Annotated in this window: 104 protein-coding genes, 2 pseudogenes and 4 riboswitches (2 of these 110 cut by a window edge); of the genes and pseudogenes, 38 read left to right on the top strand and 68 right to left on the bottom strand. The window is 35.2% G+C overall.

Features of this window, described 5'->3' with window-relative positions; genetic code table 11:
• A protein-coding gene (locus tag NKR20_RS14795) for an aliphatic sulfonate ABC transporter substrate-binding protein (RefSeq protein ID WP_253427237.1) crosses the window boundary here: on the top strand, window positions 1-1,022 show its 3' portion. It extends 1 nt beyond the left edge of the window; only the last 1,022 of its 1,023 coding nucleotides appear in the window; its start codon straddles the left edge of the window (only 2 of its three bases are visible, at window positions 1-2); its stop codon occupies window positions 1,020-1,022.
• 101 nt (window positions 1,023-1,123) lie between these two features.
• Complete coding sequence (cysK, locus tag NKR20_RS14800) at window positions 1,124-2,047, top strand: cysteine synthase A (RefSeq protein WP_253427238.1); 924 nt, start codon at window positions 1,124-1,126, stop codon at window positions 2,045-2,047.
• A gap of 56 nt (window positions 2,048-2,103) precedes the next feature.
• On the opposite strand, the gene NKR20_RS14805 is transcribed toward cysK, so the two are convergent.
• From NKR20_RS14805 to mutY, 9 genes are all read right to left on the bottom strand, one after another.
• Window positions 2,104-2,988 carry an ABC transporter permease gene (locus tag NKR20_RS14805; RefSeq protein WP_253427240.1) on the bottom strand — a complete coding sequence of 295 codons (885 nt, stop codon included), beginning with the start codon at window positions 2,986-2,988 and terminating at the stop codon, window positions 2,104-2,106.
• Between the two features lie 19 nt (window positions 2,989-3,007).
• Complete coding sequence (locus NKR20_RS14810; protein ID WP_121215742.1) at window positions 3,008-4,012, bottom strand: ABC transporter permease; 1,005 nt, start codon at window positions 4,010-4,012, stop codon at window positions 3,008-3,010.
• A gap of 592 nt (window positions 4,013-4,604) precedes the next feature.
• On the bottom strand, window positions 4,605-6,233 hold the full coding sequence (locus tag NKR20_RS14815) for an ABC transporter substrate-binding protein (protein ID WP_253427242.1): 1,629 nt from the start codon (window positions 6,231-6,233) through the stop codon (window positions 4,605-4,607).
• Between the two features lie 29 nt (window positions 6,234-6,262).
• Window positions 6,263-7,237: an ABC transporter ATP-binding protein gene (locus NKR20_RS14820; RefSeq protein ID WP_253427244.1), complete on the bottom strand. Its 975-nt coding sequence runs from the start codon at window positions 7,235-7,237 to the stop codon at window positions 6,263-6,265.
• Window positions 7,209-8,231: an ABC transporter ATP-binding protein gene (locus NKR20_RS14825; RefSeq protein ID WP_121215745.1), complete on the bottom strand. Its 1,023-nt coding sequence runs from the start codon at window positions 8,229-8,231 to the stop codon at window positions 7,209-7,211. Before NKR20_RS14825 ends, NKR20_RS14820 begins: the two co-directional genes overlap by 29 nt.
• Before the next feature lie 308 nt (window positions 8,232-8,539).
• A complete protein-coding gene (locus NKR20_RS14830; protein ID WP_253427246.1) occupies window positions 8,540-10,264 on the bottom strand; it encodes an ABC transporter ATP-binding protein in 1,725 nt (574 codons plus the stop codon).
• Between the two features lie 148 nt (window positions 10,265-10,412).
• On the bottom strand, window positions 10,413-10,964 hold the full coding sequence (gene ntdP / locus NKR20_RS14835) for a nucleoside tri-diphosphate phosphatase (RefSeq protein ID WP_121213262.1): 552 nt from the start codon (window positions 10,962-10,964) through the stop codon (window positions 10,413-10,415).
• 262 nt (window positions 10,965-11,226) lie between these two features.
• The gene (locus tag NKR20_RS14840; protein WP_253427248.1) at window positions 11,227-11,412 is read right to left on the bottom strand and encodes a hypothetical protein; all 186 of its coding nucleotides are present in this window, start codon (window positions 11,410-11,412) and stop codon (window positions 11,227-11,229) included.
• 74 nt (window positions 11,413-11,486) lie between these two features.
• The gene (mutY, locus tag NKR20_RS14845) at window positions 11,487-12,542 is read right to left on the bottom strand and encodes an A/G-specific adenine glycosylase (protein WP_253427250.1); all 1,056 of its coding nucleotides are present in this window, start codon (window positions 12,540-12,542) and stop codon (window positions 11,487-11,489) included.
• Between the two features lie 199 nt (window positions 12,543-12,741).
• Between mutY and NKR20_RS14850 the strand changes: the two genes are divergently transcribed.
• Window positions 12,742-13,728 (top strand): metal-dependent hydrolase, encoded by a 987-nt coding sequence (locus tag NKR20_RS14850; protein WP_121213259.1) that lies wholly within the window; start codon window positions 12,742-12,744, stop codon window positions 13,726-13,728.
• Between the two features lie 972 nt (window positions 13,729-14,700).
• Here the strand turns inward: NKR20_RS14850 and NKR20_RS14855 are convergent.
• From NKR20_RS14855 to recX, 3 genes are read right to left on the bottom strand one after another with little or no spacing between them, the layout of a single operon-like run.
• On the bottom strand, window positions 14,701-14,979 hold the full coding sequence (locus tag NKR20_RS14855) for a YfhJ family protein (protein WP_253427252.1): 279 nt from the start codon (window positions 14,977-14,979) through the stop codon (window positions 14,701-14,703).
• The gene (locus tag NKR20_RS14860) at window positions 14,980-15,309 is read right to left on the bottom strand and encodes a YfhH family protein (RefSeq protein ID WP_121213256.1); all 330 of its coding nucleotides are present in this window, start codon (window positions 15,307-15,309) and stop codon (window positions 14,980-14,982) included.
• Complete coding sequence (gene recX, locus NKR20_RS14865; protein WP_253427254.1) at window positions 15,302-16,111, bottom strand: recombination regulator RecX; 810 nt, start codon at window positions 16,109-16,111, stop codon at window positions 15,302-15,304. Before recX ends, NKR20_RS14860 begins: the two co-directional genes overlap by 8 nt.
• A 141-nt stretch (window positions 16,112-16,252) precedes the next feature.
• Here recX and pdaA point away from each other — a divergent pair, with 141 nt between their 5' ends.
• Window positions 16,253-17,044 carry a delta-lactam-biosynthetic de-N-acetylase gene (gene pdaA, locus NKR20_RS14870; protein WP_121213254.1) on the top strand — a complete coding sequence of 264 codons (792 nt, stop codon included), beginning with the start codon at window positions 16,253-16,255 and terminating at the stop codon, window positions 17,042-17,044.
• 142 nt (window positions 17,045-17,186) lie between these two features.
• On the opposite strand, the gene ribH is transcribed toward pdaA, so the two are convergent.
• From ribH to ribE, 3 genes and pseudogenes are all read right to left on the bottom strand, one after another.
• On the bottom strand, window positions 17,187-17,654 hold the full coding sequence (gene ribH / locus NKR20_RS14875) for a 6,7-dimethyl-8-ribityllumazine synthase (RefSeq protein WP_121213253.1): 468 nt from the start codon (window positions 17,652-17,654) through the stop codon (window positions 17,187-17,189).
• A gap of 6 nt (window positions 17,655-17,660) precedes the next feature.
• Window positions 17,661-18,281: pseudogene (gene ribB, locus NKR20_RS14880) on the bottom strand (3,4-dihydroxy-2-butanone-4-phosphate synthase); the annotation flags it as partial.
• Window positions 18,282-18,300: 19 nt separating this feature from the next.
• Window positions 18,301-18,939: a riboflavin synthase gene (gene ribE, locus NKR20_RS14885; protein ID WP_121213251.1), complete on the bottom strand. Its 639-nt coding sequence runs from the start codon at window positions 18,937-18,939 to the stop codon at window positions 18,301-18,303.
• Window positions 18,940-19,124: 185 nt separating this feature from the next.
• Window positions 19,125-19,255: riboswitch (FMN riboswitch) on the bottom strand.
• Between the two features lie 122 nt (window positions 19,256-19,377).
• Window positions 19,378-19,508, bottom strand: a riboswitch (FMN riboswitch).
• A gap of 196 nt (window positions 19,509-19,704) precedes the next feature.
• Between ribE and rlmD the strand changes: the two genes are divergently transcribed.
• Window positions 19,705-21,066 carry a 23S rRNA (uracil(1939)-C(5))-methyltransferase RlmD gene (gene rlmD / locus NKR20_RS14890; protein ID WP_419095299.1) on the top strand — a complete coding sequence of 454 codons (1,362 nt, stop codon included), beginning with the start codon at window positions 19,705-19,707 and terminating at the stop codon, window positions 21,064-21,066.
• Between the two features lie 40 nt (window positions 21,067-21,106).
• Here rlmD and NKR20_RS14895 read toward each other — a convergent pair whose 3' ends face one another.
• Window positions 21,107-22,117, bottom strand: a complete 1,011-nt coding sequence (locus tag NKR20_RS14895; RefSeq protein ID WP_253427257.1) for a TDT family transporter — start codon at window positions 22,115-22,117, stop codon at window positions 21,107-21,109.
• A 293-nt stretch (window positions 22,118-22,410) separates the two neighbouring features.
• Here NKR20_RS14895 and NKR20_RS14900 point away from each other — a divergent pair, with 293 nt between their 5' ends.
• Together NKR20_RS14900 and nspC are read left to right on the top strand one after the other, a co-directional pair.
• Window positions 22,411-23,634 carry a saccharopine dehydrogenase family protein gene (locus tag NKR20_RS14900; RefSeq protein WP_253427260.1) on the top strand — a complete coding sequence of 408 codons (1,224 nt, stop codon included), beginning with the start codon at window positions 22,411-22,413 and terminating at the stop codon, window positions 23,632-23,634.
• Window positions 23,635-24,774 (top strand): carboxynorspermidine decarboxylase, encoded by a 1,140-nt coding sequence (gene nspC / locus NKR20_RS14905; RefSeq protein WP_253427262.1) that lies wholly within the window; start codon window positions 23,635-23,637, stop codon window positions 24,772-24,774.
• Window positions 24,775-24,861: 87 nt separating this feature from the next.
• On the opposite strand, the gene NKR20_RS14910 is transcribed toward nspC, so the two are convergent.
• Window positions 24,862-26,037 (bottom strand): MFS transporter, encoded by a 1,176-nt coding sequence (locus tag NKR20_RS14910; protein WP_253427264.1) that lies wholly within the window; start codon window positions 26,035-26,037, stop codon window positions 24,862-24,864.
• Between the two features lie 375 nt (window positions 26,038-26,412).
• On the opposite strand from NKR20_RS14910, the gene NKR20_RS14915 reads away from it, so the two are divergent.
• The 3 genes from NKR20_RS14915 to NKR20_RS14925 all read left to right on the top strand — a co-directional run bounded on the left by NKR20_RS14915 (window position 26,413) and on the right by NKR20_RS14925 (window position 30,845).
• The gene (locus tag NKR20_RS14915) at window positions 26,413-26,610 is read left to right on the top strand and encodes an SE1561 family protein (protein ID WP_121213245.1); all 198 of its coding nucleotides are present in this window, start codon (window positions 26,413-26,415) and stop codon (window positions 26,608-26,610) included.
• Window positions 26,611-26,785: 175 nt separating this feature from the next.
• A complete protein-coding gene (locus tag NKR20_RS14920) occupies window positions 26,786-28,336 on the top strand; it encodes a fumarate hydratase (protein WP_121213244.1) in 1,551 nt (516 codons plus the stop codon).
• Window positions 28,337-28,946: 610 nt separating this feature from the next.
• Window positions 28,947-30,845 (top strand): heavy metal translocating P-type ATPase, encoded by a 1,899-nt coding sequence (locus tag NKR20_RS14925; protein ID WP_253427266.1) that lies wholly within the window; start codon window positions 28,947-28,949, stop codon window positions 30,843-30,845.
• 19 nt (window positions 30,846-30,864) lie between these two features.
• Here the strand turns inward: NKR20_RS14925 and NKR20_RS14930 are convergent, their stop codons facing one another.
• Together NKR20_RS14930 and NKR20_RS14935 are read right to left on the bottom strand one after the other, a co-directional pair.
• The gene (locus NKR20_RS14930) at window positions 30,865-31,821 is read right to left on the bottom strand and encodes a YihY/virulence factor BrkB family protein (protein ID WP_245987440.1); all 957 of its coding nucleotides are present in this window, start codon (window positions 31,819-31,821) and stop codon (window positions 30,865-30,867) included.
• A gap of 15 nt (window positions 31,822-31,836) precedes the next feature.
• Entirely contained in the window at window positions 31,837-32,166 is a 330-nt protein-coding gene (locus NKR20_RS14935; protein WP_121213242.1) for a YtxH domain-containing protein, read from the bottom strand.
• Window positions 32,167-32,350: 184 nt separating this feature from the next.
• Here NKR20_RS14935 and NKR20_RS14940 point away from each other — a divergent pair, with 184 nt between their 5' ends.
• Entirely contained in the window at window positions 32,351-32,572 is a 222-nt protein-coding gene (locus NKR20_RS14940; RefSeq protein WP_121213241.1) for a DUF1128 domain-containing protein, read from the top strand.
• Between the two features lie 147 nt (window positions 32,573-32,719).
• On the opposite strand, the gene NKR20_RS14945 is transcribed toward NKR20_RS14940, so the two are convergent.
• From NKR20_RS14945 to motA, 4 genes are all read right to left on the bottom strand, one after another.
• Complete coding sequence (locus NKR20_RS14945; protein ID WP_121213240.1) at window positions 32,720-33,634, bottom strand: pseudouridine-5'-phosphate glycosidase; 915 nt, start codon at window positions 33,632-33,634, stop codon at window positions 32,720-32,722.
• Window positions 33,634-34,722 carry a carbohydrate kinase gene (locus NKR20_RS14950; RefSeq protein WP_121213239.1) on the bottom strand — a complete coding sequence of 363 codons (1,089 nt, stop codon included), beginning with the start codon at window positions 34,720-34,722 and terminating at the stop codon, window positions 33,634-33,636. The genes NKR20_RS14945 and NKR20_RS14950 overlap by 1 nt, the downstream gene beginning before the upstream one ends.
• Window positions 34,723-34,821: 99 nt before the next feature.
• Window positions 34,822-35,577, bottom strand: coding sequence for a flagellar motor protein MotB (gene motB, locus NKR20_RS14955; protein WP_253427268.1), 756 nt, complete (start codon window positions 35,575-35,577; stop codon window positions 34,822-34,824).
• On the bottom strand, window positions 35,561-36,364 hold the full coding sequence (motA, locus tag NKR20_RS14960) for a flagellar motor stator protein MotA (RefSeq protein ID WP_121213237.1): 804 nt from the start codon (window positions 36,362-36,364) through the stop codon (window positions 35,561-35,563). Before motA ends, motB begins: the two co-directional genes overlap by 17 nt.
• Before the next feature lie 306 nt (window positions 36,365-36,670).
• Between motA and NKR20_RS14965 the strand changes: the two genes are divergently transcribed.
• Window positions 36,671-36,811 carry a hypothetical protein gene (locus tag NKR20_RS14965; RefSeq protein ID WP_170148372.1) on the top strand — a complete coding sequence of 47 codons (141 nt, stop codon included), beginning with the start codon at window positions 36,671-36,673 and terminating at the stop codon, window positions 36,809-36,811.
• Window positions 36,812-36,913: 102 nt separating this feature from the next.
• Entirely contained in the window at window positions 36,914-37,504 is a 591-nt protein-coding gene (locus tag NKR20_RS14970; protein WP_121213236.1) for a beta-class carbonic anhydrase, read from the top strand.
• A 42-nt stretch (window positions 37,505-37,546) separates the two neighbouring features.
• Here the strand turns inward: NKR20_RS14970 and NKR20_RS14975 are convergent, their stop codons facing one another.
• Window positions 37,547-38,146 (bottom strand): GNAT family N-acetyltransferase, encoded by a 600-nt coding sequence (locus NKR20_RS14975; RefSeq protein ID WP_211330856.1) that lies wholly within the window; start codon window positions 38,144-38,146, stop codon window positions 37,547-37,549.
• A gap of 95 nt (window positions 38,147-38,241) precedes the next feature.
• Window positions 38,242-38,994: a polyphosphate kinase 2 family protein gene (locus NKR20_RS14980; protein ID WP_121213235.1), complete on the bottom strand. Its 753-nt coding sequence runs from the start codon at window positions 38,992-38,994 to the stop codon at window positions 38,242-38,244.
• Between the two features lie 110 nt (window positions 38,995-39,104).
• Here NKR20_RS14980 and NKR20_RS14985 point away from each other — a divergent pair, with 110 nt between their 5' ends.
• Window positions 39,105-39,830 (top strand): hypothetical protein, encoded by a 726-nt coding sequence (locus tag NKR20_RS14985; RefSeq protein ID WP_253427269.1) that lies wholly within the window; start codon window positions 39,105-39,107, stop codon window positions 39,828-39,830.
• A 29-nt stretch (window positions 39,831-39,859) separates the two neighbouring features.
• Here the strand turns inward: NKR20_RS14985 and map are convergent, their stop codons facing one another.
• Window positions 39,860-40,612, bottom strand: a complete 753-nt coding sequence (gene map / locus NKR20_RS14990; protein ID WP_121213233.1) for a type I methionyl aminopeptidase — start codon at window positions 40,610-40,612, stop codon at window positions 39,860-39,862.
• Window positions 40,613-40,886: 274 nt separating this feature from the next.
• On the bottom strand, window positions 40,887-41,447 hold the full coding sequence (gene thiT, locus NKR20_RS14995; RefSeq protein ID WP_121213232.1) for an energy-coupled thiamine transporter ThiT: 561 nt from the start codon (window positions 41,445-41,447) through the stop codon (window positions 40,887-40,889).
• A gap of 139 nt (window positions 41,448-41,586) precedes the next feature.
• Window positions 41,587-41,694: riboswitch (TPP riboswitch) on the bottom strand.
• Between the two features lie 133 nt (window positions 41,695-41,827).
• Between thiT and NKR20_RS15000 the strand changes: the two genes are divergently transcribed.
• On the top strand, window positions 41,828-42,154 hold the full coding sequence (locus NKR20_RS15000) for a magnetosome magnetite crystal formation protein family (RefSeq protein WP_121213231.1): 327 nt from the start codon (window positions 41,828-41,830) through the stop codon (window positions 42,152-42,154).
• 32 nt (window positions 42,155-42,186) lie between these two features.
• Here the strand turns inward: NKR20_RS15000 and NKR20_RS15005 are convergent, their stop codons facing one another.
• The 12 genes from NKR20_RS15005 to NKR20_RS15060 form a co-directional block, all read right to left on the bottom strand.
• Window positions 42,187-45,261 carry an AAA family ATPase gene (locus tag NKR20_RS15005; RefSeq protein WP_253427271.1) on the bottom strand — a complete coding sequence of 1,025 codons (3,075 nt, stop codon included), beginning with the start codon at window positions 45,259-45,261 and terminating at the stop codon, window positions 42,187-42,189.
• Entirely contained in the window at window positions 45,258-46,430 is a 1,173-nt protein-coding gene (locus NKR20_RS15010) for an exonuclease SbcCD subunit D (RefSeq protein ID WP_253427273.1), read from the bottom strand. The genes NKR20_RS15005 and NKR20_RS15010 overlap by 4 nt, the downstream gene beginning before the upstream one ends.
• A gap of 284 nt (window positions 46,431-46,714) precedes the next feature.
• Window positions 46,715-47,944 (bottom strand): aminopeptidase, encoded by a 1,230-nt coding sequence (locus NKR20_RS15015; RefSeq protein ID WP_253427275.1) that lies wholly within the window; start codon window positions 47,942-47,944, stop codon window positions 46,715-46,717.
• A 1-nt stretch (window position 47,945) separates the two neighbouring features.
• Window positions 47,946-49,094 carry a DEAD/DEAH box helicase gene (locus NKR20_RS15020; RefSeq protein WP_121213227.1) on the bottom strand — a complete coding sequence of 383 codons (1,149 nt, stop codon included), beginning with the start codon at window positions 49,092-49,094 and terminating at the stop codon, window positions 47,946-47,948.
• 125 nt (window positions 49,095-49,219) lie between these two features.
• Entirely contained in the window at window positions 49,220-49,930 is a 711-nt protein-coding gene (cuyB, locus tag NKR20_RS15025; RefSeq protein ID WP_121213226.1) for a cysteate racemase, read from the bottom strand.
• Entirely contained in the window at window positions 49,927-51,147 is a 1,221-nt protein-coding gene (locus NKR20_RS15030; protein ID WP_253427277.1) for a carboxylate--amine ligase, read from the bottom strand. The genes cuyB and NKR20_RS15030 overlap by 4 nt, the downstream gene beginning before the upstream one ends.
• A gap of 224 nt (window positions 51,148-51,371) precedes the next feature.
• Window positions 51,372-52,553 carry an acetyl-CoA C-acetyltransferase gene (locus tag NKR20_RS15035; RefSeq protein WP_253427279.1) on the bottom strand — a complete coding sequence of 394 codons (1,182 nt, stop codon included), beginning with the start codon at window positions 52,551-52,553 and terminating at the stop codon, window positions 51,372-51,374.
• Window positions 52,554-52,569: 16 nt separating this feature from the next.
• Window positions 52,570-54,066, bottom strand: coding sequence for a class I adenylate-forming enzyme family protein (locus NKR20_RS15040; RefSeq protein ID WP_121213223.1), 1,497 nt, complete (start codon window positions 54,064-54,066; stop codon window positions 52,570-52,572).
• Between the two features lie 59 nt (window positions 54,067-54,125).
• Window positions 54,126-55,274 carry an acyl-CoA dehydrogenase family protein gene (locus NKR20_RS15045; protein ID WP_253427281.1) on the bottom strand — a complete coding sequence of 383 codons (1,149 nt, stop codon included), beginning with the start codon at window positions 55,272-55,274 and terminating at the stop codon, window positions 54,126-54,128.
• A gap of 170 nt (window positions 55,275-55,444) precedes the next feature.
• Entirely contained in the window at window positions 55,445-57,193 is a 1,749-nt protein-coding gene (locus tag NKR20_RS15050; protein ID WP_121213221.1) for a methyl-accepting chemotaxis protein, read from the bottom strand.
• Between the two features lie 165 nt (window positions 57,194-57,358).
• Window positions 57,359-57,598, bottom strand: coding sequence for a hypothetical protein (locus NKR20_RS15055; RefSeq protein ID WP_121213220.1), 240 nt, complete (start codon window positions 57,596-57,598; stop codon window positions 57,359-57,361).
• Between the two features lie 45 nt (window positions 57,599-57,643).
• Window positions 57,644-58,342: an arginase gene (locus NKR20_RS15060; RefSeq protein ID WP_121213219.1), complete on the bottom strand. Its 699-nt coding sequence runs from the start codon at window positions 58,340-58,342 to the stop codon at window positions 57,644-57,646.
• Window positions 58,343-58,477: 135 nt separating this feature from the next.
• Here NKR20_RS15060 and NKR20_RS15065 point away from each other — a divergent pair, with 135 nt between their 5' ends.
• The gene (locus NKR20_RS15065) at window positions 58,478-59,038 is read left to right on the top strand and encodes an FAD-dependent oxidoreductase (RefSeq protein WP_253427283.1); all 561 of its coding nucleotides are present in this window, start codon (window positions 58,478-58,480) and stop codon (window positions 59,036-59,038) included.
• A gap of 387 nt (window positions 59,039-59,425) precedes the next feature.
• On the opposite strand, the gene NKR20_RS15070 is transcribed toward NKR20_RS15065, so the two are convergent.
• Window positions 59,426-60,760, bottom strand: a complete 1,335-nt coding sequence (locus NKR20_RS15070; RefSeq protein ID WP_253427285.1) for a DUF2252 domain-containing protein — start codon at window positions 60,758-60,760, stop codon at window positions 59,426-59,428.
• Between the two features lie 170 nt (window positions 60,761-60,930).
• Between NKR20_RS15070 and NKR20_RS15075 the strand changes: the two genes are divergently transcribed.
• Window positions 60,931-62,298 carry a trypsin-like peptidase domain-containing protein gene (locus NKR20_RS15075; RefSeq protein ID WP_253427287.1) on the top strand — a complete coding sequence of 456 codons (1,368 nt, stop codon included), beginning with the start codon at window positions 60,931-60,933 and terminating at the stop codon, window positions 62,296-62,298.
• Window positions 62,299-62,325: 27 nt separating this feature from the next.
• On the opposite strand, the gene NKR20_RS15080 is transcribed toward NKR20_RS15075, so the two are convergent.
• Together NKR20_RS15080 and NKR20_RS15085 are read right to left on the bottom strand one after the other, a co-directional pair.
• Entirely contained in the window at window positions 62,326-62,529 is a 204-nt protein-coding gene (locus NKR20_RS15080; RefSeq protein WP_121213215.1) for a gamma-type SASP family protein, read from the bottom strand.
• Window positions 62,530-62,634: 105 nt separating this feature from the next.
• Window positions 62,635-63,372 (bottom strand): hypothetical protein, encoded by a 738-nt coding sequence (locus NKR20_RS15085; RefSeq protein ID WP_245987438.1) that lies wholly within the window; start codon window positions 63,370-63,372, stop codon window positions 62,635-62,637.
• 207 nt (window positions 63,373-63,579) lie between these two features.
• Between NKR20_RS15085 and NKR20_RS15090 the strand changes: the two genes are divergently transcribed.
• Together NKR20_RS15090 and NKR20_RS15095 are read left to right on the top strand one after the other, a co-directional pair.
• The gene (locus NKR20_RS15090; protein ID WP_121213214.1) at window positions 63,580-64,170 is read left to right on the top strand and encodes a metallophosphoesterase family protein; all 591 of its coding nucleotides are present in this window, start codon (window positions 63,580-63,582) and stop codon (window positions 64,168-64,170) included.
• 62 nt (window positions 64,171-64,232) lie between these two features.
• Window positions 64,233-64,805, top strand: a complete 573-nt coding sequence (locus NKR20_RS15095) for a YitT family protein (RefSeq protein ID WP_121213213.1) — start codon at window positions 64,233-64,235, stop codon at window positions 64,803-64,805.
• A gap of 42 nt (window positions 64,806-64,847) precedes the next feature.
• Here NKR20_RS15095 and NKR20_RS15100 read toward each other — a convergent pair whose 3' ends face one another.
• The gene (locus tag NKR20_RS15100) at window positions 64,848-65,729 is read right to left on the bottom strand and encodes a DMT family transporter (RefSeq protein WP_121213212.1); all 882 of its coding nucleotides are present in this window, start codon (window positions 65,727-65,729) and stop codon (window positions 64,848-64,850) included.
• 208 nt (window positions 65,730-65,937) lie between these two features.
• Here NKR20_RS15100 and NKR20_RS15105 point away from each other — a divergent pair, with 208 nt between their 5' ends.
• Window positions 65,938-66,999, top strand: coding sequence for a diguanylate cyclase (locus tag NKR20_RS15105; protein WP_253427295.1), 1,062 nt, complete (start codon window positions 65,938-65,940; stop codon window positions 66,997-66,999).
• Between the two features lie 23 nt (window positions 67,000-67,022).
• Here the strand turns inward: NKR20_RS15105 and NKR20_RS15110 are convergent, their stop codons facing one another.
• From NKR20_RS15110 to NKR20_RS15125, 4 genes are all read right to left on the bottom strand, one after another.
• A complete protein-coding gene (locus NKR20_RS15110; RefSeq protein ID WP_253427297.1) occupies window positions 67,023-67,601 on the bottom strand; it encodes a TetR/AcrR family transcriptional regulator in 579 nt (192 codons plus the stop codon).
• A gap of 16 nt (window positions 67,602-67,617) precedes the next feature.
• Window positions 67,618-68,322, bottom strand: a complete 705-nt coding sequence (locus NKR20_RS15115; RefSeq protein WP_253427299.1) for an MBL fold metallo-hydrolase — start codon at window positions 68,320-68,322, stop codon at window positions 67,618-67,620.
• Between the two features lie 256 nt (window positions 68,323-68,578).
• Window positions 68,579-69,520 carry an aldo/keto reductase family protein gene (locus tag NKR20_RS15120; protein ID WP_121213208.1) on the bottom strand — a complete coding sequence of 314 codons (942 nt, stop codon included), beginning with the start codon at window positions 69,518-69,520 and terminating at the stop codon, window positions 68,579-68,581.
• 137 nt (window positions 69,521-69,657) lie between these two features.
• Window positions 69,658-70,338 carry a hypothetical protein gene (locus tag NKR20_RS15125; protein WP_253427301.1) on the bottom strand — a complete coding sequence of 227 codons (681 nt, stop codon included), beginning with the start codon at window positions 70,336-70,338 and terminating at the stop codon, window positions 69,658-69,660.
• Window positions 70,339-70,580: 242 nt separating this feature from the next.
• Between NKR20_RS15125 and NKR20_RS15130 the strand changes: the two genes are divergently transcribed.
• Together NKR20_RS15130 and NKR20_RS15135 are read left to right on the top strand one after the other, a co-directional pair.
• Window positions 70,581-72,245: a ribonuclease J gene (locus NKR20_RS15130; protein ID WP_253427303.1), complete on the top strand. Its 1,665-nt coding sequence runs from the start codon at window positions 70,581-70,583 to the stop codon at window positions 72,243-72,245.
• 39 nt (window positions 72,246-72,284) lie between these two features.
• Window positions 72,285-73,898, top strand: a complete 1,614-nt coding sequence (locus NKR20_RS15135; RefSeq protein ID WP_253427305.1) for a catalase — start codon at window positions 72,285-72,287, stop codon at window positions 73,896-73,898.
• A gap of 485 nt (window positions 73,899-74,383) precedes the next feature.
• Here NKR20_RS15135 and NKR20_RS15140 read toward each other — a convergent pair whose 3' ends face one another.
• From NKR20_RS15140 to NKR20_RS15150, 3 genes are all read right to left on the bottom strand, one after another.
• Complete coding sequence (locus NKR20_RS15140; RefSeq protein WP_253427307.1) at window positions 74,384-75,796, bottom strand: SpoVR family protein; 1,413 nt, start codon at window positions 75,794-75,796, stop codon at window positions 74,384-74,386.
• A gap of 44 nt (window positions 75,797-75,840) precedes the next feature.
• On the bottom strand, window positions 75,841-77,001 hold the full coding sequence (yhbH, locus tag NKR20_RS15145; protein WP_121213203.1) for a sporulation protein YhbH: 1,161 nt from the start codon (window positions 76,999-77,001) through the stop codon (window positions 75,841-75,843).
• A gap of 195 nt (window positions 77,002-77,196) precedes the next feature.
• Window positions 77,197-79,092 carry a PrkA family serine protein kinase gene (locus NKR20_RS15150; RefSeq protein ID WP_121213267.1) on the bottom strand — a complete coding sequence of 632 codons (1,896 nt, stop codon included), beginning with the start codon at window positions 79,090-79,092 and terminating at the stop codon, window positions 77,197-77,199.
• 385 nt (window positions 79,093-79,477) lie between these two features.
• On the opposite strand from NKR20_RS15150, the gene NKR20_RS15155 reads away from it, so the two are divergent.
• The 5 genes from NKR20_RS15155 (at window position 79,478) to NKR20_RS15175 (ending at window position 83,268) form a co-directional block, all read left to right on the top strand.
• Entirely contained in the window at window positions 79,478-79,702 is a 225-nt protein-coding gene (locus NKR20_RS15155) for a spore coat associated protein CotJA (protein WP_253427309.1), read from the top strand.
• Complete coding sequence (locus tag NKR20_RS15160; RefSeq protein WP_253427311.1) at window positions 79,695-79,958, top strand: spore coat protein CotJB; 264 nt, start codon at window positions 79,695-79,697, stop codon at window positions 79,956-79,958. The genes NKR20_RS15155 and NKR20_RS15160 overlap by 8 nt, the downstream gene beginning before the upstream one ends.
• Window positions 79,959-80,657: 699 nt before the next feature.
• Complete coding sequence (locus NKR20_RS15165; protein WP_121213200.1) at window positions 80,658-81,227, top strand: manganese catalase family protein; 570 nt, start codon at window positions 80,658-80,660, stop codon at window positions 81,225-81,227.
• Window positions 81,228-81,354: 127 nt separating this feature from the next.
• Window positions 81,355-82,185 carry a DegV family protein gene (locus tag NKR20_RS15170; RefSeq protein ID WP_121213199.1) on the top strand — a complete coding sequence of 277 codons (831 nt, stop codon included), beginning with the start codon at window positions 81,355-81,357 and terminating at the stop codon, window positions 82,183-82,185.
• A 165-nt stretch (window positions 82,186-82,350) separates the two neighbouring features.
• Window positions 82,351-83,268, top strand: coding sequence for a DMT family transporter (locus NKR20_RS15175; RefSeq protein ID WP_253427313.1), 918 nt, complete (start codon window positions 82,351-82,353; stop codon window positions 83,266-83,268).
• Between the two features lie 42 nt (window positions 83,269-83,310).
• Here the strand turns inward: NKR20_RS15175 and NKR20_RS15180 are convergent, their stop codons facing one another.
• Entirely contained in the window at window positions 83,311-85,683 is a 2,373-nt protein-coding gene (locus tag NKR20_RS15180) for a polyprenyl synthetase family protein (RefSeq protein WP_253427315.1), read from the bottom strand.
• Window positions 85,684-85,932: 249 nt separating this feature from the next.
• Window positions 85,933-86,700 carry a DUF4097 family beta strand repeat-containing protein gene (locus tag NKR20_RS15185; protein ID WP_253427317.1) on the bottom strand — a complete coding sequence of 256 codons (768 nt, stop codon included), beginning with the start codon at window positions 86,698-86,700 and terminating at the stop codon, window positions 85,933-85,935.
• Between the two features lie 215 nt (window positions 86,701-86,915).
• Between NKR20_RS15185 and NKR20_RS15190 the strand changes: the two genes are divergently transcribed.
• Window positions 86,916-87,104 (top strand): DUF4177 domain-containing protein, encoded by a 189-nt coding sequence (locus tag NKR20_RS15190; RefSeq protein WP_253427319.1) that lies wholly within the window; start codon window positions 86,916-86,918, stop codon window positions 87,102-87,104.
• Window positions 87,105-87,156: 52 nt separating this feature from the next.
• On the opposite strand, the gene NKR20_RS15195 is transcribed toward NKR20_RS15190, so the two are convergent.
• From NKR20_RS15195 to NKR20_RS15205, 3 genes are all read right to left on the bottom strand, one after another.
• The gene (locus NKR20_RS15195) at window positions 87,157-88,218 is read right to left on the bottom strand and encodes an LLM class flavin-dependent oxidoreductase (protein ID WP_253427322.1); all 1,062 of its coding nucleotides are present in this window, start codon (window positions 88,216-88,218) and stop codon (window positions 87,157-87,159) included.
• 129 nt (window positions 88,219-88,347) lie between these two features.
• Window positions 88,348-90,714, bottom strand: coding sequence for a sensor domain-containing protein (locus tag NKR20_RS15200; RefSeq protein WP_253427324.1), 2,367 nt, complete (start codon window positions 90,712-90,714; stop codon window positions 88,348-88,350).
• A 219-nt stretch (window positions 90,715-90,933) separates the two neighbouring features.
• A complete protein-coding gene (locus NKR20_RS15205; RefSeq protein ID WP_253427326.1) occupies window positions 90,934-92,112 on the bottom strand; it encodes a DHH family phosphoesterase in 1,179 nt (392 codons plus the stop codon).
• A gap of 138 nt (window positions 92,113-92,250) precedes the next feature.
• Between NKR20_RS15205 and NKR20_RS15210 the strand changes: the two genes are divergently transcribed.
• Window positions 92,251-92,922 (top strand): restriction endonuclease, encoded by a 672-nt coding sequence (locus NKR20_RS15210; protein WP_253427328.1) that lies wholly within the window; start codon window positions 92,251-92,253, stop codon window positions 92,920-92,922.
• Window positions 92,923-93,055: 133 nt separating this feature from the next.
• The gene (locus NKR20_RS15215; RefSeq protein WP_253427330.1) at window positions 93,056-93,415 is read left to right on the top strand and encodes a hypothetical protein; all 360 of its coding nucleotides are present in this window, start codon (window positions 93,056-93,058) and stop codon (window positions 93,413-93,415) included.
• A 25-nt stretch (window positions 93,416-93,440) separates the two neighbouring features.
• On the opposite strand, the gene NKR20_RS15220 is transcribed toward NKR20_RS15215, so the two are convergent.
• Entirely contained in the window at window positions 93,441-95,801 is a 2,361-nt protein-coding gene (locus tag NKR20_RS15220; RefSeq protein WP_253427332.1) for a bifunctional 2',3'-cyclic-nucleotide 2'-phosphodiesterase/3'-nucleotidase, read from the bottom strand.
• Window positions 95,802-96,034: 233 nt separating this feature from the next.
• On the bottom strand, window positions 96,035-96,238 hold the full coding sequence (locus NKR20_RS15225) for an alpha/beta-type small acid-soluble spore protein (protein ID WP_121213190.1): 204 nt from the start codon (window positions 96,236-96,238) through the stop codon (window positions 96,035-96,037).
• A 211-nt stretch (window positions 96,239-96,449) separates the two neighbouring features.
• A riboswitch (Lysine riboswitch) is annotated at window positions 96,450-96,632 on the top strand.
• Between the two features lie 118 nt (window positions 96,633-96,750).
• On the opposite strand from NKR20_RS15225, the gene dapA reads away from it, so the two are divergent.
• Window positions 96,751-97,635: a 4-hydroxy-tetrahydrodipicolinate synthase gene (dapA, locus tag NKR20_RS15230; RefSeq protein ID WP_253427334.1), complete on the top strand. Its 885-nt coding sequence runs from the start codon at window positions 96,751-96,753 to the stop codon at window positions 97,633-97,635.
• Window positions 97,636-97,670: 35 nt separating this feature from the next.
• Here the strand turns inward: dapA and NKR20_RS15235 are convergent, their stop codons facing one another.
• From NKR20_RS15235 to NKR20_RS15245, 3 genes are all read right to left on the bottom strand, one after another.
• A complete protein-coding gene (locus NKR20_RS15235; protein WP_253427336.1) occupies window positions 97,671-98,441 on the bottom strand; it encodes a DUF2935 domain-containing protein in 771 nt (256 codons plus the stop codon).
• 108 nt (window positions 98,442-98,549) lie between these two features.
• Window positions 98,550-100,019, bottom strand: a complete 1,470-nt coding sequence (locus NKR20_RS15240; RefSeq protein ID WP_253427338.1) for a sodium:solute symporter family protein — start codon at window positions 100,017-100,019, stop codon at window positions 98,550-98,552.
• A 4-nt stretch (window positions 100,020-100,023) separates the two neighbouring features.
• A complete protein-coding gene (locus NKR20_RS15245; RefSeq protein ID WP_121213186.1) occupies window positions 100,024-100,203 on the bottom strand; it encodes a hypothetical protein in 180 nt (59 codons plus the stop codon).
• A gap of 159 nt (window positions 100,204-100,362) precedes the next feature.
• Here NKR20_RS15245 and NKR20_RS15250 point away from each other — a divergent pair, with 159 nt between their 5' ends.
• Entirely contained in the window at window positions 100,363-101,412 is a 1,050-nt protein-coding gene (locus NKR20_RS15250; protein ID WP_301285943.1) for a tartrate dehydrogenase, read from the top strand.
• Between the two features lie 536 nt (window positions 101,413-101,948).
• Here NKR20_RS15250 and phoU read toward each other — a convergent pair.
• The 5 genes from phoU to NKR20_RS15275 form a co-directional block, all read right to left on the bottom strand.
• Window positions 101,949-102,575, bottom strand: a complete 627-nt coding sequence (gene phoU / locus NKR20_RS15255) for a phosphate signaling complex protein PhoU (protein ID WP_253427340.1) — start codon at window positions 102,573-102,575, stop codon at window positions 101,949-101,951.
• Window positions 102,576-102,588: 13 nt separating this feature from the next.
• Window positions 102,589-103,359: a phosphate ABC transporter ATP-binding protein PstB gene (gene pstB / locus NKR20_RS15260; RefSeq protein ID WP_253428160.1), complete on the bottom strand. Its 771-nt coding sequence runs from the start codon at window positions 103,357-103,359 to the stop codon at window positions 102,589-102,591.
• A gap of 86 nt (window positions 103,360-103,445) precedes the next feature.
• Window positions 103,446-104,273 carry a phosphate ABC transporter permease PstA gene (gene pstA, locus NKR20_RS15265; RefSeq protein ID WP_121213182.1) on the bottom strand — a complete coding sequence of 276 codons (828 nt, stop codon included), beginning with the start codon at window positions 104,271-104,273 and terminating at the stop codon, window positions 103,446-103,448.
• Between the two features lies 1 nt (window position 104,274).
• A complete protein-coding gene (gene pstC, locus NKR20_RS15270; protein ID WP_253427342.1) occupies window positions 104,275-105,180 on the bottom strand; it encodes a phosphate ABC transporter permease subunit PstC in 906 nt (301 codons plus the stop codon).
• Window positions 105,181-105,219: 39 nt separating this feature from the next.
• Window positions 105,220-106,062, bottom strand: a complete 843-nt coding sequence (locus NKR20_RS15275; RefSeq protein ID WP_253427344.1) for a phosphate ABC transporter substrate-binding protein — start codon at window positions 106,060-106,062, stop codon at window positions 105,220-105,222.
• A 364-nt stretch (window positions 106,063-106,426) separates the two neighbouring features.
• Here NKR20_RS15275 and NKR20_RS15280 point away from each other — a divergent pair, with 364 nt between their 5' ends.
• The 5 genes from NKR20_RS15280 (at window position 106,427) to NKR20_RS15300 (ending at window position 111,569) form a co-directional block, all read left to right on the top strand.
• On the top strand, window positions 106,427-106,927 hold the full coding sequence (locus NKR20_RS15280) for an Lrp/AsnC family transcriptional regulator (protein ID WP_121213179.1): 501 nt from the start codon (window positions 106,427-106,429) through the stop codon (window positions 106,925-106,927).
• Complete coding sequence (locus NKR20_RS15285; protein ID WP_253427346.1) at window positions 106,927-108,096, top strand: aminotransferase; 1,170 nt, start codon at window positions 106,927-106,929, stop codon at window positions 108,094-108,096. The genes NKR20_RS15280 and NKR20_RS15285 overlap by 1 nt, the downstream gene beginning before the upstream one ends.
• A gap of 236 nt (window positions 108,097-108,332) precedes the next feature.
• Complete coding sequence (gene sstT / locus NKR20_RS15290; protein ID WP_253427348.1) at window positions 108,333-109,547, top strand: serine/threonine transporter SstT; 1,215 nt, start codon at window positions 108,333-108,335, stop codon at window positions 109,545-109,547.
• Window positions 109,548-109,716: 169 nt separating this feature from the next.
• Window positions 109,717-110,253, top strand: coding sequence for a ribonuclease H-like YkuK family protein (locus tag NKR20_RS15295; RefSeq protein ID WP_121213176.1), 537 nt, complete (start codon window positions 109,717-109,719; stop codon window positions 110,251-110,253).
• 74 nt (window positions 110,254-110,327) lie between these two features.
• Complete coding sequence (locus NKR20_RS15300) at window positions 110,328-111,569, top strand: aminopeptidase (RefSeq protein WP_253427350.1); 1,242 nt, start codon at window positions 110,328-110,330, stop codon at window positions 111,567-111,569.
• A gap of 45 nt (window positions 111,570-111,614) precedes the next feature.
• Here NKR20_RS15300 and NKR20_RS15305 read toward each other — a convergent pair whose 3' ends face one another.
• Entirely contained in the window at window positions 111,615-112,346 is a 732-nt protein-coding gene (locus tag NKR20_RS15305; RefSeq protein ID WP_253427352.1) for an alpha/beta fold hydrolase, read from the bottom strand.
• Window positions 112,347-112,437: 91 nt separating this feature from the next.
• A pseudogene (locus NKR20_RS15310) lies at window positions 112,438-112,832 on the bottom strand (VOC family protein).
• Window positions 112,833-112,996: 164 nt separating this feature from the next.
• Between NKR20_RS15310 and NKR20_RS15315 the strand changes: the two are divergent.
• A complete protein-coding gene (locus tag NKR20_RS15315; RefSeq protein ID WP_253427354.1) occupies window positions 112,997-113,902 on the top strand; it encodes a nuclease-related domain-containing protein in 906 nt (301 codons plus the stop codon).
• 801 nt (window positions 113,903-114,703) lie between these two features.
• Here the strand turns inward: NKR20_RS15315 and NKR20_RS15320 are convergent.
• A protein-coding gene (locus NKR20_RS15320; protein ID WP_253427356.1) for a flavin-containing monooxygenase crosses the window boundary here: on the bottom strand, window positions 114,704-115,343 show its final stretch. It continues 980 nt past the right edge of the window; 640 of the gene's 1,620 nt are visible here — the last part of the coding sequence; the start codon falls outside the window, past its right edge — the gene reads right to left on this strand; its stop codon occupies window positions 114,704-114,706.

Below are 115,343 nucleotides of genomic sequence, written 5' to 3' on the forward strand. Positions count from 1 at the left end.
TGAAAAAGAACAAATTTTTATTACTAGCACTATTAACCCTTGTAATTGGTGTACTTGCTGCATGTGGTAATAGTGAAAAAGAATCTGGATCTACTGAAGAAAAAGATGCAGCAACAGAAGTACGTATTGGTTACTTCCCAAATATGACACATATCGCTACAATCGTTGGACTTGAAAAAGGTTTCTATCAAGAACAATTCGGTGAAAATGTTACAATTTCAACAAAGACTTTTAGTGACGGTTCTGCATTCATGGAAGCAATGTCAACAAATGCAATTGATTTAGGTACAGTAGGTCCTACACCTGCATTAAATACTTTTGTTAAAAACCCTCAACACGAAATTATCGCTGGTGCTGTAAATGCTGGTGCTGTACTTGTTGTAGGTGCAGATTCAGGAATTAACAGTGTTGAAGATTTAGCTGGTAAAACAGTTGCTGTTCCAACTTTCGGTAGTACTCAAGATGTTGGTTTAATGAAATCATTACAAGATGCTGGTTTAAAAGTAAAATCAAGCGGTGGCGATGTTAACACAATTAAACAAGCTCCTGCTGACACAGCTGCTTTAATGTTAAAAGGTGAAATCGATGCTGCAGCAACTCAAGAACCTTGGGGCGTAAACATCGAAACTAATGCAAACGCAAAATTATTATTAGATGAAACACAATTTGCTTGGGGTAGTGAATCTACTAATACTGTTGTAGCTGCTAGAAAAGAATTCACATCTAACAATCCAGAGTTAACGAAAAAGGCATTAAAAGCTCATAAACAAGCAATCGACTTTATCAATGAAAACCCAGAAGAAGCAATTCAATTATTCCTTGACCATGTAAAAGAAATTACAGGTAAAGAACTTTCAAAAGATGAAGTTACAAAAGCATTTGCTCGTTTAACTCCAACAACAGATGTAAACGAAGATGTTTTAAAAGAAATGGCTACTATCTCTAAAGAAGCTGGTTACATTACTTCTGACAACATTGATGGATTAGTAAATCTTTCTTATTTAGAAGAAGCTTTAAAATAATAATCAATTTTCTTAGATTATTTGATAGAAATTTTTTATACTGTTTTAAAAGCTAGGTTAATTAGCCTAGCTTTTTGTAAATTTTTAAAGAAGGTGTCTACATGAAATTGCATAATTCTATTTTAGAATTAGTTGGAGATACTCCAATCGTGAAATTAAATAAATTACCTGCTACAGACGGCGCACAAGTTTTTATGAAACTTGAATCATTTAATCCTGGTGGAAGCGTAAAGGACCGCGCAGCATTAAATATGATTGAGCAAGCAGAAAAAGAAGGCAAGTTAACTCCAGGAGTAAGTACTGTAATTGAACCGACTTCAGGAAACACAGGGATTGGACTTGCAATGGTTTGTGCAGTAAAAGGTTATCGTTGCATCATCACAATGCCAGATAACGCTACGAAAGAACGCGTACTACTTATGAAAGCATATGGTGCAGAAGTTCACCTTACACCTGCAGCTTTACGTATGCAAGGTTCCATCGATGAAGCGATTCGCATTGCAGCGGATATCCCAAATAGTTATATTCCATTACAGTTTGATAATCCAGCAAATGCTGATGCGCATCGCCATACAACGGCTGTTGAAATATTAAAAGCCTTTGATCATCAACTAGATGCGCTAGTGCTAACAGCTGGAACTGGCGGTACTGTAACAGGAACTGGTGAAGAATTAAAGAAAGCATTGCCGAATTTAAAAATTTATGTGGTAGAACCTGCTGGATCACCTGTATTAGCTGGTGGTAGCCCAGGACCACATAAAATTCCAGGGACTGGCCCAGGATTCATTCCAAAAATTTTAAATCCTAATGTGTTCGATGAAATTCTTCATATTCAAGATGAAGATGCGGAAACAACAGCAAGACAACTTGCTGCACAAGAAGGGATTTTAGTTGGTGCATCAGGTGCAGCTTCTGCATACTTTGCGATTCAAAAAGCAAAAAAACTCCCACCAACAGCCCGCGTACTATGTCTAGCACCAGATACTGGTGAACGTTATTTATCTTCAGATTTATTTCCTTATTAAAAATTAGTTTCCGAGGAAATAGTAAAAGGTGAGCTTTTAGTAGCTCACCTTTTATGCTAATTTTTCATCTTCGGGTCTAACGCATCTCGTAACCCATCACCCATCAAGTTAAATCCAAGAACTGTGAGCATAATCGCTAAACCTGGGAAAACCATAGTCCAAGGTGCTGTCATTAGGTGTACCCGCGCATCTGAAAGCATCTTCCCCCACTCTGGTTGAGGTGCAACTGCGCCAAGTCCTAAGAAACTTAAAGCAGCCGCCTCAATAATGGCAGTAGCAATTGCTAATGTTCCCTGCACAATAATTGGTGAAAAGGAATTTGGTAATATGTGTCGTAGTAATATCCTTGAATCTTTCATACCTATTGCTTTAGCCGCAACTATATATTCTTCTTCCTTTACACTTAATACTTTTGAACGGATTAAACGACCAAAATTCGGAATGTTAATAATCGCAATAGCAATTAAAGCATTTTGTAAAGATGGCCCTAAAATAGAGACAATTGCAATGGCTAATAAGATACTAGGAAACGCTAGCATTATATCAAATAGCCGAGAAATGATAGTATCTAAAATACGACCATAATAGCCTGCAATAATCCCTAAAAAACTCCCTACAACTGCTGACATCACAACGGATAAAAATCCTACAGCTAATGAAATTCTGGCCCCATGAACAATTCGAGAAAAAATATCCCTTCCAAAATCATCGGTACCAAACCAAAACTCCCCGGATGGAGGAAGTAGACGTACACTTAAATTTTGATCGTTTATACCTTGTGGTGCAAAAAGAGGACCAAATAGAGCTAAAAGAATAAAAAATAGTACGATTACTGTTCCAACAAGAGCAGCTTTACTTTTTTTCAAGCTTCGCCATGCTTCTTTCCATGGTCCCACTGCCTTTTCTTCTACTGCTTTCATTTCCATTGAATTTGAAACCATCTCTATTTTTCTCCTCCTTTTAGTTATATTTAATTCTCTTATCAATTACTGTATATAAGATATCAACGATTAAATTAATCATGACAAACATAAAGGCAACAACTAATATCCCTGATTGGATAACCGTATAATCACGATAGCCAATTGCTTCATATATATAGCGTCCAATACCTGGCCAACTAAAAATCGTTTCGGTTAAAATTGCTCCTCCAAGTAACAAACCTGTTTGTAGTCCAATTACTGTTAAAATCGGAATGAGAGCATTTTTTAATGCATGTTTATAAATTACCACTGCCATCTTTTGACCTTTCGCCCGCGCAGTTCGAATATAATCAGAACGCATAACCTCAAGCATTGATGAACGTGTCATTCGTGCAATAATTGCCATTGGAATAGTGGCAAGGGCTAAGCCTGGTAAAACTAAATGTTTGATTGTTACAAGGAACTGATCAAACCGACCTTGTAGTAGCGTATCAATTAAATAGAAATGGGTTATGGCTGCGACAGGGTCCCTCACTTCTTCTCGCCCAGATGTAGGAAACCATCCTAGATTTATACTAAATGCCCATTGCTCCATTAAACCAAGCCAGAAGATTGGCATCGATACACCGATTAACGCTATTACCATAGCAATATAATCAAACCAAGAGTTTTGGAACCAAGCAGAAATAATGCCGGCATTCATGCCAATAATTACTGCTAATATCATTGCAAATAATGCTAATTCAAATGTTGCAGCTAAATACGGCCAAATCTCAGTTGTAATAGGCTGTCTTGTACGTAATGACTCACCTAAATCACCAGTAAATAGTCCTTTTAAATAATCAAAGTATTGAATATACCACGGCTGATTAAGTCCTAACTTTTCCCGTAATGCAGCCATTGCTTCTGCAGTAGCTTGCTGTCCTAAAATTACTTGTGCTGGATCACCTGGAATCGCTCGAATGATTAAAAATACGATAAAAGTCATTCCTAATAACACAGGAATTAAATGCAATATTCGCTTTCCTATGTAGTTGAACATAACTTCACCTCTTTCGATAGAGTAGCAAAATTTAGTTTTCATAGATTTGGAGCTCATTAAGCCGGTTTTGATTCGTTTATTTACGATATGAAGACTATTTGGACAGGGTTTTCATGTGATTTTGTCCTTCATCGGCTTTATGAAGACCATTTCTGCCGATTTTTCTTGCTGATTTGTCCTTCATCGGGCTCATGAAGGCCATTTGCACCAGATTTTCGTGCTGTTTTGTCCTTCATCGGCTTTATGAAGACTGTTTCTGCCGATTTTTCACTCGGTTTTGTCCTTCATTCGCCTTATGAATACCATTTTGATCAGATTTTCGTGCTGTTTTGTCCTTCATCCGCCTTATGAAGACCACTTTGATCAGATTTTCTTGCTGATTTGTCCTTCATCCGCCTTATGAAGACCATTTCTGCCGATTTTTCACTCGGTTTTGTCCTTCATCGGCTTTATGAAGACCATTTCTGCCGATTTTCCTTGTTGATTTGTCCTTCATTCGCCTTACAAAAATCACTTCGAACCAATGTCATTCTATATTAAGTTTAAAAATAAAGGAGAGGCACAGCACCTCCCCCTTATTTAGGCTATCTCATTATTGAATTGACACATTCACTAAGCTTTCTGATCCTGTTGGGTGTGGTAAATAGTTCGTTACACCTTTTTTCCCTGCAAGTAATGGGATTGAGTGCGCTAATGGTACCCATGGCGCATCTTCGTGAATAATTGCTTGCGCTTCTTTATATAACTGAATACGTTTTTCTTCATCAACTTCTGATTGAGCTGCGATTAATAATTTGTGAGCAGCATCACTTGAATAGTAAGCATAGTTGTTACTTCCAATGTTGTCTGCATCTAATAAAGTGTATAAGAAGTTATCCGCATCCCCGTTATCACCAGTCCATCCTAGTAAGAATGCATCCGCTTCTCCATCTTTCGCTTTATCTAAATATGTTGCCCACTCAAATGTAACAATTTTAGACGGGATACCAACATCCGCTAAATTCTTCTGAATTGCTTCAGCTACCTTTTGTCCATCTGGCATATATGGACGTGGAACAGGCATTGCCCAAAGTTCAATTTCTGCACCATCATAGCCAGCTTCCGCTAGTAATTCCTTCGCTTTTTCAGGATTGTATTCATATCCTACAATCTCATCATTGTATCCACTAATTGATGGAGGCATTGGGTTGACCGCAACTTCAGCGCGACCTTCAAAGAATGCGTCCACAATCGCTTGTTTATCGATCGCATAGTTTACTGCTTGACGCACTAATTTGTTATCAAAAGGTTTACGTGTATTTGTTAAACCTAAGTACCCAATATTCATGGATGGACGTTCAATTAGCTTAAGTTCTGGATTCGATTCAATTGATGCAGCATCAGAAGGATTGATACCATCCGCTAAATCGATTTCACCTGTCACTAATGCATTTAAACGTGCAGAGTTATCTGGTATTGCACGGAAAATAATTGTATCTAATTTTGGAAGTCCTTCTTTCCAATAGTTTTCATTTTTCTTTACAGTGATAGAATCATTACGTTTCCACTCTACAAAGACAAATGGACCTGTACCAACTGGATTGTCACCAAATTTATCACCTGCAGATTCAAATGCTGTTGGTGATGCAATCCCAAATGGACTCATTGCAAGATTTTTTAAGAATGGCGCTTGTGGTCGAGATAATTCAAATACAACTGTATTTTCATCTACAGCTGTAACAGTTTTAATGATGTCTTCTCCTTCAGCTTTAAACATGGAATTGAAATAATAGAATTGTTCTTCAGTACCTGCTTTCCAACGTTCAATGTTTTTCACTACAGCTTCAGCGTTAAAATCTGTTCCATCGTGGAATTTTACACCTTCTTGTAAATGGAATGTATATGTTAAGCCATCATCGCTTACTTCCCATTCCTTCGCTAAACTAGGTTGAATAGTTGTATCTTGTTCACCGAATTCAAGTAGTGTCTCAAAGATATTTTCTGTAACCTTAAATGACTCACCATCTGTAACGATCGCAGGATCAAGTGATACTGAATCACCACCACGACCAAATACCAAAACTTGAGGAACTGATTCATTTGTTGTTTCTTCTGTTGCTTTACCTGATGTTTCTGTTTTTGCTGGTTCTGTCGTTTCTTCATTGTTACTACATGCTGCTAGAATTGCTGTTAGAGCTAATAGTAGAAATAGCCCAACTGACCAAAGTTTGTTTCTTCCCATAATTACCCTCCCATGTTTCTTAATCTATGTCATTGTTGCTCGCCGATTAGATGACAAGCAACAGAGTGACCTGACTTAACTTCCACTAATTCAGGAACTTTCGTTTGGCATATGCTCGTTGCATAGGGACATCGCGATTGAAATGTACAACCTGAATCTGGTATTGAACTCGCTGTATCTCCCTTTAGCATGATTTGCTCCCTTTGATACGTTGGATCCGGAATTGGAACCGCAGAAAGGAGTGCTTGTGTATATGGGTGAAGTGGTTCTGCATATAAAGACTCACTTGGAGCGATTTCTACGATTCTACCTAAATACATCACTCCAACACGATCACTTATATGTCTAACAACACCTAAATCATGGGCAATAAAAATATAAGTAAGTTTTAAATCTTCTTGTAATCTCTTCATCAAATTTAAAACTTGTGCTTGTATGGAAACATCAAGTGCAGAAACTGGTTCATCTGCAATGATTAGTTTTGGATTTGTCATCAATGCTCGGGCAATACCAATTCGTTGACGCTGCCCTCCACTAAACTGATGTGGATAACGCTGTGCATGATAAGCACTTAATCCTACTATTTCTAAATACTCTTCAACTCGATTTTGCCTTTCCTTTTTATTTCCGATCCCGTGCACAATTAACGGTTCTTCCAGTATCTTTTTAACCGTGTGTCTAGGATTTAAAGATGCATAAGGATCTTGGAATACCATTTGAATATCTCGCCTTGCTTTTCGCATTTCTGTTTTTGAAAGCGATGAGAGTTCAACATTCTGAAACACTATCGATCCATCAGTTGGCTCTAGTAATCTCATAATCATCCGACCCGTAGTTGACTTTCCACAACCAGATTCCCCGACAATCCCGAGTGTTTCACCTTCATAAACTTCAAATGAAACATCGTCAACCGCCTTTACATAGCTCATATTCTTATTTAACAAACCGGCTTTTTTAGGGAAATATTTTTTCACTTTATCGACTTTCAGCAACACGTTGGACATTTTTAATCCCTCCCGCTTCTTGTAAGAAACACCTTGAACGATGTTGTTGTGCAGATTCAACTTCATATAATGGTGGATTTTCGGATGTACAGCGGTCCGTTACAAATTCACAGCGGGATGCAAATCTACATCCAACAGTAATTGATCCCGGTTTTGGAACATTTCCTGGTATAGAATACAAACTAGACTTTTTATATCTCATATCCGGTACAGATTGGATTAATCCAAATGTATACGGATGTTGGGGATTTTTGAAAATCTCATGTACAGGTGCTTCTTCAACTATTTGACCTGCATACATGACAATCACTCGTTCACACGTTTCAGCAACAACTCCTAAATCATGTGTGATTAGTAAAACTGCAGTATTTAGTTGTTCATTAAGTTCTTTCATTAACTTTAAAATCTGAGCTTGAATTGTCACATCTAAAGCAGTTGTCGGTTCGTCCGCTATTAACAACTTAGGACTGCATAGTAGGGCCATCGCAATCATGACTCTTTGTCTCATACCACCTGATAATTGATGAGGGTAATTATTCATTAACTCCTCGGCTCTAGGTAAACCAACAAGTTTCATCATTTCAATCGCTCTACTTTTTGCTTGTTTTTTCTTCCAATCTTTATTGTGAATACGAATTGCTTCTACAAGTTGATTGCCAATTGTATACAGGGGGTTTAGCGATGTCATTGGCTCTTGAAAAATCATTGCAACATCTCTTCCCCGTACTTTCCGCATTTCCTTTTCCGATAAACTCGTTAAATCCTGACCATCAAGGAGTATTTGGCCAGATGTAATTTTTCCTGGGGGTGAAGGTACAAGACCCATGATAGACAATGATGTTACACTTTTTCCGCAGCCTGATTCTCCTACGATTGCTAATATTTCGCCTCTATTAACATGAAAACTAATATGATCAACAGCTGGTATTGCTCCTTCATCTGTAAAAAAGGTCGTTTCTAAGTCTTTAACTTCTAGTAATGTTCTCTTTCCCATCTCAATCCCCCTTAAGCAAAATCATCCGAAATATAAAGAAAATATAAAACTATCTAGCATATGCTGAAATAATAGAGAAAATGAAATCTCTTTTTAATATGCTAAGATATTTTCACTTATGATAGATTTCACCAAAATTCTTTCGACATCTAAATTCAGCGCCAACACTTTATTCATCTAAAACACTAACAAATCAACCTGTTAAAAAGTGTTGATATTACTGTGTTTTGCTTAAGATCGAGATAAATAAAAAAATGCCGAGCAAGTCGATTCATGACTTACTTGGCATTTTTTTGTCGTACTATTTTTTAGTCTAATTTTTGAATTTGGAAGAGATCATAATAGACTCCCTGTTTTTCCATTAATGTTTCATGGGTACCTTGTTCTACTAATTCGCCATGATCGATTACAAAGATTTTATCTGCGTGAGTAATCGTTGATAGTCTATGAGCAATGATTATCGTTGTACGATTGCTTGCAAGACGGTCCAGTGAATCTTGGATAAGTGCTTCACTTTCTAAGTCTAAAGCAGAAGTTGCTTCATCCAACACTAAAATTGGAGGATTTTTCAGAAATACTCGTGCAATCGCAACTCGTTGTTTTTGACCGCCTGATAACTTTACTCCGCGCTCTCCTACTTTTGTGTCGTAACCATTTGGCAATGTCATAATAAAATCATGGGCATTTGCCGCTTTTGCTGCAGCAATAACTTCCTCATCTGTTGCATTAGGATTACCCATTAGAATATTTTGCTTAACGGAATCGCTAAATAAGATGTTGTCTTGCAACACAATCCCGATTTGTGAACGTAAAGAACTAATGGATACATCTGTAACATTATTTCCGTCAATCTTAACTGCACCATTTGTAACGTCATAGAAACGAGGGATTAAACTTACGATTGTGGATTTTCCACCACCACTCATTCCAACAAAGGCAGCTGTTTCACCTGGGTTAATAGTAAAATTGACGTTTTTTAATATCATTTGACCATCTTTTTCATACTGAAACTCAACATTTTCAAACTCTACTCTTCCTTTAACAGGAGGTAATGTATTAGCATTTGGCTTGTCTTGAACATCGTAAGTTTCATCCATCAGTTCAAACATACGATCCATTGATGCAATAGATTGAGTTAATGTAGTAGATGAATTCACTAAACGGCGTAAGGGGCTATAAAGTCGTTCGATATAGGCAATAAAGGCAGCCATTGTCCCAACAGATAAGTTGCCATTAATTACTTCAAAACCTGCATAACCAATAACTAGTAATGGTGCAATATCTGTTATTGTATTTACAACAGCAAAAGATTTCGCATTCCATTTGGTATGGTCCAAAGCCGCATCTAAAAATTGACCATTTTCTTTATCAAAGATTTTTTGCTCATGTTTTTCTAATGTAAAACTTTTAATGATGCTGATTCCACTAACCCGTTCATGCAAATAACTTTGAACATGGGCCAAAGCTTGTGATCGTTTTCGTGTTAAATCTCTTAATCGACCAAAGAAATACTTCACACTGATTGCGAAAAAAGGTAGTGAAATGATTGAAACGATTGTTAATTTCACATCCATTGCCAACATAATACCTATTGCAATAAGTATCGTAGCGACATCCAACCATAAATTCATTAAGCCAATCATAATGAAGTTCTTCGTTTGTTCTACATCATTTATCACACGGGAGATAACTTCGCCCGCGCGAGTATTTGCATAATATTTTAAGCTTAATCTTTGAAGGTGGCCGAAAAGTTCTTGGCGGATATCAAATAACACTTTATTTCCGACATGTTGTGCATAATATTGGCGGTAATATTCAATTGGCGGTCGAATAATAAAAAATAGTATCACTGTTCCACCTAGCCAATATAACAATGCCCTCATTTTTTCAGCATCTGTTAAATCTGGGGCTCCAATTATATTATCAATAACAATTTTGATTAAAATAGGAATAAACAATGGTATGGCAAATTTTAATATACCTATAATAATCGTTATGATAATTTCCCACTTGTACGGTTTTACAAATCTCATGTAACGATTTATACTGCTCAAATTAGATTCACTTCCTTATGTGTTCCTTGCCAGTATTTAATTAGTTGTGCCCAATTAAGTACATATGAAAACTATACGCTATTTTCTTTTCATGTACATTAAAAGAAGCCTACTGAAAACAGTAGACTTAAATTTTTTCATTAGATTGCATTTCTTTATGGAAAGAATATCGATTTGTCCAAACCTCAATAAAATCGGGTGCAAACGGCCCTCTTTTTTGTTTAATCCAGCTGATTAACTTATTAACATTACGTTTTAAAATTTTATCAATAACTTCTGGATAGCCCATTTCTTTTTTATGCAATTCATATTCATCTTCATCTAATAACGTATACGACATATCCGGAAACACTTTTACATCTAAGTCATAGTCGATATACTTGATTGCATTATTATCGAACACAAAGGGCGAACTCATATTACAGTAGTAGTAAACTCCATCTTCTCTTAACATACAGATAATATTAAACCAATGTTCCGCATGGAAATAGCATATTGAGGGTTCTCTTGTTAACCATGTTCGTCCATCTGATTCTGTCACAAGCGTCCGTTCATTTGCACCGATAAATATGTTCTTCGTACCTTTTAATACCATCGTTTCTTGCCAGACACGGTGGATGCGACCATTGTGCTTATAGCTATGTATTTGTATCGTTTCTCCTTCTCTCGGTATTGCCATTGTATTGCCCACCTTTTCGTCTATTGCTTTCACCTGTAACAGTCTATTAGGTATATTATAACAATGGTTCACAAAAACTTGTAGCATGAAGAACATATTTTCACAATACCTGTAAAAATAAATAAAATTAAACGGATACTGAGAAAATTTTACATTCAAAAAAGGGTATAAATGTAAGTTGTTTTAGGTAAAATTTAAGGTATAGACACAAAATGTCTATACCTTAAATTGACTTCAACGTCTAATTAAGATGTTGTCATCATTAGTTGTTATTACGGTTATTATTACGTTGGTTGTTTTGTTGGTTTTGTTTTTGGTTTTGTTGACGTACTTGTTGGAAGTCTTGGTCAACTGCGAACTCTTCATTGTTGTTGTTATTGTTGTTGTTATTGTTGTTGTTACGGAATTCGTTGTTGTTATTGTTATTGTTGTTATTTCTTCTCGCCATATCAATCACCTCCATGCTAAATATGATGGTCTGATATGGTCGAGATTATTCGACAAAAAATAAAATAAAATAAATTAATTCAGAACATTCACAATCTTCTGCATTGGCACTGACATCGGTAATTTTTTTATTTCATCCTTTGAGTAGAACCCAGCATTACTAGGAATTTCTGAAATTAGTTCAACTTTCACTAAGGAACATTCCATTTCCCATATTAAGTGGGAGAAAATATGTTTAAAGGAAAGTAAATTGTTATTAAGTACTTTTTTTATACTACTTCCATAGTGAGTTGTAAACTGTTCTTCGGAATTCATATCATCTTTTATTTCAATCATCGGAAATTGCCACATGTCTGCAAGCAACCCCTTACTCGGACGTTTTTCTAATAAATAATGATCATCCGAATTAATGGCAACATAAACTTTATACTGTACTTTCTTCGTCTTTGTTTTTTTCGTTTTTATAGGTAACTTGTCCATGTCACCTTCATGAAAGGCAGTACAGTAATCTCTCACAGGACATAATAAGCATTTTGGAGAAGTCGGTGTACAAATCATAGCACCGAGATCCATTAACCCTTGATTAAAATCTCCTGGATGATCCTGATCGATTAACATTTCAACTGCCTCTTCAAAAACTTTCTTAGTTTTTGGAAGCGCGATATCTTCTTCAATATGTAAGACTCGACTTAAAACACGCATAACATTCCCATCTACTGCATGTTCGGGCTTTTTATAGGCAATACTTAAAACTGCTCCTGCTGTATACGGTCCAACACCTTTCAGTTTGGATATGTCGTGCCGATTATCCGGTACTACTGAATTGTACTTTTCAACAACTTCTTTAACACCTGCTTGTAAATTACGCGCTCTCGAATAGTAGCCAAGCCCTTCCCACATTTTTAATAGCTCTTCTTGGGGTGCATAGGCCAACGATTCTAATGTTGGGTACTTTTCTAAAAAACGATTGTAATAAGGGATTACTGTGTCTACGCGTGTTTGTTGTAACATTACCTCAGAAACCCATATTTTATAAGGGTCAGAAGTTCTTCTCCACGGTAAATCTCTTTTCTCTCTTTGAAACCATTCAACTAAATTTTGTCGAAATTGTTCTTTAAATTTATAATTCACACTTACCTCCGACAGATTTCGATTTTATTTTAATTAAAAAGGGTATAATATAGTCATATTGATTGATGAAAATTTTACAAAAAACTTCTAATTTGACAGAAAATGCTTTTTTAAACTTAAGCATTTGGCATATTAAACATGCATTCCCGAGTAGCAGATGTTTTTTATTAAACATTTGCGTTTACAAGGAGTTGATATTTTGGATTCAGGAACTCATTTAGTAATGGGCGTTGCATTAGGTGGTTTAGCTTTAGTTGATCCAGTTGTCGCAAATCACTCAATGACATTCGGAGCAGTTATGGCTGGAACGATACTCGGATCACAAGCACCCGATGTAGATACAATATTAAAACTTAGAAATAATGCAGTCTATATAAGACATCACCGCGGTATAACCCATTCTATACCAGCCGTTCTTTTATGGCCAATTGGAATTACTGTTGTTTTATCGTTAATTTTCCAAGAAGCGAATGTATTACATCTGTGGCTTTGGACATTTTTAGCCGTATTTTTGCATGTATTTGTCGACATTTTTAACGCTTACGGAACCCAGGCGCTAAGACCGTTCTCTAGAAAATGGGTTGCGCTCGGCGTAATTAATACCTTTGACCCTATCATATTTGGTATTCACTGTATCGGAATTCTACTTTGGGTATTCAATTTTGATCCAGTGAGAACTTTTACAATTATGTATTTAATCATAATTGCTTACTATATCGTTCGCTTCGCTTTACAAAGTGCGGTGAAAAGAGCTGTAATTAACACAATCCAAGATGAAGATTTTGTCATCGTTGCCCCAACAATGCGTTTTTTCAATTGGCGTATCGCTGCAAAATCAAAAACCCATTATTATGTAGGAACTGCATATGGGCGAACAATTAATATTTACGATAAATTCGAAATCCACCCTATTCCCAAAACACCAATTGTTGATAAAGCTATGGAAGATGTCAATTTACAAGCATTTGTCTCTTTTTCACCAATTTATCGATGGGAAATTTCAGAAGTGGATAATGGATTAACGGAAGTGCGTTTAATCGATCTACGCTATCGAAGTAATGATCGCTATCCATTCGTAGCAGTAGCACATATCGATGAAAACCTAAACATCGTGAACTCTTACACGGGTTGGATATTCAGCGAAGACAAACTACAACGAAAACTCCAAATCGGTGCTAGTGATTAGAAAAGCGGAGCGCGTTCGTTCTGCTCCGAAAGCAACTGGAAGAATCAACAAAAGGGCGCTTTTTGCCCTTGAAGGCGATTCTGAAGTTGCCGAGGAGCTAACGCGCGTAGCTAGACAATGGAAAAGCGGAGGCGGCTTGTTTAGCTGCGAAAAAAACTGGAGACTCCTGCCAAGTGTGCTTGCACATGCAGAAAGGAGTTGAAGTTTTCGAGCAGCTAGACAATCAGAAAAGCGGAGCGCGTTCGTTCTGCTCCGAAAGCAACTGGAAGAATCGACAAAAGGGCGCTTTTTGCCCTTGAAGGCGATTCTGAAGTTGCCGAGGAGCTAACGCGCGTAGCTAGACAATAGAAAAGCGGAGGCGGCTCGTTTAGCTGCGAAAAAAACTGGAGACTCCTGCCAAGTGTGCTTGCACATGCAGAAAGGAGTTGAAGTTTTCGAGCAGCTAGCCGCCGCAGCTAGACAATCAGAAAAGCGGAGCGCGTTCGTTCTGCTCCGAAAGCAACTGGAAGAATCGACAAAAGGGCGCTTTTTGCCCTTGAAGGCGATTCTGAAGTTGCCGAGGAGCTAACGCGCGTAGCTAGACAATAGAAAAGCGGAGGCGGCTCTTTCTACCAAACAGAAAGCCTAAATCTAAATACACAATTAATGGTCTTCATTATTTACAATGAAGACCATTTTTTATGTTATATGGTTTTTATTTTTATGAATACGATTTTGAACGTTTTCCAGTGCATTTTTAGTCTTCATCACAGATATGAATACCATTTTGGGCAATTTTCAGCTCAAATTCCGTCTTCATCTACGGTAAGAACACTATTTTGAACAATTACCGGCGCAAATTTCGCCTTCATCAGGGGTATGAATACCATTTTGAACGATTTTCAACACAGTTTTCGTCTTCATCATCGGTATGAATACCATTTTGAACGTTTAAAGCTCTGTTTTCCTCTTCATTACGAGTTATCCAAATTCTTAATGCAAAGACTCATCATCATCATCATCTAAAAAATGAGCATACTTAGGATTTCTACTTACAAACTCATGGATTTTATCTCCGTAGCTTTCTATCCATTGTTTAATAATACGCTCTGTATATTCAGCTCCGCGATAATCGTAGCCGGCTTTAGCATATGTTGATTCAAAGTCTGACCAAAGAAGTTCTACCCAAGTACGTGCTTTATTTACAGATAAATTTGGGTTTCTGCCGGCCAATTCTTGAGTTAAGCGATCGATTATTTCATTTACAGCCATTTATTTCCCTACCTTCATCGGTGCTAATATTGAGATGGGTAATGCCTCTTCATAGCGTTCCCCACCTAAGCGGTAACCCCATGCAAAACGTCCTTTTAAATATTCCACTTTAAAGAACTCTCCTGGTGCCCCATTTATGCGATACATTTCACCTGGCACAATTGTTTTCGGATCAATTAAATACGCCTCTGCCATTAATGCTTTACGTTCATATACTGCATATTCATTCACAATTCCAAGTTGTTCAGCTTTTCTTGCCTTTTCTCGAAGCTTTCTAATTTCGTCTTGTAGTTCTTGCTCCGTCATTTCTGCATAGCTTTTTTCATTCATCGTTTTCTGTCTCCTTTTGCTCAATAAATTGTTCAATTGCTTCTATCGGAAAGCCTTTTTGATAAAGGGCTTGTTTTACTTTCATGTATAGCTCACTTCCAGAAAATTTCGCACTATATTTCCTCCAAATTTTATCACCTTGAAGCTCAATCATTTGTTGCCATTCATCATCTTCTCGCTCAATGTGAATTTGGTCAAGTATTTCGTTCAATACTGAATAGGAATAACCTTTCCGGAGCAATACATCCTGCACTTTTTGTTTGATTTGCATCGGTGTTTTTTTGTTATTTGCCCGTACTGTTTTTTCAGCTAAATCCATGGCTATTTTCACTTGTTCTTCATATGTAAAAGAATCTAATACTTTCTTTTGGGTTTCTTTATCAATTCCCTTTTTAATTAAATCTTGTTTAATTGCGCGAGGACCTTTTTTTGCTGTTTTTTTCCTCGTTTCAAGTAACGCTTTTGAATAGGTTTCATCATTTAATAATCCGATTTTTTCAAGCTTACGAATGGCTTCTAAAACAACGGATTCCCCAAATCCTGCATCTAACAGTTTTTTCTTTACCTCATATTCACTGCGCATTTGGAAACTTAAATATTGAATAGCACGATTAAACGCTTTTGCAATTTCATCTTCATAATTAATTTCATCAATATCAAATGGTTCGAGTATTTTTCCTTTTGTTAATCCAAACTTAATTAATGTAGACTCGTCCACAGCAAATGCGTATTTTTCATCTAAATAAATATTATAACGTTCTGGATTGTTTTTTTGACGGGTTATTTTTGAAATAACTGGCATAGGAACACTCCTTCTACAGTTAGTATACACGTATTATTTCATTTTTGATGGGATTTTCACATTATGGTGACTTAGATAAAGAAATTCGCATAATGCAATTAATTTCGCACAACATAACACAAAAGGAGGCAATAAGTAGTTATGGGAAAACGTCATATTTTCGGCTTTGCCATATGTGTCATTGTCGCTACACTCGTATTTTCATTTATAAAACCTGAAATCGCCAGCGCCAACTCTTATCATTGGGGCTTTACTAAATCAAAAGACGGAATGCCAGCAGATGCAGGGGCAAAATTTGAAACAATATTGAAAGAACACGGTGCTTTTTATCGAGGAAATCCAAATAAAAAGGTAATTTATTTAACTTTCGATAATGGTTTTGAAAACGGCTATACGGAAGGCATTTTAGATACTCTCAAAAAAGAAAAAGTGCCAGCAACCTTCTTTTTAACAGGACATTACTTAACAAGTGCATCGGATTTAGTAAAAAGAATGATAAAAGAAGGACATATAATAGGAAACCATTCTTACGGACATCCCGATATGTCTAAATTATCTGATGAAGAACTTGTGAAGGAATGGAAAAAGTTTGATGAAAAGCTAAAAGAGGTCGCTGGAATTGAACGTACATATTACGTTCGCCCACCAAAGGGAATTTTCAGTGAACGCGATCTCAGAGTAGGTAATGAGCATGGCTATACGCACATTTTCTGGGATACTGCATTTGTTGACTGGCACGCTGATTCAACTGTTGGTTGGGAGTATGCTTATGATGAGTTAATGACACAACTACATCCTGGAGCAGTCATTCTATTGCATACCGTAGCAAAACATAATGCAGATGCTCTACCTAAATTCATTGAAGATGCAAAAAAAGAAGGCTATACTTTTGGAACATTAGATGATTTAGTAATGGAAAATTTAACTGAATAATTGGCTGTCTGAAAAGACTTTTGAGACAGCCAATGTGCGCCGAGGATGGTGGCATCTTGATGCGACCACCGCAGAAGCAATACTTACTAAAATATCTTTATCGAGAAGAAGAGGTGTCCAAATTTTTGGACACCTCGCTTTTTTATTTAAACATTCTATTTAAATTCGCCATTTCAATAGCTGAAACTGCTGAGTCATATCCTTTGTTTCCAGCTTTTGTACCAGCACGTTCGATAGCCTGCTCAATATTTTCAGTCGTCACAATTCCAAAAATCACTGGAACATCTGTATCTAATGAAACTTTTGCAATTCCTTTTGCTGCTTCGTTACATACATAATCATAGTGAGTAGTTGAGCCACGGATAACTGTACCTAGGCCAATTACTGCATCATAATTCCCCGTTTTCACCATTTGTTTTGAGATAAATGGTACTTCAAAAGCACCTGGAACCCAAGCGATATCAATATTTTCTTCCTTTACTCCATGACGTTTTAGTCCATCAAGAGCACCGTCTAATAATTTTGAAGTGATAAATTCGTTGAATCGACCTACTGCAATACCTATTTTTAAATCTGTACCTATTAATTGTGCTTCAAAAATTTTCCCCATTTGCTATTCTCCTTTTACCATCATCAATTTTTTTGTACGAAAGCGAACTAAATCTTCTATTGAAATGATTTTTAAATCATGTTCTTTTGCAAATTTTTCCAAACCTTCTAAACGTAGCATTGTTCCGTCATCGCCCATAATTTCGCATATTACACCTGCAGGGCTAGACCCACATAAAGTAGCTAAGTCTACAGCTGCCTCTGTGTGCCCTCTTCTTTCCAATACCCCATTGTCCTTAGCAACGAGCGGAAACACATGGCCCGGTCTTCTAAAGTGGCCTGGTTTTGCATTTTCATTAATGATTTGTAAAATCGTGAAGGAACGTTCATATGCACTAATCCCTGTCGTTGTTTCAATATGGTCCACACTAACAGTAAATGCTGTTTGGTGATTGTCCGTGTTATTTTCAACCATTGCATTAAATTGTAGTTTTTCTGCAAGTTGTCTTGTAATTGGCGTACAAATTAAACCTCGTCCATATGTAGCCATAAAGTTAATATTTTCAGGAGTTGCAAATTCCGCTAATATCACTAAATCGCCTTCATTTTCACGATTTTCATCATCTACAACAATAATGTTTTTTCCTACTTTTAAATCCTCTAATGCTTCTTCTATTGTGTTTAACATTTGTACCACCACCTTAAATTTAAAAACCGTTTTGACGTAAAAAGTCTAAGGTTATATTTGATTTATCTTCAGTTTTTCTTAAATGGTGCATAACATACTTTCCTAGCATATCTGTTTCTATATTGACCTGATCGCCTACACTTTTTATCCCCAAAATTGTTTCACTATAAGTATGCGGAATAAGTGATACCGTTACACTCTGTTCGCTCACCTTAAATATAGTTAAACTTGTTCCATCAATGGTAATGGAACCTTTCGGAATACAATTTTCTGCTAATTCTTTAGGAATTTCGATTTCAATGTAAACTGCATTTGACACAGGTTTTTTACTTCGAATCGTTCCAACTCCGTCAACATGACCAGAAACAAAATGACCACCAAAACGTCCACCTGCACTCATTGCTCGTTCCAAGTTAACATAATCTCCTAATTTCAGCGTATGAATCGTTGTGGCTTTAACAGTTTCAGGCATTACATCTACAGTCATTTGCTCATCGGTAAAATGAGTAATTGTAAGACAAACACCATTCACTGCAATACTGTCACCTAAATTCGCATCAGTAAGAATTTTTTTCGTAGCAATTGTTAGCTGCATACTTTTTTCATCTTTTTGAATTGCTGTGACACGTCCTCGGTCTTCAATAATTCCTGTAAACATTAACTCACCTCTTTTTAAATAAATTAAAAAACCCCTAAAGAAAGGAATCCTTAGGAGTTGGGAGTGTTGTTCTATGCGTCAGATTTCGTCTATATACACGACATAATTTATTACGAAATCATTTAACTAACCTAATTTAGGTATAGTTAAATAAGCCTTTCGAAAATCAATTTTTCAAAAAGCGCCACATCCTTCTCCCATCCAGACTATACTGTCGGCTTTGGACTCACACCAAATCCTGCTAATAATTAGCTCACGGGCTTAGAATTTCTTCATCACCGTCGATTGGGAATTTCACCCGACCCCGAAGGATAAAACGAATATATTTAGTTTGGTTAAATTAAATAAAAAAATCCCGAAAAAGGTCCGGGATTAACTAGAAATGTAAAATGGCAATACTAAATAAGACCATTAAAAATCATTATTTTAATAGCATTTTACATCCTTCTCCCATCCAGACTATACTGTCGGCTTTGGATTCGCACCAAATCCTGCTAATAATTAGCTCACGGGCTTAGAATTTCTTCATCACCGTCGATTGGGAATTTCACCCGACCCCGAAGGATAAAATTATTTAATTTGAATTAAACATATCATGAATTTTCAAAATAAACCACAAAAAAATTCTTTTAATTCGATTATTCATATTAATGTACATCATTATACAAAGCAAAATATCTCCACTTGCTTTACATAAACTCTCAGCTATAATGATTAAATGAACTTATTAAAGGACGTGAACGCGATTTGAGCGAAAAAGTTTTAATGGAAGTAGGACAAAAATTTCCGTTAACGATTAAACGATTAGGGATAAATGGTGAAGGGGTTGGGTTTTACAAACGCAATGTAGTCTTTGTAAAAGGTGCCTTACCTGGTGAAGAAGTAACGGTGAAAGTTTCGAAAGTACAACGCAATTTTGCTGAGGCTGAAATTTTAAAAATCCGTAAACCTTCTAAGGATCGCCAAGAACCATTGTGTGCAATTTATGATGAATGTGGTGGATGTCAGCTACAGCATTTATCCTACACTGGGCAGTTAAAAGAAAAAAGAGATATGGTTGTACAAGCATTAGAAAAATATGTAAAACCATTAGCTGAAACGGTAGAAGTTCGTTCAACGTTAGGAATGGACAACCCTTGGCACTATCGAAACAAAAGTAGTTTCCAAGTACGCAAAGAAGGTAAACGTGTTTACGCAGGATTATTTACTGAAGGGACAAATAAATTATTAAATATTAATGATTGTGCTGTTCAACATCCGTTAACATCAAAAATTACCGTTGCTACACGTAAAATATTACAAAAACTAAATATCACAATATATGATGGAAAAACTTTAGACGGTTTAGTAAGAACAATCGTTGTTCGAACTGGAATCAAAACAGGCGAAACTCAAGTATGTTTAGTCACAACGAGAAAAGACCTTCCACATAAACAAGAACTGATTGAACGTATGCTAAAGATTGATCCAAGTATTGTTTCTATTACTCAAAATATAAACAGAGAGAAAACCTCCCTTATTTTTGGTGATGAAACAATCGTTTTACATGGTAAAGAAACAATCCACGAAGAATTAGGGGAACTTGCATTTGATTTATCTTCCCGCGCTTTCTTCCAACTAAATCCTGAGCAAACGGTTCATTTATATGACGAAATTAAAAAAGCTGCTAACTTAACTGGAAAAGAAAAAGTTGTAGATGCTTATTGTGGTGTTGGTACAATTGGATTATGGCTAGCCCCTCATGCGAAAGAAGTTCGAGGCATGGATGTTGTACCTGAAAGTGTAGATGATGCAAAGAAAAATGCAAGAAACCATGGATTTAAACATGCTCGCTACTATACAGGAACTGCCGAAGAATGGCTTGCAAAATGGCGAAAAGAAGGCTTTATTCCTGATGTGATTACTGTAGACCCACCACGTACTGGCTTAGCACCAAGTTTTATTAAAACCGTAATGAAAATTCAACCAAAACGATTTGTATATACTTCTTGTAACCCTTCAACTTTCGCCAAGGATTTACAAGAACTCACAAAAATCTACAAAGTGGAATATATTCAACCTGTTGATATGTTCCCACAAACAGCAAGGGTAGAAATTGTAGCGAAGTTGACGTTGAAAAATAAATAAAAAATAACAGAGATCTTCTATAATAAGATGATCTCTGTTTTTATTTTTGGATCCTAAAACTATTTATCAATAGTAATAGTTCAATTATTAATAACGCAAATACAACCCATCCTAGACAAATCATAAAACTTTGCTGAAATGAAAGGGGGTGTACTTCAGAAAAACGATTCACTAAATTAAAAGTAAAATAATACAGCATCCCAAAGGTAAAGTTTCGTGCCCATTGCGTTATATGATACGTTAATATCCCTTGTTTTAAGCCATACTCTTTTATTCTTTTGATACCTCTAATAATTTCTATTGTCTCCACAACGATAAACAAACTAAACGCCAAGTACCAAACAATCATTAACGTTTGAATTGGAAATATACCAGATTGAGTCATTGCTAAACCTGTAATGGAAAGTGCACCGTGTATAATGCAATCGGTATTTTTCCACTTGTGTATTGAATAGTTCGAGTTAAACCGAATAAATAGTAATCCTAGAGAAAATAGATAGAGGGCACTACCAATACAAATGATAAAAACAATAATAGAACTATTTATATTTTGGTAATAATTCAGTAAAAGCAAAGCAATGGATTGTGTACTAACTGTTGAAAGTAAAATTACCCCATGCACTTCTTTAGTTGCTTGTTTTTTAATAATCTTTTTAAATTGAAACGTACAAAATATAATAAAAATTCCCCAACTTAATACATTCATCCATATTAAGAAAGGCACAACGAAATACAATCCAGGCATATGCTTTATCATTAATATGCAAGTAACCGATGTCCCGGCAATCCATGTACCCGCAGCAAAACTTTTAATAGGGGAATGAACAAGATTGCTACGATATTCTTTGTTTAACAAAGACTTAAGAAATTGTCCAAGTAACACTAGCCAAATTGGAACTAGCATAATAATCAAATACTGCCCCACATTGTTTTCTATTAAAGGAAACTGGTGAAGTGCACCTAATAAAAAAATCCCCACTGCCATAATAATAGACCCAGCAGCAACATCAATTGTTCTACGTGATAGTATATTCATTTGTCTTTTCATCAACATTAGATCTCCCACAAAGTTGTGTCTCTTTCCTCTCTATTTTAATAAGGTTTGTCCTTTAAATATTTCATGAATGATAAATATTTTTAATCTTTCTGTGAACTCTATATAATGATAATTTGTGATAGAAATTAAACACTTAAATAATTTCTATTTTTAACAAAAATTTTGTCGAAAATGGATTGATACCGGAAATATATTTCTGTATAATCTGTTTTATTGTTTACAATACAAATGCCTGCGGGGACTAGGAATCCCGTTGATTCAGGCTAATTCTAGGGGGTTATAAAGAATTGGGTAAAGCATTGATTATTGGAGCTGGCGGAGTAGCTAGCGTTGTCGTACACAAATGTGTGCAAAACTCGGAAGTATTCGAAGAAATTATGATCGCAAGTCGAACAAAATCAAAATGTGATGCTTTAAAAGAAAAATTAGACGGCGGTAAAACAATTATTCACACTGCACAAGTAGATGCGGATAATGTCGAAGAACTTGTTGAATTAATCAATGGTTTTAAACCAGATGTGGTAATTAACGTTGCTTTACCATATCAAGACTTAACTATTATGGACGCATGTTTAGAGACAGGTGTGCACTATGTAGATACAGCAAACTACGAGCCACCTGAAACTGCTAAATTTGAATATAAATGGCAATGGGCTTATAAAGAAAAATTTGAAAAAGCTGGTCTTACAGCTCTTTTAGGTAGTGGATTTGACCCAGGTGTAACAGGTGTATTCTCTGCTTACGCGTTAAAACATCATTTTGATGAAATTCACTACATCGATATTTTAGATGCGAACGCTGGTGACCACGGTTATCCATTCGCTACAAACTTCAACCCAGAAATCAACATTCGCGAAATTACTGCAAATGGTCGTTACTGGAAAGAAGGCGAGTGGGTTGAAACTGAACCACTAGAATTCAAAGAAGTATACAACTTCCCAGAAATCGGACCTAAAGATATGTATCTTCTATATCATGAAGAATTAGAATCTTTAGCGAAAAACATTAAAGGTATTAAACAAATTCGCTTCTGGATGACATTCTCTGAAAAGTACTTAACTCATTTACGTGTACTTGAAAACGTTGGCATGACATCAATTGAACCAATCGAATTTGAAGGCCAAATGATTCAACCACTTCAATTCTTAAAAGCTGTTTTACCAGATCCAGCATCACTTGGACCACGCACAAAAGGTAAAACAAATATCGGATGTATTTTCCGTGGAATTAAAGATGGTAAAGAAAAAACTTACTATGTTTATAACGTATGTGACCATGAAGAGTGTTACCGCGAAGTTGGTTCACAAGCAATTTCATATACAACAGGTGTACCAGCAATGATTGGTGCAATGCTTGTTATGAACGGCGAGTGGCAAAAACCAGGTGTATGGAATGTAGAAGAATTCGATCCAGATCCATTCATGGAAGCATTAAATAAATGGGGTCTTCCATGGCAAGAAAGCTTAAATCCTGAACTTGTTGACCTTGAACTAGAAAAAGAGGCAAAGTAAATGAAGACAATTGATTGGAATCAAGCGCCGTCACCTAGCTATGTGGTGGACGAGCGTTTGCTAAAGCGCAACTTAGAAATACTGAAGTCTGTTCAAGACCGTACTGGCTGCGATATTTTATTAGCACTTAAAGGTTTCTCGATGTTTTCGACTTTCCCAATGGTGCGTCAATATTTAAAAGGGATTACATCAAGTTCTTTATTTGAAGCTCGCCTCGGGTATGAAGAGTTTGGTAAAGAAGTTCATGCATATGCACCAGCCTATGCAGAAAATGAAATTGATGAATATTTAAAATATGTCGATCATATCGTTTTCAATTCTTTTGACCAGTTAAATAAGTATAAAGAAAAAGTACAAAGTTTAGATAAGCACGTTTCCATTGGTTTACGTGTAAATCCAGGATATTCTGAAGTTGAAACTGAACTATATGATCCATGTGCACTAAATTCACGCTTAGGAATTCCATTTGAATCGTTCCGTCCTGATGAATTAGACGGTGTAGAAGGAATTCATTTCCATGCGATGTGTGAACAAAATTCAGATGTGTTAGAACGCATCATCCCTCATTTTGAGGAGAAATACGGTCCTTATTTACATCAAATGAAATGGGTAAACTTTGGTGGAGGTCACCATATTACTCGTCCTGATTATGATGTGGACAAACTTGTGAATATCATTAACTACATTAAAGAGAAATATGATGTTCATGTTATTTTAGAACCTGGTGAAGCAATTGCTTTAAATACTGGATACTTAGTTACTACAGTTCTTGATGTTGTGAAAAACGGTATGGAAATTGCAATCTTAGATACTTCTGCAACATGTCATATGCCAGACGTATTAGAAATGCCATACCGTCCACAAATCATCGGAGCAAGTACGCCAAACGATAAAGCATACACATATCGCCTAGGTGGTATGACATGTCTAGCTGGTGATGTTATTGGGGATTATTCCTTTGATCAACCATTAAAAGCTGGCGACAAAGTAGTTTTCACTGACATGGCTCACTATACAATGGTAAAAAACCACATGTTCAATGGTGTGAACTTACCAAGTATTTGTCTATTCAATGAAGAAGAAGGCGTAAAAGTCGTTCGTCAATTCGGATACGAAGACTACCGGGATAGATTGTCTTAATTATGTACCCGGTACACAAACAATTCTGACAATTTAATACAATTTAAAAGCTTTGCATGAAAATTTCGTGCAAAGCTTTTTTTATTTCTATTCAGCTTCTAATCTCTTATTTCCAAATAAAAAAATAATAAAGTAAATAATAAATAGCATGATTGAAATAAACAGTAAGAAACTCACTGTCTCAACTAATTGTAAATACAATCCGCCGATAAATGGACCGAATAAACTTCCTAAACTAAAGAATATTCCGCATAGCAAATTACCAGTTGGAAGTAATTCTTTTGGAGTTAAATCAGCCATGTATGTAATTCCCAAGGAAAATAATGATCCAAGGAACATACCCGAAACTAAAAATGTACCCAAAACAAAAATTTCAGAATGCTCAAGTTGACTTCCAATAGCAAACATTATTGCCCCAACCAACATGCCAATTAAGATTACTTTCCGTCTACCAATCTTGTCACCTAACATACCTATTGGAATTTGAGTTAGAATTGCCCCGATTGAAAAGGAGGCTAAAATGATTGATACCATTGATACATCAATTTCTTTACGAAGTGCATACACAGGAAATAGTGCATTTAATGATGTCTCTAAGATGCCGTATACAAAAGGAGGTAAAAATGCCACCCATGCATACTTAAAAGATAGTTTATATCTAACTAGACTATTTGTTTCTTTACCATCACCCTTTAATACTTCTGGTTTTTCATTTCGAACGAAAAATACAAATAACCAAGCAAACAAGCAAAGTGCGGAAGACACGATAAATGGTAAACTTTGAGACACTTTCACCATTGGTACCATTAACGGCCCTACTGCGAATCCAACCCCAAATGCTAATCCATAAATCGCCATACTCTTTCCTATATTGCCTTGCTTAGCAGAACTAGTTATCCATGTTTGCGTTGAATAATGCAGGCAGTGATCTCCTACACCAATTAACAAACGTAGAATAAACCAAAACATAACGTTTTGCCAAAGGGGAAACATTAATAATGCTAGAAACACCACTGCACCACCAGCAATTATGATTGGCTTATACCCAAATTTCCTTAAAGGCTGTTCGATAAACGGCGAAATTAATAAAGTCCCTATGTATAATCCTGTTGCATTTAAACCATTTAAAGTTGATGAAACTCCATCTGTCTCAAAAATTACGGAGATTAGAGGCAATAACATCCCCTGTGAAAATCCTGATATCGTCACAATTAGGACTAATATCCAAAATCTACGTTGCTCATATTTATCTGCTGTGACCATTTTATCCTCCAGCTCACCAATAATTCCGTATTATATTAACATAATGCAATAAAAATAGCTTTAAAAATTACAACAAAAAACCCTAGTGCATCACAGATTTACACTAGGGTCTTCACATTTCAATTAACTCCATTTTCAGTTGAATAAACATTGCTTCGGCACGTAGATAGCCGAAAAATTGTTTAAACTCCCTCCTTTTCCTATTGAAGTGAGCATATCCTTTTCGACCATCTCCTTTGCTTATTTGATACTATCAATTTATCATATTTTAAGAAGATTGTAAATATTCAGAAATAAAATATTTTATTTTTAATTAATTAATTTGAACATTGGCTATAATTTAGTTATGATGTTCATGATGAAAGAGGTGGATTCATGTCGAACTCAATTACAGATAAAAATAAACAAGTAAACTACTTAAAAGAACGTCTTCAAATTTTCGTTGAAGTTCTTGATGCAATTGATCCAGAAACAGCAGATCTTGAAGACATCGACAGATTAATAAAAATTATTGATGATGTTGAAGAGAAGATGGACCAATTCAACAATCGAAATGAGTTTACAAAAGAATAAAAATTAGAAAATCCATCTGAGAAACTACTTGAGATGGATTTTTTAAGCAATCTTATCTATTAAAATTGTAAAATCACAACATTACAAATTTCTATCACTCTTTTTTTCGCTAAAGTAAAAGAGTATAATAAAAAAGGTTAGAGAAATTTTAAGATTTTCTGGGAGGAAAATATTAATGTCACAAGTTGCAACTTCTTACTTACAAACTTTAGAGAAAAGCCTATATGATTTAATCAGTGAAACATCAACAAATTTACCAACTGATGTTCGTCGTGCAATTAAAAAAGCAAAAGAAGCTGAAAATGCTGGTACTCGTGCTGCAATGAGTTTAGACACAATTTCGAATAATATCGTAATGGCTGAAGACAATGTTTCACCAATCTGTCAAGATACAGGTTTACCAACATTTAAAGTAAAAACTCCAGTAGGCGTAAATCAATTAGAAATTAAAGCTGCAATCAAAAATGCGATTGTACAAGCTTCTAAAGATGCTAAATTACGTCCAAACGCGGTAGATTCTTTAACAGGTAAAAACAGTGGAGACAACACAGGTGAAGGCTTCCCTGTTATTAAATTTGAGCAATGGGAAAACGATTACATTGAAGTAAAATTAATTCTTAAAGGTGGCGGTTGTGAAAACAAAAACATCCAATACAGCTTACCTTGTGAATTAGAAGGTCTTGGCCGTGCTGGTCGTGACTTAGATGGTATCCGTAAATGTATCCTTCACTCTGTATGGCAAGCTCAAGGTCAAGGATGTTCAGCTGGTTTCATCGGAGTAGGTATCGGTGGAGACCGTTCTTCTGGGTATGATCTTGCTAAAGAACAATTATTCCGTCATGTTGATGATGTAAATCCGAATGAAGATTTAGCAAAACTTGAAGCATACATTGTAGAAAAAGCAAACACATTCGGTGTTGGAACAATGGGCTTCGGTGGTGAAGCAACTTTACTAGGTTGTAAAATTGGCGTAGGTCACCGTTTACCAGCTTCATTCTTCGTTTCTGTAGCATACAACTGTTGGGCATACCGTCGTATGGCAATCGATATCGACGCTGCTACTGGCGAAATTAAAAAATGGCACTACCAAGAAGGCGAAAGAGTAACTTTCCGCGATGAGCCAAAAGAAGAAACAAAATCAGAAAATAAAGTAGTAGAATTAAGAGCACCTATTACAGAAGAACAAATTCGTGCATTAAAAGTGGGTGACGTTGTAAAAATCAGCGGCCGTATGTACACTGGTCGTGACGCAATTCACCACCACTTAATGAGCCACGATGCTCCAGTTGATTTAAATGGACAAGTAATTTACCACTGTGGTCCAGTAATGGCGAAAGACGAAAACGATAACTGGACAGTTAAAGCTGCAGGACCAACTACATCTATTCGTGAGGAGCCATACCAAGGCGATATCATGAAAAAATTCGGTATCCGCGCTGTAATCGGTAAAGGTGGTATGGGTCCAAAAACTCTTGCTGCACTTAAAGAACACGGTGGCGTTTACTTAAATGCAATCGGTGGAGCTGCACAATACTATGCAGATTGTATCAAATCTGTAGATGGTGTAGACCTAATGGAATTCGGTATCCCAGAAGCTATGTGGCACTTAACTGTTGAAGGCTTCACTGCAGTAGTAACTATGGACTCTCATGGTAACTCATTACATGCAGATGTTGAAAAATCTTCATTAGAAAAATTATCTCAGTACGCTGAGAGAGTATTCTAATTAAAGAGATCAATTTTATTCTTAATAGCATTCAAATTAAGTTGAGTTTATTTTATCTCTGCTGCACGAAAGGCTCTGCCTGGAGTGATAACGCTGAGCGCGTATTCTAATAAGTAAAATAACTTTACTTAGAACAATAAATTTTATCTCAGCTGCGCGAAAGGCTCTGCCGACAGCGATAACGCTGAGAGAGTATTCTAATTTAAAAGAGATCAAATTTATTCTTAATAGCATTCAAATTAAGTTGAGTTCATTTTATCTCTGCTGCACGAAAGGCTTTGCCTGGAGTGATAACGCTGAGCGCGTATTCTAATAAGTAAAATAACTTTACTTAGAACAATAAATTTTATCTCAGCTGCGCGAAAGGCTTTGCCAAAGCGAAAACAATGAGTTTATAACCTTTTAAACCCGTAAGAATTTAAAATTCTTACGGGTTTTTTATTTTTTGATAACCATATAGTTTTTATTCATTTACAATAACAGTCTCCTATATTATAATAATTTTAATTTAATAAATGTTATATTATATTTATAAAGCAAATGAAAATCGTTATCACAACTGGATTATATGTATTATGATAGTGATATTCATTATCATAAGGAGGTTATTATGAATAGTTCTAATCGAGAAAATATTAATTTAATTGAGAAATCTAATGAACATAAAGAACTGATTGCCGCCCTTGTTTCTGGGATAATCATCTTACTAGCATGGCGATTGGAATCAACCGGTTTAAATACCGCTGCTGTACTTGCATATATCACAGCGTTTTTCATTGGTGGTTATGCAAAAGCGAAAGAAGGTATTGAAGATACAATTGAAAACAAAAACTTAAACGTTGAGTTATTAATGATATTAGCTGCAATCGGTTCTGCAATTATCGGCTACTGGACTGAAGGCGCAATTTTAATTTTTATCTTTGCTCTTAGTGGTGCTCTTGAAACTTATGCAATGAATAAAAATAAGCATGAAATTTCAAGTTTAATGAATTTACAACCTGAAGAAGCATGGCTTGTTCGTGGTGGTTTCGAACCGATGAAAGTGCCTGTATCTTCACTTACGGTTGGCGATCACCTATTAATTAAACCAGGTGAACGTATCCCTGCAGATGGTCAAATCTTTAAAGGAACTTCTTCTATTGATGAGTCTGCAATTAGTGGTGAATCAATGCCTGTAACAAAACAAATTGGCGATGATGTTTATGCGGGTACTGTTAATTTAAATGGAACACTCACAATAAAAATGACTAAACCAAATTCTGAAACAATGTTCCAAAAAATTATTACACTTATTCAATCTGCACAAAGCGAAAAATCACCTGCTCAACAATTTATTGAGAAGTTTGAAGGTACTTATGTAAAAATTGTTTTAGTTACTGTTATATTAATGTTATTTTTACCACATTACTTACTCGGATGGGATTGGACGACAACCTTCTATAGAGCAATGGTATTACTAGTAGTTGCTTCTCCCTGCGCACTTGTTGCTTCCATTATGCCGGCAACATTAGCTGCAATTTCAAATGGTGCACGAAACGGTGTGCTATTTAAAGGTGGTATCCATTTAGAACATTTAGCAGTATTAAAATTACTTGCTGTAGATAAAACAGGAACATTAACTTTCGGTACTCCTGTTGTTACAGATGTCATTGTAAGAGAAGATTTAAACTTAAAGGATACAGTGGAAATACTTGCTTCCATTGAATCTCAATCAAATCACCCATTAGCTCAAGCTATTACGAAATATGCAAAAGAACTGAATGTGCAACCTATACAAGGTATTGAAATTGAAGATGTTCCAGGGTGGGGATTAAAAGCAAATGTAAACAACCAGTCATATAAAGTAGGAAAACCTGATTTCGTTGGACGTGAAGATGCATTAGCATTTGCGAATAACGCTGTGGATAAACTTGCGGATGAAGGTAAAACAGTTATTTTCATGAGAGATGATCAAGGAATTGCATTACTTGTTGCAATGAAAGACACAGTTCGTGATGAAGCAAAACAAGCTGTAAAATCATTACAAGACTTAGGTATTCATGTGGCAATGCTTACTGGTGATAATGAAAAAACTGCAAAAGTCATTGCAAAAGAATCAGGTGTTAATGAATACATTGCAGAATGTTTACCTGAAACAAAAGTTAACCATATCAAACATTACTTAAAAGACTATCAATATGTTGGTATGGTTGGAGACGGTATTAACGATGCCCCTGCCCTTGCTACAGCGACTGTTGGTATCGCAATGGGCGGAGGAACAGATGTAGCTCTCGAAACTGCGGACGTTGTATTAATGAAAAATAATTTAGCTAAAATTGCATATACTGTTCGTTTATCTCGGAAAATGCAACGAATCGTTAAACAAAATGTTATTTTTTCCATTTCAGTTATTGCATTACTTATTGCTTCAAACTTCCTACAAATTGTCGACTTGCCTTTTGGTGTAATCGGACATGAAGGAAGTACGATTTTAGTAATTTTAAACGGTCTTCGTATGTTAAAATCCTAACAAAAAAAGCTTTCGCTAATTAACGATTAGCGAAGGCTTTTTTACTTTTCTTCAACTTCATTAATTTCCTCTTTTGCATTGAAGCATTTAATAACCCACCAAAAATTAATATCATTCCAGTAAAATAGAGCCAAAGCATGAGTATAATAACCCCAGCAATACTTCCATAAGTGGAAGTGAAATTTCCAAAGTTATTGACGTAATAAGAGAATGCATAAATTAATATGACCCATGAAATCGTTGAAAACAATGTTCCAGGAATTACACTGATAAAATGCAATCTTGGATCTGTATTAGGAATGACCCAATACATTAATGAAAGTACACAAAAAATTAGCGTTGGAGGAAGAAACCATCTTACATACCTCCAAAATTGAGCAAAATTTTCCTCTAGCCCTAAATAACTAAACAATGATAACCCTATATGATGGCCAAAAATTGGGATAGTTAATGCCAGTAAGATTACTATAACCAATGAAATTGTAAAAATTAACGACCAAGCTCGATTAATAATACCTGCTCTTGGTTTTGTATCGTAGGTATGATTTAATGTTTTGATTAACGCATTTACCCCTCGCGAAGCTGACCATACTGTTCCGACTAGTCCAATCCCAAGCAATCCTCCACCATTATGCGTTGTAAGGATTTCCACTAATGTACCTTGCGTTAATAAGAATACTTCAGTAGGTACAATCGTTTGAATAAAGTCAAATACATGTTCTTCATCCAAATTTAAATAAGGTAATAAAGTAACAGTAAAAATTAATAAAGGAAAAAAAGATAATAAAAAGAAGTAGGCTAATTGAGCTCCCATTCCAGATATATCAACTACTCTCATTCGCACAATTAAATCTTGTATAAACCCTTTAGTTGTCGTTACATCAATTTTGGACATATCCGGATCAATAAAAGTATTTACCTTTGATAGTACATCGTTTTGAGAGATGTTTTTCTGTTCGCGCAAAACGATACCCACTTCCCTTCCTCACTATTAATTTAGTGGTTCATCTTTTGAAAAAGCCTGTTTTGTATCATTCACAATACTTTGGATTGAGTTTGGAATTTCCTTTACTTCTTCCATCTTGTTCACAATAAGATTTACGTTTTCAGATGCCTTTTCATACAGTTCTTGAATTTCATCAACCTTTTCTTCAACTAAATGTTGTAGCTGTTCCCGATTCTTCGCATAATAAACAACAGAATCTTTTAGTTTTTTTGTGGTTTCTATTGTATGTTCTCTCGTTTTGCGATCAAACATACTTATTAATGCGCCAGTTAAAGCACCAATTACGACTGATTTTAATAATTTACTTTCACTCATCTATTTCTCCCCCTATATTTCTGGATAAAATTTCATCTCACTATCATTCTATAGAAAATTTCCTCCTTTTTAAAGTAGCGATACATTTTGGAGTTGACATAGGGTACTGGTAGTGAAATGATTAACATAGTTTATTTTTAATACGTATTTTTCTGAACATAAGAGTTTGAAAGGTGGACATAGAGTGGATTTAACAAAACCAACCCAAGAGAATGTAGTTTATATGATTGATCAAATTAAAGAAAAACTTCGCATGGTAAATGTGGATGCAATGAAGTCTGAACATTTTTCTGAAGATAGTTATGAAGATTTAGTGTACTTATACGAAATGGTGATGAAACGTGACACTTTTAGTCCAAGTGAAATGCAAGCAATCGTTTCTGAGCTAGGTGCTTTGCGTAAATAATTCTCCATAATAAGGTTTTATGGGCGGTTTAAACCTGTTTATGAGCGAATTTCTTGAATTTATGAGCGGTTTGACCAAGTTTATGAGCGGTTCCCATTTATACAAAATAAACACCCCCATTGAGCGTTATCAATGGGGGTGAAATAATTATTTATTATTATTTAATGCAATTGCAATTTCTGCACCAATTCTAGCATTATTTTTAACAAGAGCGATGTTTGCTTCTAATGATTTTCCTTCTGTTAATTCTTTAACTTTTCCAAGCATGAATGGCGTTACATCTTTTCCTTTAATACCATTTTGTTCTGCTTCTTTTAATGCTTCCTCAATGATACCGTTAATAAAGCTTGGATCCATTGCATCTTCTTCTGGAATCGGGTTCGCAATAACTGCACCACCACGTAGACCTAAATCCCATTTTGCACGCATCATATCAGCAACTTCTTGAGGAGAGTCAACGCGAATGTTTAAACCGAACTCACTTTCTCTCGTATAGAAAGCAGGTAATACATCAGTACCATAACCAACTACTGGTACACCTTTCGTTTCTAAATATTCTAATGTTAATCCAAGGTCTAAAATTGATTTCGCACCAGCACAAACTACTGCTACATTAGTATTAGCAAGTTCTTCTAAGTCTGCTGAAATATCCATTGTATGTTCAGCTCCACGGTGAACACCACCAATACCACCTGTTACAAATAGTTCGATTCCAGCTAGTTCTGCCGCAATCATTGTAGCCGCTACAGTTGTCGCTCCTAATTTTTTCGATGCTAGAAGGTAACCAAAGTCACGGCGAGATGTTTTAGCAACATTTTGAGCATTTCCGAACATTTCTAACTCTTCATCAGAAAGGCCAATTTTAATTTTTCCATCGATTAATGCAATTGTTGCAGGTACAGCACCTTTACTACGGATAATATCTTCTACCTCTCTTGCTGTTTGCACATTTTGCGGATATGGCATTCCGTGTGAAATAATAGTTGATTCTAAAGCTACGATTGGTAGTCCTTTTTCCTTCGCTTCTAGTACTTCTTTTGAATATGATAAGTATTTTTCCATTATAAATTCCTCCATTTTTCTAATTCATTAATTGATAAGTTTTCTCTAACTGTTTTATCAATTTCTAACGTTTTCGCAGAATTATAAAGTCCAAATTGTACTGCATCAAAGAAATCTTCCCCATGCAGCACACCATGTACTACCGCACTAACAAATGCGTCACCGGCACCAGTTACATCTTCAATATGAGTTACCTCATAAGCCGGGAAGCGTTTAATTTCTTTTTTATTTCCCGCAATGACTCCTTGACTACCTAAAGTGATTACTACATTTTCTGCACCTTGCTCGAGTAATCCTTTAATCGCTTTTTCATAGTCCAATTCATTTATTATCTCAGTGTTTAGGTACATTTCCGCTTCATCACGATTACAAATGAAATATGAAACTCCCTTTAAATCATTCGGCATATTTTTCATTTTCGGTGAAGAAACCGGAACGATGATAAATGGTGTATTTCTTTTTGATACTACATCTTGTAAATATATTAACGTTTCTTTTGGGCAATTTAGATCGACAATGATACATTTCGCGTTAATGATTGCCGCTTCATTTTTCATTAACAAATTTGGGAGTAAGTAATCATAAATCCCCATGTCTGCCATTGCAAGTACTAGTTCTCCATTAGAATCTAATACTGCACTATATGAACCAGTCTTTCGATCAGGTAACGTTTCGGATAAATCAAAATTAATAAACCCATTGCTAACTTGTTGTATCATATTGGCATCTTGGTCTTGTCCAAAAGTTGTAATTAGTTTTACTGTGTTACCTAGCCTACCTAAGTTTTCTGCAATATTGCGGGCAACACCGCCTACACTTTCTGTTAAGTAAGCTGGATTGGAAGTACCATATTGAACTGTCCCATCAATGTGGAATTTACGATCAACATTAGCACCACCGATTGCAATGATATCTTTTTCTTCAGGTAATACATAAGCTCTACCAATAATTTCACCTTTTTTAATAAGGCCAGAAATAATATTTGCCAAGGTTGGCCTCGACATATTTAATTGGAGTGCCATTTCGTTTTGCGATAGATATGGGTTTTTCTTAATCGTTTGAAGGACTAGCTGTTCTTTTTCATTCATCAATAATCACCTCCAACAAACATTTGTTTAAAGTATAAACTTTTGTTTGTTAAAAGTCAAAAAAAATGAGTGATTTTAGTTTCACTCATTCTTTCTTGTTTATTCTTTTGTTGTTACTTCATCTACTAGTTGCTGAATTAATACTTCAACACGACGATTTTTTGCTCGTCCTTCAGCTGTTTCATTCGAAGCGATTGGATAATATTCTCCGTAACCTTTTGCACTAAAATATTTAGGATCTAGTTCAGGGTTACTCGAAACTAATAACTCAAGTATATTTACTGCACGCATAACAGATAGTTCCCAGTTTGAAGCGAATTCGCCTCCGTTTTGTGGAACATTATCTGTATGTCCTGTTACAACAATATGCCGCGCTGGATCCATTTTTAGTAAAGAGGCTAATTCATCAGCAATCGGTGTATATTCTGATTTAACATCTGCTTTACCTGGGTCAAATAAAATAGTGTCACGGATAGTGATTAATAATCCTTCATCTGTCATCGATGTTTCAAAAGTATCTTCTAATTCATTCACAGCAATAAAATTATCAACTTTGTCTTGAATATCCTTAAGCTCTCTTTGATCTTGAATATACGCTTTTTCTGCTTCAGATAATCCCGGTGTTGACGATGTTGGATTTTCCAACATTGAAGTTTGATCCATAAAACCTGAACCACCATCAAATATTTCATTAAAAACAGCAGACATTTTTGCTAATTTTTCTTGATCAATTGAACTAGAGGCAAATAGCACGATAAAAAGAGCAAGTAAAAGTGTCATTAAATCAGAATAGGGTAATAACCAAGACTCATCAATATGTACATCTTGCTTTTTCTTTTTAGCTTTCTTTGCCAAGACCACCCGCCCCGCTTTCATTAAATATTTGACGGCGTTCTTCCATAGTTAAATATGAGGCTAATTTTTGCTCAATAACGCGTGGGGCTTCCCCTTCTAATACTGATAAAATACCTTCAATCATTAAATTTTTCTGTTTTACTTCTTCTGCAGACTTACGTTTTAATTTGTTTGCAAACGGATGCCAAAGAACATACCCAGTAAAAATACCAAGTAATGTAGCAACAAAGGCAGCCGTAATCGCATGACCTAGTGCGTTAATATCGTTCATATCTCTTAAAGCTGCCATAAGACCGACAACCGCACCTAATACCCCAAGTGTTGGCGCATATGTACCAGCTTGTGAAAAGATCTGAGAACCAACATTGTGACGAGCTTCCATTGCTTCAACTTCTTCTGTTAATACATCACGTATGTAATCTGCGTTTTGTCCATCAATTGCTAAAGTTAATCCATTTTTTAAGAATGGGTCTTCAACTTCTGCGGCTTTACTTTCAAGGGCTAATAATCCTTCACGACGAGCTAAATCTGCCCAAGTAGAAAACATTTTTATAATTTCTATGTCACTCGTAAGCTTTCTTTCTGTAAAAATAATTTTAAATAGACTTGGCACCCTTTTTAATTCTTTCATAGGGAAACCAATTGTTACTGAAGCGATAGTACCTAGAATAATAATTAAAAATGCTGCAGGGTTTATTAAAACTGACATATCGGCACCCTTAATAAACATTCCTAAGAATACTGCGATAATTCCGAATATGACCCCGACAATTGTAGATATATCCATATATGTACCTCCAAATTTTCTCCTACTCTTATTTTCGACAATCTACTATATTATTTAATACTTTAACGCGTATTCGACAAAATAAATTACTGTTTCTTTCCAAAAATAACATTATGATTATATTGAATCAAATATAGAGTTACATATATAATATGAACTGTAGGGAATATTATTTGAAAGTATCATAAAATATATTCCTACTTTATATTGTCAATATTATTTATCAATTAGTCTACAATAAAAAAAATAGATATAGTATAATGGGTGTTAATGACACTTGTTTAATTTCGAAAGGAGTCTATACAGATGGGATTATTTTTAACTACAGTAATTGGCTTTTTATCACTTTTATGCCTGAGTGTGTATATGTTCATTAACTATTTACGCATGGGATTAGATTCACATTCTTCTGTTGTAATCGATCCAAAACCAACTCAAAAATTATAGAATAAAAATAAAAAATATCGACAAACTCAATTTGAGTCTTGTCGATATTTTTTGTATATAATATTATTTACTCTATAGAGAAAAAAAGGGGTAGTGAGAATAATGACATCTTCATTAGACGAAATATTAAGTTTTAACGAATCCTTCGTAAAATTTAAACAATATGAGCCATACATAACATCTAAGTTTCCAGATAAAAAAATTGTTATATTAACTTGTATGGATGCTCGATTAGTTGAGTTATTACCAAAAGCGATGAATATGCGTAATGGGGATGTAAAAATAGTAAAAAGTGCTGGTGCTCAAGTCAGTCACCCATTTGGGGCCATCATGCGTAGTTTACTTGTGGCAGTATATGAATTACAGGCAGATGAAATTTATGTTATTGGGCATCATGATTGTGGTATGAGTGCAATAGACCCTGAGAAAATGATTGAACATATGATTGAACGTGGTGTAAACGAAGATATCATCAATATTGTTAAATACTCAGGCGTTGATTTAATAGATTGGTTACACGGGTTCGGGGATGTTTCTACAAGTGTATTAAAAAGTGTCGAAATTATTCGAAAACATCCACTTATGCCAAAGTCAACACCAGTTCACGGTTTAGTAATGGACCCAAGCACTGGTAAACTTGATTTACTTACTGATGGAAATGCATTTTTATCGTCACAAAATACTGAAGAATAAGAAAAAACAGACCGGTCTCTTATTAAAAGAGCCCGGTTATTTTTATAAATATCTACAATCTTCACGTAACAATGAATAAAGAAAATGATCTTCCCAAGAACCATTAATGTATAGAAGTTCTCTTAATAATCCTTCTCGAACAAAGTCTGCATTTTCTAGTACTTTGATAGAGCCATAATTTTTAGGTGATACATAGGCTTCAATACGGTGCAGCTTTACTACATTAAATCCAAATTTAACGACTTCATTTACTGCTTCTGTTGCAATTCCTTTTCTTGTATATCTTTCATCCACAGAATAACCAATAAATGCACTATTGTATGGTAGTCTTTTTATCGCATATAGAGAAATATGACCAATTAGTTTATTGCTTCCTTTTGGGTAAATGCCAAAAGAGTATTCTCTATTTGCCCGCAACAAATGCATACTTTCTAAAATCTTTTTGAACTGTGCTTCCTCTGTATAAAATTCATCTTCATGCATCGGCTCATGTGTTGCCCAAAAAATCCGATTATTTCGCATTAGTTCTGCTAAGCTACGTGCATCAGATTCCACAAAAGTTCTTAATAACAAACGCTCCCCCTCTAGCCTTACCACTCGATCACCCTTTTTATGTAATAGATTCAAAAGTCTTTTTACCATAATAGCCCTGTGCCCTTCTAATTATTTTATAACTAGATACATTTCACTCAATTTCCCCATTGTTTACAAATTCTAGATTTTTATTCAAGTCCCTTTTATATTTCATTACCTGTATCAGAGATAGTTAAACCTCTTCTTTTCGCTTCTTTTTTAATTTGTTTAATTGTTTCTTTTAATACTTGTATGCGTGCATAATGCTTATTATTTCCAGAAACTAAAAACCATGGCGCATTTTTAGTATCCGTCATGTTAAACATGTCGTTTGCGCATTCAATATAATCATCAAACTTCTCACGATTACGCCAATCCTCATCCGTGAGTTTCCACATTTTATAAGGATTTGTCTCACGTTCTTTAAAACGATTCAGCTGCTCTTGTTCATCTACATGAATCCAAAATTTAATAATAATAAAATCATCATCCGTTAATGTTTTTTCGAAAGAATTAATCTCATCATATGCTCTCATCCATTCATCATCTGTAGCAAAACCTTCAATTCTCTCTACTAGTACACGGCCATACCAAGAACGATCAAAGATTGCTACTTGTCCACGTTGAGGCAACTTACGCCAAAAGCGGTGTAAATAATGGTATCTTTTTTCGTGGTATTGTGGTGCAGAAATTGGGTGCACAACTAATCCTCTTGGATCGAGTCTTTGGGTTAAACGCTTGATTGCCCCACCTTTACCTGCTGCATCCATTCCTTCAAATACAAGAATGAGTCCAATTTTGTTATTATATAAGAACTGCTGTATATTCAACATTTCAAATTGGAGTTTCTTTAACTTCTTTTTATATTCCTTTTTCTCGAGTGTAACATTCAAATCAATTTGTTCAATTTTTTTCATTGGTATCACTCCTATCCGTTTCTTTTATTTTACAAAAATTTGTATGTTATTGGTATTTGTTGTTGAAAACATTTTATATGTATATAATTTTATAGAAAGGAGAGGAATATATGACTCGGTTATTCATCATCTTGTTTTCCCTAACAATTACCATGTATTTTACCCTCCAAGCATATTTGCTTAACTTTAATGGGAAATCAACAATTGACATCATAAATCGTTTACCACTTTTATTTGCACCAGCAAATTACGTCTACTATTTATGGCTTATTGTGTTCATATTTCTTTTCCTATGGGCTAACAAATATTGGTCATTACGTAATACTGAAAAATCGATAACAAATCTTCAAACTATTTTTATTTCATGTATTATGCTGCTGCAGATCATTAACCTTATCTGCTGGCACTATGAATACTTTTTGCAATCATTAATTTTATTTTTCATTCAATTATTACTTATGTTTGCACTTTATTTAACGTATCCTTTAAAAAATGAAATGTTACGTATTCGAATACCAGTTGCAATCTATTTTGGTTGGTCTACTTACTTATTTATTCTACAGTTTTGCTACATATTGGTATATTATGGTTGGGAAGGCTTTGGTTTAAGTAATGCACTTTGGGCTGTTATTGTGATGACAGTTGGCACTGCAATTGCACTTCATTTATGTTACCATTATTACGATATTATTTTCCCTATTATCTTTATTTGGTGTTATATTGGTATTGTAATTGCAAACGGCTTTGATGAATTGTTAGTATCAACCGCAGCCCTTTTCCTAAGTGGTGTAATGATTGCTGGAATATTCTTTATGAAAAAAAATCCTGCACGCTAAGTTTAAAAAAGCGTACAGGATTTTTTAAGTTAGTCTTCTATTTGCGTAAGGATAATTGGTTTGTTTTTCGTTACAACGATTGTATGTTCAATTTGAGCGACTAATGATTTGTCTGGCGTAATAAATGTCCAACCATCGCCTGATTCAACAATATGCTCTGCCTTTTCAGAAATGAATGGCTCTACAGCTAAAACCATACCATCTTTTAAAATTGTAGAATCCCATGCATCGTAATAGTTGAGTACGTGATCTGGTTTTTCATGTAAAGATCGACCTACACCATGTCCAGTTAAGTTCATGATTACCGTTAAGCCATGATCTCTTGCTTCACGTTCCACGGCTTTACCAATTTGATTTAGTTTTGATCCTGCTTTAACTTTTGTCATGGCACGATCAAAGGCTGATTTAGCCACAGCACAAAGTTTTTCCTTTGCTTCATAGCCATCTCCTACAACAAAAGAAATACCCGTATCAGCAAAATAACCATCTAAAGAACCTGAAACATCAATGTTCACAAGATCCCCTTCTTCAATTACACGACTACCAGGAATTCCATGAGCCACTTCATGATTTACACTGATGCAAGTATATCCCGGAAAATCATATTCGCCTTTTGGACCAGAAATCGCACCCTTTTCAGCAAACATACGACCTGCAATTTCATCTAGCTCTTTCGTTGTTACACCTGGTTTTGTAGCTGCTTTCATCGCATCACGAATTTCAGCACAAATGCGACCAATTTTTTTTAACGCTTCTAATTCTTCACTTGTATTAACTATCATCGATAACGATCCTTCCCTATATCATTTCATTTATACTATATCATATTCGTAAGCTTATGTTGGTCCATTCCGTTTTACAAAGTGTATTTTGTGGATAAGTTAGTGAGATGAGGATTTGGAAAAGAAACTATACGATACTGATGGAATTTTACGTTTATGATTTATTTTTTCTTCGATTTGTCCTGCAACTCCCACCTAAAAATTATTTTAGTCTTAATGTGCTCAAAAAAAGTCGATTTGCATCAACAAAATGCAAATCGACTTATAGAAAATTTTATACTGCTGTTTTTAATAATCTTGGAGCTGATGAGAATATAAATGAGCCGACAATCGCAGTTAAAATAATAGCTGGAATCATATAAGAACCATTATAGATTAGTGTGTAAACCCAAACATTTTGATCACCTGCGTACTCTGCAAAGAATATCGCACCAGCAAGAGCATGGGCAGCGTAACGTAATAAACCACCGATTACAATACCCAGAACAATATATAAACTAATTTTCTTCTTATTAAGGTTATTCGCCGCTTCAACAATTTGATGACGGAATAATCCTGCTAAACCAACTACAGTAAATGCAACTACATAATCTAGTAATGCCTGTGCCCAGTGAAGAATATATGCTCCTAAAGCCATTTGTAATACACCAATTAAAAGCCCTGTGACTAGTCCGGCAGAAAGCCCCCAACGAACAGCAATAACTAAAATAGGTAGCATTACAAAGCTAATAGAACCACCTTGAGCCCAAAGTGAAAAAGAAATTTTATCTAACACTAATCCAACTGCTGCAAAGATAGCAATTTCCACAAGCATTAGTAATTTTGATTTGTTCATAACAAGTCTCCTCTCCTTATTCCGATGTAGAACATTTGAGAAGGAATAGAAATCGTTATGTAGTTTCTCCCTATGCTTATAGTTCATACTAAAAGCATAAAAAAATGACATCAGGACAGATCCTGACGCCATGTATGGGTTCGGTTTCTATCCACATCCCTACGCAAGTGCTAACTTACAGGTTCAAAGAGTTAGTGCAATACGTGCACAATCTCAGCTGACTTCATCAGCTCCCCTTGTGGTAATACATCTTCTTTAATTGTTTGAACAATCTCATTTTATCAGAAACTCTTTATTTTTCAACTAGAATTTAGTTTTTTTGAAACTAAACTGAATAAAATTCCGTATATGTATTATATTGGAAGTAAGGAGAGAATTTAATGGATAATAATAAAATCATTTCTGCACTTTGCTATGTTAGTTTATTGTTTGCACCTTTCTTACTGCCTTTAATCGTTTATCTTGTAATAAATAACAATGAAGTAAAATATCATGCGAAACGTGCATTTATTTCGCATTTGATTCCTGTTGTTATCGGAATGCTACTCGGCATATTTGGGATATTCGGGATTTTTAGCGTTACTAGTACTGAAATAATGAATGGATTCGTTATTAGTTTATTTATTTTTATGGCAATTTATTTCCTTATAACAATCATTTTATTAATTTGGAATTTGATTCAGGCTGTTCGAGTTTTAAAAGCTTAAAAACTGCACTCCATAATCAGAGTGCAGTTTTATTATTTAAGAGTAATTTTTGTCCTACTATACCCCTCTTTTAATTTCACCACTTCTAAAATAGCTGGCATAGCAGCTTTTAGTTCATTTACGTGGGAAATGACCCCAATCATTCGTCCAGATTTTTGAAGATCAATCAAAGTATCGATTGCTTTCATGAGGGATTCTTCGTCTAGTGAACCGAATCCTTCATCAATAAACATCGTATCAATTTGTACACTTCCTTGGAAGCTTTGTATCACATCCGCCATACCCAGGGCAAGACATAGTGAAGCATTAAATTTCTCGCCACCGGAAAGGGATTTTACATCACGTGATTGCCCAGTATACGTATCATATACATCAAGACTTAAACCACTTTGACGTCCGTGGGATTCTTGTCTGTCTGAACATTGTAAATAGTACTGACCATTTGATAAATTTCTCAATCGAATATTTGCAGCTTCCGTTATTTGCTCCAAATACCCCATTTGTACATATCGTTCAAAGGAGATTTTTTTACTGTTTTGCCCCCGTAATAAATTATATAAATCAATAATTTGAGCTGATACTTCCTCTAATTGATGAATTTCAACAGCTACACGATCTAACCTGTCTGAAAAATCAATTGCATGTCTTTCATACTCTTTCGTCAGATTAAGAGTTTGCAACGCATTTTCATAACATGTTTTTAATTCATTTAATTGTTCTTGTGCCTGTGATAAATCTACTTTCTCTATACCTTTTAATTGTTGACGTTCTTCTTGTACTTGAGTTGTTAAGGAATGAAGTTCATTGGAAAATGCCATGTAGCTTTCCTGAAGTTGTTGAATTTCCTGTTCAGAACGAATGGCTGCAATAAATTGCGAGTAACCATCAAACCCATTTTCTTTTATTGTTACAACTAACTGCTCTTTTGCAGTTTTTAAATTTTCTTCTAATTGTTGTAGAGTTTGGTTAATGTAATTATATGCCTCTTCATTGGAAACCACAGACTTCTCGACAGTTTGCAGATTTTTCTGTGCAGATTCCCATGCTTGATATAATACATCACGATGTTTCTTTGCTTCTTTTAGTGCTTGTTGCAATTGGATAAGTTCTTGCAAATGACTCGGAATAGAAAGACGTTGCTGTTCTAAAATCGTACGTTGTTGAACTAGCTGCTCATTGATGATTTGATAGTTTTGTTCCAGCTGTTTACGATTTTCATCTTGTTTTTCGTGCGAAATTTTCAACTGTTTTAACTGCGTTTTTAAATGAGCAAGTTGTTCTGCATCTTTTTGTAACTGTAGAACACGGTTGTTTACATCATTAAATTGTTGGAAGTATTGATTTTGTTCATGAATCGGTGCATGTAAGTTTTCTAAAGACTCTTCAAATTGTTTCGTTTGCATAAAGCTTGCGTTTAGATTCGCCTGAGCATTATATTTCATTTGCTCAATTTGAGAAAGATTCGACTTTAAATTCTTTAATGCTTGTTCATCGATAAGATCCATATGCTCACGATTCACAGTTTTGTGGTCTGTGCTTCCACATACAGGGCAAGGTGAACCAGGAACTAAATTAGCCGCAAGAAGTGCTGCTTGATTACTTAGCCATTTCATTTCTTCCTGATTATAGAGGTCTCTTGCATTTTCATACTCCGTTGAAATCTTCTCGAACTGCTCAGTTAATGTTCGATGACGTGATAAATGTTCATTGTACTTTGTAAAGGTTTGAACAACTTCGCGTAAATAACGTTGTTGCTCCATTGTCTCATTTAAATTTTGAACTTTTCCTTCAAGCTGCTCCACTTGTCCGTTTAAATTTAATAGTTGGTGTCGACTTTCTTCTAGTTGGACTTCAGCCTGTTGAAGATTAGATTTCGCCTCATTGTATTTCTTTGTGATTAAATAAACAACTTGCGTTTGTTTTTCGATTTGTTCATACAGAGGTAACAATTTTTCCAATTCAATTACTTCTTTGGTTGCGGCATCCCGTTCGTTCTGTTTTGTTAACTCTATTTCGTAAACTTCCTTTGCCTTTAATAGATCAGATTGAGCTTGCTTTAATTGATTAGCTATTTGTTCTAATCGACGTTGTTGGAGTTGCTTTTCTTCGTTTATTTCATGGCATCGTTTGTTTAATGGCTCAATTTTACTTGCACGAATCGCCGCTTCATAATCCTTTTTCATTTGGTCAAATTGTGGCTTTTGTTGTTCCATCTCCTGAAGATTAAAACGCTTTTTTTCATAGGCATCTAAACGATCATTAATCGCTTTGTTTGCCACATAAAGCTCATATTTCTCGTTATATTTATTAAGCGCCTCTTCGTATTGCTTTTTATCCTCTTTCATCTTCTGTTGATAAAATTTAATTTCTTCATCTAGACCGTCTTGGAGTTGATATATGTTCGAATGTTGATCTAATAAAGAAAATAATAATGATTCACGCTTAGGTAATGCCCCCGAAATTTGAGCAATGATACTATTTTTTAATGCCCTTGCTTCATTTAACTGTTGTTCAGCTTGCTTTTTCTTCTCTTCCAGTTTTTGTGCCATTTCACCGTATCGATCCGTCTTAAAAATTTTACGTAAAATGGCTTCTTTATTATCAGATTGAGAGGTTAAAAGTTTACGAAATTCCCCTTGAGGTAACATGACAATTTGGTTGAATTGGTCATATGAGAGCCCGATAATTTCTTCAAGTTTTTTGTTAATATCTGTCACTCGCTGACGTTCTACAACAGGAACTTCTTGTCCATTTTGAATTTCGAACAACTCGTATTTTTCACCCGTTGCATTTTTACGACCTTCTTTCACATGGGACAACTGACGCAATACACGATAAGTTTTATTATGAATATCAAAAACTAGTTCAACAGCGGTATGGATGTTGTCTTCTGCAAAATCGCTTCGAAGCATTTTTGTATCTTTTCTGTCTTGCCCACTACCGTAGCCATATAAAGCAAAACAAATTCCATCAAATATAGTCGTTTTACCCGCTCCAGTTGATCCAGAAATTACAAATAGTCGATTATTTTTAAGCTCTGTAAAGTCAATAATCTCTTCATTTTTATAAGGTCCAAAAGCACGCATAGTTAATTTTATTGGTTTCATTTAACGACCACCTCATTTGATTCGCGTTCTTCTGATAACATGTCTTGAAGTACTTCTTCAAAAAGCTGAAGTTGAATTTCTGTCGGCTCACTTCCTACAATTTCCTTATAAAAAGCATGGAATAAACTTTTATCGTCCATCTGTTCACGGCGAACTTGTCCTTCATTTTCGGTACTTTCAAACTTAGGAAGTGCTTTACGCTCAACATGCATTGCATTTGGATAAACTGTTCGAATTTGTTCCATTGCACCAATAACTGGAGTTAAATCTGTTAAACGAACGAAAACATAATCTTCACTAACTTCATGTTTTAAAATTTCTTGTATATTACCTTCTACGATGCGTAAGTCTCTTCTTGGAATAAACGGTCGTTTTGTAATGGATACTTGTCCATCTTGATCCATGTCTACAATTAGGAATCCTTTCTCATGATTCGCCTCTGAAGCCGAATATTTTAAAGGGGATCCTGAATAACGGATTGTTTCATTTAATACATAATGCGCCTTATGTAAGTGACCTAGCGCTGTGTAATGGAATGACTTGAAATATTGTGCACTAACACATTCTGATCCCCCAATTGCTAAAGGACGTTCTGAATCACTCGTATTTTCTTCCTTGTCTCCATGGGGTGTAATGAAAGCATGTCCAATGAATACATGTCGTTTTGACTTGTCCATCTTTTCTTCGATGGTCTCAATTATTTTTTTCATTGCATCGTCATAGTTGTTAATGGAATCGTCATTAAATAAATGTTTAACAGTTGATGGTTCTGCAAATGGGACTAAGTGGAAATGAACTTCTCCAAATTCATCATGTAACAGGATTGGCTGCAAGTTGGCGTGGAGTTCTCCGATAATATGTAATCCACTTTCTTTCATGAGCTTGCTTCCAAACTGTAAGCGAGTAGGACTATCGTGGTTTCCTGCAATACTTAAAACAGGAACTTTACGTTTTAAAACAATTTCAGCTAATATTTCATCCAATAAATCTACAGCATCTACTGGAGGTAATGAACGGTCATATAAATCTCCAGCGATGATGACGACATCGGGCTTCTCTTCATCAATGGCTTGCAAAAATTGATGTAGAACATGGCGTTGATCTTCCGTCATATAAACACCTTGCACAAGCTTTCCTAAATGCCAATCAGCGGTATGGAATATTTTCAAATACAACACCCTTCCAAATCATTTTCTCCATTATAACATCTTTCGCTATGAATCGTGATAATTTTACGAACAAATATTCGTTATTTGTTTTTTGGTGGGGTTTATTTGCTTTTTTGGGTCGGGTATTTGCCGATTTGAATTGGTTATTTGCCAGTTTGCGTTGGGTATTTGCTGATTTGGACTGATTATTTGCCAATTTAGTTATTTGTCAATTCGGACCAGTTTCGCCAGTCCGCCAAAATCTAAAAACCCACCACAAAATCGTGGTGGGTTTTTACACAATATCAAAACGCCCAGTTCCCTTTTCGGAAAATCGGTTCCTCTGTTCCATCTGGTAAAATGCCGTCAATATCCATTTCCGCGCTACCAATCATAAAGTCTTCGTGGGTAATGGATGTGTTAATTCCCAGTGCTTCTAGCTGGCCTTCCTGTAATTCACGGCCACCTTCAAAACAAGTTGGATATGCTTCACCAATAGCTAGATGGTTTGAAGCATTTTCGTCAAATAATGTGTTGTAATAAAGAATACCAGATGATGAAATTGGAGACTGATGTGGTACTAATGCCACTTCCCCTAAATAAGAGGATCCTTCATCATTTGCAATTAAATCTTGTAACAGCTCATTTCCTACCTCAGCCTCAGCTTTTACAATTTTTCCTTTTTCAAATGTAAGAGAGAAACCATCAATGATATTCCCTTGATATACTAATGGCTTTGTATTACGAACAACTCCATTTACACCATATTTACAAGGCAATGTAAATACTTCTTCAGTCGGCATATTTGCAATAAATGTCGTACCTTCTGGAGTTTTACTACTACCAGATACCCACAGATGTTTTTCTGGAAGTTCAATTGTTAAATCTGTTCCAGGTGCTTTATAGTGTAGTTTAGAATATTTCTTTTCATTTAACTGCTTAGCACGACTTTCTAAATTCTCTACATGTTTACGCCATTTCTCAACTGCATCGCCTTCACCAATACGAACCGTTTGGAAAATTGCTTCCCAAAGTGCATTTACTTGTTCATTTTCAGGTAAATCAGGGAATACTTTCGCCGCCCATTTTTGTGAAGGAACCGCAATAATGGACCATGCGATATCGTCATTCATTACAGCTTTACGATAACGTACTAATGCTTCTCCAGCTGCCTTTGTTTGTGCAGAAATTCGTGAACTTTGGATACCAGCTAATAGGTCTGGATCTTCCGCGTCAATCCATAAAAGTGCACCTTTACGTTCGATTAATTCATCGCGTTGGGCAACAATCCATTTTGGATACTTACTAAATTCCTCTTTTGCCCCTAATTCATAAAAGGCACGAGTAAACACAGGGTCAGTTAAGTTTACTTGAACTCTCCCTGCCCCAGCCTCATAAGCTTTTTTCACTACAATTCGAGTAAAATCCAATGTATCTGTTGAAGTGTTGATTAATAAGTATTGACCTTTTTGTATGTTAACGCCAACTTTTACTGCAAGTTCAGCGTATTGTTCTAGCTTTTCTTCAAACGTCATCTTATTTCCCTCTCTTTTGCGAAACAGTTTTTGAATTTCCTTCAACTAATTTTCCTTGATACCAAACTTTTTGAATTGTTTTTACACCCATTTCGCGTGTTAACTTTTTATACGTTTTTTCATCGCGATATGAAAGAAGTGTTAATACTTCACCATCTGCACCAGCGCGCCCTGTACGGCCAGAACGATGTGTATATTGTTCAATCGTATGAGGTGCATCAACATGGATAACATGTGTTAATCCTTCAATGTCTAATCCACGAGCAGCGATATCTGTTGCAATTAAAATTGTTGCCTCACCTTTACGGAAAGCATCTAACGCTTTTTTACGTTCTTCTTTTTTCATGTCAGAATGTAATGTTACAACTTTTGCATCTTTATATTTTAACTTTGACTCTTTCATTAATACTTGGTCGATATTGTTAACAAAGGCTAAACCGCGCAAACCTTCAATGTGAGCAAGTCTACGAAGCATATCTGTTTTATCACGTTCATCCACTTTGATAAATGTATGCACCACTTTACCAACTTGCACCATGTCTTCAGGTTTAATTTCGATGTGTACTGGCTCAAACATTAATCGACTCGCCACAAGTTTGATTTCATCTGTAATTGTTGCAGAGACTACAACTACTTGGCGACCATAAGCTGCACCTTCGATAAATGATTTTACAATCACACGATATTCACGACTTAAAAGTTGATCACATTCATCTAGTACTACCGTTTCAATTTCTTTAAGTTTTAACTTGTTAGCTTTCGCAAGTTCGTTTAAACGACCAGGAGTACCAACCACGATTGTTGGTTTCTTTTTCAGCTTTTCGATTTGACGTGCTGAGTTGGCACCTCCAATAAGTTGTTGAACAGTGATATCTGTTCCTGCTATCCATTCACGTATAACCTCTACAATTTGCATTGCTAATTCTTGAGATGGGGCAACGATTAAAGCTTGAGTTTGTTTTTTGCTCCCATTTACTTTATTTAAAATCGGCAATACATATGCTAACGTTTTTCCAGATCCTGTTGGAGATTCTGCAACAACGTCCTTTCCTTCAAGCATTGCAGGAATCATTTCATCCTGTACTTTCATCGTTGTTTCAAATTTCCATTTATTTTGTAATGTTTCATTTAATAAATTAATCACTGACATGTTATACCCACCTTTAGTTACTTGCGTTTAGTTTACCATAATTTAATGAAATTACACGATTTTACATAGTGGAATTTCATAGGAAACTTCCCCACCAAAAAAACCTGCCTAAAAATAGGCAGGCATTAAACTCTAATTGGATTATTTAATTCATAACCACATGCCATAATCGCACTTTCTGCAAGGACAATGAGGGAATCGATGTAACGATTACTTAATTTTAACTCTTTATTAATGATTGATAGTTCTGTACAGCCTAAGATTAATTTATCGCAATTGAGTTCACTCATCGCTTCTTCAATTGGTTGCCATTCCTTTAGCGATACGTCCCTACCTGCTTTTACATAATCATATATGATGGACATGATTTGTTTTTGAGTATCAGCATTAGGCAATACTGGTTCAATATTTTCTTCTATAAGTGCTTGTTGATATACTCCCGAAGTCACTGTCCCATCTGTTGCGAGTATTCCTACACGTTTTGCACCTAATATAGCCGCGCGTTTTGCCGTTTCTCGAATCATATGCAACACAGGAACTGGAGAACCTGATTGCAACTCTTCATAAAACGTATGGGCAGTATTACAAGGAATGCAAATTAAGTCAGCACCAGCGTTTGCAAGTTTGATAGCATCTCGAACTAAGTATGGAACAGGGTCTTCCTTTGTATTATCTAAAATGTATTCCGTTCGATCAGGGATTGTTGTGTCATTATCGATGATAGTATGAACATGTTCTTGGTCCTTTGATGCAAGTGTACGACGAACAATCATCTCACCGATAAACATAGTTGCTAATGGACCTACACCACCAATAATTCCTAATGTTTTTTTCATTCTTCCAAACCTTTTTTATTAAAGTATTTTTTATATTTTCGATAATAGTTTAAATTATTTAACGTTAGTTTTACCCATCGTTTTAAATTCATATCTTGTTTGAAATATAAAGAGTTTGTCCATTTGCCTTGGCGAATTAAACTTTTTGCTTCAATTTTCATTTTTTCGTTAGAAGCATATTTGAATAATACGCCTTTTGGGATGATCATCCATAGATGACGATTGTCCGCATATGTTAATTCTTGTTTGATATTTAACATATGGTCATCTGCAACATATTTCATTAAGTTATAGCCAGCTGCCGTAACGAAATAGCTTGAACGCCCGTTACGTAAATTAATTTCAAATAGTTTGTACTCACCATCACGGACATCGTATTTCATATCAAAGTTTGCAAATCCTGTATAGCCGATATCTTCTAAGAAGAAACGAACTTGATCCATTAACTTTTTATCATGAGTCGTGATAATTGCAGCGTAACTTCCAATGCCTTCAGGAGAATGTTCCTCTAAAATCGGGTTACCTAAACACATCAACTTAACTTTCCCGTCTTTTCCTACGTACGCATTTAATACACGCATGTAAGAATCATCACCAGGGATAAATTCTTGAACTATCATTGTATCTTGATAAGTCGATGCATAAATTGCTTTTAAAATAGCAGACTTTTCTGCCTCATCATGTGCAACGAAAACTTTCTTTTTCCCAGGGAAAGAACATGCCCAATAAGCAACTGAGTTAGATGCTTTTAAGATGATTGGATAATCAAATGGCGGTGTGAAGTCTTCGTAATTATCTGCAGTGACAGTCGTCGTACCAGGATATTTGAAATTATATTTTTCACACATTTTATAAAAGTTTTCTTTTAATAAGATTTGATCCATTAACGATTCATCGATATATGGGACTGTAAAGTATTGTTGTAATACTGGTTTATTTTTAATAATTAACTTCGCATAATCATCACCACATGCGAGAAGCAATAATTTTTTATCAGGGTATTGTTTTGCTACCTTTTCTAGGGCTGGGACAAATACTTCCTGCTGATTTAAATTTTTAATTTCTTGGAAATGTAGAATACGACTATCTTGTGTAGCCGTAAGATGCGAGCGTCCTAAAACGAGGGGTTTTAAACCATATGCTTCATAAAATGCTCGTGCCATTCCGTATGCGTTCATATCTGAACCTAATAATATTGGTAAAAATGGTTGTTCCATTGTGTTTCAGCTCACTTTAATGTATTTATATAAGGATTAGTTTAACATATTTTTTTCACAAGTTAATAAGCATACGTTACTAAATTTTTTCAGCTCAGACAAGTACAGAGCAACATCATAAAATAAAGAGTTTTATTGTTTTACAAGCTATTCAATTGATTCTATCTATCTTTAATTTTTAGAACGAAAAAAAGCCGGCTAAAGTTGCCAGCTTTACGTCAACATTATAAAGATTCGATCACCATAGCTATTCCTTGACCTCCGCCGATGCAAAGGCTAATCACCGCATATTTGCCGCCTCTTCGTTTTAACTCATAGGAAGTCGATAACGCTAGACGAGTTCCACTTGTTCCAACAGGATGACCAAGTGCAATCGCTCCACCATTTACATTCGTTATTTCACGATTTAAGCCAAGTTCTTTTTCCACTGCGATAAATTGTGCAGAAAAGGCTTCATTCACTTCAACTAAATCCATATCTGATAGGGTTAAATTTGCTCGCTCTAATGCTTGTTTGATAGCAGGGACTGGACCAATACCCATTATTGTAGGGTCAACTCCCGCTACACCCCAAGAGATAATTCGTGAAATTGGTTTTAAGCTATTTTCTTGAACTGCTCGCTCACTCGCAAGTACAACTGATGCTGCCCCATCATTGATGCCTGATGCATTGCCGGCAGTAACCGTTCCATCTTTTTTAAATGCTGGTCGAAGTTTCAATAAAATTTCTGTTGATGTGTTTTCTTTAATATGTTCATCTACTTCAATCGCTACTTCACCTTTTCTCGTTTTCACGTAAACGGGTACAATTTCTTCCTTAAAGTAGCCTGCTTCTCTTGCATGGGCTGCCCTTTGGTGAGATTGTACGGCAAATTCATCTTGTTCTTCCCGTGAAATATTATATATTTCTGCAAGTTTCTCTGCCGTCATGCCCATTCCTGAACCAGTATATTGGTCTGTAAGTGTTGCTTGTAACATGTCAACAAATTGGAGATTCCCAAGCTTTTGTCCGTTAAATCTTTGTTCAAAATTAGCGAATGGCGATTGAGACATATTCTCTGCACCACCTGCAAGAACAAAATCTGCTTCACCTAACAAAATTTGTTGAGCTGCTGTAACGATGGATTGAAGACCTGATCCACATAAACGGTTTAAAATAAGGGCAGGGACATCTTGTGGGATGCCAGCTTTTAATCCGATATGTCTTGCTAAATAAGCCGCATTTACGCCTGTGTGAATCACATTACCGTAAATAACATGATCGATTTGATCAGGTTCTACATTTGAACGTTTTAACGCTTCGATTGCAGTAACTGTCCCAAGTTCAGTTGCATCGACGCTAGCAAATGAACCTCCAAAAGAAGTGAAAGCTGTTCTTGCCCCATCTACTATATAAACATTTGTCATGACGAATCCCCTTTATTTATGAATGATTTTCTACAAAATTAGAACGTAACGTGTGTTTTAACACTTTCCCTGAAGCATTTCTTGGTAATTGCTCTATAAATTCTACTTCTTGAGGGACTTTATATTTTGCTAATTGAGTTTGACAGTACTCTAAGATTTCCTTTTCCGAAATGGCTTCCCCGTTTTTAATGACAACAAATGCCTTTGGAACTTCCCCATATACTTCATGAGGTACCCCTACGACTGCTGCTTCTAATATTTGTGGAATTTGGTACAGAACTTCTTCCACTTCAACCGGATAGATATTTTCTCCACCGCGGTTAATCATATCTTTCTTACGGTCCACGATATATAAAAATCCTTCCTCATCAAATCGTCCAAGATCCCCGGAATATAACCAGCCATTTTGCACTGTACGTGCTGTTTCTTCAGGATTGCGTAAATAACCTTTCATCACTTGTGGACCTTTCACACAAATTTCGCCCACTTCTCCTATAGGTACTTCCTCACCAAAAGCATCGACTAATTTGATTTCTGTTCGCTCTAATGGACGCCCTACAGAACCAATTTTTGTTAAAGCATGTTCATCCGTTAACGAAGAAGCTGCAGGTGTATTTTCTGTTTGGCCATATAAGTTTTGTACTTTTACGTTAGGAAATGAATCCTTTAATTGTTTCACTAACTCATAAGGCATCGGTGCTGCTCCGTAACAGAATAACCTTAAATGTTCAAATTGGTAGTTTTTCAGTTCTGGTTTGTTTAGTAATATTGTGTACATTGCCGGAACACCGAAGAAAATAGTAGCCCTTGTATCTAGTAAATTTTTTAATGTTCTATCTGGTGAAAACGCCTCTTCAATAATGACCGCGCCCCCTTTATACATCGTCGGCACTGCAAATACGTGACTTCCTGCACAATGGAATAATGGTGTACAAATATACATGCGATCATTTCGATTCATCTTCATTGAACTCGACCAAATTTCTGCCGTCTCGAAAATATTTTGGTGTGTTAACATGACTCCTTTTGGCTTTCCTGTTGTACCGGAAGTATACATAACCACCGCTGTATCATTTGTTTTTAATGTTGGAAGTTTTACATATTCCCCGTTCCGACTCAAAATTTCATTAACTTGTCCAACACTAATTTTTTCTTCAAATGGATGTTTAGAGTTTTCGATTGTTTGTTGAATTTTTTCATCGTAAAATAATACTTTCGCTTCTGAATGAGAGAAGATATATTCTACTTCTGGTGGTGCTAGTTTCGTATTTACAGGCATACATGTTAACCCAGCTAGTTGTATACCGTAATAAACGGCTAAGAAGTAATGGGAATTCCCCATAAACTGCGCAACAATGTCTCCCTCTTTATATCCTTGTTGTAATAAATAACTTGCGATTTTTTGAGCATTTTTATAAAGCTCACTGTAGGTCCAGCATTGCTCTTCAAATTGAACTGCCGGTGAATCTGGATTACTCATTGCATGTTGTCTTAACACATTTGTAATAAACATTTAACGTCCCCCTATAATTTAGTGAACATAATCTCTATGTGTTTTTATGAAATTCAGCATTATTTTAGAATTTCTTTTGCAATAATTCCTTTCATAATCTCAGTCGTTCCTGCGTAAATCGCTGCAACAGGAATATCTCTATAGCGTCTGGCAATCTCGTATTCTTCCATATAACCATAGCCTCCATGAAGTTGAAGACATTCTGCTGCTACACGTTTTGCCATCTCACTAATCCACCATTTCGCCATGGACACTTCTTTTACTATGTTTTCCCCTGCAATATGCTTTTCTACTAGTGAGTTCACATAAGTTCGGCCAATATCAATTTCTGTCGCCATTTCTGCTAATTTAAATTGTGTATTTTGGAAATCTGAAATCCTCTTGTTAAATGCTTTACGTTCTTTAACATAGTCAGTCGTTATACGAAACATTTCTTCTGCCTCAATTTGCACTTCAATGGCAACGATGAGCCGCTCTTGCTGTAATTTTTCCATTAGGTAGTAAAAACCTTTTCCTTCTTCACCTAATAGATTACTAGCCGGAACTTTTGCATCTTCAAATATTAGCTCGCCTGTATCTGCAGAATGCATGCCGATTTTTTTTAGCAGTTTTCCTCGTTTAAAGCCTGGTGTACCATCTTCTACAACAATTAAACTAATTCCTTTATATGCTGGGGTTGCTTTTGGATCTGTTTTACAAACGACCACAACATAATCAGCATTGATACCATTTGTAATAAATGTTTTTTCTCCATTTAAAATATAGTAGTCTCCTTCACGCCGAGCAGTCGTTTGAATTCCCGCTAAGTCTGAACCTGCTCCTGGCTCAGTCATCGCAATAGCAGAGATAAACTCCCCACTTACGCTCTTAGGCAACCACTTTTCTTTTTGCTCTTTTGTTCCGTAACTTTCAATATATGGTGTAACAATATCCGAATGCAAAACGATACCGCTCGCTAGTCCAGCTCCAACTCTTTCTAACTCTTCGGCTAAAATCATGGAATAGCTAAAATCTAATTGTAATCCACCATATTTTTCTCCTACTTGAGGACATAAGAAACCATTTTCACCTAACTTTAACCAAAACTCTCTAGGGATTCCTCTGTTTTGTTCCCATTCATTAAAGTAGGGAATTGCTTCTTTCTCTAGCATTTTTCTAAGAGATTTTCGAAACATTTGATGTTCATTCGTTAAAAATTGTTTGACCATCCAATCCCCCTAATCCAGATTATAGAATTTTCTGATAATTTTACACTTATTATAACGATGTATTCGCTTACAATCAATAAAAGGAAATTCAATACTAATTAGTATTTTATGTATATAAAATAAAAAACTTGCTTAGAAATGCAATTCTAAACAAGTTCTTAAACTATGGCTTAACTATATTGGAGCTTTCTATCAATTAACAATTGTTGTAGTTGTTTCAGTTTATCAATTACATTTTTTGAAACTCGAGATACTTCGGTTAAATATTGCTCTGCTTGCTCCTTATTTCCACTTTCATAAGCTTGTACAGCTTTTTTAGCAATGTCGTAAACCAATTTATGAGGTTCTTCTAATTCTTTGAAAACTCTTTCGTTCCCTAATAGTTCTTTTCCTTTTCCATAATACCATTCACCTAATCTCGATTTTTCAGGTGATCCTATATCGATAATGGACATCTCCTCAAAGCCTAGTAATAGATTGTAAATTTTCCATCTCCATAAAAGATGGTCCGTAATGGCTACTTCAATAATATCTTCTTGACTAATAATGAAGTTTTTCGAAATCGTTGTCGTACGATAATCATCTATCATTTTACTTAACTTATAGATTGCAGCCCCAACTTCAAAGGTAATTTCTTTACTTTGCTGCGCACTTTCAGCGATATTTTTGTTTCGTTCTGAAACAGCTGAGGACGATTCTGCTTGTACTTTTGCACTTATAGCAATTTCTTCAAAACGTTCTCCTTGGACTTGTAATGATTTATTTAACTCTGTTAATGTTTGTGTTACATGGGAGGCATGATTTACACTTCCATGAAGTTCTTGAGATGATTGCTTTATTTGATGATTAATATCATTTGTAATTTTTAATAATTGTTCAATGTCATCATTAATTGATTGAACAGAATGCTTTGTATCATCTGCTAATTTTCGAACTTCTTCTGCTACTACTGCAAAGCCTTTTCCTGCTTCTCCAGCTCTTGCTGCTTCAATCGATGCATTTAATGCTAATAAATTTGTTTGATCTGCAATTTCTCGTATTAAACTCATTAATCTAGCAACACTATCTACACGGTCTACTAAACGTTTCACATCTTGTTGTACCTTTTGCTGACCTTCATCCGTCTTTTGTAGGATGGACGTTACATGTTGCAATGAATCTAAATCTTTATTTAAAGCATCTAATGACTGTTTTGTATGGCTTGCAATATCACCGACGGATGCCGCAATTTCCTCTATACTTGCATCAAGTTCTTGCATAGCATCACTTGCTAATAAAACATCTTGTTGCTGTACTTCTTGGAACTGTACAAGCTCTTTAATTTGGTCAAGTTGTGTATTATATTCAATTATTTTTCCTAGACCATTTACAACAGATCCACCTTGTATTTCAATATAAGTTTCCGTAATGATTTGAATATCAATTGTTACTAAACTATCGTACGTTAGCAAAACATCTAACATTTTTACTTCATCGCGTATGAGTTTTTTTACTATAAGAGGAATAAATAATTGATTAATTAGGGCATATGCGGAAATCATCCAGTTTGGTAAAACGCCTATCCTTGCATGGGTATAAGCAATTTTTCTACGTTTAAATACATACTCAATGGAAAGGTCATCTTCAAATAAGCTTAAAAAATGTTGATTTAACGTAACCTTTAAACGTTCAACTGAAGAATGCCCATTAATAATACTGCTAAACTTTGGAATGTCCATTAATTTTTTATAGAACATTTCTAAAATGACTTCACGGTTTTCATTATAAATTTCTGATAAACAACGAACTGACTCTCGGCGAATTTTTGTAAGAGTCAGAAAATCTAATTTCTCTTTAAATCGCTCATTTGTGTCAATGTCTGAATGATTTGTGTGGGAAAAATATTCATAATTTTGTAGTCTTCTACCTTTACCAAACATGGGGAATTCCTCCTAAGCAAACATGTATATAATATTCCATTTTAATATAAAAGTGTGTTAATAACATTAACTTATAAGTAAAGATTAGGTATTTTTTGTTAAAAGTATATAAAAAAATACTGACAAATTACTTACAAACTAAGAAATTTGTCAGTACTATATTCATTAATTATGCTTCTTTTCATCAGGAGATTCTTTTCGGAATACTTCTGTAATAAGCTCATCATCTTCAGCTTTTACACGTTTATTTAGCTCTTCAACTGGTATTGCATCGACTGTTTTCATATCTTCATGCATATCGAAAAGGCTAGGATTTTCTGAATTCACCATATCGGGTTTATCTGTATAAGGTAAATCCGCAAATGCAATTTTCTCTTTAGGTAAAGAATCCCAATCTTTATTCATCTTATAACACACTCCTTTTCTTTAGTGTGTTTCAAGATGGAAGCTTTATACCATTAAATATTGTATCTGTTCTGAAAAGGTAATATTTTTCGTATCCCATTTTCGTATTGGACAATCAATTACTTTATAAGGTAAGCCTAAACCATTTATGAATCCAACGAACTTTTTATCATACCATGGTGGGCTCCACGCTCCAGACCTACAGATATGGATGGCAGAGATAGTAATATCACCACATAGATCATTAAATTTTAAATAGTTTATATTAAATACCTTGTTCATTGGATAAAAATCATCCGGTTTTTCTTTTGTATATGGACTGTATATTAACGTTGCCCGTTCAATATTTTTTTCACTTAAAAGTTTTCCCAACCAATTAGCACAGGTAACATTAAAATTTAAAGAGGACAATCCCCCATAACCAAGATCTGAATGAGCATCAAAAAGATAAACTTCTTTACAATCGCATTCCTTAGCAATGGTGTAAGAAAGTGCATGAGAATCTGACACAAAAACTTTAATATTAGGGTCGAATTTAAACACTCGTTGTATTTTTTTCCAAAACCCCTCTATTTCTCCTGATAATTGAAAATAATTTAGCAGATTTTTCCCTTTAGATTTTTCTTGGAAATAACGTTTATACCAAGCATCAAGGAGAGACTTTTTGTTTTCTACGTAGGAATAAATAGTTTCATAGTTTGTAGAAATAAAATAGTCCCAATCAATAGAAAGTAAACTCCCCATTAATATCACCTCTATTTAAATTTTATCAACCTACGATAATATTTCAAATTTCTGATAATGGTGAATCATATGTTTAGTCACTTACCTATCTTTTTGTTAAAATTTTAGTAGATTAAGAAAAAGGAGGAATTTTTCATGTTTGAAGTTGCAATTATTGGTGGTGGACCTGCTGGAGGTAGTGCTGCAATTTTCACCGCAAAAGCAGGTAAGAAAACAGTTGTTATTGATAGTAATCAAGGTGTTACAAAACGTGCAATGTTATGGAACCACTATGGTGTTGAAGAAATTACTGGACCTAATCTGGTTGAAACTGGACTTAACCAAGCAAGAAAATTCGGTGCAGAAGTTGTTGAATCAAAAGTTACATCAATTGTTAAAGCAGATGAAGGTTTTACAATTACGACTGAAAATGGCGAATTTGAAGCAAAACATATCATTTTAGCAACAGGTTTCTTAACGGATTTAGCAGAAAGCATTGGACTTGCTACAAAACCGGGAACAGAACCTCGTGTTAAAATAATTTTCGATGTGGATGCAGCAGGTAAAACAAATGTAGAAGGCATTTGGGCAGCTGGTACATGCGCTGGAGTAAGCGTACATACAATTATTACTGCTGGTGATGGCGCAAAAGTGGCAATCAATGTAATTAGCGAACTAAACGGCGAACGCTACGTTGATCACGATGTATTAAAATAAAAACTTAATTGCAATAATGAGTTTGGGACAAAAATTGGTTTTTCGAATTTATTTAGAAATATTAGTGATGAAAATCTGCTATAGAAAAAGTTGATTGGAATGGAGTGTGGCTGAGTGTAGCTGACGGCATTCGCCTTTCGCTACAGAGCAAATTATATTCTGCATCGAAAGCGATAGCGTCAGATGCAAAGCTTCCTGCGGGAATCGCATGAGCCGAAAATCCATTTTTGCCGCCCATAGACGGCAAAAATCAGTTGAGGCCATGCCCGCGGAAAGCGTCCACACGGAATGGAAAGCAACTTCCTTCATATCAAAAAGACACCATTTTTACGTAGGAATGGTGTCTATTTAGTTTTGTACCAACCTCTTTTTACTTTAAAATTAAATCTAGAAAAATGATTCCTTTACCCATTCACAAAATAATTCATAATCATGATTTACTTGCTCTTTATACGAAAGTGCTGCTAATGAAATTTGAGTTTTAAACGCACCAAAGTCATCACCAATCGCATTTAAAATCTCTTCTTCACTTTCATGATCAAATAATTCAGCCTCCGTATCCACATCTGCACGAGAATGAATTTTCGCGGTTACTTTCCCCATAATTGTTAACGTTGCATCAAAATCTTCAGGTGATAGAACTTGTGTAGGCTTTACTTTCTTTTTATATGGAGATCGTTCACGAACATAAAATTCCCTGCCATCAATTGTTAAATAGCCTAAGTATGGGTCCTCAAGATGATGCATTGCTTTTTGTGTAGCAACAACCCGTTTCCCCTGATGCTCATATTTATTCCAAAACTTTTCACGATAAGGTAAGAAATAAGCTGGAATTGGCGAACGCACTTCTTTTACTTCAAGAACTAAGTCATCCACTCCATTCGCTTCTTTCTCGCCTTCAATTAAGATATAGTATCGATCTAATCCTATTGATGCTGTACCTGTACCGTGCTTCCGCGCTATATCTTTAATTGTATAATGAGAGATGTCCTTTTTATCGTCATGGTCAAGAGAATTAAAATAATTTTCTGTTAAATTTTCTAACAATGTTCGTTCTTCTACTTCAACTGGCTCAATTTCTTCAGACCAGTCAAAAACCCTTTTATTATCTTCACTAATATATGTGATGTCATTTAACAAATGATCTTTTTGTCTTTTAGCTAATTTTTTTAATACCTTTTTAACTGGCCCCTTTGTATTTTCAACTGTAAATGTTAATGTATATGGGTCGTCCTTCCCCTTCTTGAAACGTTTTAATTGCGCATAGTAGGCTTCTAAATATGTTTCAATTCGCTCTTCCTGTTCTTTCTCAGACAATCCATTTGCTTCACAATATAATGCAATACTAACTGCCATTCTTAAAACATCATATAAATATGAACCAATATACCCTTCATCAAAATCATTTACATCGTAGACAATTTCCCCATTTTCATTTTGGAATGCCCCGAAGTTTTCCATATGCAAGTCGCCTTGAATCCAAGTTGGCTTATCAATATGTGTATGGAAAGAAAATGGAATCTTTGTTGCATCATAATAATATAAATAGGCACTACCTCTAAAGAAACGAAACGGACTTTCCATCATCTTCGAATACTTCATTTTTCTTTTTTCATTATCAAGCCCCATACATTGTTCATCAAATTCATTTAAAATATTTTCAATAATATGTTTCCGTAGAACATTTCTCGTATCTTTAACTCGATTTAATAACGCCTCCATTACAATCCTCTCCCCTTTGTATGTGTAGTAATTCTATTATACTCCCATTCTATTAAAGTATATTAATTGGAAAAAATATTATCCAATATTAATATTGTTGATTCAAGGAGAGAATAGCAGAAACGAATTAGGAATATAATACCAAATACCCAACTGTTAGGAGGTTGTACATGTATTGCTCAAAGTGTGGAACCAAACTTGAAGAAAACGATATATTCTGCGTTTCCTGTGGGCATGATATTCATCAGAAAACTCCTAAAAACAAATGGCTAATTATTGGCATATGTACCTCAATTATTGCGGTAATCTCCATTTTTATGATCATTTTATTATTCACAAACATCCAAAATAGTACGAAGCAAATTGTTGAAGAACCTGAACCTCCCAAAATCGAACAACTTACACAAATACCAATTGAAGCGCCTGTTGATGAAGATAAGAAAGAAAAGACACAAATCATTAAAGAGTCGATGCCAAAAGTTTTCACTGTAATTACCGGTAACAGTCAAGGTTCTGGCTTTCTTTATAAAGATGGCGGCTATATTGTCACTAACGCCCATGTTGTAGCTGGTTTTACAGATGTTATTTTGCGAAATCATGCAGGTCAAGAATCCCCCGCTGTCGTCATTGGTATTTCCGACAGAACCGATGTAGCACTACTCCATTCCCAAGAATATGCCAATGCACAACCTTTCGAAATTGAAAAAGAAGAAACAGCTATTGGTACAGAAGTAATCGCCATTGGAAGTCCTCAAGGGTTAGAAAACTCCGCTTCTATCGGTTATTTAACAGGAACAAATCGCGACTATCAATTGGATTTTGTTTATGAAGGATTGTATCAAATTGATGCTCAAATTAGTGAAGGTAGTAGTGGTGGGCCATTATTAGATGGGAAAACTGGAAAAGTCATTGGCATTAACTCATTGCTTTATACCCCAAATAATAGCTTTGGTTTTTCAATTCCGTTATATACAGTTACTCCGTTAATTGAAGGATGGATTCGTGAACCAATGAGTAAAACAGCGGTTGCTTCATTGTTTGATGCTTATGCGGATTACAACTTCTCTAATGAAGAAGAGCAATATTATGAGGAATATGAAGAATACTGGGACTACTACTCAGAAGATTCTTCTGAAGAAGATTATAACGAAGAATATTGGAACGAGTATTCTTATTCCTTTGATGAAGAATCGTTAACAAATTTCATCCTTGCATTTAGGGATTATTATGAATTAGCTCTTTATTACAAAGATTTTTATTGGATTGCTGATATGTTACTTCCTAATAGCACCGCATATTTAGAATTGGAAGAATATCTATATGATATAAGCGGAGAAGAATATTTCTTCGATTTCTTATCTAATACCATTACAAATATTGAAATGTATGATAATTATGCACTCGTCTCCACAAATGAACAATTTAATTTTTATGATGCAACTGGAGCAGAAACATTCTATGATCGGTATAAAATTTATACAGTGATTATCAATGGGGAAGGATATTATCAAATTACGGACATTTATATAAATGAATAAGAACTGCTGAGTGCAGTTCTTTTATTTTTAGTGCAAATGCTTATGGATTTGTTTCTTCACTTGTTCGACATTTGTATCACTATATGCCTTTGTACCATACCCTCCAGTTTTCGCAAGTTGTTCTAATACCTCTTTGTACGATAATCCAGATTCTGCGTTCTTTCGTTTTACTTCTTCGATATCTGTACCTGCTACTGTAAAACGAGTATCGATTTCATTTCGATCTGTCATGATGAGTTGACTCCTTTATTTGCTTTTTTATTGAAGTTATTTGCCTTTTCACGCTCTGTTATTTGCTTTTCAAAAAAAACGCCCCATAAAGAGGCGTTTTTTTAATTAAAATTGATTATATTTATTATTTTTCGCTTGTTCTGCTTGTTGATTTTGACGGCGTACTTCTTGAATATCAGTACCTGCCATCGTTTTACCAGCTGCACCTTGGCTTGGCGTTGCTTGATTGAAAGGTCCCGCTTCTTGAGCGATCTCTTCGCGTACCTTTTGGATATTAGTTCCTGAAGCTGTTTTACCTGCACCAAATGAATTGCTTGCCGGTGATGGTGGTTGCGCATAATTTTGGCCAAATGGTGCTGATTCTTGCGCTATCTCTTCGCGTACCTTTTGAATATCTGTTCCCGAAGCTGTTTTACCTGCTCCGTATGGATTGCTTGCTGGTGATGGTGGTTGCGCATAATTTTGGCTAAATGGTGCTGATTCTTGCGCTATCTCTTCGCGTACCTTTTGAATATCTGTTCCTGAAGCGGTTTTACCAGCTCCGTATGAATTGCTTGCCGGTGATGGCGATGGCTGCGCAAAGCTTTGACCAAATGGTGCTGATTCTTGTGCAATTTCTTCTCTTACCTTTTGAATATCAGTGCCAGATGCTGTTTTACCCGCACCAAAAGATCCACTCGGTTGATTTGAGAAGGATTTACCAAATGGTCCCGCTTCACGAGCAATCTCTTCTCTTACTTGTTGTGGATTTGTTCCCATATTAGATTGTCCAGCATTTCGACGTTTTACTTCCTCAATATCTGTTCCTGCTTGTGTAAAGCGTTTACCATTATTGTTTTGCATACTAAAAAAACACCTCCAAAATTGTTATGCCATTATCATGCTTAAAAATTGAATTAATATAAGCTAAACAAATTTTTTTCGTTTGTATATTTTCAAAAACTGCAACAACAATAGTGATAAAGCTGATTTCAAGACTAATGCCATATTCATTTCATGAAAATTTTTGTTGTATTATACAAGTAAGTAATTTTTGGAAAGGTGATTTTTTTGAAATATGCCCTTTTAGGAGACCTACATTCTAATTTTGAAGATACAAAAGCAGTGTTACATCATATACAACAAGTTGCACCTGAAGCATGCTTGTTAGGATTAGGTGATTTATACGAATGCTTGATTGGTAAGAAGAAAGCTAATACCGTTGCAAATTTACCATTGAACGAGGCTGCGGTTGTTTCTGAAAATTTTAAAGAACTCTTAACTTTCCCTTCCATTCGTGGAAATCAAGAAGAAAGAATTACACAAGTAACAGGATTGAATATCTTTTCTAAACTACCAGAAAAAATTGAAATTGAAGGTGCCACCTTAATACACGGCCATCAAATACTTTGGAACAAACATTGGGAACCAACAGAATTAACAATTGATATTGAAACTCCACTTCTATTTTTTGGACATAGCCATCGAAGTGAAATATATCGTAAAAAGAAAAAACTCCCACTCGAAATCGTTTATGGACAGGAATTACAATTAATAAAGAAAAAATACTGGATTAATGTTGGTTCTGTCGTCGATCATCGTGAGTGGTGTCTTTATGATAGTGTTGCAAGAACCATTACTTTCATGAAGGCAGAAAGATAATCTAATCATTTTCAGACAATTCTCCTCATAAAATAGTGCATGTCCATTTGAAGGAGAATTATATGTACTACATAAAAAAATCAATTGCGATAGTGTTCGGAAGTATCTTCTTAGCTATCGGTATCAATGCATTTTTAACACCCTATGAAATTTTAGACGGTGGAATTATCGGGTTATCTTTAATTTTATATTACTTATTTAAACTGAAAATCGGATTAATGATTATCGTATTAAGCATCCCCATTTTTATTATTGCTTGGTTTAAATATCGCCATTTCTTTTACAACAGTCTACATGGATTATTAATTTCTTCTGTTGTTATAGATATTCTAAAACCATTACGAGATTTATTTCGATTTAATCCAATGTTAAGTTCCATTATTGGTGGTTTTTTTGTTGGACTAGGTATTGGCATTATGCTCCGTTACGAAACAAGTACTGGGGGCACAGATTTGTTAGCCCAGTTTATTTCAGATAAAACAAAAATTAATGTAGGCATACTAATATTTTTAATCGATGCAGTAGTCATTCTCTTAGGTGGTATTTTATTATCTGCAGAAACACTGGTTCTATCAATCGTTGCTATTTTATGTGTAGGTATAACTACAAGTTATATAACGAGTATCCACCGTTAATTTTAAAAAGTAGGCCATCTTTTCATAAAGACAGCCTACTTTTTAGGTTAATTTTTCTATACTTTTCTTTTTTATAAAAGTGAGTTTTGTTTCTGAAATAATGATGGCAATTAAAATTAAAATCGCCCCGATTATCATTCTTGTTGTTAACACTTCTCCGATAAGTAGCACAGAGAACACCATCCCCCAGAAAGACTCTGTTGAAAGGATAATTGCTGCTTTCGTTTCGTTTGTGAATTTTTGTGCAATCGTTTGAAATAAATAAGCAATTGTTGTTGAAAACACACCTAAGTATAAAATAGATGAAACTGCCTCCATTTCGAATGAAAAGTTTACCTCTCCCTTGAAAAGGACAACAATCCACCCAAGTAATGCTGCCACAAACATTTGAATAATGGTTAACACAATGGGATCTTCATCTTTTACATATTTTGCAGTGTAGAAAATATGATAAGCAAATGCCACTGCACATGCTAACGTTAATAAATCCCCAACATTAACGTCTGAAGAAAGTTGCAAAGACAGGAATCCTATACCAATAATTGCTAGAACTGCCCCTGATAACTCAAATTTATCAATTTTTCTCTTATACGCCAAATACGCAATAAAAGGTACGATGACGACATTTACTGCAGTTAAAAAGGCATTTTTAGATGGCGTTGTGTATTGTAGCCCGACAGTTTGTAAAACAAAGGCAAGATATAAAAAGAACCCTAAAATTACACCTTTTTTTATGACACCACTTTTCAAGCCTTTTAATTTCTTGTTAAAGATAATACTTAAAATAATAAATCCAACTAAAAAACGACCAGCTAATATTTGGTAGGGCGTATAATGATCAAGTGAGATTGCACTCGCTACAAAACCACTTCCCCATATAATAGCTGTAATACACAGCATGATTTCCCCTATATATTTTTTCATTGTTATCCCCCTTTCTTTTAGCCTCAAATAATTATTATATATCAATTAAAGAATATTTGGACAATAAGATATAAAACTATGTTACTTTTGATTTTGAACATTCATTGCATTTTCTTGATTTTATCTAAACACTTTCTCAATTAAATGCTAGTATTAATAAGATACATTCTTAAAAATTTAAGGGAAGTTTAGAAAAGAGGTGTAACCCGTGCTCCAATCAATCCTTTCTAATCTTGCAATTATCTTATTAATGCACTTAATTATGTCGATGATTATGCAATCAAGAAAAAAAATTACCACATTTACTTTTCATTTTCTAACGATTTTACTAGTTTCAGTATCGGTAATTTCCATGTTTTACTTACCAATACGTTTTGATAATTACTGGGTTGATATGCGCTTTATCCCTCTTGTTTTCTACGCTTATTTTTATGGTTGGAAAATTGCAATACCATCATTATTGATTGCAAGCTTATGGCGTTTCTTCATGGGTGGAGATGGCATGGTTCCAGGAATAATCTTCGGAATGATAGCGCCTACGATACTTGCTTTAGCTTTTCATTTTAGATCAAAACTAGAGAAAAATTACTTTGAAAAACTCTCCATCATTATTGGTAGTTGGTTAATTTGCGATGTTCCAATTATACTTCTTATACCAAATGGAATAGAGATTTTTAAAGATATTGCTTTCATACGAGCCGCTTCATTTATTATCACATCAATCATTTGGTATATATTTATTATGCAAAATAGACAACTTCAAATTTTACATAGTAAATTAATAAAATTAGCTGGTGAGGATCCTCTAACACAACTACTAAATAAAAGGGAATTTTTCACAGTCGTGAATCACAAAGTAAAAGAGCTAAAACCTAACCATTACATTGCGATGATTGATATCGATTATTTCAAGCAAATTAATGATTTATACGGGCATTTAGCTGGTGATAAAATCATTACTGAGATCGCTAGCATATTAAAAAAGTATGGAAATGAATTCGTACAAATTGGAAGATACGGAGGCGAAGAATTTATTATTTATATCGGTAATGCTACAAATACATCCGCAACAGAACTTATACATAAAATACACCAAGATATTCAATCCCATGAATTTGTAATAGATGACAATAACCGACTTAACATTACAGCCTCTATAGGACTAGCTATATTAGAAAACAATTCAACATTACTTCATACCGTAAACAAAGCAGATATTAATTTGTATATTGCTAAGAAAAATGGACGAAATCGTTTATTCATATCGTAAAAAAACACGTACACCATTTAGGTTTACGTGTTTTTTTGCGCAAGACGTTTTAAGGATTCAATATAACCTTCAATCATCAATTGAAAACTATCTTTTACACTAATTTGAAGACCGAATGCACCCATCTGTACTAATGAAGAGAACCCATGTAGTATACTTCTTAAAGCTCGAATGCCATGAATTTTATCCTCATTTGATAAGCCATACGCTGTTAAAATGTCGCTTAATAATGTGATAATTTGGTTGCTTACTTTTTCTAGTTCTTTTTCATCTGTTTCTGGCGCTTTTATTGTGAATTGATATAGGCCAGGATGTTCTTTTACAAAGTTTACATAGGCATCTGCTAAAGCAAAAATTGCCTCGTCTTTCCTCTTATTATTTGATGCAACTTTTAATTTTTCATAGAGAATTGTCATCCCAAGTAATGCTAATTCCTTTTTAACACTTGGAAGCCCCTGGATATGATTGAATAATGAGGGCGGACGAACATTTAGCTTTTTCGCAATATTAGCTAAGGTGATGGATTCAACCCCCTCAGTATCTGCTAATTGTGCTGCAACGTTTACTATCATCTTTTGATCTAATCCAACTCTCGGTGACATAGGTATAGTTCCTTTCTTATAAATTCTTCTCTGCTACGAGTAATGCTTTTTTAATCGCTTCTATCGGGTTTTTTATCATTTCTCCATGTCCTACTGCTAGTAATGTAGGTTCTAATTGAAAAATTTTTTTCGCACTTTGAATTGAAATTTCCTTATTCCACGTGGCAAACGCAGGAAATGGAAAGCTCTTTACAAGTTGGCCACATACTGCAAGTTTACCCCTTGTTTGAAAGGCATCTCCAACAATAATAGCACCTGATTTTGTATCAAATAACGAAATGGAACCCGGTGTATGTCCAGGAGTTTCAACCACTTTAAGAGAACCAATTGTATCACCCTCATTTAATAATCGGTCAGGGTTTGTTTGTATCCCTTTTGGAATACCACCCTTAATTGGAAATTGAGGTTCTTCTTCATTAAGTGTTGTATCCCCTCTTAACAAACGACTATCTCGATTAGAAATAGATACAACCGCATCTTTATAGATTTGTTTTAATTTATCTAACGTTCCAACATGATCACCATGGGCATGTGTTAATACGATATTCGTTAAAGGTTTTCCTATTTCTGTTATTGCCTTAACAATGCCCTTAAAACTTGCAGGCATACCAGTATCGATTAACGTAAGTTCTTTTTCTTCTTCAACAATATAACAATTAACAGGAAAAATCTTTGGCCAAAGCGTTAACTGATAAACATTACCTATTTTCGTTACCTTCATTGTTTTCATCCCCTCAAAACTAATAGTGTTAGTTTTATTATAACTAATGTCATTAGTTTTGCAATAGGCAAAATAATTCTCTTTTAAAAAAAGTTGTTCTACGTCTAGTTGATCCTTTTGTGGGCTTGGTTTCAGGTCAAAAGGCATCTAAAAAAAGTGTGAGTTTACCACTAGAAAAAAAAACACGAGATTGCAAAAGCATACAATCTCGTTGTTTGAGTTAGCTGAAACTCTTTCTGCTTCAACCTCAAAATATTTATTTAAATATTTCTTCAATCTTCTCTAAAATTTCATCTTGAAGGACAATTCCTGAAGCTTTTGCATTTTCTTCAATTTGTTCAGGACGGCTTGCACCTACAAGGGCACTTGCTACATTTGGTTGTCGTAATACCCATGCTAAGGCAAGTTGGGATGTCGAAATATTTAATTCATCTGCTATTATAGTTAACTCTTCTACTTTCCCTAATTTCTCTTCCGTTAAGAAATATTGAATTGTCTTATTATCTGTTGTAGCACGACTTCCAGATGGATAAGCTGCGTCTTTTTTATATTTACCTGTTAATACACCTTGAGCAAGTGGTGACCACACCACTTGTCCTACACCGTGTTTTTCACTAACTGGTATAATTTCTTTTTCGATTTTGCGTTGAAGTAAATTATATTGAGGTTGATTTACAACAATACGGTCTAGCAGCTTTTTATCTGCAATATGTATTGCCTCTGTAATTTGCTCTGCTGTCCACTCACTTACCCCGACATATAAAACTTTTCCTTGGCGAACAAGGTCATCAAATGCTCGAAGTGTCTCCTCAAGAGGCGTTTCGGGATCATAACGATGAGCATAATAGATATCTACATAATCTACATCAAGGCGTTTTAAACTAGCATTTGCTTGTTCGATAATGTGCTTTCTCGACAAACCGCGATCATTTGGACCTTCCCCCATTGGCCAGAACACCTTAGTTGCCAGTACAATTGAATCACGTTTAAAGGATTTAATTGCTTTCCCCACAACTTTCTCCGCTTCCCCTTGCATATAAACATTTGCTGTATCAAAGAAATTAATGCCTAAATCATAAGCATGGTGAATTGTTTTGATAGCCGCATCAGACTCAACATAACCGCCATACGTTAACCAACTTCCAAGGCTAATTTCACTAACCTTTAAACCTGTCTTGCCTAAACGTCTATATTTCATCGTTACTAGTCCTCCCTTTTTTCTTGGTTTTTATTGTAAATATACTAACATCTTCCATTTCCCAACTCAAGCAATCTGTTTTATGTTTCATATAAAAAGCTCATAATAAAAACTCGCTCTTACCTAAGCGAGTAAATTTAAGTCCAACCATTAACCGTAACATCTTTGTGTTTGTGTTCATGTTCGTAGCGTTTAATGATAATGCTAACCTTGTGATACCAGTTTTTACATTCTTTAAATATATCTTTATATTCATCTAAATCTTTAGGGATTGCTTGATCATTATCTAAAAATGTGTATTCAACGATAGGATTAGAAAGGTCATTTACAACAAGCTTCAATAGTAATTTTTTCACTTCTTTTTTCGAATTCCCTTCATTTTCTTCTGTTCCGCTAGCTTTCCCATCTAATTTAGAACTCCCATCAATTAATGACCACCCATCCTTTGAAGTATGAGCAACATTTTTACCGTCCTCTACTATTGCTACTTCAAACAACTCTTCAAAATCATATTCCCTCGCATCGAATTCATCGTCGAGGTCTTCCCTATTCAGAATACGAAATGTATTTGAATTTTCATCAATTAATAAAGCTTGTAAATAATCAGGAGATAATATATAGCGAGTATGGGGGTATTCTTCAAGTTGATCAATGGTTTCCTTCTCAATCGCTTCATTTCTCTTTCGACTTTCTTTATTTATTTCGTATAGCCACCAGCCTCCCAAAATTATCGCTACTATGAAGAAAATAGTTTTGCCCGTTTTAAATGCTAAAAATAAGTAAACCACTTCTAGTAGTAATAAAAATAATTGCATCATCTAACAAGCCCCCATTTCCAATAGATTTATAAATCTTCTATATTCGGCTTTTGTAAATTTCAATTGTTATAAAATACTATTCAAAAACTTGGGAAATCATTCTACTTCTATCTATATTTTTTAAATAAAACTATTAAACGCTCTAAATTGAATTTCGAGAGTCTATTTTTATCCGTGTATAGGACAACCGCTTGGTAGCAATACTTATTAATGGAAATAGTCTTCGAAATGAGGGAAGTATTTTGTCGGAAAAAGATAAGACATTATCCATTTTTGCTTTAGGTGGAATTAATGAAATCGGTAAGAATATGTATGTCATTGAATATGGCGATGATCTACTCATTGTAGATTGTGGTGCAAAATTTGCGGATGAGTCGTTGCTAGGAATCGATTTAATTATTCCGGATGTAACGTATTTACAACAAAATGAACATAAAATTCGTGGTCTAATTGTTACTCACGGACACGAAGACCATATTGGTGGTATCCCTTACTTTTTAAAGAAAATTCAATGTCCAATTTACGCTACTCGATTTACCCTTGGATTAATTGAATTGAAACTAAGGGAACATAAAATCTTACGTGAATCAACATTAGTCGAAATCAATTCTAAGTCAAAATTGGAGTTTGGTGATATTAATGTTAGTTTCTTTAGAACAAGCCACAGTATTCCAGATTGCTTAGGAATTGTGTTCCATACTCCTGAAGGTAACATTGTGCATACAGGAGACTTTAAGTTTGATTTAACACCAGTGAATGATCAATATTCAGATATTCACAAGATGGCAAAGATTGGAGAACAAGGTGTTATTGCACTTATTTCAGAAAGTACCAATGCAGAAAGACCTGGTTTAACACCATCTGAAAAAGTGGTTGGCACACATATTGAAGATGCATTCTTTAATGCTACAGGAAAAATTATTATTTCGACCTTTGCTTCCAATGTAAATCGAGTCCAACAAATCGTAAATGCTACGATGAAAACCAATCGTAGACTCGCGTTACTTGGCCGAAGTATGGTGAATGTCGTAAAAGTTGCACGAGACCGTGGTTATGTTGATATTCCTGATTGGATGTTAATTGATGCTCGAGAGGTACGAAATCTACCTCCTGAAAAAGTAGTTGTTTTATGTACAGGAAGTCAAGGTGAACCTCTGGCAGCATTATCCCGTTTATCAACAAATAATAATCGTGATGTGAAAGTTTTACCGAATGATACAGTTATTTTTTCCGCTTCACCAATACCAGGAAACGAAAAAAGTGTGAGTAAAATTGTCGATAACTTATTCCAACTTGGTGCAAAGGTTATTTACGGGTCTGCAAGCATTACAGGCATGCATGTATCCGGACATGGCTATCAGGAAGATTTGAAATTAATGCTTACGCTAATGAAACCAAAATATTTCATCCCAATCCATGGTGAATATCGTATGCTCCATTTACACCGATTACTCGCTGAAGAAGTAGGGGTAGAAGAAGGACATACATTTATCATTCGTAATGGTGATGTAGTCGATATCAAGAATCAAGAAGCTCGTCAAACGCGAAAAATTCCTGCAGGAGACACATATGTGGATAATGTTGGTGATGATGAAATTGGGGATATTGTATTACGAGATCGTAAAGTACTTTCTGAAGAAGGAATGCTTGTGATTGTCGTAACCATTAATAAACAAGATGGTAATCGTATTTCTGATCCTGATAGCATCTCCCGTGGATTTGTGTACGCAAGAAATTCTGAAGAACTAATAGCAAATGTGAATGAAGTAGTTAAACAGACAATCGATCCGTTTAAGGAAGCAAACATTATGGGCATGAAACGAGCAATTAAAAAAGAAGTAGGTAATTTCCTTTTTGAACAAACAAAGAAAAAGCCAATGATATTACCGATTATTATTGCCGTATAAGCATATAGACGAAATTACATCTAGAAAGGAATCATACCCATGGATAATAACAAACAACAAGAAACAAACATTGAAAACGACAACACGTTAACGAATCGACAAGGTCATCCAATTACAAATAACCAAAACATTCGAACTGTTGGAAATCGTGGGCCAGCCACTTTAGAAAACTATGATTTCATAGAAAAAATAAGCCACTTTGACCGTGAAAAAGTTCCTGAACGTATTGTGCATGCTCGTGGTGCAGGAGCACATGGTTACTTTGAGGCCTATGGAACAGTTGGCGATGAACCAGTATCAAAATATACTCGTGCAAAACTGTTCCAAGAAAAGGGCAAAAAAACTCCTGTGTTTGTTCGTTTTTCAACAGTTGTACATGGAACTCATTCGCCAGAAACAGTACGAGATCCTCGAGGTTTTGCAGTGAAATTTTATACTGAAGATGGAAACTGGGACTTAGTCGGAAACAATTTAAAAATCTTCTTTATCCGCGATGCAATGAAATTCCCTGATATGATTCATGCATTCCGACCAGACCCTGTAACGAATATTCAAGATGCCCGTCGTTTCTTTGATTTCTGTGCAAACTCACCAGAAACATTCCATATGGTGACGCTTGTATACTCTCCATGGGGAATCCCAGCAAACTACCGTATGATGCAAGGTTCTGGTGTAAACACTTATAAATGGGTGAACCAAGAAGGAAAAGCGGTGTTAGTCAAATATCATTGGGAACCTAAGCAAGGAATTAAAAACCTTACTGTAAAAGAAGCTGAAGAAATTCAAGGCAAAAACTTTAACCATGCTACTCAGGATTTATATGAAGCGATTGAACGGGGAGATTATCCAGAATGGGAATTATTTGTTCAAATTATGGAAGATGGTCCACATCCTGAGCTAGACTTTGACCCGCTTGATGATACAAAACTTTGGCCAAATGACAAATTCCCGTGGCTTCCAGTTGGTCGTATGGTTCTAAACAAAAATCCAGAGAACTATTTCAATGAAGTAGAGCAAGTTGCCTTTGGTACCGGTGTACTTGTAGATGGTCTAGATTTCTCTGATGATAAAATGTTACAAGGTCGTACCTTCTCTTATTCTGATACGCAACGTTATCGTGTAGGGGCAAACTATTTACAACTTCCAATCAATGCTGCTAAAAAGCATGTTGCAACAAATCAGGAAGGTGGCCAATTACGTTATTACAACGATAAAGCACCTGGTCAAAACTTACATGTCAATTATGAACCGTCTAGCATGGGCGGTTTAAAGGAAGCTGAACAGACAGGTAAAGAGTATACACCAAATGTAGAAGGTAACCTTGTTCGTGAATCCATTGACCGAGATGATAATACAAAACAAGCTGGTGAAACGTACCGCAATTTTGAGCAATGGGAAAAAGACGAGTTAATTAATAACTTAGTGAATGACTTATCTATTTGTCCAAAAGAAATTCAAGATAAGATGATTGCATTAGCTGAACAAGCGGATGAAGAGTATGGACGCCGCTTAAGAGAAGGACTTGCAGGAAAATCCAATAACAAACAGGAAGAATTTGCGGAAGAATTCAATCCACATCCATTGGGTGCGAATCAAGCAAGTAAAGCCGTACAAGATGCCATCAATAAAGGTCATGACGCAAATCCTTACTAACATGTACTATAAAAACAAAACTCTTAGTGAAAATGAGTTGTCTGAAAAGTCATTTTGAGACAGCTCCTTTGTGACGAGGATGGTGACAACCACCGCAGGAACAATAATTCATAAGAGATATTTATCAAGAAAGAAAAGAGGTGTCCAAAAAATTATTACTTTTTAGACACCTCCTTTTCTATTAAAACGTTGTTCTCCGTTTCGGCTGACGCTTTTCGCAGGCACGACTTCAGCTAATTTTTTTCGCGTGGTCGCGAAAAAAATGGATCTTCCGCTCGTGCTGTTCCCGTAAAAGTCACAGCCTCCACTACGAACAACGAGTTTTGGTTCCTATAATTAAGTTACGACTACACAATCCCTTAACACCAATGCTCTTCCTTTACCTTTATAAATTAGATAAAAAAACAACGAGATAGCAGAATCCTACAATCTCGTTGTTTACTGTGCTGAAACCTCTTCTGCCCCAAACTATATAATATAACTCATTACAATGCTTTTCGATAATTTCGTTTGCCATCATATGTGTAAAGTACAGGCTTATTTTCTACGAAGGTTTCTAAATGAACAGGTCTGCCCCAAAGTTGATAGATATATGGAAGAACATGTTCTAAATAATGAGGGTCTAATTCCATTCCTTCATAGCCGTGTTTTAGATACAGTTCTCCATTTCTTAAATAATCACCGTTTTCAACAACGATATATGGGAAACCACCATTTACACGCATTGAAACGAGTTGATCTCTTACGTTTTCATAATCTTTATCCGTAATTTTATATTCATTTCCTTTTTTCTCAAACAAGTACATATCCTCTTGTTCAACTAATTCTTTTGTTAAATAATTACGGATGAAAGAAATATCTGATTCAATCTCACGTACTTCAAAGATTTTTTCGCGGCCTGAATTCGGTTTTACCCCCAACTTTCTCATTTCTTCAGTGGGGTTATTATAACGTCTTTCAATATCTTCAAAAATCTTTAAACCAAGATAATAAGGATTGATGGATGTTTTTGAAGGCTGTACTACGCCCGCATTTAACTTTGCATATTCAATCGTTTCATCAGTCGTTAAATTGAGCTCTCGCATAATTCGTTGATGCCAGTATGAAGCCCAACCTTCATTCATAATTTTTGTTTCAAGTTGAGGCCAGAAATAAAGCATTTCTTCCCGCATCATTGTTAAAATATCCCGTTGCCATTCCTCTAGCTCACGGCTATGCATCTCGATGAACATTAATAAGTCTTTTTCCGGTTTTGGAGGGAACTTTTTCTTTTTATAACGAATTTTCGAACCAGGTTCTTCTTTCTTACCTAACTTATCCAAAGACCATAAGTCATCAAATTCAGATCTTGGTGCGACAATATCCTCTTCATTATCTAATTCGTCTTCATAATCAAGCAATGTCGGTCTAACAAGGGATGGATCAATATGCTCTTGTATCGCCAACACTGCATCTAAAAACTGTTCTACTTCATCTTTTCCATAAAGAATTTCATAGTTCGCAATCCGTTCTGCAGTGGCAGTCATACTTTCCACCATATCTCTGCGTGTATTGGAGAACCGAACATTATTTTTAAAGAAATCACAATGGGCTAATACGTGTGCAATGATCAGTTTATTTTGTGTAAGGGTATTCGTATCGAGCAAAAATGCATAACAAGGATTCGAATTAATAACAAGCTCATAAATCTGGCTTAAGCCTAAATCATACTGAATTTTCATCTTATGAAATTGTTTACCGAAGCTCCAATGGGAGAAGCGGGTTGGCATTCCATATGCACCGATTGTATAAATAATTTCAGCTGGACAAATTTCGTAATGCATAGGGAAAAAATCTAGGCCAAATCCAACTGCAATTTCAGTAATCTCTTCTATTGCTTTATGAAGCTCTTTTTCCATCTATTCTCACCCCACTATTAATAATTGCTGCCATTTCCCCTCTCTTAGATGATTGTCTCTTGTTTTTGGAAAAAGCTTTTCAACGCTTCATATACATCTTTTTTCTGTCTTATCACGTAATGACGGAACTTTGGATCATCAATGCGTTTAAATGTAGACATTAAAGAAGAATAACGATTATTTGGATTTACTTCCCCATAGCCAAACATACTTGAAACATCCATTAATTGTTGAACTAGCTTGAAACACTTCTCATTATCCGTGGAGAAGTTCTCACCATCAGAGAAATGCACTGGATAAATATTGTAACGAACAGGATTGTATTTTAAATCAATTAATTCCAACGCTTTAGAGTAGGCAGATGAACAAATCGTTCCTCCACTTTCTCCTTTTGTAAAGAATTCTTCTTCTGTTACAATCTTCGCTTCTGTATGATGAGCAATGAACTCAATATCTACTGATTGATATTTTGTACGTAAAAATCGAGTCATCCAGAAAAAGAAGCTTCTTGCACAAAACTTCTCAAAACTACCCATCGATCCACTTGTATCCATCATCGCCAATACAACGGCTCTTGTTTCTGGCTTTTTCACTTCATCCCACGTTTTAAATCGTAGGTCATCATTCGTAATCGGTACTATTTGCGCTTTCCCTTTCATTGCATTGCGCTTAATCGCAGTTAAAATTGTTTTCTTTTTGTCAATATTACCCATAAGTCCTTTTTTGCGAATATCGTTAAATTCAATTTTTTCTGTTGTGATATCCGCCATTTCTTTTTGCTTAAGGTTCGGTAATTCCAACTCTTTAAACAAAACATTTTGCACTTCTTCTAAACTTACTTCCGCTTCATAATAATCATTTCCAGGTTGATCCCCTGCTTTTTGACCTTTACCTGCCTGTTGACCTGGTTTTCCATCACGGGCTACAACATCGCCAATTTTACTATCTCCTTGCCCTTGCCCTACATGTTTAGATTTTCCATAGTTATAACGAATCTTATATTCTTCTAAAGAACGAATTGGTATTTTGATTACTTCACGGCCATTTGACATAATTATACTTTCTTCACTAATCAAATCAGGCAAGTTATTCTTAATGGCATCCTTCACTTTTTCCATATGACGCTGTTGATCTTGGTACCCTTTACGATGGAGTGACCAATTTTCCTGAGAGACGACAAAGTTTCGATTCTGATTTTCACTCATTTTTATCCTCACCCATCTCTAATGAAGTTTCCCAAAACTTATGGAAAAATCACTTTTTTTATAATATGCAAATTTTCTGACAGTTTTCACTACATTCTTACAATCAACTCATATTTTTCTTATAATTTTGCATGAACTAGGTGAATGAAGAAAAAAATGAGTGTCCTAAATTTTATGGACACTCGCACCAATATATTACCTATTTAATAAACTTCCTACATATCTTAATAATTCATTTGCAGAAGTAGAGTCGTAACCATACTCATCAATTAGACGTGCTACTACTTCATTAATTTTCTTAAGTTGAGATTCATCAGGTGTTTTTGATGATGTTGTAATTTTCACAACATCTTTTAAATCAGCAAACAGTTTCTTCTGAATCGCTTCTCGCAATCTTTCATGAGAGTTATAGTCGAAACGTTTACCTTTTCGTGCAAATGCAGATAATCGAATTAAAATCTCTTCACGGAATGCCCGTTTTGCATTTTCAGAAACACCAATTTGTTCTTCTATCGAACGCATTAGTTTTTCATCTGGATTCATTTCTTCACCAGTAAGTGGATCGCGCAGCTTATTCTTATTACAGAATGCCTCAACGTTATCAAGGTAATTATTCATTAAGTGTTTCGCGGATTCTTCATAAGAATACACAAACGCCTTTTGTACTTCATTTTTCGCAATTTCATCATATTCTCTTCTTGCAACTGCAATGTAATTCATATACTTTTCGCGATCTTCGTCAGAAATAGACGCATGCTGATCAAGTCCATCTTTTAAAGCACGAAGAACATCTAACGCGTTAATTGAAGGTACTTCTTTACGTATGATTGCAGAAGAAATTCGGTTAATAACATAACGCGGGTCAACCCCATGCATACCTTCATTTGGATATTCTTTTTTCAATTCCTCAACATCGACAGAGTTATAACCTTCTACAGCTTCACCGTCATATAGACGCATTTTCTTAACAAGGTCAATGCCTGCTTTTTTCGGAACTTCTAATCTTGTTAATACAGAGAATATGGCAGCTGCTCGTAACGCATGTGGTGCAATATGAACATGTGCCATATCACTTTCACGAATCATTTTTTCATAAATGCGTTCCTCTTCACTCACCTTCAGATTATAAGGAATTGGAATAACGATGATACGTGAATGTAACGCTTCATTCTTTTTATTTGAAATAAACGAACGATATTCTGTTTCGTTTGTATGGGCTACGATGAGTTCGTCCGCGCTAATTAACGCAAAACGCCCAGCTTTAAAGTTACCTTCTTGTGTTAATGATAATAAGTGCCATAAGAATTTTTCATCTAACTTCAACATCTCTTGGAATTCCATCATACCGCGGTTCGCTTTATTGAGCTCCCCATCAAAACGGTATGCACGTGGATCCGATTCAGACCCGTATTCCGCAATCGTTGAAAAGTCAATACTACCCGTTAAATCCGCGATATCCTGAGACTTTGGATCTGATGGAGTAAATGTTCCAATACCTACACGACGATCCTCAGAGAAGAAGATTCGTTCAACCATAACATCTTCAATGCGTCCTCCATATTCTTGCTCTAAACGCATTGTATTTAATGGAGATAAACTTCCCTCAATTCGAATTCCATATTCTTTATAGAAATCTTCTCTTAGATGATGTGGAATCAGATGTAGAGGGTCTTCATGCATTGGACAACCTTTAATTGCATAAACTGCCCCTTCATCAGTCCGTGAGTATTGCTCAAGACCTCTTTTCAGCAATGTAACAATAGTCGATTTACCACCACTAACTGGACCCATCAATAATAGAATACGCTTTCGAACATCTAATCTTCTTGCTGCTGGGTGGAAATATTCCTCTACAAGTCTTTCAAGTGCAGACTCTAAACCAAAAATCTCTCTCCCAAAGAACTGGTACATTTTTTGACCATCTTTTTCTAGTACACCAGCACTTTTAATCATATTGTAGACACGTGAATGAGCTGTTTGTGCAACTTCTGGTCTTTGCTTAACGATTTCTAAGTATTCAGCAAAAGTACCTTCCCATTTCAGTTGATTCTCTTCTTCTCTATAGCGTTTTACCCTGCTTAAAATATCGATAGTTCTCCCTCCATTCAGGGCTTTTTTACATAGTATGAAGTTAGTCCACAAATGATACCGAATACTTGAGATGAATTTAGGTCTTTTCATTAGTACAGTTAATGCCCTTGATTTATATAGAATAAAAGAGCTTCGCTGAATCTAAAAATCAGTGAGCTCTTTACCATCATATTAAATTGCCTTTTATATAATGCCTAATAAATTTTTAGTTATTTAATGGAAAAAATTAAAAGGCTCTATTTAATAAATTAAAAGTCTATTTAAATAGAACAACTCAATAAAATCATGTTCTTCTATTTCTTCACAATTTGTATAAGACTTTTCTGGGAATAATTGAATTTTTCCATTCATACACATAAGTTAGTGCAAATGAAAGGAGGATTTTATGCATTCAGAATATAAGTATTGGGAACCGTATGTGGGTCCTTTTGATCCGTGTAAACCAATACGAGTAAAAAGTTATAATACACCTCCACAACTCTATATGAATTTCCAACCTCCAGGACTACAACAATTTACTCCGAAGCAAGCATTGATGCACGGTACACTTTGGCCACAATTATATAGCCCTTATCCTGATCCAAATAAAGGGGTGAAAAAACATGGCTAAACAAATGCCACCAGAATACTATCAATGCCTTGAGGAACTACAAGCAATCGACTTCGCCATTGTAGAATTAAACCTTTACCTTGACACCCACCCAAACGATTTAGATGCAATAAAACAATTTAATGAATTAGCCAAAAAGAGTATGCAACTAAAAGTAGAATTCGAGAAAAAATTCGGCCCGCTCATGAACTTTGGAAGAAGCTACTCCAACTACCCATGGGACATAGACGACACCCCATGGCCATGGCAAGTCTAGAAAAGCGGAGCGCGTTCGTTCAGCCGTGACAGAAACTGGAGACTTCTGATAAGTGTGCTCGCACACGCAGGAGGAAGTCGAAGTTTCCGAACGGCTAACGCGCGGAGCTAGACAATCCGAAAAGCGAAGGCGGCTCGACCAGCTCCGACAGACACTGGAGACTTCCGACAAGCGTGTTTACACGCGTAGGAGGAAGTTGAAGTGTCCGAGGAGCTAGCCGCCGCAGCTAGACATTAGAAAAGCGGAGCACGTTCGTTCAGCCGTGACAGAAACTGGCCGACAAAAACACCACATCCTGCTCCTGCGATTACTCGTCGCAAACTTCCTTTGTGGCATTGTCGGCACTTGTACATCCATGTACTTCGGAGACTTCTGATAAGTGTGCTCGCACACGCAGGAGGAAGTCGAAGTTTCCGAACGGCTAACGCGCGGAGCTAGACAATCCGAAAAGCGGAGGCGGCTCAACCAGCTCCGACAACAACTGGAAGAATCGGCAAAAGGGCGCTATTTGCCCTTGCAGACGATTCTGAAGTTGTCGAGGAGCTAGCCGCCGCAGCTAGACATTCCGAAAACCGGAGCACGTTCAGCTCTAGATGGCACTGAAAAAACTTCTAATGAGCAACAGCTATTAGTCATCTTGAAAATGCAAATTTCAAGTTTTATTAATTCATGTTGAATGTGAGGGGAGAAAATAAAGGGATGTTTTACTATGAAAAGAAACTCCAATATCCCGTTAGAGTAAGTCAATGTAACCCAATGCTTGCGAAGTTTTTGATTGAGCAATATGGAGGAGCTGACGGCGAACTTGCAGCTGCTTTACGTTATATGAATCAACGTTATACCATTCCTGACAAAGTTATTGGATTATTAAATGACATTGCAATGGAAGAGTTCTCACATTTAGAGATGATTGCAACGATGGTGTATAAACTGACGAAAGATGCGACACCAGAGATGATGAAAGCAGCAGGTTTAGGAGACCATTACGTAAACCACGATCGAGCGTTATTCTATCACGATGCATCTGGGGTACCATGGACAGCTACGTATATTCAAGCAAAAGGTGACCCAATAGCAGACCTTTATGAAGATATTGCCGCTGAAGAAAAAGCCCGCGCTACTTATCAATGGATTATTGATTTATCTGATGACCCAGATTTAAATGATGGTTTAAAATTCCTCCGTGAACGTGAAATTGTCCATTCCCTTCGATTTAGAGAGGCCGTTGAAATTTTAAAAGATGAACAAGGTAAGAAGAAGTTTTATTAATGAACCATACCCCATCTTTAAATGAGATGGGGGTTTTTTTACAATGTATAGTCAATTTTGATTTATCTAAATTTGTATAATGTTTATAATAGATATCACCTATTAATAATCGAAGGGGTTTTCAGAAATGATAAAAATCATAACAGATAGTTCTGCAGACTTACCTGTTAAATACATAGAACAATATGACATAGATGTGATCCCAATCACCGTTACACTTGATGGCAAAGATTATAAAGAAAAGGTAGATATTTCTTCAGAGGAGTTTTTAGAAAAAATGTTTAGTTCCAATAAACTTCCAAAAACTTCTCAACCTTCTCCAGCAACATTTGTAGATAGCTTTTCTAAATACGATAAAGATATAGACATTTTATGTTTAACAGTGTCTTCTGGACTAAGTGGAACTTATCAATCAGCTTGCATTGGGAAGGAATTAGCTAATTGTTCAAATGTAACGATTTTTGATACATTAGCAGCTTCCCTTGGACACGGTTTACAAGTAATTCGAGCAGCGGAACTTGTGAAACAGGGGCTTTCAGTAGAGGAAATCGTTAAAAACCTGACTGAATACCGAGATAATATGAATATCCTTGTCATACTAAATACTTTAGAGAACATTGTCAAAGGCGGACGATTAAGTAAATTTGAAGGTTCTTTAGCAAAGATTTTAAATATTAAAGTTATATTAGAAAGAGTTGAAGGCGGAAAAGTTGAAGTGTATGAAAAAATCCGTGGGAAGAAAAAACTTCAAAATCGCATATTCGAACTCCTTCAAGAAAGGGGGAAAGACTTTTCCAATGTAACAATTGGAATTTCCCATACCGGAAATTTAGAAGAAGTGGAAGCATTAAAGCAAAATCTTTTCCATCGATTTAATCCGAAAAAGATTATTGTCAATTACATGGGCGCAGCCATTGGCACATATGCAGGAAAAGACGGCATGATTATTTCATTCTAAATTTATAGTTTAGTAATTTTGAGAGTTGAAGTTAAACTCTCTTTTTTGTTGTCCATTATGGGCTCATTTATCTTTTGTAATAGCCACAAAAAAATATTGCTAATATGATAGAGAACGTGAGAAGATTGTTTCTATGATTTATTGTAGAAAGTATGGTGAAAGTAATTGAATTCAAAAGCATTATTATTAGGACTTTTCACTGTTGTTATATGGGGATCAACCTTCGCGGCAAATAGTGTTAGCTTAAGTGGAGGCTTTTCTGCAGGACATCTTATTTTATTTCGTTTTCTATTAGCATCTGTAATTTTTGCGATACTCGCTTGTATTCCAAGTTTTAAAATTCGTTTACCAAAGAAGGAAGACTTTTGGAAAATTATGCTCCTAGGTTGGATTGGAATTAGTGGGTATCATATTTGTGCTACGAATGGACAATTAACCATTAGTGCAGGAACAGCAGGTATGTTAATCGGTTCTGGACCAATCTTCACAACGATTCTAGCGATAATCATTTTAAAAGAACGATTAGGAAAAATTGGTTGGGTTGGATTAGGATTTGGGTTTATCGGCATACTTTTAATTGCGATTGGTTCTGGTGATACATCCTTTGGTATTGCACCTGGTGTATTTTTAACACTACTCGCAGCGATTGCGACCTCCCTCTTTTTTGTGTACCAAAAACCATTTTTCACTAGATACAGTGCGATTGAATTAACAGCTTATTGTACTTGGGCAGGAACTATTCCATTTTTAATTTTTGCACCTGGGTTATTGACAACTCTCCAAACAGCTACTTTAGAGGCAAATTTAACCTCAATTTATATTGGTATCTTCCCTACTGCTATCGCTTACTTAACTTGGGCAATGGCGTTATCTCTTGCCAATGCTAGTTCTATATCAAGTATTCTTTACCTTGAACCAGTGATTGCAATCATTGTCGCTTGGATTTGGTTAAGTGAGTTGCCTTCCTTCCTTTCCCTTATCGGAGGTCTAATCGCGATATCAGGGGTGATCATAGTGAACTTCTATGGAAAAAAGGAAACGATTGCAAATAGCCATAGTAATAAAATAGAACAAATTCAATAAAAACAGGGTTTCCGTGGTTATTATATCCCATGGAAACCCTGTTTAGTTATCTCTATAAATCAAGTAATTTAATATATATTTTAAGAAATTCGTGTTAGACGGTATCTCTTCTAACGCCTCTAGTGCTAAGCTGTAATGCTCATACATTTCGATTTTAGCCTTTTCAACACCCAAGACTGAAACAAAAGTAGAATTATTATTCTCATTGTCTTTTCCTGCTTGTTTCCCTAATTCAACCGTATTCCCTTCCACATCAAGTAAATCATCTTTAATTTGAAAGGCGATTCCTGCATGTTTGGCATATTTTTTCAATGCTTGTATATCAGTTTCCTTTGCATTTGCTAAAATAGCTGGCATCACTAAAGCTGCTTCAAAGCCTAACCCGGTTTTATAAAAACACATGGTATTTAATTGTTCTAATGTTAAAGTCTTCTCTTTTGATTCTAAATCCATCATCTGGCCCTTACACATATTCGAAGTTATCTGGGCTGTATATTGAATTAGCTTTAATATCGTTTCTGTTTGAAAACTATTAAGTATACATTGTTCTTCAATTGCCTTTTGAGTTAAAAATATACCTGTTAATTCTGCAATTGCTACATTGTATACTTCATGTACCGTTCTACGTCCTCTTCTTAACAAAGCATTATCTTGAGAAGGTAAGTCATCAAAAATGAGTGAAGCGGTATGCATATATTCTAGTGACTTAAGTAGCGGAAGTATGGAGTCTTCATTCAACCCATATAGTTTTACTCCAGTAAACCAAGTAATAATATGTCTTAACCTTTTTCCACCACTGGATAAACTATAATTTGCTGCTTCGTTTATTTTATCTTTAAAACTCGTAATTTGAGCGTCTCTGGAAATTTCTAAATGTTGATTTAAATGTTCCCTCACAGACTCAATGGTTTCCTTAAATTGTTCTTGCTCATCACTTTCATTTTTCAAACTTGTTATCATATGATCGCGTAGTAATTTATCAAAAAAGTCAACATCATCGGCTAAATCTACCATTCTTTGTAGTACTTTATTAAAAGCAAATCCTGAGGCAAATTGACTCATTACTTCTTTATATTTTCGTTGTCCATGTTTTTCTTTAAACCGCTTCAACCCATTGATTGCTCGGTTTAATATTACATCTTTAGTTTTCGGGTCAGATTCATAGACATTGTGTATAAGGTTTACAATGACTGCCCAATACATTTCAAAGGGGTTAATTAAATCTGAACGATATTTATGATGCTTCAAATAATAAGTGTATGGCGTCACTGCCCCATCTTCCATATCATCAAACATATCAGCAAAATCATCCGCAAGTTGATTGTAAATCCCATATAAAAATATCCGATTTTCAAATCCTTCATCATCGGAAACAGTGAGAATTGAGCGTGAAATTAATCTTGAGGAGGAGGATTTTAAAATAATAGGTAAATAAATTTCTTCATTAGAATAATGGGCATTTGTAAGATTCTTTCTTCGGTCGACTTCTTGAGAATTAAAAAAAACATACGCTTGCTCGAAAAATTTATGAATGTTTTCATGAGATTGGTGGGACTTTATATATTCAAACGCTTCCTGCAGTTCTGAATGAATATATTGCATAAATTGAAGTCTCTCTACTGACCATTCTTGCCCAAGTGCTGGAACGTTTCCTGTCACTAATGCAGTTCGTATGATTTCAGAGAAGTTGATTTTTTCTTGTTCTGATAGTATTTGAGAATCCAACAAATCATCTATGAAAGGATAAGTTATACCATAAGAGTACCCTAGCCGAATCGCCTGATCCAATTTATTTTCACGGTTGACTGAAACATCTTCATCCATCTCATCTGCAGTATGCATTAATACTCCGGCAATAATTTTAATAAGCTTTCTTCGCGCATTCACTGCATCTAATCCTTCTGGAATATTTCTAGCAACCCCATTCAATTTATCCATTAGCCAAACAAAAGTATGGTCGATTCCTTCTTTTTGTGCTTTGCGAAACAAATGACTTATATTGAAAAATCCACTTTTCTCATTACGAGAGGAAATAGTTAATTGATTTTTTAACCGCGCAACTTCCTTTTGAATTTTCTCCTCTGTTTTAGGGTCATTTAATTTCTTCCCTAAATCTCGCAAATATAAGTAAGATACACTTCGATCCAAATAACCTTCTAATTTATTGGTCATATCAAGCCATTGAATATATTGATGATACTCTTTTGAACTTGGTTTTCGATTTTTTCTACTAAAATAAGAAAAGAATTTTGGATGATGAATATGATTACCTTTCCACGATAGAAAATCATTAATTAAGGTTTGGTCATATGTTTTTTCTTTTATTTCTTTGACTAAATCATTAAAATACTTCTCTGCTTTCTGTTCAGCACGTTGATAAGCTAAATCAGCATCAATCACCAACACATCGTTCATATAAATGACTCACCTTTACTTAAAGTTTTGCGTTTCTATCGAGTGGAAAACTTTTTAATCAATACTATTTATTGTATTCTTTTTCCCTCACTTAATTCCTTTAGGAAAATACGTATTGTGGTATATATTATGGAGGTGGAAAAGGTGACTTCGGATGTTAGATAAGTGTGAAAAAATTAATTATAAGAAAGAGGAAGATTCTTTAAATTTACCAGCTTTCTTCTTCCTCTTTCAACATTTAAAATTCTACTATTCTACAATAATATCCCCATTATTAGAACTTAACTTAACTAACTCTTTTCCTTTCCCAAATACAGTTTTTGCATTTGCGTTACCAAAAATCGAAATCTCACCATTATCAGTTTCTACTTCAACTGTCACATTTTTAGGTTCATTTTTTGTTTGAATTGAAATTGTCCCATTATTTGTTTCAAGATTTACCGGTTGATTTAAAGTATCATTTACAAGTGAAATATCACCATTGGAAGACTCCCCTACAATTTTACCATCGATATTTTCTAAAAAGACTTCCCCATTATCTGATTCAATATAAAGGGATGAAACTTTTAAATTACTTAAATAGACTTCACCGTTATTCGTTTCTACAGTCATTTCTTTAGCAGAAAGTTTGTCAGCTTCGATTGAACCATTCGCCGTCTCTGCAGTAATCGTTCCAGAAATATTTTCCGGTAGATAAATTACTAATGTCGGTGTTTTTGAAAAGAAATTAAAAGAAAATAGTCTGAACCATTTATGCTCGATCTCAACCTCTAACGTATCACCATGCACATTTGCAATTAGTTCATACTTGTTATTACTATTTTCAAGCTCTACTTTTGCTGTTTTATCTTTAGAAGCAATAAAAATAATATCCGAATTGTCCGTATCTACCTCTACATGAGAGAAATTTTGTTTTATTTCCACTTCTTTTGGAATATTTTTAGAAACAATATTTATTACAGTCACCGTGACAATTGCAATAAGCAAAATCCCAATGATAAAAAATTTTTTATTCAAAATTATCGTCCTTTCAATCTTTATTTGATGTAATTAAAGGATACAAAAAATAAATTGAAAACAAAATGGCCCTAAAACGTAATTTAATCTAAGACCTGAGATGTAGAGAGTGGGAAAGGCTACAATATGCTTATTAAATTCAAAAAATTGGAATTTAATATATATACAGAAATGTCTACTTCATTTAAAATTTATTGTTAAAAGGGGTGTTTATAATGTATGAGCATAAATTCGTAAAAATAGATTTAACAAATTTCGGAAAGAAACCAAAAGAAGATTATCATGAAATAGTAGTAGAGCATGAAAAGCAAGGGTGGGAGTTAGTTCAAATCTTTTCACCAAGTGTTGCTGCGTACGGGATGTCTGCCTTTTTCGAACTGATATTTAAGAGAAAAATAGATTGATGCTTTAGCAAATCAAAAGCTAATGAGTCATTCACTAGCTTTTGATTCAATATTAATCTTCAGGCATTCCCGCTGCTTCCCAACGAGCAACTTCTTCTCGAACCATTGGAGCTACTTCTTTCCCAAATAATTCTATGGATTTCATAACATCCTCATGAGGCATCGACCCGACTGGGCAATGGAGCATAAAACGAGTAATACCAACTTTTTTACGGAGTGATATAATTTTTTCTGCCACTGTTTTTACATCACCAGTATACAGAGCTCCTTCTAAACTTCTAGCATAATCAAAAGTGTCCCGCGTATATGGTCCCCAACCGCGCTCTCTTCCTAATACATTCATTGCGTATTGTGTCGGTGGGAAGAACTTTTCGACCGCTTCTTCTGTTGTTTGGGCAACAAACCCATGGGAGTGTGATGCAACAGTTAATTTTGAAATGTCATGTCCTGCCTTTTCAGCGGAACGATAATATAACTTCACAAGGGCTGCAAACTGCAACGGACTTCCACCAATAATCGCTAGTGCTAACGGTAAACCAAGCATACCTGCACGGGCTACTGATTGCGGCGTACCACCGCTTGCTATCCATACTGGTAATGGATCTTGAACCGGTCGTGGATAAACGCCTCTATTTGGAATAGATGAACGGTGGCGACCTTCCCAATTAATGATTTCATTCTCTCTTATTTGAAGGAGTAAATCCAATTTCTCCTCAAATAACTCATCGTAATCTTTTAAATCATAGCCGAAAAGCGGGAAAGATTCGATAAAAGACCCGCGACCCGCCATAATTTCAGCACGACCATTTGAAATGGCATCTACCGTTGAAAACTCTTGAAAAACACGTACTGGATCATCAGAAGATAATACGGTAACTGCACTTGTTAAGCGAATATTTTTTGTTCGTGAAGCTGCTGCAGCCAATAGTACTGCCGGTGTAGAACAAGCATAGTCTTTTCGATGATGTTCACCTACACCATATACATCTAATCCCACTTCATCTGCCAAAATAATTTCTTCTAAAACTTGTTGAATACGTTCTGCATGACTAATTACTTTACCTGTTTTTACATCGGGTGTTGTTTCAACAAAGGTAGTTAGTCCAATTTCCATCCCCAAATCACTCCTAGTAGTTCTATCGTTAAATCAATCATACATGAGCTATAGAACAATTTACAATTTTATGGATTACAAGGAAAAAAGCCTAAAATGCCAATAAGACATTCTAAGCTTTAACAAAATTTATACTTTTAAAAAATTACATTCAAATTCGTCAATTGGGCATGGTCTTCCAAAGAAGAAACCCTGCATTTCATTACAATTTTGTTCAAGTAAATAATTTAATTCCCCTTCAGTTTCCACACCTTCTGCGATGACGTCTAATTTTAAATGTTGCGCCATTTTAATCATTGCTGTCGTGATACTCGCATTTTCAGATTCTGATGATATGTTCTGAATAAAAGAACGGTCAATCTTTACACCATCAATTTGGAAAGTTTTTAAATAATTAAAAGAAGAATAGCCTGTACCAAAGTCATCAATAAAAATTTTCACACCAAGTTCCTTTAATTCCCTTAAAGTCTTTGTTACCGTTTCTTCATTTTTCATAATTGAATTCTCTGTAATTTCAATTTCTAAATATTTACCTTCTAGATTATACTCTTCCAATAACTCTCGAATATCCATGGCAAAGTTTTTTTGTAAAAACCGCTGAGAACTAATATTCACACTAATTGGCACGATAGGAAGTCCTGCTTCTCTCCATGTAACTAACTGTTCACATACTCTCTTTTTCATCCATTTCCCCATTGGTATGATAAGTCCTGTTTCTTCTGCAAGAGGTATAAATTCACCTGGAGAAATTAATCCAACAACCGGATGATTCCAACGAATTAATGCTTCTGCGCCAATTACTTTACCTGAACTTGCATCTACTCTTGGTTGGAAATAAGCGATAAATTCTTCATTTAATATGGCTTTTCGCAAATCTCTTTCCAAAATTAACGATTGATAATTTTTATTATTCATCGATACATCGTACAGTTGATACATGTTACGGCCAAATTCTTTTGCTTTATACAAAGCAATGTCTGCCTTTTTCATTAAATCTATACCATCGTTTCCTGTAGACGGAAACATACTAATCCCGATACTCGTTGTAATAAATAATTCAAAATCTTCTATATAAAATGGTCTGGTTAAACTTTTTAAAATCGTATCTGCTATTTCGGTCGCTTCAATTTTACCTATTGTATCTGGTATCAGGACCATAAACTCATCCCCACCCATACGGGAAACATGATTATCCCCAACACACTGAACTAAGCGCATAGCAAATTGTTTCAGTAATTGATCGCCAATATAATGCCCTAACGTATCATTAATGGATTTAAACCGATCTAAATCGATATAAAGTACAGCAAGATTCTTATTCTGTAGTTTTGCATGTTGTAATGATTCATTAAGTTTACTTTCCATCCATCTTCTATTTGGAAGAGTAGTTAATTCATCATGCTGAGCTAAATATGCATTTCTAAATTGATTTTTCTTCTGCTCTGTAATATCCTTTGCTACCAAATATACTCCTTGAATATTGGAATCAACAATAATTGGAAATAGTGTGATATTAAAATATACTTCTCTATCATTCTCACGGTTATAGCCAAGTTCAAAATTTTGAGCATATCCTAGAGTAGCTTGTTCGAAATGGATTCTTACTCGTACTTGATCACTACTTGGAATAATATCATATAAACTAAAACTTGAAATGTCCTCATTTGTTAATCCTAAAAATTCTAATGCACTTGGATTCATATTAATTGTATCGCCATTCTTACTAAGGATAATGATATAGTCTTGGCTATACTTAAATAACGTTTGAAATCTTTCTTCATTAATAAGGAGCTCTTGTTGCGTTGTTCTTAATTCCGAAAAGTCCGTTACTGTTCCAACTAATCCCGTAACTTCTTTTCCATTTTTTACAGGTGTGACATCAACATATAGAAGTTTGTTTTTTATCTTCACCTCATATGTTGTATGAAATCCTTTGAATGCTTTCTTATAATGCTCTTCTTTAAGTAGCGCGATTTCATTTGGAAACACTTCAGATGGCGTTTTGTCTATCAATGTGTTACACCCTACACCGATTTCCTCTAAAAGTTTTCCAACTGCCATTGTATAAATAAATTGGCCCTCTTTATTTTTCTCCATACAGAAAATGCCATTTTGAACATTTCTCATCATATCAAAAAAGCAAATTTTCCTTTTATTAATCTCATCTAATTTATTTTGTTCAATCGTTTTCAAAAGAAGAATCTCGTATGCGTTATCCCCTAAATGTACTCGCTCTATCTTTACATCTACTAGGAAAGACTCGTTTGCTTTTTTCATTGCAGTATAAATATTATTTTCTTCTGAATCGAACAAGTCTACAAAGATTGTATTAATTGGTTGTCCAATTAGTTCGTTAACATTACTTAACTCAAACAGCCTCATTGCTTGAGGATTTATGTATAATATGTTTCTAAGTTTATTTAGTACAATAATATTGTCAGTTAGTTCATTAAATATTCGATTAATATATTCAATGTCACTAGGATTTCCATTCATCAATTTCACCACTTTTTATATCAAATCCATTTCATTACACTAAACCATTATATTACTAAAGTCTCAACTATTTTATCCTTATACAATCCATTTGTACACCTTTTTAATCGGCATCAAATTAAGAAAATTCAATACAATTTACTTATTGAAGCTGGGTAAATCTTAAAAAAATACTCTTTTCTTTCAACAAAAAAAGAGTAGCAATGATTTACTCATTTACTACTCCTTCTTTTTAACTTCATTTATTAAATACTCCACAAAGAATTCATCTTTTACTAACCATGCTTCAAAGTTTCGTTTTAAGAACTTTTCTCCTTCAGCAAAACTAATAAAGGAATCAGATAACTTTTTCTTATTTTGTTTAATGTGCCATTTTCCGTTTTTCTGATATAGGAAAAACAAGTCATCTCTACGATTTTGATATAACGTACCAAAGGATGATTCTTTTATATTATAACGATTACGTTTTGCATCCGCATGTAGAGATTCTAAATTAAACGTATCTGTTACAAATTGTTTAAATGCTTTTTCAGTTAAGGAAGATCCTGAAGCTTTTTGATGCCCACCACCACCATAAGTTCCAGCTACTTCCGAAACATCTACATGATCATGGATGGTACGAAAAGAAATGCGTTTTCCACCTAAGCTGAGCATAGCTATATAATCAAGATGAGCAAATTCCTTTCCTAACTCATTTCCCAATTCAGAATGATAAGATTCCGCATAAACAATGCCAACATAATGTTTTCCGATTTTTGCTTGAACAATTTCACGTTTTTTCCTATTAATGTAACGTTCAATTTTATCTTCTTCCATATTTAGTAATCGCTTTTCGAATTCATCAAAATCAAAATGATCGCTTGATTTTAGACGTTCAATCATCATTTCTTCAAACTCGTCAATCGATACTAAGAAAAACAAAGAATTTAAAGAGTGGGCTTTTTGATTTTCATTCTTTTCCCATTCCCACGTATCATACTGCCGAACTAATTCGACAAATTCAGAAATCGCTTCTGTTGGATTCAAATATTTGTTTGATACTAAATATTCATAAAATAATGAGGTTGCTGAAGCGAGCTTGCCATCTTCATCCTCTACTAAAACATACCCCCAATCTTGCTCATTTAAATGTAATGCCGTTTTATGATGATCAATCAGTTGAATATTTTCATGTTCTGCATAATGACTAGTTAATCGTTTCTCATTTTCCTCATTTGGTGAAAGATCAGTAATAAATAAAAAAGTATCTGGCGAATCATTTTCTAAAAAATATTCAATTTCACGATTTAAAGAAGCAATGGAATTATATCGAACCTTCACATCTTTATCAAAAGCGAGCTTTGCTAATATACCACAACCTACACCATCCAGGTCGTTATGGGACAATAATTTATACACCATTTTTCACCTCAGTGTGTAGTATAAGTATTCTTTGTTTACTTTATAGATTGTTATTTCTGTAAAAAATGACAACGTATATTAAAGCGTTAATTAAACAAAATAATTTCATAATATATTAGCAAAAGGATGTCATCGATGAGAAAACAAAAGGTAAAAGTGAAAGAAACAAAAGTAACAGAGTTTTTAATTCTTAGTATTTTTGCTTTTTGTATTTTGATAGCAATGTTAAATTCGCTATCTGTTCAACCGAGCGTAACTGATTTTTCTTTTTATCTATTATTAGCAATCGTCATTACATGTATTTATAAACCTGTGAGAATGTTTGTTTATAAAATTTTGAGCAAATTATTTAAACCAATCTTTTATTTTGTAAAATCCTTTTTTACTAAAAATAAATTATTGGAGCTTCATGAAATTGATGAAATGACAGGGCAAGAATTTGAAAGGTACTTAAAACAGCTTTATGAAAGACATGGATATAAGGTGAAGCTAACTAAAAAATCTAAGGATTATGGAGCAGATTTGATTTTAAAGAAGGGAAAAAAAACATTTGTCGTCCAAGCTAAGTGTTTAAATAAAAAAGCAGGTATCCGCGCTGTTCAAGAAGTAGCTGGTGCGATTAAACACTATCGAGCTGATGTAGGCATCGTTGTTACGAACCAATACTACACTACCCCAGCTAAAAATTTAGCAAAATCTAACGGTATTCAATTAATTAATCGAGACGAACTAGATAAAATGAATAGTATATCTAGACGACAATATAAATTTTCAACCGCTATTTCTTTTATTTTAAATAAATCATAAAACATTATTTGTATGAAGTCCTTTAGACTGCATCGTCTTTAGGCTTCTTTTTTATTTTAAAAGATTAACTTAGTCTCCTTTCACTTTGTCATGACATACAATACAGAGAGAATGGCAATAGAGGAGGGGAACCGTGCAATTTCAAAATCGACCTATTATCATTCCGCCTAATCAACGCCCTATTGTAAATAACCCAATCACAGATATTGAAGGTGAAGATACCTCTAGTAAAAACGAATTATTTATTGCTAAGCTAGGTGCATTTGGAGGTGCTCTCTCTCTAATTGGAGGGATAATCGAATTTTACGCTTCCTACCTTGCGCTTGAAGAACTTCAACGGGAAGAGTATCAAAATTATAATAACGCTTCTAAGGACGGTTCTGTTAAAACATCTGAGGAAGCTCGAATAAAAGAATTAGAAATGCAAGTAAATTATTTAATGAAAGAAATACAAAAAATGAAAAACACCAATCAAAAAACTCTACATAAGTAAATTTATGTAGAGCTTTAAAATGAGTTTATTTTATTGAATATTTACCAAAGCCATCAGTACCCTCACCGATGTATTGAATATTACTATTCTGAGGAATTACATCCACTGCTTTCTTAGAAGTTTCAAATACAATATTTGCCTCTTTTGGTAGCTCAGAAAACTTCCAATTACCATCAGCAGTAGGATCAATTGTCTTATTCGCAATGATATAGTCAATGATTGCTTGACGATTTTCATCTGGGTAAATTTCAACATAAGATGCATTACGTACACCTGGGAACGTTCCATTTGCACGGTAATTATTTGTTGCCACGATAAATTCTTGTGTTAAGTCAATTGGTTTACCATCATATTGTAAATTAACAATACGTTCTGCTTTTTCATTTACAAGTTTACCATTTGCATCATATTTTGCAGGTTGTGTTACGTCAATTTCATACGTTACACCATCAATCACATCATAATTGTAAGAACGGAAATCTGTATTAATTAGTTGTTGTTCTTCCGTTTTCGATGGATCAATTTGATTAAACTGACCTGCAGACATTTCCAACCATTCTTTCACGTCTGCGCCTGTAACCTTAATAATTGCTACAGTATTATCATATAAATATAAATCAGCCACGTTTTTAATTGCTAACTCACCTTTTGGAACAAATGTGTAATAGTCAGGATCGCTACGAGTACCTGCTTTAAATGGAGCTCCTGCTGAAAGTACAGGTAAGTTTTCGAATTTTGTACCTTTTATTTTTTCTTTAACATATTCTGTTTGTGCATTTGTCACAATTTGAATAGATGGATCGTCTTGAACTTGTGAGAAGTAACTATGAATATCTGCAGTTGTGTTACCTACTGCTTGTCGAACATATTCAATTGTTCCTTCATGGGCTTCTTTTACAACTGCAGCTACTTCCTTATCCACATCAGATGCATCTTCTGCAATTTTACGTACTTCGGCTTTAGAGTTAACAACTTCCCATTCTTCACCTTTTTGTTCAAGCGTTAAATCTATCACACCTAAATGACTGCCATATTTACCTGGCATGACAACAGGTACACCGTTGATTGTTCCTTGCTCTAAATCAACGCCTGTTAATGACTCGTCCACTTGTCCTGGGAATACTTGATGAGCATGACCAGTAATGATGGCATCTACACCTTCTACTTTTGTCAGTAGATACGTCACGTCTTCTTCCCCTACTTCATGAGTAGTATCCCCTAATCCTGAATGTGAAAGAACAACGATTACATCTGCTCCTTCTTTTTCCATAACGGGTACTACCTTCTCAACAGCTTGTACTGAATCGTCTACAACAATTTTACCTTCAAGATGAGACTTATCCCAATTTAATATTTGTGGTGGTACAATACCAGTTACTCCCACTTTAATCGTTGTTTTATTTCCTTGTGAATCAACAACTTCTTTATCTATCAATACATAAGGTGTATACAGATTCTCACCAGTAGTTGCATCTTTAATGTTTGCATTTACATAAGGGAAATCTGCATCATCTAGTACTTCATCTAAATAATCTAATCCATAATTAAATTCATGGTTCCCAAATGTAGAACCATCATAGTCTAACAATTCCATAGCAGTAATCGATGGGTGTTCTTCCCCGTCTTTAAGTACAGCTACAGCTTGTTTATATGACCCAAGTGGAGTACCTTGTATAGAATCTCCATTATCAAATAACAATGTATTTTGATTTTCTTCTCGTGCTTTTTTAATTAGTGTAGCTGTCTTTACTAAACCTAAACTATTAGATTCAGTATCTTTGTAATAGTCATAGTTCATAATATTCGTATGAATATCCGATGTTCCTAAAATTCTTAAAGACACAGTTGTATTTGCTTCCACTGGTGAATATTCCTTTAAGAAACGTTCTAAAATAGTATTCATATGTCTATATGATAAAACATTTGTTGGTTTTAATGTCTGATCTCCATAACCTTTTAAAATACCTAATGAAACAGCTTTTGCAACTTCATCACGGTTATCTTTTTGTATTTCTTTACTATCTTTAAATTTATTTAAAACTGCTTCAGAATAGTCGCTATCCTTTTGTAGCGCATTTGCAACAATGACAATTGCCTCTTCTCGCGTAATCTTGTCATCTGGAGCAAATTGTGTTTCCGTTTTTCCTGACACTAACTTTAATTCGATTGCTTTTTCAATATAAGGTTTTAAAGAGTCCGGTACATCTTCAAATTTCACTGTTTTTCCAGTACCTAGCTCTAATCCCATTGTTTCAATTACTTTTTTTACATATTCCCCGCGTGTTACTTCATTTATATCTACTGCTGCGCTTGTAGGTTCAACATGTGCAATATTCGTAGCTGCAAGCGATAACAAAAGTGCAGAAGCAGTTAACTTTTTCCACATCTCACTCCATTCCCTTCTTTTTATAGAATTTTCAAGCAAAACAATTCTACCAAAGAAAGGAATTTAAATATAGTAATTTGCATTTCTGGGAAAAAATAATAATAGCTAACTGTATTAATAGATAGTACTAAGATAATAATGATTAATGAACAAATAGTTAATAAACTAAATAAAAGACTAAAGGCTGACACAAAAAATAGTTGTTTGAATTAGCCCTTAGTCATTTTATATTTTTATTGTCCTGAACGACCTCTTAATTGTGCTTCAGCCATTTGCACAAGGCGTTTTGTAATTTCTCCACCAACTGAACCATTCGCACGAGAAGCATCCTCTGGTCCAAGGTTTACACCAAATTCGCGAGCAATTTCGTATTTCATTTGATCAACTGCCGCCTGTGCTCCAGGTACTTGTAACTTATTTGAACTACGGTCAGCCATTTCTTTCACCTCCTTATGCCTTTAGATTGTTCACCTTGAATGTTTTAATACAGAGTTAATAGTACCTGTAAAGTATCAATTTCCCTCGTATAATCGTTAAATAGTTTGAATTTGCTAATTTTTTTATAAATTTAGAAAAGGTGTTGCATTCCACTATAAAAGGATGTACACTAATTGATAATTATATATTTTCTTATTTCAAAACTTTTGAAGTAAGGATAGAGGCGCAAAGACCATTAGTACACAATTCGAGGAGAATGAGGTCCGTTGACAATTGTCGAAAGGGGAATTTGCCGAAGCTACAAGATGCTCATTTAATCTTGAAGCTGGTTCTGTTGTTGAATAAATGCAGAACTGTCATATAGGTTTTACTATATGGAGGGCTATCTTACGCAAGGAAATGATTTTTATTTCTAAGCAATAACGAGTCCTCGTTATTGCTTTTTTGCGTTTATACATTAACGCCCTTCTCCCTCTATTCGATTATAAAAATGATGAGGATGTGGAGAAGAATGAATTTCGGAAAAATTTTAACTGCTATGGTAACTCCTTTTGATCAAAATGGTGAAATTGATTGGCAGGCAACTGAAAACTTAATTAATTATTTAATTGCAAACGGTACTGATGGATTAGTCGTATCAGGTACAACTGGTGAGTCACCAACATTAAGCGAAGAAGAAAAAGTTCAACTATTTAATTTCGCAGTAAAAGTAGTGAATGGTCGAATTCCTGTTATTGCTGGTACTGGTTCGTACAACACAAAAGCATCAATTGAACTAACAAGAGCTGCTGAAAGTGCAGGAGTTGATGCGGTTATGCTTGTTGCTCCATACTATAACAAGCCATCGCAAGAAGGATTATATCAACACTTCAAAGCAATCGCTGAAAGTACTGTATTGCCTATTATTTTATATAACGTTCCAGGTCGTAGTGTCGTTAACATTTCTGTTGATACAGTTGTTCGACTATCAGAAATTAAAAATATCGTAGCGATTAAAGAAGCAAGCGGTAATTTAGATGCAATGGCAGAGATTATTGAAAAAACACCAGAACATTTCACATTATATAGTGGTGATGATGGTTTAACGATTCCAGCACTTTCAATCGGTGGAGCTGGTGTAATCTCAGTTGCATCTCATATTATTGGTAATGAAATGCAATCAATGATTCAAAAATTCTTAAGTGGTAATTTACAAGAAGCAGCACGTGATCACCGCAGACTATTACCAGTTATGAAAGTATTATTTGCTACACCAAACCCAACATCAGTAAAAGCTGCATTAAACCTAAATGGAGTGAATGTTGGTGGCGTTCGTTTACCAATGATTCCACTAAACAACGAAGAATTAAACAATCTTCAAAAAGTTTTAAATACAATTGAAACAGTAAATGCGTAAATAGCAAAAGCGTCTCAGCGAGTGAGACGCTTTTATTATTTGGCTTTTGCATTTGATGATTGCATTAATTTCGTTAAGTAATATTGTTCTTCCCTTGCCATATGATCTGCCATGGAAGCTGTAAATGTTCCAAGAATTTCAGCGCTCAATTCCATTTCCTTAAGCTCGTTTAAAAAGGTTTTAAATAAGCCCATTTCCACTTCCACATCATGATTAAATTTTTTTAATGCGGGGAATCTCTTCACATTACTACGCAAATATCCGGTTAACTCAACCGCTTTTAAATAAAATTGTTCAAATTGTTTCGTAAATTCATAACTTTTTTCCTTTAACCTTTTTTCAACACCATCGAGTTGATCATTAATTGCCCCAGCATGACCAGCAGCATCAACTAGCCATACTAAATGATGATGTAATTCATGAAAAATAGGCGGCACTTTTTTAACTTTTAAATAACTTAAAATTAGCTGATATTCCTCTAACTCATTCACCATATGATTCATAAAAGTAGGAGATAAATGGATATTCATTTGACCAAGCAAATGACGTTTAATAAGGGACAGCTTAAATTGTTTTAGTTCAGCTACAAGTTTTTCCACATCTCTTGTAAAGTTCTCGATAGTTGATTCATTTTGAGAGTCTACTTGTCTACGGAGTTGATCAAAATTCTTAATGAAGTAAACCGCTTTTGAAATATCATCTTTTTCTGAAGGATATAGCGAGTCATAAATAAAACGACTATGGTCACTTAACACATGTAGCCAAAAGGAATGTTCAAATACGGCACTTCTTAAGTAATCGGACACTAATTCAACCCCTTATCACACTTTTCTTTCACTTTATTCCACAGTATTTCGTTTTATTAATTGATATTTACAAAGCCCGAAAATCTACACAAGATTTCCGGGCTACTATTATTTAAACTTATTCAATTCGATTTTGACACTTTTTAAAAATTCATTTGCTTTTGCTTCAGGAGCTTTTGTCATTAAACTCACTACAATAAATAATATTGTTGAAAGTGAGATTCCCCATACCCCTGAAGCAAGTCCAAATGGTTTATATTTGAACAGTTCAAGTATAATAACAACTACACCACTTATCATGACACTCGATAACACCCCTGCTGCTGTTCCACGTTTCCAGAAGAATGTTCCAATAATAGAAGGTACTACAACAAGTAATCCCGCAGAGGAAGCAACAGATAAAACCGCTATTAAATCTAACTCCATTTCAGCAAATAGATAAGCTAATATAGCAATTATCGGAATAACAATTTTTCCAACTCGCAATTGCATGGCGTCAGTAGAATTCTTTTTGACCTGACTATAGACATCCCTTGCAAATAAGGATGAGAGAGTTAGCAAGATTGAATCAATTGTAGAGATTGCTGCTGCCATGATTCCGACCATCACGATTACCCCTAAAACTGGTGGTACTGCATCAGACGATAATACCATTGGAGTTGCCAAATCCGCCTTTTCTAAATTTGGGAACATCACAACTGCTGAGAATCCCCAAATCACTGCAACTAGTGTATAAATTAATCCAAATATCATAAAGCCCATAAGCATGATACGGAGACTTTTTAAAGAGGCTGGCATAAATAATCGCTGACTAACCTGTGGATTTGATAAACTAAAGAAGAACCACGGTATCGTCATTCCTATAAATGTTGTAAAACTCCAAAAACCATTTCCAGGTACTGCTAAATGCTCTGGTTTCGTTGATTCAATAGCACCGAAAAAGTCACTAAATCCCCCTAAGCTATTGATTAATATAAGTACTACAACCGTTGATGTAATAATCATGAAAACAGCTTGCAGTGAATCCGTCCATGCAACGGAACGAATTCCAGCAATATACGAAAATACAATGGCAACAATTGTGGCAATAATTACACCTGTTGAATAGGAGATTTCATTATTCGTCATACCTTGTAATAAATAGCCGACACCGGAAAGTTGTACAGCACTATAGGGTATTAAAAATACACAACTTGTAATCGAAACGACAAGAGCTACCATCTTATTATCATAACGATCGCCTAACATTTCAGAAGGCGTAATATAACCATATTTCTTCCCTACCACCCAGAATCGTGGACCAAAGAAGGCTACTAGAGAAACACCCATTAAGTAAATTAATTCAAATCCAATTGCACCAACACCACCATTGTAGGTTAACCCTGCTAACCCTACTAACATAAAGGCACTATAAGTTGTCGCACTATAACTTAAGGCAGATACAATCCCACCCATCTTCCGATCGCCTAAAAAATAACTCCCCATATTTGTCTGCTTACCACTTCTAGATAAATAGGCAACAAACAATGCAATGAGGATATATACTACAATTCCCCACCAGACCATAGATGTTGTCATTTCTTCACTTCCAATCCTTTGTTAAGAAAAAATTAATCCCTATTACAATACATGTCAGCACTGTCCATATTAAAAAACTACCGTACCATTTTGCTACATCTGTTAATAACGTATATGGAAGTATGTATGCTAGCAAAATCATTATCAAAATGGCTAGTGCCCACTTCAATTCATTTCCTTTCAAATTATCACCTCATAAGATAATTGACTGATTATTAGTATAACTAAATCCTTACAAATTAAAAATAATCAAAATTTTTGTTCATTAAAAATAGTATTTTTCATTTTTAATTTAAGTTATATTTTAATAGATTGAAAATTCTATATAAAGGAAGTTTTAATAATGAAAACATATAAAATTGCCGTAATCCCGGGGGATGGAATTGGCAAAGAAGTTGTCCCAGCAGCAATTGAAGTGCTAGATACTGTGGCGAAACTTGATGGAGGCTTCCAATTTGAATGGACATACTTTCCATGGGGTTGCGATTATTATTTAGAACATGGCGAAATGATGCCAGAAGACGGAATTGAAACCCTTAAAAAGTATGATCAAATCTTTTTAGGTGCAGTTGGGATGCCTGAGCTCGTACCTGATCATATTTCACTTTGGGGTCTGTTAATTAAAATTCGCCGAGAGCTAAAACAATCTATTAATGTTCGCCCTGCAAAACTGCTACAAGGTCTTCAATCACCATTAAGAGATCCACAAAACTTTGATATAACGGTTGTTCGTGAAAATTCAGAAGGTGAATATTCCGATAGTGGTGGTCGCATTCATCAAGGAGCAGACGAAATTGCTATTCAAAACGCCATTTTCACAAGGAAAGGTACAGAACGTGCAATGCGCTACGCCTTTGAAATAGCAAAGAACTCTCGTCAGCATGTAACAAGTGCTACAAAATCAAACGGCCTAACGTATTCCATGCCATTCTGGGATGAAATATTTGATGAAGTTAAAAAGGACTACCCAGACATTGATACTGCAGTCAATCATATTGATGCACTAGCTGCATTCTTTGTAATGAAGCCCCATGCATTTGATGTAATTGTTGCTTCTAATTTATTTGGCGATATATTAACGGATTTAGGTGGCGCAATTATGGGAAGTATCGGTATTGCGCCAGCTGCAAATTTAAATATCGAAAGAGAATACCCTTCCATGTTCGAACCTGTACATGGCTCTGCCCCGGATATTGCAGGACAAGGCGTTGCGAACCCAATTGGCCAAATTTGGACAGGTAAAATGATGCTAGATTTCTTAGGCCACCAACATGCTGGAATAAAAGTTTTAAATGCGATTGAAGCAACTTTGGCTTCAGGTGTGAAAACAAGGGACTTAGGCGGAACATCTACCCTTGAAGAAGTGAAGAATACAATTTTGAAAAATTTATAATGTAGAAAATCCTAACTCTCGATTGTGAGGTTAGGATTTTTGTTATGGGTACTATGCTTTGCTGGTGATTTGGTTTTATTGCGGATATGAAGGTCACTAGAGCACTCTTTCACATGTGATTTGACCTTCATTAAGGGTATGAAAGTCACTGGGGCACTCTTTCACATGCGATTTGTCCTTCATTAAGGGTATGAAGGTCACTGGAGCTCTCTTTCACATGCGATTTGTCCTTCATTAAGGGTATGAAGGTCACTGGAGCACTTTTTCACATGTGATTTGTCCTTCATTAAGGGTATGAAGGTCACTAGAGCACTCTTTTACATGTGATTTGACCTTCATTACGCTCTTGAAGGTCACTAGAGCTCGCCTTCGCTTATGATTTATCCTTCATCACGCGTATGAAGAACACTCGGAGCAAATTGTACTGCTAATATGTCCCTCATTCCAAATGCGCATATCAAAATAAAAGCCAAACTCACAATAAAACAAGTTTGGCTTCAATGATTATGGATTAAAATCAAACATTTGACCTTTAATTATATAGGCTGTGCTCTCGGCGATATTTGTATATGATCTGCCACGCGTTCTAAATACCGATTCACAAAAAGTAATTGAACGAGCTGGTTTGTTTCTTCTGGATGTTCACTTAAATAACCTGTCAGTTTCTTATATGTTTCAATATTAAGTTCATCTACCTCATCCTCTAAGTCGCCCACTTCCTTAGCTAAGGCAATATCTTCTTCTAAGAAAGATTTAAGTGATTTTTTCAACATCAGGATTGAGATATCTTTCATCTTCTCTAAATCCGTAAGATCTAATAAACTATTTGCTTGCCCAATCTTGATAGTTGATTTTGCAATATTAACGGCGAAATCCGCAATTCGTTCAATATTATTCGAAATCTTTAAAACAACTACAACGATACGTAAATCTCTTGCAACGGGTTGCTCTTTTGCCATTAACCATACTGCAAATTGATTAATTTCCTGTTCGAGATTATCAATATCGTTATCTTCTTCAATGACTTTTAAGGCAATTTCAACATCCCGCATTTTTAACGCATTAAACGCTTTTTCTAAAGCATCAATTGACAATTCGCCCATCTCATTAATTTTTCTCTTTAATTCTTTTAAGTTATTTTCGAAGTTTTCACGAATAACCATCTATGCGCCCACCTTATCCGAATCGACCTGTTACATAGTCTTCTGTTCTCTGATCCCTTGGCGTTGAAAAAATAATATCTGTATCATCAAATTCCACCACTTCTCCATTTAAGAAAAAGGCTGTTTTATCAGAAATACGTGCAGCTTGTTGCATGTTGTGTGTAACAATTACAATCGTATAATCTTTTTTCATATTAGTAATTAGTTCTTCAACCTTCAGAGTTGAGATTGGATCCAGTGCTGACGTAGGTTCATCCATTAGAATAACATCTGGTTTCATAGCAATTGCTCGAGCAATACAAATTCTTTGTTGCTGTCCACCTGATAAGCCAAGAGCGGACGATTTCAGACGGTCTTTTACTTCATCCCAAATGGCTGCTCCGCGCAAACTTTCTTCTACAATTTTATTTAGCTCTTTTTTATTTTTAATCCCCTGCATTCTAGGACCATAAGCAACGTTATCATAAATTGACATAGGGAAAAGATTTGGCTTTTGGAAAACCATTCCTACCTTTGTGCGTAATTTAATTACATCATTATTTTTATAGATATTTTCTGAGTCAATAATTATATCACCAGTAATTTTTACTCCATCAATGAGGTCATTCATTCGATTTAAGGTTCTTAAAAAAGTCGATTTACCACAACCTGAAGGACCAATTAAAGCAGTTACTTTTTTTTCACGGATATCCAAAGATACTCCATACAATGCTTGTTTCTCACCGTAAAACAAATTCAAATCTTTTACAGCTATTTTTGATGCTTTCTCTACTTTACTTCTCATCTCTGATTGCAACTTCACTGTTAGATTTTCTTCTTTCACCAATGATTCACTTCGTTCCATTACTGCTGTACTCATAAATGCCCTCCTTATTTATTGGTTGCTTTGTTAAGTTTTTTCGAAATCAAAGTCGCTGAAATATTAATCCCTAAAATAATCACTATTAAAACTATCCCAACTGCAGCAGCTAATTCGATATCACCCGACTCTTGCGTCACTAAATAGGAGTGGACCGTTAACGTTCGAGCTGATGAAAATAAACTTTCTGGTAAAGCCGCCACAGTACCTGCTGTTAAGAAAATTGCAGCCGATTCCCCGACAATACGTCCAATGGAAAGGATAATCCCAGATAAAATTCCTGGCATTGCACTCGGCAAAATGACTTTATACAACGTTTGTAGCTTTGTTGTTCCTAATGCTAATGAACCTTCACGATAAGATTGAGGCACTGTTTTTAATGCTTCTTCCGTTGTTCTAATAATTACCGGTAAAACAATGATTGTTAATGTTAAGGATGCAGCGATAATGGACATCCCCATTTTTAACGTTGTAACAAAGAACACCGCTCCAAATAATCCATAAATAATCGATGGAATTCCTGTTAAACTTTCTGTCGCAAAACGAATTACTTTTACTAAACGACCTTGTTTTGCATATTCTTGTAGATACAATGCTGCGAGTATTCCGATTGGCGTTGCAATGACTAATGAGATGACAATTGTATAAATCGTCGTAACAATCATCGGCCAGATTCCTCCACCTCCAGTAGGTGAATAATCGCCAAAAATAAACTCAAAACTGATCAAATTCATACCCTTTATAAAGATAAATCCAACAATCATCACGAGAACCGCAACAGAAAGAAAAACTGAAAGCCATAATAACCCACGTAATACGCTATCCTTCAGTTGTCTCAACTTAGTTACCACCCTTCGTACTGATTTTGGCTAAAACAAAATTTAAGATTAAGATAAACGAGAATAGAACAATCCCTGTCGCAAATAACATCTCTTGGTGTGTTCCTGCTGCATAACCCATTTCTAGAGCAATATTCGTTGTTAATGGGCGCACGCTGTCTGTTAAACTTGTTGGTACAATTAAACTGTTACCTGCTACTAGAATTACCGCCATCGTTTCACCTATTGCGCGGCCTAAACCTAATACAATGGCTGTCATAATTCCTGATTTAGCTGCAGGTACAACTACTTTAAAGATGGTACCAATTTGTGATACCCCAAGTGCTAACGAACCTTCCCGGTAAGTGTTAGGGACTGCACGAATTGCTGTTTCTGCAACAGTCACGATTGTTGGTAACATCATGATGGCAAGCACAAGTATGACTGCTAATAAACTTTGTCCCTTGACTAATCCAAAAGTATTTTGTAAAAACGGCACAATTATTGCTAATCCAAATACACCGTATAATACTGATGGAATACCTGCTAAAAGCTGTATTGCTGGAGAAATGATTTTTGCTAATCTTTTAGATGCTATTTCAGCTAAGAAAATTGCCGTAAATAAGCCAACCGGAACACCTATGATTAACGCTCCGATTGTTGCTAAAATTGAAGCAACAATCATTGGGAAAATACCGAACTTATCTTCACTCGGTACCCAATCCGTCCCAAAAATAAAATCTATAAAACTATAACCCTCAACGATAAAAGGATGTGACCCTTTATAAAATACAAATCCGATAATTAACAATAAACTGATGACAGAGAGAAGTGCACATATCAAGAAAAGTTTCGATGATATTTTCTCTAAAAAATACTTTCGTTTATTCGACTTACCAATTTCTACGCTGTTTGTTTGGATAGACACTCTTATTTCCTCCAAGTTTTATAAAAGTTTAGTGACTTCTTAATTTACTGGGATAGCTCCTGCTTCCGCTGCTATTAGTTGTCCATCTTCACTTAAAATAAAGTCTATAAATTTCTGACCAGCTTCCGTTAAGTCCCCTTTTTTATAAACAAATAAGAAAGGCCTTGATAATCTATATTTTTGCGCTAAAACATTTTTGGCTGTTGCTTTTACACCATCTATATCAATGGTTGAAATGGTTTCATCGATATACTCAAATGAAATAAATCCAACCGCATGTTTATTGTTAGCAACTGTTGTTTTTATATTTCCGTTTCCACTTGCGATAATTGAACTTTTTACTAATTCACCCGAACTATACTCAACAATTTCTTGGAAAGCGTCACGAGAACCTGAACCATCCTCACGAGATACAACGACGATTTCCAAATCATCTCCACCTAGCTCTTTCCAGTTCGTCACTTCACCTGTGAAGATTTGTTTCACTTGCTCTAACGAAAGATTTTTTACCTTATTAGATGGATGTGTTACGACAACAATTCCATCGTATGCAATTACCACTTCTTGTAATCCACTAGCTTGTTCTTCTTCTTTTAAATCCCTCGAGGACATGCCAATTTCTGACACGCCATTAATGGCATTTGTAATTCCCGCTGATGAACCAATTTGATTTATTTCAATGTTTGAATTATCTTGCTCTGTATATTTTGCTGCTAATTTTTCTGCAAGCGGTCCTACTGATGTTGATCCGGAAATAGCGATTGTTGATCCATCACCATCAGATGCCTGTGTTTGACTATCACCATTACTAGAACATGCTGATAATACAGCTAACAAAGAAAGCATCAATAACCCCATTTTGACTTTTGTTAAAATGTTCATTCGTTACCTCCGAGAGTATTCGTTTGAAAATTTATGTCGTATTTTGTCTTACCTGTAGAATAAACTCGCAGTGTAAATTTACTTCGGGGTCTTTGTAAAGCTTTTGTAAATTCAATAAAAAACAATTTTAATTGTATTAAATATTGTAAAAATTAAGATATTAATTAAAAGTAACTACTAGCTCATAAATTGATTTCTTAACTATCAATTTCTTTCTAGTAACGGATTGTTTTTTACTTCAAAATTCGACAATTCTCAATTTCTTAGAAAACATCTTGAGCTCCTAAAAAAACACAGTTACAATCATAGAAATGGCGCTAGTTTTGGCTATAAAAAATAAATACTTATTTGGAGGTCTTTTAAGTTGAAATTAACTGCAAAAGAAATGGAAATAGTTGAGATTCTAGAAAAAGACTCACGTGTTGCAGTAGAAGATATTGCAAAGATGGTTGCTCTAAGCGTGGAAGAAACAAAAGAGTCCATTAAAAGACTTGAAGAAAACAAAGTAATTGTGAAATATATCTCTATTGTGGACTGGACAAAAGTTGAGGAGCACCCAGGCGTTCGCGCGATGATTGATGTAAAAGTAACGCCTAAGCGTGGTGTTGGCTTTGATGATATTGCTGAACGTATCTATCGTTTTGACGAAGTAAATTCAGTTTATTTAATGTCAGGTACTTATGACTTATCTGTTATTGTGGAAGCGAAATCAATGAACGAAGTAGCAAACTTTGTATCCCAAAAACTTTCAACACTTGATTCAGTACTTTCTACAACAACTCATTTCATTCTTAAAAAGTACAAACATGATGGAATCATTTTTGAACCAGATAACAAAGACAAAAGAATTGTGGTGTCACCATAATGGAATCAACAAAAAGTAAATATGTTTCAAAACTTGTAAACGAACTAAAACCATCAGGCATTCGCCGCTTTTTTGATTTAGCTGCAGGCATGGAAGGGGTTATTTCTTTAGGTGTAGGTGAACCTGACTTCGTTACTCCTTGGCATGTACGTGAATCAGCAATTAATTCATTGGAACAAGGATACACTTCTTATACACCAAATGCTGGTTTACTCGAGCTACGTCAAGAAATCGCCTATTATATGAAAAACCAATTCAATGTAGAATATTCACCTAAAGAAGAAATCATTGTTACTGTAGGTGCAAGCTCTGCCATCGATATTGCAATGAGAACAATCTTAGATCCAGGTGATGAAGTAATTGTCGTTGAGCCATGTTTCGTTGCCTACGTTCCAATGGTAGAACTTGCTGGCGGTGTGGCAGTTCAAGTACAAGCATCAAAAGAAAATGATTTTAAAATTCAACCAGATCAACTAGAAGCAGTCATTACAGATAAAACAAAGGCAATCATGTTATGTTCTCCAAATAACCCAACTGGCACAATGCTTAGTAAACATGAACTTGAAGAAATTGCAAATCTAGCAAAAAAATATGATTTACTCATTATTGCCGATGAAATTTATGCAGAACTAGCTTACGACGAAGAATACACAAGTATGGCAGCAATTGAAGGAATGAAAGCACGTACAATTTTAGTATCAGGTTTCTCAAAAGGCTTTGCCATGACGGGTTGGAGACTTGGTTTTGTTTGTTCACCCCCAGAAATCTCAAATGCAATGCTAAAAGTACATCAATATGCTTTAATGTGTGCTTCAACAATGGCGCAATATGCTGCAATTGAGGCACTAAAAAATGGTCGACCAGAAGTAGATGAAATGATTAAAAGTTACCGCCGCCGTAGAAATTACATTGTACAATCGTTCAATGAAATTGGATTAGAATGTCATAACCCTGGTGGTGCTTTCTATGCATTCCCATCTATTAAATCTACTGGACTAAGCTCTCAAGAATTTGCTGAACAGTTATTACTGAAAGAAGGGGTAGCTGTAGTACCTGGAGACGTTTTCGGTGAAAGTGGAGAAGGTCATATCCGTTGTTCTTATGCAACTTCATTAGAACAATTACAAGAAGCTATTAAGAGAATAAAACATTTTATAGAGAACCTATAATTTGATTTAGAGGCTGTGCAGTAAAGTTGCACAGCCTTTTCTAATGCTTCTGCTGAGATTACATTTAGATGTTATTAACCCAACATACTAATTTATGGAAAATATTATTTTCAGAAAATAAAAATTATTCGATAGATATTCCCTAATTAACATATCCATGATAAACTTATGTCCATCACAGTAATACAATTGTACGCTCAACCAGTATATGTCAGGATTAACATCGGAGGGAGAACATGAGAAACATTATACTAAAATGGAATCAAATTAGTTTAGTTCTTAGGATTTTAATAGGGATTGTTGTTGGTGTATTATTAGCCGTTACGATTCCTGATTCAGTTGCATGGGTTTCTATTTTTGGTTCATTATTTGTAGGTGCTTTAAAAGCCGTGGCACCAATTTTAGTATTAATATTAGTAACAAATGCTATCTCTAACCATAAGAGTGGCAAAAAGACAAACATGAAAAGTATTTTAGGACTTTATGCAATCGGTACATTATTAGCTGGAGTAGTTGGTGTTGTTGCCAGCTTCCTATTCCCTGTTTCATTAACACTTACTTCAGGTGTAGAAGATTTAGCACCACCTGGCGGAATAGCGGAAGTACTTAAAACACTTTTATTTAAAATTGTTGATAACCCAGTGAACGCCTTAATGAATGCAAACTATATCGGCATCTTAACATGGGCAATTTTACTTGGTTTAGTATTAAAGAAAGCAGCAGATACAACAAAAACAGCCATTTCAAATTTATCTGATGCCATTACACAAATCGTTAAATGGGTAATTGATTTGGCTCCACTAGGTATTATGGGACTAGTGTTTGATGCTATCGCAACAAATGGTCTTGATTCATTACTTGAATATGGACAACTTCTTACACTTTTACTTGGTTGTATGTTCTTTGTAGCGTTAGTGGTCAATCCAATCATTACTTTTATCTATACACGTTCAAATCCATATCCACTTGTGTTAAGAACATTAAGAGAAAGTGGAATTACAGCATTCTTTACTCGTAGTTCAGCTGCGAATATTCCTGTGAACCTTACATTATGTAAGAAATTGGGTCTGGATGAAGATACATATTCCGTGTCAATTCCTTTAGGTGCTACGATTAATATGGCAGGTGCCGCAGTTACAATTTCAGTGTTAACTTTATCTGCTGCACATACGTTAGGAATTGAAGTAGATATATGGACAGCTATCATTTTAATGGTACTCTCTGCTGTTTCTGCAGCGGGTGCATCTGGTGTAGCTGGTGGATCTCTATTATTAATTCCACTTGCTTGTAGTTTATTTGGAATTTCAAACGACATTGCGATGCAAGTTGTTGGTGTTGGATTCATTATTGGAGTTTTACAAGACTCTTGTGAAACAGCACTTAACTCTTCTTCAGACGTTCTATTTACAGCAACTGCAGATATTGCGAAAAAACGTAAAGAAGCAAAATAATATAACGATTAAGAGGCTGTGTTAAAGGTTAAATAATCTTTAACACAGCCTTTCGTATTTAAAATCCACTATTGCAAAAGGACTTCTCAGACGGAACTTTTTTAGAATCTATTTTTAAGATTAATTGAATATAATGTATAAACAAATTAACATGAGAAAGGAAGGTGTAATGGAAAACACCAAGGAGAATAGTGTCACCTTTCAGAATTTAAGTCAAAAGAACATGTCCTTCGATGAAGTTTTCCAACATATAACTAACTTTATGAAGAAAGAACCCTCAGGTAAATTTCGGTTAATGTTTGGCACAGATTCGCAAGTTTTCAACCAATATACGAAATTCATTACCGGTATTGTGATTCAGCAAGAAAGAAGGGGCGTTTGGGCTTGTATTCGAAAAGTTATAGTTCCTCGGAAAATGCTAAATTTGCATGAACGGATTTCCTATGAAACAACTTTAACTGAAGAAGTCGTTTCACTATTTACAACTGAACATAAAGAGCAATTAATTAATATTGTTTTACCATACATTTATAATGGTGCGAATTTCACCATTGAAGGACATATTGATATAGGGTCTGGAAAGCGAAATAAAACTCGGGTCTTTGTAAAAGAAATGGTAGCTCGATTAGAATCAATAGGGGTGGAACCAAAAATAAAACCTGAATCCTTTGTTGCTAGTAGCTATGCAAATCGTTTTACAAAATGAAGTTTTACAACATCAATTTTTCTACAATTATGCTAATATAGATAAATGAACCAGTAAAACTTGGAGGTGCTCACATGTTAGCTAATTTTGAAGAAAACTTACAAAAGTATGCAAGACTATTAGTAGCAAAAGGTATAAATGTACAAAAAGGCGATTGGGTAAAGATGACAATCACAGTTGATCAAGCCCCTTTAGCACGTTTAATTACAAAAGAAGCCTATACATTAGGTGCAGAAAAAGTAATTATCAAATGGTCTGATGATGAGATTACAAGATTACATTATTTAAATCAACCAACAGAAGTATTAACAGATATTCCACAGTATGAAATTGATGAGTCAGAAGACCACGTACTAAACCATCGTGTGAGCCGACTTTCGATCATTTCAAGTGACCCAGGTCTATTAAATGAAGTAGACCCTGCTAAGATTGGTGCTTATCAAAGTGCTTTCGGTAAGGCATTCCATGTACAACGTAAAGCAACTCAAAATGATGATTTAAAATGGACAGTAGCTGCTGCTGCCGGTGCTGGATGGGCGGCAAAAGTATTCCCTCACCTTGCAACTTCAGAAGAACAAGTAGATGCACTATGGGATCAAATCTTCAAAACTTGTCGTGTATATGAAGAAGACCCAGTTGCAGCGTGGGATCTTCATAAACAAACATTAAATGAAAAGGCCAATAAACTAAATGAAATCCAATTTGATGCACTACACTATACAGCACCAGGTACAGATTTAACTTTAGGATTACCTAAAAATCATATTTGGGTATGCGCGGAAAGTTATAATCCAAAAGGTGAAGAGTTTATTGCCAATATGCCAACTGAAGAAGTATTTACAGCTCCTGATACACGTCGCATGGATGGTGTCGTTCGTAGCACTAAACCACTAAGTTATGCTGGAACTTTAGTTGAAGGAATTGAAGTTCATTTTAAAGATGGAAAAATTGTTGATATTTCGGCTGAAAAAGGCGATGAAGCGATTAAAAAATTAGTATTTGACAATGAAGGTGGTACGGGTCTTGGTGAAATCGCACTTGTTCCAGATCCATCCCCAATTTCTCAATCTGGCATTACTTTCTTTAATACGCTATTTGATGAAAACGCATCAAACCATATCGCAATCGGTTCTGCTTACCCTACTACTATACAAGGTGGCACAAAAATGAGCCCAGAAGAATTACGTGCAAATGGTATGAACACATCAACAGTACACGTAGATTTCATGATTGGCTCAGCTGAAATGAATATTGACGGTATTAAACAAGATGGTACAGTAGTTCCAATCTTCCGTAACGGTGATTGGGCTATCTAAATTGTAATGAATTAAGCCACCCCTTTTCTGAGGAGGTGGCTTCTTTTATGACATAAATTCTCGGATTGTTTGTGTAAAGGTTTGTGAATCCTCCAACATCCCTAGATGACCTGTTTTAGTTTTTACTTTTTTCACATTTGGGTTACTCGTTTCAATTGGTTTTACTACATTATCCTCTGAACCTTCAATGACTAGAACTGGGATTTTCAATTGCTCGACTAAATTATGCTGATAAGGTCGATTTTTCATTGTTTCAAGTGCCATCACTAGCCCTTCTTCTGACGCATTATAAGCAATGTTCCGCGCAAAATTTACATGCTCTACTTTAGGATTTTCACCAAAAAACGCACCTAACACATTATTTACAAAGTGCTCAACCCCATTATCTGCAATTTCTTGTTGTTGATTTGTACGCTTTTTAATCTGCTCATCAGTATCAGCTAAATCGGATGAATATGCTAATATTGCTCTATTGATAGGTGCAATTCCCTTTTCAATTGCTGCTAACACAATATATCCACCCATAGAATGCCCAAGCCAAGTCGCATCCTTAATGCCTTCATGTGCTAAAACATCAGCTACTGCTTTTGCATAAAAATAGACAGAGTAGCTTTCTTTTTCTACCTTACTTTCTCCATGACCTGGTAAGTCTACTGCAATGCAATCATATTGAGAAGAAAGTTCATCGATAACCTCGCTAAATATTTCTTTTGCTCCTAAAAATCCATGGATGAAAACGAGAACTTCCCCTGATCCTTTTCTTATATATTGAAGCATGTTTGTCTCCTTCCATTAACAAAAAATAGATGGACGAGTACTTAACATCCATCTACAAACATTATTCCCATATATACTTCTCTAAAACGTTTTACTTTGCATTCTGGTCCGGTTGATGAATTCCAAAAATATTGCCATCTGTATCAAGATAATAACCTTGCCATGCCATTCCTGGTATGCATACTTAGGCAACGCCACTTTACCACCTTGTTGAAGAATCTTTTGTTCAGTAGCATCATAATCCGCTACACCGATTGTACATACATAGCCATTTAAAGCTTGGCCAGGTTCAGGAGCTGGTCCTTGACGTTTCATTAGAGCACCATTTATCCCTGGTTCTTCGTCACCTCCGGTAACCACTCCAAAGTACGGCATCCCCGCATATTCAGAATAATCTTGATACGTCCAACCAAATACTTCACCATAAAATTTCTTAGCATTTTCCATATCATTCACATGTATTTCGAAATGTATAATTCTGCTCATTTTACTACCTCCTCAGGCGATTTTACCACCTCTTAATTATAGGGGAATTTTGGTAATTATAATCAGTAGGTTGATTGAAATTTTATATTTGACATGAAAGAGATTTTGCTCTATTTATGTGGAAATTTTTATAGTATGTTAAATATAAAAACAAGGAGGAAAAAATGATTTTAAAAACTAGGTCCAAATCTATTGAATTACAATGTTATGAGTTATTAAACAAACGCATGAACTTAGCTGAACAAGATAAGCAGTATTTTAACAACCTTAAAAAGGGTCATGATGGCGAAAGAATGTTTGATACTTTAATAGAAAAACTCCAATGTGATTGCCTAGTAATTAACGACTTGCTTCTTACAACGAACAACACTACATATCAAATTGATTCCTTATTAATTATGCCTGATGCTATTTATCTTTTTGAGGTGAAAAATTTCGAAGGGGATTTTTATTATCAATCAAATCGATTTTACAAGCGACCAAAAACAGAAATGGTCGATCCGCTTATTCAATTAAAACGAACAGAGTCTCTATTCGATATGTTACTTCAAAAACTAGGATTTAATATTCCCATCAATGCTTGGATTGTTTTTATTAACTCAGAATTCACCCTGTATCAAGCACCACTAGATTCACCAATTATCTTTCCAACCCAGATTAATCGATTTTTAAAAAAACTAGATAGAAATACATCTAAAATCACGCAAAAGCACCGAGCATTAGCGGAGAAATTAGTATCACTTCATATACAAGAATCCCCCTATAAGCAATTACCTACCTATGAATATGCTCAACTACAAAAGGGGATTTCTTGTAAAATGTGTGGAGGGATTTCAGTTCTGATTGAGGGTAAAACGTGTATCTGTACGCAATGCGGCCAACAAGAACCGGTTGAATCAGCAGTATTACGGAGTGTGAAAGAATTTAAGCAGCTTTTTCCTAATGAGCGGATAACAACGAATGTTATTTTTGATTGGTGTAAAGTGGTGAGGTCTAAAAGAAAAATAGGTGAAATATTAAAACGTAATTATAAAATAGTTGGCGTTCATCAGTGGGCTTATTATGAGTAAAATACCTAACTTATTTTTGTATTCATGAGTGCTGTGAATACCATTTCTAGCGCATTTCTACCTAATTTTTGTATTCATTTGCCTGATGAATACATTTTTCTCTAGTTTGCTCACTATTTTTGTATTCATCAGTGCTGTGAATACCATTTCTAGCTCATTTCCACCTAATTTTTGTATTCATTTGGCTGATGAATACATTTTTCTCTAGTTTGCTCACTTATTTTTGTATTCATCAGTGCTGTGAATACCATTTCCAGCTCATTTCCACCTAATTTTTGTATTCATTTGGCTGATGAATACATTTTTCTCTAGTTTGCTCACTTATTTTTGTACTCATCAGTGCTGTGAATACCATTTCTAGCGCATTTCCTCTTAATTTTCGTATTCATTTGGCTGATGAATACATTTTTCTCTAGTTTGCTCACTTATTTTTGTATTCATCAGTGCTGTGAATACCATTTCTAGCTCATTTCCACCTAATTTTTGTATTCATTTGGCTGATGAATACATTTTTCTCTAGTTTGCTCACTTATTTTTGTATTCATCAGTGCTGTGAATACCATTTCTGCGCATTTCTACCTAATTTTCGTATTCATTTGGCTGATGAATACACTTATCTCTAGTTTGCTTTTATTTTTATATTCAACTATGTTATGAATACCATCACCATCGCAAACTTACTAAATTTTAAGATTCATTTTGCCAAGGTTTAGCACTATCAACAAACAATCCATAGAATTCCGCCACCAAAAAAACAACCACAACAAAATTACATTGTGGTTGTCAAAAGCAATCGATATTCTAATTTAACACTTCAGCACGTGTTAGTGTGAAGCCGTTGTAGTTGTCGTCCGCTACTTGGTCACAGATTTTGCGGTAATTGTCTAAACCGCCTACGAAAATAACAAAGCCGCTTCGTTTTGTTCCATCCAAGTTCGCACCTGTATACCAGGAATTTGTGTATGGGAACAATGTTTGATTTGCAATATCGTCACATTGCTTCGCCCATTCTTTTTCCGATTCTTCCTGTGCCTCGATTGTTTGAATATTGTTTTCCTCTAAATATTCAATACATCTGTCAATCCAGTCAACATGCTGCTCGATTGATGATGGCATGTTCGTTAATACAGATGGACTTTGAGGACCTGTAATCATGAAGAAGTTCGGGAAGTTTTGAACGGATAATCCTAAATATGTTTTTACTCCCTTGCCCTCTTCCCATTTCTCTTTTAATGGTTGTCCTCCACGACCACGGATATCCATTCTTAATATCGAGCCTGTCATCGAGTCATAGCCTGTCGCAAAAACAATGACGTCGCATTCAACTGTTCCATTCTGCAACTCAACACCGTTTTCGACTATGCGCACAATTGGATTATCTTTTAAAGAGACAAGATTTACATTGTCTTGGTTAAACATTTCATAATAATTCGTGCCGATA

Source organism: Ureibacillus endophyticus, assembly GCF_024159215.1.
GTDB lineage: Bacteria > Bacillota > Bacilli > Bacillales_A > Planococcaceae > Ureibacillus > Ureibacillus endophyticus.

What these genes read in the sequence shown, in the direction of transcription:
- cysK (WP_253427238.1), top strand. Translation starts at nt 1,124, where the DNA reads ATGAAATTGCATAATTCTATTTTAGAATTAGTTGGAGATACTCCAATC.
- NKR20_RS14805 (WP_253427240.1), bottom strand. Translation starts at nt 2,988, where the DNA reads ATGGTTTCAAATTCAATGGAAATGAAAGCAGTAGAAGAAAAGGCAGTG.
- NKR20_RS14810 (WP_121215742.1), bottom strand. Translation starts at nt 4,012, where the DNA reads ATGTTCAACTACATAGGAAAGCGAATATTGCATTTAATTCCTGTGTTA.
- NKR20_RS14815 (WP_253427242.1), bottom strand. Translation starts at nt 6,233, where the DNA reads ATGGGAAGAAACAAACTTTGGTCAGTTGGGCTATTTCTACTATTAGCT.
- NKR20_RS14820 (WP_253427244.1), bottom strand. Translation starts at nt 7,237, where the DNA reads ATGTCCAACGTGTTGCTGAAAGTCGATAAAGTGAAAAAATATTTCCCT.
- NKR20_RS14825 (WP_121215745.1), bottom strand. Translation starts at nt 8,231, where the DNA reads ATGGGAAAGAGAACATTACTAGAAGTTAAAGACTTAGAAACGACCTTT.
- NKR20_RS14830 (WP_253427246.1), bottom strand. Translation starts at nt 10,264, where the DNA reads ATGAGATTTGTAAAACCGTACAAGTGGGAAATTATCATAACGATTATT.
- ntdP (WP_121213262.1), bottom strand. Translation starts at nt 10,964, where the DNA reads ATGGCAATACCGAGAGAAGGAGAAACGATACAAATACATAGCTATAAG.
- NKR20_RS14840 (WP_253427248.1), bottom strand. Translation starts at nt 11,412, where the DNA reads ATGGCGAGAAGAAATAACAACAATAACAATAACAACAACGAATTCCGT.
- NKR20_RS14855 (WP_253427252.1), bottom strand. Translation starts at nt 14,979, where the DNA reads ATGGCTGTAAATGAAATAATCGATCGCTTAACTCAAGAATTGGCCGGC.
- NKR20_RS14860 (WP_121213256.1), bottom strand. Translation starts at nt 15,309, where the DNA reads ATGAATGAAAAAAGCTATGCAGAAATGACGGAGCAAGAACTACAAGAC.
- recX (WP_253427254.1), bottom strand. Translation starts at nt 16,111, where the DNA reads ATGCCAGTTATTTCAAAAATAACCCGTCAAAAAAACAATCCAGAACGT.
- pdaA (WP_121213254.1), top strand. Translation starts at nt 16,253, where the DNA reads ATGGGAAAACGTCATATTTTCGGCTTTGCCATATGTGTCATTGTCGCT.
- ribH (WP_121213253.1), bottom strand. Translation starts at nt 17,654, where the DNA reads ATGGGGAAAATTTTTGAAGCACAATTAATAGGTACAGATTTAAAAATA.
- ribE (WP_121213251.1), bottom strand. Translation starts at nt 18,939, where the DNA reads ATGTTTACAGGAATTATTGAAGACCGAGGACGTGTCACAGCAATTCAA.
- rlmD (WP_419095299.1), top strand. Translation starts at nt 19,705, where the DNA reads ATGGAAGTAGGACAAAAATTTCCGTTAACGATTAAACGATTAGGGATA.
- nspC (WP_253427262.1), top strand. Translation starts at nt 23,635, where the DNA reads ATGAAGACAATTGATTGGAATCAAGCGCCGTCACCTAGCTATGTGGTG.
- NKR20_RS14910 (WP_253427264.1), bottom strand. Translation starts at nt 26,037, where the DNA reads ATGGTCACAGCAGATAAATATGAGCAACGTAGATTTTGGATATTAGTC.
- NKR20_RS14915 (WP_121213245.1), top strand. Translation starts at nt 26,413, where the DNA reads ATGTCGAACTCAATTACAGATAAAAATAAACAAGTAAACTACTTAAAA.
- NKR20_RS14920 (WP_121213244.1), top strand. Translation starts at nt 26,786, where the DNA reads ATGTCACAAGTTGCAACTTCTTACTTACAAACTTTAGAGAAAAGCCTA.
- NKR20_RS14925 (WP_253427266.1), top strand. Translation starts at nt 28,947, where the DNA reads ATGAATAGTTCTAATCGAGAAAATATTAATTTAATTGAGAAATCTAAT.
- NKR20_RS14935 (WP_121213242.1), bottom strand. Translation starts at nt 32,166, where the DNA reads ATGAGTGAAAGTAAATTATTAAAATCAGTCGTAATTGGTGCTTTAACT.
- NKR20_RS14945 (WP_121213240.1), bottom strand. Translation starts at nt 33,634, where the DNA reads ATGGAAAAATACTTATCATATTCAAAAGAAGTACTAGAAGCGAAGGAA.
- NKR20_RS14950 (WP_121213239.1), bottom strand. Translation starts at nt 34,722, where the DNA reads ATGAATGAAAAAGAACAGCTAGTCCTTCAAACGATTAAGAAAAACCCA.
- motA (WP_121213237.1), bottom strand. Translation starts at nt 36,364, where the DNA reads ATGGATATATCTACAATTGTCGGGGTCATATTCGGAATTATCGCAGTA.
- NKR20_RS14965 (WP_170148372.1), top strand. Translation starts at nt 36,671, where the DNA reads ATGGGATTATTTTTAACTACAGTAATTGGCTTTTTATCACTTTTATGC.
- NKR20_RS14970 (WP_121213236.1), top strand. Translation starts at nt 36,914, where the DNA reads ATGACATCTTCATTAGACGAAATATTAAGTTTTAACGAATCCTTCGTA.
- NKR20_RS14975 (WP_211330856.1), bottom strand. Translation starts at nt 38,146, where the DNA reads ATGGTAAAAAGACTTTTGAATCTATTACATAAAAAGGGTGATCGAGTG.
- NKR20_RS14980 (WP_121213235.1), bottom strand. Translation starts at nt 38,994, where the DNA reads ATGAAAAAAATTGAACAAATTGATTTGAATGTTACACTCGAGAAAAAG.
- NKR20_RS14985 (WP_253427269.1), top strand. Translation starts at nt 39,105, where the DNA reads ATGACTCGGTTATTCATCATCTTGTTTTCCCTAACAATTACCATGTAT.
- map (WP_121213233.1), bottom strand. Translation starts at nt 40,612, where the DNA reads ATGATAGTTAATACAAGTGAAGAATTAGAAGCGTTAAAAAAAATTGGT.
- thiT (WP_121213232.1), bottom strand. Translation starts at nt 41,447, where the DNA reads ATGAACAAATCAAAATTACTAATGCTTGTGGAAATTGCTATCTTTGCA.
- NKR20_RS15000 (WP_121213231.1), top strand. Translation starts at nt 41,828, where the DNA reads ATGGATAATAATAAAATCATTTCTGCACTTTGCTATGTTAGTTTATTG.
- NKR20_RS15005 (WP_253427271.1), bottom strand. Translation starts at nt 45,261, where the DNA reads ATGAAACCAATAAAATTAACTATGCGTGCTTTTGGACCTTATAAAAAT.
- NKR20_RS15015 (WP_253427275.1), bottom strand. Translation starts at nt 47,944, where the DNA reads ATGACGTTTGAAGAAAAGCTAGAACAATACGCTGAACTTGCAGTAAAA.
- NKR20_RS15020 (WP_121213227.1), bottom strand. Translation starts at nt 49,094, where the DNA reads ATGTCAGTGATTAATTTATTAAATGAAACATTACAAAATAAATGGAAA.
- cuyB (WP_121213226.1), bottom strand. Translation starts at nt 49,930, where the DNA reads ATGAAAAAAACATTAGGAATTATTGGTGGTGTAGGTCCATTAGCAACT.
- NKR20_RS15030 (WP_253427277.1), bottom strand. Translation starts at nt 51,147, where the DNA reads ATGGAACAACCATTTTTACCAATATTATTAGGTTCAGATATGAACGCA.
- NKR20_RS15035 (WP_253427279.1), bottom strand. Translation starts at nt 52,553, where the DNA reads ATGACAAATGTTTATATAGTAGATGGGGCAAGAACAGCTTTCACTTCT.
- NKR20_RS15040 (WP_121213223.1), bottom strand. Translation starts at nt 54,066, where the DNA reads ATGTTTATTACAAATGTGTTAAGACAACATGCAATGAGTAATCCAGAT.
- NKR20_RS15045 (WP_253427281.1), bottom strand. Translation starts at nt 55,274, where the DNA reads ATGGTCAAACAATTTTTAACGAATGAACATCAAATGTTTCGAAAATCT.
- NKR20_RS15050 (WP_121213221.1), bottom strand. Translation starts at nt 57,193, where the DNA reads ATGTTTGGTAAAGGTAGAAGACTACAAAATTATGAATATTTTTCCCAC.
- NKR20_RS15055 (WP_121213220.1), bottom strand. Translation starts at nt 57,598, where the DNA reads ATGAATAAAGATTGGGATTCTTTACCTAAAGAGAAAATTGCATTTGCG.
- NKR20_RS15060 (WP_121213219.1), bottom strand. Translation starts at nt 58,342, where the DNA reads ATGGGGAGTTTACTTTCTATTGATTGGGACTATTTTATTTCTACAAAC.
- NKR20_RS15065 (WP_253427283.1), top strand. Translation starts at nt 58,478, where the DNA reads ATGTTTGAAGTTGCAATTATTGGTGGTGGACCTGCTGGAGGTAGTGCT.
- NKR20_RS15070 (WP_253427285.1), bottom strand. Translation starts at nt 60,760, where the DNA reads ATGGAGGCGTTATTAAATCGAGTTAAAGATACGAGAAATGTTCTACGG.
- NKR20_RS15075 (WP_253427287.1), top strand. Translation starts at nt 60,931, where the DNA reads ATGTATTGCTCAAAGTGTGGAACCAAACTTGAAGAAAACGATATATTC.
- NKR20_RS15080 (WP_121213215.1), bottom strand. Translation starts at nt 62,529, where the DNA reads ATGACAGATCGAAATGAAATCGATACTCGTTTTACAGTAGCAGGTACA.
- NKR20_RS15085 (WP_245987438.1), bottom strand. Translation starts at nt 63,372, where the DNA reads ATGCAAAACAATAATGGTAAACGCTTTACACAAGCAGGAACAGATATT.
- NKR20_RS15095 (WP_121213213.1), top strand. Translation starts at nt 64,233, where the DNA reads ATGTACTACATAAAAAAATCAATTGCGATAGTGTTCGGAAGTATCTTC.
- NKR20_RS15100 (WP_121213212.1), bottom strand. Translation starts at nt 65,729, where the DNA reads ATGAAAAAATATATAGGGGAAATCATGCTGTGTATTACAGCTATTATA.
- NKR20_RS15110 (WP_253427297.1), bottom strand. Translation starts at nt 67,601, where the DNA reads ATGTCACCGAGAGTTGGATTAGATCAAAAGATGATAGTAAACGTTGCA.
- NKR20_RS15115 (WP_253427299.1), bottom strand. Translation starts at nt 68,322, where the DNA reads ATGAAGGTAACGAAAATAGGTAATGTTTATCAGTTAACGCTTTGGCCA.
- NKR20_RS15120 (WP_121213208.1), bottom strand. Translation starts at nt 69,520, where the DNA reads ATGAAATATAGACGTTTAGGCAAGACAGGTTTAAAGGTTAGTGAAATT.
- NKR20_RS15125 (WP_253427301.1), bottom strand. Translation starts at nt 70,338, where the DNA reads ATGATGCAATTATTTTTATTACTACTAGAAGTGGTTTACTTATTTTTA.
- NKR20_RS15135 (WP_253427305.1), top strand. Translation starts at nt 72,285, where the DNA reads ATGGATAATAACAAACAACAAGAAACAAACATTGAAAACGACAACACG.
- NKR20_RS15140 (WP_253427307.1), bottom strand. Translation starts at nt 75,796, where the DNA reads ATGGAAAAAGAGCTTCATAAAGCAATAGAAGAGATTACTGAAATTGCA.
- yhbH (WP_121213203.1), bottom strand. Translation starts at nt 77,001, where the DNA reads ATGAGTGAAAATCAGAATCGAAACTTTGTCGTCTCTCAGGAAAATTGG.
- NKR20_RS15155 (WP_253427309.1), top strand. Translation starts at nt 79,478, where the DNA reads ATGCATTCAGAATATAAGTATTGGGAACCGTATGTGGGTCCTTTTGAT.
- NKR20_RS15160 (WP_253427311.1), top strand. Translation starts at nt 79,695, where the DNA reads ATGGCTAAACAAATGCCACCAGAATACTATCAATGCCTTGAGGAACTA.
- NKR20_RS15165 (WP_121213200.1), top strand. Translation starts at nt 80,658, where the DNA reads ATGTTTTACTATGAAAAGAAACTCCAATATCCCGTTAGAGTAAGTCAA.
- NKR20_RS15170 (WP_121213199.1), top strand. Translation starts at nt 81,355, where the DNA reads ATGATAAAAATCATAACAGATAGTTCTGCAGACTTACCTGTTAAATAC.
- NKR20_RS15180 (WP_253427315.1), bottom strand. Translation starts at nt 85,683, where the DNA reads ATGAACGATGTGTTGGTGATTGATGCTGATTTAGCTTATCAACGTGCT.
- NKR20_RS15190 (WP_253427319.1), top strand. Translation starts at nt 86,916, where the DNA reads ATGTATGAGCATAAATTCGTAAAAATAGATTTAACAAATTTCGGAAAG.
- NKR20_RS15195 (WP_253427322.1), bottom strand. Translation starts at nt 88,218, where the DNA reads ATGGAAATTGGACTAACTACCTTTGTTGAAACAACACCCGATGTAAAA.
- NKR20_RS15200 (WP_253427324.1), bottom strand. Translation starts at nt 90,714, where the DNA reads ATGAATGGAAATCCTAGTGACATTGAATATATTAATCGAATATTTAAT.
- NKR20_RS15210 (WP_253427328.1), top strand. Translation starts at nt 92,251, where the DNA reads ATGAGAAAACAAAAGGTAAAAGTGAAAGAAACAAAAGTAACAGAGTTT.
- NKR20_RS15220 (WP_253427332.1), bottom strand. Translation starts at nt 95,801, where the DNA reads ATGTGGAAAAAGTTAACTGCTTCTGCACTTTTGTTATCGCTTGCAGCT.
- NKR20_RS15225 (WP_121213190.1), bottom strand. Translation starts at nt 96,238, where the DNA reads ATGGCTGACCGTAGTTCAAATAAGTTACAAGTACCTGGAGCACAGGCG.
- dapA (WP_253427334.1), top strand. Translation starts at nt 96,751, where the DNA reads ATGAATTTCGGAAAAATTTTAACTGCTATGGTAACTCCTTTTGATCAA.
- NKR20_RS15240 (WP_253427338.1), bottom strand. Translation starts at nt 100,019, where the DNA reads ATGACAACATCTATGGTCTGGTGGGGAATTGTAGTATATATCCTCATT.
- NKR20_RS15250 (WP_301285943.1), top strand. Translation starts at nt 100,363, where the DNA reads ATGAAAACATATAAAATTGCCGTAATCCCGGGGGATGGAATTGGCAAA.
- phoU (WP_253427340.1), bottom strand. Translation starts at nt 102,575, where the DNA reads ATGGTTATTCGTGAAAACTTCGAAAATAACTTAAAAGAATTAAAGAGA.
- pstB (WP_253428160.1), bottom strand. Translation starts at nt 103,359, where the DNA reads ATGAGAAGTAAAGTAGAGAAAGCATCAAAAATAGCTGTAAAAGATTTG.
- NKR20_RS15275 (WP_253427344.1), bottom strand. Translation starts at nt 106,062, where the DNA reads ATGAACATTTTAACAAAAGTCAAAATGGGGTTATTGATGCTTTCTTTG.
- NKR20_RS15285 (WP_253427346.1), top strand. Translation starts at nt 106,927, where the DNA reads ATGGAATCAACAAAAAGTAAATATGTTTCAAAACTTGTAAACGAACTA.
- sstT (WP_253427348.1), top strand. Translation starts at nt 108,333, where the DNA reads ATGAGAAACATTATACTAAAATGGAATCAAATTAGTTTAGTTCTTAGG.
- NKR20_RS15295 (WP_121213176.1), top strand. Translation starts at nt 109,717, where the DNA reads ATGGAAAACACCAAGGAGAATAGTGTCACCTTTCAGAATTTAAGTCAA.
- NKR20_RS15300 (WP_253427350.1), top strand. Translation starts at nt 110,328, where the DNA reads ATGTTAGCTAATTTTGAAGAAAACTTACAAAAGTATGCAAGACTATTA.
- NKR20_RS15305 (WP_253427352.1), bottom strand. Translation starts at nt 112,346, where the DNA reads ATGCTTCAATATATAAGAAAAGGATCAGGGGAAGTTCTCGTTTTCATC.
- NKR20_RS15315 (WP_253427354.1), top strand. Translation starts at nt 112,997, where the DNA reads ATGATTTTAAAAACTAGGTCCAAATCTATTGAATTACAATGTTATGAG.